Origin of the sequence: Specibacter sp. AOP5-B1-6, assembly GCF_052376555.1 — a bacterium.
GTDB lineage: Bacteria > Actinomycetota > Actinomycetes > Actinomycetales > Micrococcaceae > Specibacter.
This window is the reverse complement of sequence record NZ_JBQSVT010000004.1, coordinates 1-114,860: the sequence shown is the minus strand read 5'-3', so window position 1 is coordinate 114,860 and position 114,860 is coordinate 1. Positions and strand designations below refer to the sequence as shown.

At 63.9% G+C, this 114,860-nt stretch carries 105 protein-coding genes, 7 tRNA genes, 2 pseudogenes and 1 riboswitch (1 of these 115 running past the window's edge); of the genes and pseudogenes, 64 read left to right on the top strand and 50 right to left on the bottom strand.

Annotation, left to right across the window (positions count from 1 at the left end; genetic code table 11):
- Positions 1-631: the 3' portion of an aldo/keto reductase gene (locus ACT3TS_RS03320; RefSeq protein ID WP_444530057.1), read on the top strand. 347 nt of this gene lie to the left of the window's left edge; 631 of the gene's 978 nt are visible here — the last part of the coding sequence; its start codon lies off the left edge, out of view; it ends in the stop codon at positions 629-631.
- 82 nt (positions 632-713) lie between these two features.
- Here the strand turns inward: ACT3TS_RS03320 and ACT3TS_RS03315 are convergent, their stop codons facing one another.
- The 10 genes from ACT3TS_RS03315 to ACT3TS_RS03270 all read right to left on the bottom strand — a co-directional run bounded on the left by ACT3TS_RS03315 (position 714) and on the right by ACT3TS_RS03270 (position 11,625).
- Positions 714-1,166, bottom strand: a complete 453-nt coding sequence (locus tag ACT3TS_RS03315; protein WP_444530056.1) for a Rieske (2Fe-2S) protein — start codon at positions 1,164-1,166, stop codon at positions 714-716.
- A 218-nt stretch (positions 1,167-1,384) separates the two neighbouring features.
- Positions 1,385-3,529, bottom strand: a complete 2,145-nt coding sequence (locus ACT3TS_RS03310; RefSeq protein WP_444530055.1) for a 3-hydroxyacyl-CoA dehydrogenase NAD-binding domain-containing protein — start codon at positions 3,527-3,529, stop codon at positions 1,385-1,387.
- Positions 3,526-4,773, bottom strand: a complete 1,248-nt coding sequence (locus ACT3TS_RS03305) for a thiolase family protein (RefSeq protein WP_444530054.1) — start codon at positions 4,771-4,773, stop codon at positions 3,526-3,528. Before ACT3TS_RS03305 ends, ACT3TS_RS03310 begins: the two co-directional genes overlap by 4 nt.
- Positions 4,774-4,934: 161 nt before the next feature.
- A complete protein-coding gene (locus tag ACT3TS_RS03300; protein WP_444530053.1) occupies positions 4,935-6,386 on the bottom strand; it encodes an HRDC domain-containing protein in 1,452 nt (483 codons plus the stop codon).
- 69 nt (positions 6,387-6,455) lie between these two features.
- The gene (locus ACT3TS_RS03295; RefSeq protein WP_444530052.1) at positions 6,456-7,034 is read right to left on the bottom strand and encodes a DUF3000 domain-containing protein; all 579 of its coding nucleotides are present in this window, start codon (positions 7,032-7,034) and stop codon (positions 6,456-6,458) included.
- 218 nt (positions 7,035-7,252) lie between these two features.
- Positions 7,253-8,320: a threonine aldolase family protein gene (locus tag ACT3TS_RS03290; protein ID WP_444530051.1), complete on the bottom strand. Its 1,068-nt coding sequence runs from the start codon at positions 8,318-8,320 to the stop codon at positions 7,253-7,255.
- 42 nt (positions 8,321-8,362) lie between these two features.
- Positions 8,363-9,088, bottom strand: a complete 726-nt coding sequence (locus ACT3TS_RS03285; protein WP_444530050.1) for an SDR family NAD(P)-dependent oxidoreductase — start codon at positions 9,086-9,088, stop codon at positions 8,363-8,365.
- A gap of 18 nt (positions 9,089-9,106) precedes the next feature.
- Positions 9,107-10,438, bottom strand: coding sequence for a DUF6421 family protein (locus ACT3TS_RS03280; protein WP_444530091.1), 1,332 nt, complete (start codon positions 10,436-10,438; stop codon positions 9,107-9,109).
- A gap of 168 nt (positions 10,439-10,606) precedes the next feature.
- Positions 10,607-11,119, bottom strand: coding sequence for a peptide-methionine (R)-S-oxide reductase MsrB (msrB, locus tag ACT3TS_RS03275; protein ID WP_444530049.1), 513 nt, complete (start codon positions 11,117-11,119; stop codon positions 10,607-10,609).
- Positions 11,120-11,133: 14 nt separating this feature from the next.
- A complete protein-coding gene (locus tag ACT3TS_RS03270; RefSeq protein WP_444530048.1) occupies positions 11,134-11,625 on the bottom strand; it encodes a hypothetical protein in 492 nt (163 codons plus the stop codon).
- 123 nt (positions 11,626-11,748) lie between these two features.
- Here ACT3TS_RS03270 and ACT3TS_RS03265 point away from each other — a divergent pair, with 123 nt between their 5' ends.
- On the top strand, positions 11,749-12,966 hold the full coding sequence (locus tag ACT3TS_RS03265) for an alpha/beta hydrolase family protein (protein WP_444530047.1): 1,218 nt from the start codon (positions 11,749-11,751) through the stop codon (positions 12,964-12,966).
- A 23-nt stretch (positions 12,967-12,989) separates the two neighbouring features.
- On the opposite strand, the gene ybaK is transcribed toward ACT3TS_RS03265, so the two are convergent.
- The 3 genes from ybaK to ACT3TS_RS03250 all read right to left on the bottom strand — a co-directional run bounded on the left by ybaK (position 12,990) and on the right by ACT3TS_RS03250 (position 15,167).
- Complete coding sequence (gene ybaK / locus ACT3TS_RS03260; protein WP_444530046.1) at positions 12,990-13,490, bottom strand: Cys-tRNA(Pro) deacylase; 501 nt, start codon at positions 13,488-13,490, stop codon at positions 12,990-12,992.
- Positions 13,491-13,730: 240 nt separating this feature from the next.
- A complete protein-coding gene (locus ACT3TS_RS03255) occupies positions 13,731-14,189 on the bottom strand; it encodes a SufE family protein (RefSeq protein WP_444530045.1) in 459 nt (152 codons plus the stop codon).
- 57 nt (positions 14,190-14,246) lie between these two features.
- The gene (locus tag ACT3TS_RS03250) at positions 14,247-15,167 is read right to left on the bottom strand and encodes a sulfurtransferase (RefSeq protein ID WP_444530044.1); all 921 of its coding nucleotides are present in this window, start codon (positions 15,165-15,167) and stop codon (positions 14,247-14,249) included.
- A gap of 261 nt (positions 15,168-15,428) precedes the next feature.
- Here ACT3TS_RS03250 and zapE point away from each other — a divergent pair, with 261 nt between their 5' ends.
- Positions 15,429-16,499, top strand: coding sequence for a cell division protein ZapE (zapE, locus tag ACT3TS_RS03245; protein WP_444530043.1), 1,071 nt, complete (start codon positions 15,429-15,431; stop codon positions 16,497-16,499).
- A gap of 133 nt (positions 16,500-16,632) precedes the next feature.
- Here zapE and ACT3TS_RS03240 read toward each other — a convergent pair whose 3' ends face one another.
- Both ACT3TS_RS03240 and ACT3TS_RS03235 read right to left on the bottom strand, forming a co-directional pair.
- A complete protein-coding gene (locus ACT3TS_RS03240) occupies positions 16,633-16,818 on the bottom strand; it encodes an antitoxin (protein ID WP_444530042.1) in 186 nt (61 codons plus the stop codon).
- 168 nt (positions 16,819-16,986) lie between these two features.
- Positions 16,987-17,061 (bottom strand) — tRNA-Val (locus tag ACT3TS_RS03235).
- A 670-nt stretch (positions 17,062-17,731) separates the two neighbouring features.
- On the opposite strand from ACT3TS_RS03235, the gene ACT3TS_RS03230 reads away from it, so the two are divergent.
- The 19 genes from ACT3TS_RS03230 (at position 17,732) to hisF (ending at position 30,429) form a co-directional block, all read left to right on the top strand.
- A tRNA-Gly gene (locus ACT3TS_RS03230) sits at positions 17,732-17,804 on the top strand.
- A gap of 24 nt (positions 17,805-17,828) precedes the next feature.
- Positions 17,829-17,902: transfer RNA gene (locus ACT3TS_RS03225), tRNA-Cys, on the top strand.
- Positions 17,903-17,951: 49 nt separating this feature from the next.
- Positions 17,952-18,023, top strand: a tRNA-Val gene (locus ACT3TS_RS03220).
- A gap of 49 nt (positions 18,024-18,072) precedes the next feature.
- Positions 18,073-18,145, top strand: a tRNA-Gly gene (locus ACT3TS_RS03215).
- Between the two features lie 84 nt (positions 18,146-18,229).
- Positions 18,230-18,301, top strand: a tRNA-Val gene (locus ACT3TS_RS03210).
- Between the two features lie 296 nt (positions 18,302-18,597).
- Positions 18,598-19,440, top strand: a complete 843-nt coding sequence (locus ACT3TS_RS03205) for a cytochrome (protein ID WP_444530041.1) — start codon at positions 18,598-18,600, stop codon at positions 19,438-19,440.
- A gap of 78 nt (positions 19,441-19,518) precedes the next feature.
- Positions 19,519-20,082, top strand: a complete 564-nt coding sequence (def, locus tag ACT3TS_RS03200) for a peptide deformylase (protein ID WP_444530040.1) — start codon at positions 19,519-19,521, stop codon at positions 20,080-20,082.
- On the top strand, positions 20,079-20,999 hold the full coding sequence (locus tag ACT3TS_RS03195) for a methionyl-tRNA formyltransferase (RefSeq protein WP_444530039.1): 921 nt from the start codon (positions 20,079-20,081) through the stop codon (positions 20,997-20,999). The genes def and ACT3TS_RS03195 overlap by 4 nt, the downstream gene beginning before the upstream one ends.
- Positions 20,996-22,582, top strand: a complete 1,587-nt coding sequence (locus ACT3TS_RS03190) for an RsmB/NOP family class I SAM-dependent RNA methyltransferase (protein ID WP_444530038.1) — start codon at positions 20,996-20,998, stop codon at positions 22,580-22,582. Before ACT3TS_RS03195 ends, ACT3TS_RS03190 begins: the two co-directional genes overlap by 4 nt.
- 64 nt (positions 22,583-22,646) lie before the next feature.
- A complete protein-coding gene (rpe, locus tag ACT3TS_RS03185) occupies positions 22,647-23,324 on the top strand; it encodes a ribulose-phosphate 3-epimerase (RefSeq protein ID WP_444530037.1) in 678 nt (225 codons plus the stop codon).
- 239 nt (positions 23,325-23,563) lie between these two features.
- Positions 23,564-23,708, top strand: a riboswitch (FMN riboswitch).
- Positions 23,709-23,834: 126 nt separating this feature from the next.
- Entirely contained in the window at positions 23,835-24,569 is a 735-nt protein-coding gene (gene pnuC / locus ACT3TS_RS03180) for a nicotinamide riboside transporter PnuC (protein ID WP_444530036.1), read from the top strand.
- A 2-nt stretch (positions 24,570-24,571) separates the two neighbouring features.
- Positions 24,572-25,732: a bifunctional diaminohydroxyphosphoribosylaminopyrimidine deaminase/5-amino-6-(5-phosphoribosylamino)uracil reductase RibD gene (ribD, locus tag ACT3TS_RS03175; protein ID WP_444530035.1), complete on the top strand. Its 1,161-nt coding sequence runs from the start codon at positions 24,572-24,574 to the stop codon at positions 25,730-25,732.
- Position 25,733: 1 nt separating this feature from the next.
- Positions 25,734-26,366 (top strand): riboflavin synthase, encoded by a 633-nt coding sequence (locus tag ACT3TS_RS03170; RefSeq protein ID WP_444530034.1) that lies wholly within the window; start codon positions 25,734-25,736, stop codon positions 26,364-26,366.
- A complete protein-coding gene (ribB, locus tag ACT3TS_RS03165) occupies positions 26,363-27,070 on the top strand; it encodes a 3,4-dihydroxy-2-butanone-4-phosphate synthase (RefSeq protein WP_444530033.1) in 708 nt (235 codons plus the stop codon). The genes ACT3TS_RS03170 and ribB overlap by 4 nt, the downstream gene beginning before the upstream one ends.
- Positions 27,067-27,834, top strand: a complete 768-nt coding sequence (locus ACT3TS_RS03160) for a GTP cyclohydrolase II (RefSeq protein ID WP_444530032.1) — start codon at positions 27,067-27,069, stop codon at positions 27,832-27,834. Before ribB ends, ACT3TS_RS03160 begins: the two co-directional genes overlap by 4 nt.
- Positions 27,831-28,319, top strand: coding sequence for a 6,7-dimethyl-8-ribityllumazine synthase (gene ribH / locus ACT3TS_RS03155; RefSeq protein WP_444530031.1), 489 nt, complete (start codon positions 27,831-27,833; stop codon positions 28,317-28,319). Before ACT3TS_RS03160 ends, ribH begins: the two co-directional genes overlap by 4 nt.
- 93 nt (positions 28,320-28,412) lie before the next feature.
- Complete coding sequence (locus ACT3TS_RS03150) at positions 28,413-28,676, top strand: phosphoribosyl-ATP diphosphatase (protein WP_444530030.1); 264 nt, start codon at positions 28,413-28,415, stop codon at positions 28,674-28,676.
- Positions 28,677-28,769: 93 nt separating this feature from the next.
- The gene (gene hisG / locus ACT3TS_RS03145) at positions 28,770-29,615 is read left to right on the top strand and encodes an ATP phosphoribosyltransferase (protein ID WP_444530029.1); all 846 of its coding nucleotides are present in this window, start codon (positions 28,770-28,772) and stop codon (positions 29,613-29,615) included.
- 43 nt (positions 29,616-29,658) lie between these two features.
- Complete coding sequence (gene hisF, locus ACT3TS_RS03140) at positions 29,659-30,429, top strand: imidazole glycerol phosphate synthase subunit HisF (RefSeq protein ID WP_444530028.1); 771 nt, start codon at positions 29,659-29,661, stop codon at positions 30,427-30,429.
- A gap of 157 nt (positions 30,430-30,586) precedes the next feature.
- Here hisF and ACT3TS_RS03135 read toward each other — a convergent pair whose 3' ends face one another.
- A complete protein-coding gene (locus ACT3TS_RS03135) occupies positions 30,587-31,231 on the bottom strand; it encodes a TIGR03085 family metal-binding protein (protein ID WP_444530090.1) in 645 nt (214 codons plus the stop codon).
- A 147-nt stretch (positions 31,232-31,378) separates the two neighbouring features.
- Between ACT3TS_RS03135 and hisI the strand changes: the two genes are divergently transcribed.
- The 11 genes from hisI to pyk all read left to right on the top strand — a co-directional run bounded on the left by hisI (position 31,379) and on the right by pyk (position 47,785).
- Positions 31,379-31,795, top strand: coding sequence for a phosphoribosyl-AMP cyclohydrolase (gene hisI, locus ACT3TS_RS03130; protein ID WP_444530027.1), 417 nt, complete (start codon positions 31,379-31,381; stop codon positions 31,793-31,795).
- Between the two features lie 56 nt (positions 31,796-31,851).
- Positions 31,852-33,405, top strand: a complete 1,554-nt coding sequence (locus ACT3TS_RS03125) for an anthranilate synthase component I (protein ID WP_444530026.1) — start codon at positions 31,852-31,854, stop codon at positions 33,403-33,405.
- Complete coding sequence (locus ACT3TS_RS03120; RefSeq protein WP_444530025.1) at positions 33,402-34,013, top strand: Trp biosynthesis-associated membrane protein; 612 nt, start codon at positions 33,402-33,404, stop codon at positions 34,011-34,013. Before ACT3TS_RS03125 ends, ACT3TS_RS03120 begins: the two co-directional genes overlap by 4 nt.
- 97 nt (positions 34,014-34,110) lie before the next feature.
- Positions 34,111-34,386 carry an HGxxPAAW family protein gene (locus ACT3TS_RS03115; protein ID WP_444530024.1) on the top strand — a complete coding sequence of 92 codons (276 nt, stop codon included), beginning with the start codon at positions 34,111-34,113 and terminating at the stop codon, positions 34,384-34,386.
- Positions 34,387-34,388: 2 nt separating this feature from the next.
- Entirely contained in the window at positions 34,389-35,204 is an 816-nt protein-coding gene (gene trpC, locus ACT3TS_RS03110) for an indole-3-glycerol phosphate synthase TrpC (protein ID WP_444530023.1), read from the top strand.
- 174 nt (positions 35,205-35,378) lie between these two features.
- Positions 35,379-36,839, top strand: coding sequence for a tryptophan synthase subunit beta (trpB, locus tag ACT3TS_RS03105; RefSeq protein ID WP_444530022.1), 1,461 nt, complete (start codon positions 35,379-35,381; stop codon positions 36,837-36,839).
- Positions 36,832-37,698, top strand: coding sequence for a tryptophan synthase subunit alpha (trpA, locus tag ACT3TS_RS03100; RefSeq protein WP_444530021.1), 867 nt, complete (start codon positions 36,832-36,834; stop codon positions 37,696-37,698). Before trpB ends, trpA begins: the two co-directional genes overlap by 8 nt.
- Entirely contained in the window at positions 37,695-39,089 is a 1,395-nt protein-coding gene (gene lgt, locus ACT3TS_RS03095) for a prolipoprotein diacylglyceryl transferase (RefSeq protein WP_444530020.1), read from the top strand. The genes trpA and lgt overlap by 4 nt, the downstream gene beginning before the upstream one ends.
- Positions 39,090-40,120: 1,031 nt before the next feature.
- Complete coding sequence (gltB, locus tag ACT3TS_RS03090; RefSeq protein WP_444530019.1) at positions 40,121-44,770, top strand: glutamate synthase large subunit; 4,650 nt, start codon at positions 40,121-40,123, stop codon at positions 44,768-44,770.
- The gene (locus tag ACT3TS_RS03085) at positions 44,763-46,229 is read left to right on the top strand and encodes a glutamate synthase subunit beta (protein ID WP_444530018.1); all 1,467 of its coding nucleotides are present in this window, start codon (positions 44,763-44,765) and stop codon (positions 46,227-46,229) included. Before gltB ends, ACT3TS_RS03085 begins: the two co-directional genes overlap by 8 nt.
- A gap of 68 nt (positions 46,230-46,297) precedes the next feature.
- Positions 46,298-47,785: a pyruvate kinase gene (gene pyk, locus ACT3TS_RS03080; RefSeq protein WP_444530017.1), complete on the top strand. Its 1,488-nt coding sequence runs from the start codon at positions 46,298-46,300 to the stop codon at positions 47,783-47,785.
- Between the two features lie 339 nt (positions 47,786-48,124).
- On the opposite strand, the gene ACT3TS_RS03075 is transcribed toward pyk, so the two are convergent.
- Positions 48,125-48,727 (bottom strand): ANTAR domain-containing response regulator, encoded by a 603-nt coding sequence (locus tag ACT3TS_RS03075; protein ID WP_444530016.1) that lies wholly within the window; start codon positions 48,725-48,727, stop codon positions 48,125-48,127.
- A gap of 186 nt (positions 48,728-48,913) precedes the next feature.
- On the opposite strand from ACT3TS_RS03075, the gene ACT3TS_RS03070 reads away from it, so the two are divergent.
- Positions 48,914-48,994, top strand: a tRNA-Leu gene (locus tag ACT3TS_RS03070).
- Positions 48,995-49,242: 248 nt separating this feature from the next.
- Here ACT3TS_RS03070 and ACT3TS_RS03065 read toward each other — a convergent pair.
- The 4 genes from ACT3TS_RS03065 to ACT3TS_RS03050 all read right to left on the bottom strand — a co-directional run bounded on the left by ACT3TS_RS03065 (position 49,243) and on the right by ACT3TS_RS03050 (position 52,486).
- Complete coding sequence (locus tag ACT3TS_RS03065) at positions 49,243-50,406, bottom strand: Dyp-type peroxidase (protein ID WP_444530015.1); 1,164 nt, start codon at positions 50,404-50,406, stop codon at positions 49,243-49,245.
- Positions 50,407-50,510: 104 nt separating this feature from the next.
- The gene (locus ACT3TS_RS03060) at positions 50,511-51,131 is read right to left on the bottom strand and encodes a copper chaperone PCu(A)C (RefSeq protein ID WP_444530014.1); all 621 of its coding nucleotides are present in this window, start codon (positions 51,129-51,131) and stop codon (positions 50,511-50,513) included.
- A 71-nt stretch (positions 51,132-51,202) separates the two neighbouring features.
- On the bottom strand, positions 51,203-51,823 hold the full coding sequence (locus ACT3TS_RS03055; protein ID WP_444530013.1) for a copper resistance CopC family protein: 621 nt from the start codon (positions 51,821-51,823) through the stop codon (positions 51,203-51,205).
- 66 nt (positions 51,824-51,889) lie between these two features.
- A complete protein-coding gene (locus tag ACT3TS_RS03050) occupies positions 51,890-52,486 on the bottom strand; it encodes a hypothetical protein (RefSeq protein WP_444530012.1) in 597 nt (198 codons plus the stop codon).
- 99 nt (positions 52,487-52,585) lie between these two features.
- On the opposite strand from ACT3TS_RS03050, the pseudogene ACT3TS_RS03045 reads away from it, so the two are divergent.
- Positions 52,586-52,921 (top strand): annotated as a pseudogene (locus ACT3TS_RS03045) (hypothetical protein); the annotation flags it as partial.
- 44 nt (positions 52,922-52,965) lie between these two features.
- Here the strand turns inward: ACT3TS_RS03045 and ACT3TS_RS03040 are convergent.
- From ACT3TS_RS03040 to ACT3TS_RS03005, 8 genes are all read right to left on the bottom strand, one after another.
- On the bottom strand, positions 52,966-53,115 hold the full coding sequence (locus tag ACT3TS_RS03040) for a hypothetical protein (protein WP_444530093.1): 150 nt from the start codon (positions 53,113-53,115) through the stop codon (positions 52,966-52,968).
- A 90-nt stretch (positions 53,116-53,205) separates the two neighbouring features.
- The gene (locus tag ACT3TS_RS03035) at positions 53,206-54,981 is read right to left on the bottom strand and encodes a dipeptide ABC transporter ATP-binding protein (protein ID WP_444530011.1); all 1,776 of its coding nucleotides are present in this window, start codon (positions 54,979-54,981) and stop codon (positions 53,206-53,208) included.
- Positions 54,978-55,871, bottom strand: a complete 894-nt coding sequence (locus ACT3TS_RS03030; protein ID WP_444530010.1) for an ABC transporter permease — start codon at positions 55,869-55,871, stop codon at positions 54,978-54,980. The genes ACT3TS_RS03035 and ACT3TS_RS03030 overlap by 4 nt, the downstream gene beginning before the upstream one ends.
- The gene (locus ACT3TS_RS03025; RefSeq protein ID WP_444530009.1) at positions 55,868-56,842 is read right to left on the bottom strand and encodes an ABC transporter permease; all 975 of its coding nucleotides are present in this window, start codon (positions 56,840-56,842) and stop codon (positions 55,868-55,870) included. Before ACT3TS_RS03025 ends, ACT3TS_RS03030 begins: the two co-directional genes overlap by 4 nt.
- A gap of 15 nt (positions 56,843-56,857) precedes the next feature.
- Positions 56,858-58,522, bottom strand: a complete 1,665-nt coding sequence (locus tag ACT3TS_RS03020; RefSeq protein ID WP_444530008.1) for an ABC transporter substrate-binding protein — start codon at positions 58,520-58,522, stop codon at positions 56,858-56,860.
- Positions 58,523-58,814: 292 nt separating this feature from the next.
- Positions 58,815-59,732: a 2-hydroxyacid dehydrogenase gene (locus ACT3TS_RS03015; RefSeq protein WP_444530007.1), complete on the bottom strand. Its 918-nt coding sequence runs from the start codon at positions 59,730-59,732 to the stop codon at positions 58,815-58,817.
- Positions 59,733-59,835: 103 nt separating this feature from the next.
- The gene (locus tag ACT3TS_RS03010) at positions 59,836-60,525 is read right to left on the bottom strand and encodes a hypothetical protein (protein ID WP_444530006.1); all 690 of its coding nucleotides are present in this window, start codon (positions 60,523-60,525) and stop codon (positions 59,836-59,838) included.
- A gap of 104 nt (positions 60,526-60,629) precedes the next feature.
- Positions 60,630-60,821: a hypothetical protein gene (locus tag ACT3TS_RS03005; protein WP_444530005.1), complete on the bottom strand. Its 192-nt coding sequence runs from the start codon at positions 60,819-60,821 to the stop codon at positions 60,630-60,632.
- An 882-nt stretch (positions 60,822-61,703) separates the two neighbouring features.
- On the opposite strand from ACT3TS_RS03005, the gene ACT3TS_RS03000 reads away from it, so the two are divergent.
- From ACT3TS_RS03000 to ACT3TS_RS02920, 17 genes and pseudogenes are all read left to right on the top strand, one after another.
- Positions 61,704-62,108: a tautomerase family protein gene (locus tag ACT3TS_RS03000; protein WP_444530004.1), complete on the top strand. Its 405-nt coding sequence runs from the start codon at positions 61,704-61,706 to the stop codon at positions 62,106-62,108.
- A 192-nt stretch (positions 62,109-62,300) separates the two neighbouring features.
- Complete coding sequence (gene iolC, locus ACT3TS_RS02995; protein ID WP_444530003.1) at positions 62,301-63,317, top strand: 5-dehydro-2-deoxygluconokinase; 1,017 nt, start codon at positions 62,301-62,303, stop codon at positions 63,315-63,317.
- On the top strand, positions 63,314-64,249 hold the full coding sequence (locus tag ACT3TS_RS02990; RefSeq protein ID WP_444530002.1) for a Cgl0159 family (beta/alpha)8-fold protein: 936 nt from the start codon (positions 63,314-63,316) through the stop codon (positions 64,247-64,249). The genes iolC and ACT3TS_RS02990 overlap by 4 nt, the downstream gene beginning before the upstream one ends.
- Before the next feature lie 42 nt (positions 64,250-64,291).
- Positions 64,292-66,220, top strand: a complete 1,929-nt coding sequence (iolD, locus tag ACT3TS_RS02985; protein WP_444530001.1) for a 3D-(3,5/4)-trihydroxycyclohexane-1,2-dione acylhydrolase (decyclizing) — start codon at positions 64,292-64,294, stop codon at positions 66,218-66,220.
- Positions 66,221-66,273: 53 nt separating this feature from the next.
- Complete coding sequence (locus tag ACT3TS_RS02980) at positions 66,274-67,785, top strand: CoA-acylating methylmalonate-semialdehyde dehydrogenase (protein ID WP_444530000.1); 1,512 nt, start codon at positions 66,274-66,276, stop codon at positions 67,783-67,785.
- A 31-nt stretch (positions 67,786-67,816) separates the two neighbouring features.
- The gene (locus ACT3TS_RS02975) at positions 67,817-68,728 is read left to right on the top strand and encodes a sugar phosphate isomerase/epimerase family protein (RefSeq protein ID WP_444529999.1); all 912 of its coding nucleotides are present in this window, start codon (positions 67,817-67,819) and stop codon (positions 68,726-68,728) included.
- 28 nt (positions 68,729-68,756) lie between these two features.
- Positions 68,757-69,771: pseudogene (locus tag ACT3TS_RS02970) on the top strand (Gfo/Idh/MocA family protein).
- A 91-nt stretch (positions 69,772-69,862) separates the two neighbouring features.
- Positions 69,863-70,738 (top strand): sugar phosphate isomerase/epimerase family protein, encoded by an 876-nt coding sequence (locus ACT3TS_RS02965; RefSeq protein ID WP_444529998.1) that lies wholly within the window; start codon positions 69,863-69,865, stop codon positions 70,736-70,738.
- Complete coding sequence (locus ACT3TS_RS02960) at positions 70,735-72,150, top strand: sugar porter family MFS transporter (protein WP_444529997.1); 1,416 nt, start codon at positions 70,735-70,737, stop codon at positions 72,148-72,150. The genes ACT3TS_RS02965 and ACT3TS_RS02960 overlap by 4 nt, the downstream gene beginning before the upstream one ends.
- A gap of 313 nt (positions 72,151-72,463) precedes the next feature.
- Positions 72,464-73,456: a substrate-binding domain-containing protein gene (locus ACT3TS_RS02955; RefSeq protein WP_444530089.1), complete on the top strand. Its 993-nt coding sequence runs from the start codon at positions 72,464-72,466 to the stop codon at positions 73,454-73,456.
- A 52-nt stretch (positions 73,457-73,508) separates the two neighbouring features.
- The gene (locus ACT3TS_RS02950) at positions 73,509-74,552 is read left to right on the top strand and encodes an ABC transporter permease (RefSeq protein WP_444529996.1); all 1,044 of its coding nucleotides are present in this window, start codon (positions 73,509-73,511) and stop codon (positions 74,550-74,552) included.
- Positions 74,553-74,563: 11 nt separating this feature from the next.
- Entirely contained in the window at positions 74,564-75,490 is a 927-nt protein-coding gene (locus ACT3TS_RS02945) for an ATP-binding cassette domain-containing protein (protein WP_444529995.1), read from the top strand.
- A gap of 31 nt (positions 75,491-75,521) precedes the next feature.
- Positions 75,522-76,520 (top strand): Gfo/Idh/MocA family oxidoreductase, encoded by a 999-nt coding sequence (locus ACT3TS_RS02940; protein ID WP_444529994.1) that lies wholly within the window; start codon positions 75,522-75,524, stop codon positions 76,518-76,520.
- A complete protein-coding gene (locus ACT3TS_RS02935; protein ID WP_444529993.1) occupies positions 76,517-77,578 on the top strand; it encodes a Gfo/Idh/MocA family protein in 1,062 nt (353 codons plus the stop codon). Before ACT3TS_RS02940 ends, ACT3TS_RS02935 begins: the two co-directional genes overlap by 4 nt.
- A 38-nt stretch (positions 77,579-77,616) precedes the next feature.
- Positions 77,617-78,711, top strand: coding sequence for a Gfo/Idh/MocA family oxidoreductase (locus ACT3TS_RS02930; RefSeq protein ID WP_444529992.1), 1,095 nt, complete (start codon positions 77,617-77,619; stop codon positions 78,709-78,711).
- Complete coding sequence (locus tag ACT3TS_RS02925; RefSeq protein ID WP_444529991.1) at positions 78,711-79,514, top strand: TIM barrel protein; 804 nt, start codon at positions 78,711-78,713, stop codon at positions 79,512-79,514. The genes ACT3TS_RS02930 and ACT3TS_RS02925 overlap by 1 nt, the downstream gene beginning before the upstream one ends.
- The gene (locus ACT3TS_RS02920) at positions 79,511-80,554 is read left to right on the top strand and encodes a Gfo/Idh/MocA family oxidoreductase (protein ID WP_444529990.1); all 1,044 of its coding nucleotides are present in this window, start codon (positions 79,511-79,513) and stop codon (positions 80,552-80,554) included. Before ACT3TS_RS02925 ends, ACT3TS_RS02920 begins: the two co-directional genes overlap by 4 nt.
- 104 nt (positions 80,555-80,658) lie before the next feature.
- Here ACT3TS_RS02920 and iolB read toward each other — a convergent pair whose 3' ends face one another.
- From iolB to ACT3TS_RS02895, 5 genes are all read right to left on the bottom strand, one after another.
- Complete coding sequence (iolB, locus tag ACT3TS_RS02915; RefSeq protein ID WP_444529989.1) at positions 80,659-81,552, bottom strand: 5-deoxy-glucuronate isomerase; 894 nt, start codon at positions 81,550-81,552, stop codon at positions 80,659-80,661.
- Between the two features lie 17 nt (positions 81,553-81,569).
- Positions 81,570-82,310 (bottom strand): GntR family transcriptional regulator, encoded by a 741-nt coding sequence (locus ACT3TS_RS02910; protein ID WP_444529988.1) that lies wholly within the window; start codon positions 82,308-82,310, stop codon positions 81,570-81,572.
- Positions 82,311-82,835: 525 nt separating this feature from the next.
- Positions 82,836-83,519, bottom strand: coding sequence for an HAD family hydrolase (locus tag ACT3TS_RS02905; protein WP_444529987.1), 684 nt, complete (start codon positions 83,517-83,519; stop codon positions 82,836-82,838).
- A 68-nt stretch (positions 83,520-83,587) separates the two neighbouring features.
- Entirely contained in the window at positions 83,588-84,040 is a 453-nt protein-coding gene (locus ACT3TS_RS02900; RefSeq protein WP_444529986.1) for a hypothetical protein, read from the bottom strand.
- A gap of 384 nt (positions 84,041-84,424) precedes the next feature.
- Positions 84,425-84,889, bottom strand: a complete 465-nt coding sequence (locus ACT3TS_RS02895) for a MarR family winged helix-turn-helix transcriptional regulator (RefSeq protein WP_444529985.1) — start codon at positions 84,887-84,889, stop codon at positions 84,425-84,427.
- 217 nt (positions 84,890-85,106) lie between these two features.
- On the opposite strand from ACT3TS_RS02895, the gene ACT3TS_RS02890 reads away from it, so the two are divergent.
- Positions 85,107-86,945 carry a flavin-containing monooxygenase gene (locus ACT3TS_RS02890; RefSeq protein ID WP_444529984.1) on the top strand — a complete coding sequence of 613 codons (1,839 nt, stop codon included), beginning with the start codon at positions 85,107-85,109 and terminating at the stop codon, positions 86,943-86,945.
- A 200-nt stretch (positions 86,946-87,145) separates the two neighbouring features.
- Positions 87,146-88,006, top strand: coding sequence for an SMP-30/gluconolactonase/LRE family protein (locus tag ACT3TS_RS02885; RefSeq protein WP_444529983.1), 861 nt, complete (start codon positions 87,146-87,148; stop codon positions 88,004-88,006).
- A 78-nt stretch (positions 88,007-88,084) separates the two neighbouring features.
- On the opposite strand, the gene ACT3TS_RS02880 is transcribed toward ACT3TS_RS02885, so the two are convergent.
- The 7 genes from ACT3TS_RS02880 to ACT3TS_RS02850 all read right to left on the bottom strand — a co-directional run bounded on the left by ACT3TS_RS02880 (position 88,085) and on the right by ACT3TS_RS02850 (position 95,842).
- The gene (locus ACT3TS_RS02880; RefSeq protein ID WP_444529982.1) at positions 88,085-88,915 is read right to left on the bottom strand and encodes an SDR family oxidoreductase; all 831 of its coding nucleotides are present in this window, start codon (positions 88,913-88,915) and stop codon (positions 88,085-88,087) included.
- Positions 88,912-90,327, bottom strand: coding sequence for a flavin-containing monooxygenase (locus tag ACT3TS_RS02875; RefSeq protein ID WP_444529981.1), 1,416 nt, complete (start codon positions 90,325-90,327; stop codon positions 88,912-88,914). Before ACT3TS_RS02875 ends, ACT3TS_RS02880 begins: the two co-directional genes overlap by 4 nt.
- A gap of 114 nt (positions 90,328-90,441) precedes the next feature.
- Entirely contained in the window at positions 90,442-91,560 is a 1,119-nt protein-coding gene (locus ACT3TS_RS02870) for a PQQ-dependent sugar dehydrogenase (RefSeq protein ID WP_444530088.1), read from the bottom strand.
- Between the two features lie 49 nt (positions 91,561-91,609).
- Positions 91,610-92,158 carry a cyclophilin-like fold protein gene (locus ACT3TS_RS02865; RefSeq protein ID WP_444529980.1) on the bottom strand — a complete coding sequence of 183 codons (549 nt, stop codon included), beginning with the start codon at positions 92,156-92,158 and terminating at the stop codon, positions 91,610-91,612.
- A 68-nt stretch (positions 92,159-92,226) separates the two neighbouring features.
- The gene (locus ACT3TS_RS02860; protein ID WP_444529979.1) at positions 92,227-93,267 is read right to left on the bottom strand and encodes an NAD(P)-dependent alcohol dehydrogenase; all 1,041 of its coding nucleotides are present in this window, start codon (positions 93,265-93,267) and stop codon (positions 92,227-92,229) included.
- Between the two features lie 68 nt (positions 93,268-93,335).
- The gene (locus ACT3TS_RS02855) at positions 93,336-94,628 is read right to left on the bottom strand and encodes an MFS transporter (protein WP_444529978.1); all 1,293 of its coding nucleotides are present in this window, start codon (positions 94,626-94,628) and stop codon (positions 93,336-93,338) included.
- A 140-nt stretch (positions 94,629-94,768) separates the two neighbouring features.
- Entirely contained in the window at positions 94,769-95,842 is a 1,074-nt protein-coding gene (locus ACT3TS_RS02850; RefSeq protein WP_444529977.1) for an alkene reductase, read from the bottom strand.
- Between the two features lie 169 nt (positions 95,843-96,011).
- Here ACT3TS_RS02850 and ACT3TS_RS02845 point away from each other — a divergent pair, with 169 nt between their 5' ends.
- From ACT3TS_RS02845 to ACT3TS_RS02820, 6 genes are all read left to right on the top strand, one after another.
- On the top strand, positions 96,012-96,908 hold the full coding sequence (locus ACT3TS_RS02845) for a helix-turn-helix transcriptional regulator (protein ID WP_444529976.1): 897 nt from the start codon (positions 96,012-96,014) through the stop codon (positions 96,906-96,908).
- A 29-nt stretch (positions 96,909-96,937) separates the two neighbouring features.
- The gene (locus ACT3TS_RS02840; RefSeq protein ID WP_444529975.1) at positions 96,938-97,312 is read left to right on the top strand and encodes a cyclophilin-like fold protein; all 375 of its coding nucleotides are present in this window, start codon (positions 96,938-96,940) and stop codon (positions 97,310-97,312) included.
- On the top strand, positions 97,309-98,028 hold the full coding sequence (locus ACT3TS_RS02835; RefSeq protein WP_444529974.1) for a dihydrofolate reductase family protein: 720 nt from the start codon (positions 97,309-97,311) through the stop codon (positions 98,026-98,028). Before ACT3TS_RS02840 ends, ACT3TS_RS02835 begins: the two co-directional genes overlap by 4 nt.
- A 209-nt stretch (positions 98,029-98,237) precedes the next feature.
- Positions 98,238-99,236 carry a pyridoxal-phosphate dependent enzyme gene (locus ACT3TS_RS02830; protein WP_444529973.1) on the top strand — a complete coding sequence of 333 codons (999 nt, stop codon included), beginning with the start codon at positions 98,238-98,240 and terminating at the stop codon, positions 99,234-99,236.
- Complete coding sequence (locus ACT3TS_RS02825; RefSeq protein WP_444529972.1) at positions 99,233-101,023, top strand: FAD/NAD(P)-binding protein; 1,791 nt, start codon at positions 99,233-99,235, stop codon at positions 101,021-101,023. Before ACT3TS_RS02830 ends, ACT3TS_RS02825 begins: the two co-directional genes overlap by 4 nt.
- The gene (locus ACT3TS_RS02820) at positions 101,023-102,429 is read left to right on the top strand and encodes an alanine racemase (protein ID WP_444529971.1); all 1,407 of its coding nucleotides are present in this window, start codon (positions 101,023-101,025) and stop codon (positions 102,427-102,429) included. Before ACT3TS_RS02825 ends, ACT3TS_RS02820 begins: the two co-directional genes overlap by 1 nt.
- 416 nt (positions 102,430-102,845) lie before the next feature.
- On the opposite strand, the gene ACT3TS_RS02815 is transcribed toward ACT3TS_RS02820, so the two are convergent.
- From ACT3TS_RS02815 to ACT3TS_RS02805, 3 genes are read right to left on the bottom strand one after another with little or no spacing between them, the layout of a single operon-like run.
- Positions 102,846-103,688 carry a hypothetical protein gene (locus ACT3TS_RS02815; protein ID WP_444529970.1) on the bottom strand — a complete coding sequence of 281 codons (843 nt, stop codon included), beginning with the start codon at positions 103,686-103,688 and terminating at the stop codon, positions 102,846-102,848.
- Between the two features lie 51 nt (positions 103,689-103,739).
- The gene (locus ACT3TS_RS02810) at positions 103,740-104,486 is read right to left on the bottom strand and encodes a class F sortase (protein ID WP_444529969.1); all 747 of its coding nucleotides are present in this window, start codon (positions 104,484-104,486) and stop codon (positions 103,740-103,742) included.
- A 16-nt stretch (positions 104,487-104,502) separates the two neighbouring features.
- A complete protein-coding gene (locus tag ACT3TS_RS02805; RefSeq protein ID WP_444529968.1) occupies positions 104,503-105,300 on the bottom strand; it encodes a hypothetical protein in 798 nt (265 codons plus the stop codon).
- 604 nt (positions 105,301-105,904) lie between these two features.
- Between ACT3TS_RS02805 and ACT3TS_RS02800 the strand changes: the two genes are divergently transcribed.
- The 4 genes from ACT3TS_RS02800 to ACT3TS_RS02785 all read left to right on the top strand — a co-directional run bounded on the left by ACT3TS_RS02800 (position 105,905) and on the right by ACT3TS_RS02785 (position 108,389).
- Complete coding sequence (locus tag ACT3TS_RS02800; protein ID WP_444529967.1) at positions 105,905-107,002, top strand: FUSC family protein; 1,098 nt, start codon at positions 105,905-105,907, stop codon at positions 107,000-107,002.
- A 230-nt stretch (positions 107,003-107,232) separates the two neighbouring features.
- Positions 107,233-107,796 (top strand): Dps family protein, encoded by a 564-nt coding sequence (locus ACT3TS_RS02795; RefSeq protein ID WP_444529966.1) that lies wholly within the window; start codon positions 107,233-107,235, stop codon positions 107,794-107,796.
- Between the two features lie 83 nt (positions 107,797-107,879).
- Positions 107,880-108,149, top strand: a complete 270-nt coding sequence (locus ACT3TS_RS02790) for a GlsB/YeaQ/YmgE family stress response membrane protein (protein WP_444529965.1) — start codon at positions 107,880-107,882, stop codon at positions 108,147-108,149.
- A gap of 72 nt (positions 108,150-108,221) precedes the next feature.
- A complete protein-coding gene (locus tag ACT3TS_RS02785; protein ID WP_444529964.1) occupies positions 108,222-108,389 on the top strand; it encodes a hypothetical protein in 168 nt (55 codons plus the stop codon).
- A 221-nt stretch (positions 108,390-108,610) separates the two neighbouring features.
- Here ACT3TS_RS02785 and ACT3TS_RS02780 read toward each other — a convergent pair whose 3' ends face one another.
- From ACT3TS_RS02780 to ACT3TS_RS02755, 6 genes are all read right to left on the bottom strand, one after another.
- A complete protein-coding gene (locus ACT3TS_RS02780; protein WP_444529963.1) occupies positions 108,611-109,063 on the bottom strand; it encodes a PPC domain-containing DNA-binding protein in 453 nt (150 codons plus the stop codon).
- Between the two features lie 75 nt (positions 109,064-109,138).
- Entirely contained in the window at positions 109,139-109,621 is a 483-nt protein-coding gene (locus ACT3TS_RS02775) for a DUF421 domain-containing protein (protein WP_444529962.1), read from the bottom strand.
- Positions 109,621-110,154, bottom strand: a complete 534-nt coding sequence (locus ACT3TS_RS02770; RefSeq protein ID WP_444529961.1) for a hypothetical protein — start codon at positions 110,152-110,154, stop codon at positions 109,621-109,623. The genes ACT3TS_RS02775 and ACT3TS_RS02770 overlap by 1 nt, the downstream gene beginning before the upstream one ends.
- Before the next feature lie 602 nt (positions 110,155-110,756).
- Complete coding sequence (locus ACT3TS_RS02765; protein WP_444529960.1) at positions 110,757-113,336, bottom strand: ABC transporter; 2,580 nt, start codon at positions 113,334-113,336, stop codon at positions 110,757-110,759.
- 126 nt (positions 113,337-113,462) lie between these two features.
- The gene (locus ACT3TS_RS02760) at positions 113,463-114,362 is read right to left on the bottom strand and encodes an SDR family oxidoreductase (RefSeq protein WP_444529959.1); all 900 of its coding nucleotides are present in this window, start codon (positions 114,360-114,362) and stop codon (positions 113,463-113,465) included.
- Positions 114,363-114,428: 66 nt separating this feature from the next.
- Positions 114,429-114,680 carry a hypothetical protein gene (locus ACT3TS_RS02755; protein ID WP_444529958.1) on the bottom strand — a complete coding sequence of 84 codons (252 nt, stop codon included), beginning with the start codon at positions 114,678-114,680 and terminating at the stop codon, positions 114,429-114,431.
- Between the last annotated feature and the right edge of the window lie 180 nt (positions 114,681-114,860).

Sequence of the window (114,860 nt, the reverse complement as noted above, 5' to 3'; positions counted from 1 at the left end):
CAGGCTTGGCACCGACTTCATCGACCTCTACCAGTTCCACACCCCGGACATCCACACGCCGATCGCCGAGACCATCAGCGCCTTGGACGACCTCATCCGCGACGGCAAGATCCGCTACATCGGGCACTCGAACATGGCCGGCTGGCAGGTGGCCGAGGCCGAGTTCACGGCCCGCTCGCTGGGCGGCAACCGCTTCATCTCCAGCCAAAACCACTACAACCTGCTGGACCGCCGCGCCGAGCTGGAGGTCGTGCCCGCAGCGGCAGCCTACGGTCTGGGGGTGTTGCCGTACTTCCCGCTGGCCAACGGCCTGCTGACCGGCAAGTACAGCTCGGGCAAGGCCCCGGCCGGCAGCCGGCTGACGCACACGCGCCAAAACATGGTTGCTGACGCGGACTACGACCAGCTCAAGAGCTATGGTGAGTTTGCCGCCGAACGCGGCCTCACCGAGCTGGAGGTGGCATTCTCCTGGCTGGCGGCACAGCCGTCCGTGGCCAGCGTCATCGCCGGTGCGACCAAGCCGGAACAAATCCGCCAAAATGCCCTGGCCGCATCGTGGACTCCGTCGGTTGAGGAACTTGCCGCCCTCGACGCGATCTTCCCGGCGACGGCAAAGGTCGCCCTCTTCTAGCCTGGCCGGCGGGCCGGCGGGCCGGGTGGCCAGTCCGGCCGGCAGGGCCACCACCCGGAGTCAGGGGTGCCCGGAACCGGTGTTAAACCGAAACGGTGATCCATTCCCCGTCGATGGCGGCGGCGTAGCGGGGGAGCGGCTCCTTGGCAGGGCCCGACTGGACCGTTCCGTCGCTGCCGGCAAACACCGAGCCGTGGCAGGGGCATTTAAAGTCGGCACCGTCGGGGGCCACCTTGCAGCCCGCGTGGGTGCAAATGTCGGTGTAGGCCAGGATGGTGGTCTCGTCGGGACGGAACAGCACAATCTCGACGCCGTCGGCTGTTCCGGCCGCGGTGCCGCCCACGGGGAGTTCCGAAAGCTTGCCCACCTGGTGCGGCGTTCCGCCGCTGGGGATTTCCGCAGGCGTTTCGCCCTTGGCGCTGCTGCCGTTGCCGGAGGGGGCGCAGCCAGCCAGTGCCAGTGCGCAGGCCGCGCCGGTGACTGCCGTGGTGGCTCGAAGGGTTGCGCGGCGGGTTGGTGAAGAATCGAAAGTCATGGCCACATTATCTCAGCTGCCGCAGCCGGAAAGCCAAACGGGCCGCCAGCAGCGGCCCGGCCACCCGCTGCCAACCAACGCGCTGTCAATCAACCCGCTGCCAATCAACCTGCTGTCAACCAGGAACGACGCCGGACCGGCACCTTGGCAGCCAAGGTGCCGGTCCGGCGTCGTGCAGGGAAACGGGCAGCGCCCCGAAAGCGGGCGGTGCGTGCCGGTCAGGACTCCGGGTGGAACGGCTTTCCGTTGACCCGTTGTGAGGCGCCGACCCGGTCGAGGTACGGCGTGATGCCGCCCAGGTGCATGGGCCAGCCGGCGCCGAGGATCATGCACAGGTCGATGTCCTCGGGACCGGCCACAACGCCCTCTTCGAGCATGAGCCCGATTTCCTCCGCCAGGGCGTCCTGGGTCCGGCGCAACAGTTCCTCACCGGTCGCCGGGGAGTCCCCAAAGCTCAGCAGCGCCAGGGTGTCGGCCGGGATGGAGACGCTGCCGTCCCCGGCGGTTTCCCACAGCCCCTTCCTGCCGGCGTCGATCAGTGCCTGCTGGTTTGCTGAGACGTGGAAGCGTTCGCCAAAGGCTGCGTGCAGCGACTCGGTGACGTGCTGTGCCACGGGGATGCCGACCATGGCCAGCAGCGTGAACGGCGTCATTGGCATGCCCATGGGGCGCAGCGCATTGTCGGCCGTGTGGGCGTCGGTGCCCTCGTCGAAGGCCTTGGAAACTTCGGCCATGAGGCGCAGCAGCACCCGGTTGACGACAAATGCGGCCGCATCCTTGACCAGCACCGCGGTCTTGCGCAGCGCCTTGGCCGTTGCAAAAGCGGTGGCCAGGACGGCGTCGTCGGTTTTGGGCGCGCGCACAATCTCCAGCAGCGGCATGACAGCCACAGGGTTGAAGAAGTGGAAACCCACGAGGCGTTCGGGATGCTTGAGGTCCGCCGCCATGGCCGTGACAGACAGTGAGGACGTGTTCGTGGCAAGGATGCACTCGGGGGAGACGATGGCCTCCACCTCGGCAAAGACCTGCTTCTTGACGTTGAGTTCCTCAAAGACCGCCTCGATGACAAAGTCCGCGTCCGCGAAGACCTCCTTGGAGACGGAGCCGGTGACGAGTGCCTTGGTGCGGTTCGCGGCGTCTTGGCTGATCCGGCCCTTCGCGAGCAGCTTGTCGACCTCGCCGTGCACGTAGGTGACGCCCTTGTCGACGCGGGCCTGGTCGATGTCCGACATGACGACCGGGACCTTGAGCTGGCGGGCGAACAGCAACGCGAACTGCCCCGCCATGAGGCCGGCGCCCACCACGCCAACCTTTGTGACCGGGCGCGCCAGCTTTGGATCCGGCGCCCCGGCCGGCCGCTTGGCACGCTTTTGCACCAGGTCCAGGAACGCATACACGGTGTCCTTGAACTGCGGCGTGCCCATGAGGTCGGCCAGCGCCTCGTCCTCGGCGGCAAAGGACTGCGCCTTGGTGAAGTGTTTGCCCTTCTCCAGCAGCTCGATGACCTTGGCAGGTGCGAGGGCCGCATTGGAGGTCTTGGCCTCCACAAACGTCTTGGCATGGGCGACGGCGGCGTCCCAAGCTGCGCCGTTTACCTCGCTGAGCGGCTCGGCCACCGCATTGGGCCGGCTGACATCCTCGGCACCGGACAGAACCCGGGCGGCCCAGTTCAGCGACTGTTCCACGAAGTCGGCCGGTTCAAACATGGCGTCGGCAATGCCGAGCTTGAAGGCTGCCGGGCCGCTGAGGGTGCGGTTGTTGCTCAAGGGGTTTTCCAGCATGATCTTCACGGCGTTGGCCGGGCCGATCAGGCGGGGGAGCAGGTACACCCCGCCCCAGCCGGGAACGAGTCCCAGGAATGCCTCGGGGAGGGCCAGCGCGCCGGCACCGGTGGAGACGGAACGGTAATTGGCGTTGAGCGCGATCTCAAGGCCGCCGCCCAGGGCCAGGCCGTTGATGAACACGAAGCTGGGGACACCCAGGTCGTTCAAGGTGGAATAAACATCGTGGCCCAACTGCGCCATCCACAGTCCGGACTCGCGGTTCTTCAGGCTTTTGACCGCTGAGAGGTCTGCACCGGCAGCAAGGAAGAACGGCTTTCCCGTGATGCCAACGCCCTTGATTTCGCCCTTCGCAGCCCGCGCGCGCTGGGCTTCCAGCGTGGTGCCCAGTTCAATCAACGTGTTGGGACCCAGGGTGCTGGGACGGCGGTGGTCAAGGCCGTTGTCAAGGGTGATGAGGGCGAAGGTGCCGGCGCTGGGGGCGCCGTCAACACCGGGCAGGGCAATGTCCTGAACGTAGGAATGGGTCACCACTTCATCGGGAAACAGTGCTGCGAGCTTGCTGAAGTCCTGGGCGCTCATGCTGCGCTCCCCTCTGTGGTTGTGGTGGCTGTCGTTTCGTCGTTGGAGGCAAAATGCGGGTTTTCCCAGATGACGGTTGCGCCCATGCCGAGGCCGATGCACATGGTGGTGATGCCGTACCGGACCGAGTGGTCTTCCTCGAACTGCCGGGCCAGCTGGTTCATGAGCCGCACGCCGGAGGACGCCAGGGGGTGTCCGACGGCGATGGCGCCACCGTAGCGGTTGACGCGAGGGTCGTCGTCGGCAATCCCAAAATGGTCAAGGAAGCTGAGCACCTGGACGGCGAAAGCCTCATTGATTTCAAACAGGCCGATGTCCTCGATGGTGAGCCCGGCGAGCTTGAGGGCCTTTTCGGTGGCCGGGACGGGGCCGATGCCCATGACCTCGGGGGCGACGCCGGCGAACGCGTACGTGACCAGGCGCATCTTGACCGGCAGGCCAAGTTCGGCGGCAGTGTCGGCGGAGGCCAGCAGTGCTGCCGTCGCGCCGTCGTTCAGGCCGGCGGCGTTGCCTGCGCTGACCCGGCCGTGGGAGCGGAACGGGGTGCGCAGGGCGTCAAGGTCCGCCAGGGTGGTGCCGGGGCGCGGCGGCTCGTCGACGGTGTTGACCGTCCAGCCCTGCCCCGGCTTGAGCGTCGCCACGGGGACAAGGTCGGGCTGGATCTGGGTTTGTCCGTAGGCGGCGGCCAGCTTGTTCTGGCTGGCGACGGCGAAGGCGTCGGTGCGGTCCTTGGTGATGGCCGGGAACCTGTCGTGCAGGTTTTCGGCGGTGTTGCCCATGTTCAGGGCAGCCGGGTCCACAATGCGTTCCGACATGAACCGCGGGTTCGGGTCGGCGCCTGCGCCCATGGGGTGGTGCCCCATGTGCTCCACACCGCCGGCAATGACGACGTCGTAGGCGCCGAAACCGATGCCCGAGGCCGTGGTGGTGACAGCCGTCATGGCTCCGGCGCACATCCTGTCAATGGCGAAGCCGGGCACCGACTGCGGCAAGCCGGCCAGCAGGGCTGCGGTCCGGCCGATGGTCAGGCCCTGGTCGCCGGTCTGGGTCGTGGCGGCGATGGCCACCTCGTCAATGCGCTCGGCGGGCAGCTGCGGGTTGCGGCGCATCAGTTCCCGGATGCATTTGACCACCAGGTCGTCGGCGCGGGTGTTGGCATAGATGCCTTTTTCCCCGGCCCGTCCAAAGGGTGTGCGGACGCCGTCAACAAAGACCACGTCCCTAATCTGCCGATTTTGGCTCACGTTTTGCTCCTTGACTGCAAACAACGGATTCAGTTCAACCCAAGGTTATGGGGACGACTGTGTCAAGGATCATGTTACTCGTGAGTAACTTAGTCGTCAAAGCCGGGCGAGCTGTGGCGGGCGGCAATTCCGAAACGCGGGCCAGCGGGCCCGGCACCCAGTCAGCCCGCGTCGCCGTCGTTCTTGGACGTTTTGGGTTCCTTGGCCGGCAGCGGCTCCGGGTTCGCCAAAGCTTCGGTGAGCAGCGCGGCGGTCTTCTCGATTTGCCAGGGGCGGGCGCCAAGTTCCGCCAGCTGGGCCGAGACCGTCTGCACCGTGATCGTTGACGGCGGACGCCAGCAAACGCGGCGCAGGAAGTCAGGGGTGAGGATGTTCTCGACGGGGATGTTGAGCTCCTCGGCAAGGTCGGCGAGGCGGGGCCGGGCCGTTGCATAGCGGGCGGCGGCTGCGACGTCGCGCTCGGCCCACACCCGGGGCGGGGGCGGAGTGTTGTTGGAGACCTGCAGGGGCGGCAGGTCTGTGCTGTTTTTAGCCGTTTGCAGGGCGTGCAGCCATTTGGGGGCGTCGCGCTTGGCGGCTCGACCGTGGAATCCCGACAGGGCGAGCAAGGCGGGGACCGTGGCGGGCATGCCCTTGGCAGCGGCAATGATCGCGGAGTCGGGAATGAGCCGGCTGGGAGCAATGTCGCGGTGTTCGGCCAACCGTTCACGCGTCTGCCACAGCTCGCGCACGGCGCCGAGCTGGACGCGGTTGCGGATGGTGTGTGAGCCGGAAGTGCGGCGCCAGGGATCCACCCTCGGGGCGGGCACGCCGGCGTCGATCAGGTGCTGGAACTCCTGTGCCGCATAGTCAAGCTTGCCGTCGTTTTCAAGCAGGGCAACAAGTTCCTCCTCCAAGTCGACGAGGACCTCGACATCCAAGGCGGCGTAGCGCAGCCATGGCTCCGGAAGCGGGCGCGTGGACCAGTCGGCCGCTGAATGTTCCTTGGCCAGGTGGTAGCCGAGGAGCGATTCCACCACCGCACCCAGCCCGACACGCGGCAAGCCGGCGATCCGCGCGGCAAGTTCCGTGTCAAAAAGTTTGTCGGGCCACATGCCGACGCCGGCAAGGCAGGGCAGGTCCTGGCTGGCCGCGTGCAGGATCCACTCAACGCCGCGCAGCGCCTCGTCGATAATTTTCAAGTCTGCAAACGCTTCGGGGTCGATGAGCCATGTGCCGGCGCCTTCGCGGCGGATCTGCACGAGCATGGCGCGCTGTCCGTAACGGAACCCCGAGGCTCGTTCGGTGTCAACGGCCGCGGGACCGCGGCCTGCGGCCAATGCTGCGGCGCACCTCTGCAGGGCCGGCTCGGTTTCCACGACGGCGGGAATCCCGTCGCTGGGCATGTCAAGTTCCACTAATTCAGGCAGATCGCCAAGTTCAACCCGCACGCCGTCGATGACAACTGAGGTCAGCGGGGTGGGTGCCACTTCCGTGCCCGCAGTACCGGGTGTGCGGGTGCCGGCTGTGCCTTCGCTGTTGCTGGCAGGGGAGCTGTGGCCTTCTCGGCCTTGTCGGGGTGTGGACATTTTAGCTCGGGCGCGGCTGTGTGTGCTTGATTCTGGGTTGGTCATGATGCCCTTAGTCTACCGAATGGCCTAGGCGGCCCGCCCAGTTTGTCTGGACGGGGTGTTTGGTGGACGCTACCGGTCCCGGTTGCTGCGGCGCCGGGGCAGCAGCGTCACGCCGTCGGGAACCGGCGGAAGGCCGGCAAAGGTGCCGACAATGTTGGCCCACGCCTGCAGGTGCGGACTGATGGACGTTCCTTCGGGCGTCCACGAGGCCCGCAGCTCTATGTCGATGGCGTCGGGCCGGGCAGCCAGGGCACCGTAGCTTTCGGAGAGTATGCGTGTGGCCGTCCCGCCGGCATTGGTGTAGTTGGCGCCTTGTTCCTCCAGCGCCTCGATCAGCCAGGCCCAGGCAACGTTTCCCAGCAGCGAGTCGTTGCCGATGTCGGCTTCCAGCTGGGCCCGTATGTAGGTGACAATGCGGAAAGTGCCGCCCCAGAGTTCCTGTCCCTGCGGGTCGTGGAGCAGAATGAAGCGTCCCGTGGCCAGCTCGTCCCCGTCAACCATGACCTCGGCGCCCAGTGCCACTCCGAAGGGGGCAAGCCGGGCCGGGGCGGGAACTTCGGCCAGCTTCAATTCGCTGCGGCTTCGTACTTTGCGCAGCGATGCCAGGGCAAGTTGGAAGTCAGCTGGAAGCTGGTGCATGGGGCTCACAGTTGCAGATTATGACGACACGGGGTTGAACTGGTGCAGGCGCGCCGGGAGGGGACATCATCGGGGCAAGCAGCCACCGTGTCAAACGGCGGGCTGTCCGTTGGCTGCCGCGTCACCAACGGCAGGCCGGACGGTGGCGGACTTCCACGCCCGGGTGCCACTGACGCTGGCACCCGGGCGCCTCAACGGAGGTCAGCCAGCGTGTCAAACGGCGGGGGTCAGGCGCCGAGTTCGACGCGCAAAGCCGCCACGAAGGCGTCGACGTCGGCTTCCGAGGTGTCAAAGGAGCACATCCAGCGGACTTCGCGCGCGGCTTCGTCCCAGTCATAGAACCGGAACGTCCGGCGCAGGCGGTCCGCCACGCCGTCCGGCAGGATGGCAAAGACCCCGTTGGATTCGGTGGCCTGGGTGCACTGCACCTGCGGAATGGCTTCGACGGCGGCACGCAGCCTGGCCGCCATGGCATTGGCGTGTCCTGCTGAATGCAGCCACAGGTCCCCGCTGAGCAGTGCCAGCAGCTGGGCCGAGATGAAACGCATCTTGGAGGAGAGCTGCATGTTCATCTTGCGCAGGTAGATGAGCCCGTCCGTGGCGGCAGGGTTGAGCGCCACGACGGCCTCACCAAACATGATGCCGTTCTTGGTGCCGCCAAACGACAGCACGTCCACGCCGGCGTCGGAGGTGAATTCACGCACCGGCACGCCAAGGAACGCCGCGGCGTTCGCCAGCCGGGCGCCGTCCATGTGGACCTTCATGCCCAGGGAGTGGGCGTGGTCACAAATGGCCCGCACTTCTTCCGGGGTGTAGCAGGTGCCCAGTTCCGTGGTCTGCGTGATGGACACGGCCAACGGCTGGGCGCGGTGCTCGTCGCCGAAACCCCACGCTTCCTTGTCAATCAGTTCCGGGGTCAGCTTGCCGTTGGGAGTGGGCACTGCCAGCAGCTTCATGCCGCCCACGCGTTCAGGTGCGCCGTTCTCATCCATGTTGATGTGGGCCGTCTGCGCACACACCACCGCACCCCACCGCGGGAGGAGCGACTGCAGGGCAACCACATTGGCGCCCGTGCCGTTGAAGACGGGGAAAACGTCCACATCCTTGCCAAACAGCGTGCCCATCTCCTCGCGCAGCCGGGCGGTGTAGACGTCCTCGCCGTACGCCACCTGGTGCCCGCCGTTGGCCGCGGCCAGCGCCGCCAACACCTCGGGGTGGATTCCGGAATAGTTGTCCGAGGCGAAGCTGATCACGCTGGTGTCGTGCAGGGGGGTGGATTCGGTGCCAATGCTCACAATGTGCCTTTGCTTGTCGATGCTTAAAACAGTAGTAACACGCTAGTGCAAAATAATTCGTGCGCCGTTGAGTTCCGCGGCGGGCCGCGAAAACAGCCCGGCCACGGCTTCGCCCAGCACGGCCACGTCGGTGAAGCCGGGGAAGGTGCGCTCCGGGGCGCGTGCCCGCATGGCATTATCCACCAGCGCCTTCACCACCAGCACGACGGCGGCCGGCCCGGTCGTCGCGGCCGGTACACCTGCCTGGGTGGTTGGCGGGGTGCCGAAGCCCTGCGCGAGCGCCTGCACCCACGTTTCCGCCGCGGCCTTCACGGCCGCATAGTTCGCGTTGCCGGCCGTGGGTGCCGTGACGGACGTTGAGGACACAATGGCCAGCCGCCCCGCGGGAGAGGCTGCAAGGTCGTCGTAAAACGCCCGGCTGGTGTTGCGCAAGGTTGTGAGCACGGAGGTGTGCAGGAAGTCCCAGTCTTCATCCGACTGTCCGGCCAGCCCGCCGCCGCCGCGCCAGCCGCCCACCAGATGGATGAGCCCGTCAACGGGGCCAAAGTCCCGGTGGACGTCGGCGGCCAGGGCGGCAACGGATGCGGGGTCCGACAGGTTGCACACGAGGGGGACGGCACCGCCGGCGAGCTCCGCCGCCGCCGTGATGCGTCCGGCGTCGGACCCTACGGTGAGTACCCGCATGCCGGCACCAAGCAGGGCGCCGGCAACAGCGATGCCTGCCGCGCTGCTGCCGCCGGCAACCAAAATCAGAGGCGGGGCGTTCATGTCTCCCACAGTAGCCATCTAGGCCGCACCGGCCCCGGTAATGCCGGAGGTGGATTCAATGACGCCGCGCATTTTCTTGCCCAGTGCCTCGTAAAACATGGAGAGCGGGAATTCGTCGTCCAGGACCTGGTCGGTGATTTCGCGCAAGGGTCCCGTCAGCGGCAGGGCGGCCGGACCCTTTGCCCAGGTGGACGCCGGATTGGGGGTGAGCGTGCCCGAAACCAGCTCATAGGCGGCGAGCCAGTGCGCCAGCTTGGGCCTGTCGATCGAGCGCCAGTACAGTTCCTCGATTTCACGGCCCAGGGCGATGACCGTCTCGGGGACCTCGGCCCAGTCGATCGTGAGCTTCGTGTCGGTCCAGTGCAGCACGTGGTGCTGGTGCAGCCAGGCGAAGAGCAGCTGGCCGCCCAGGCCGTCGTAGTTGCGCACCCGGGAACCGGTGATGGCGAAGCGGAAAATCCTGTCGAAGATCACGGCGTACTGGACAAGTTTCGCGTGCTTGCGCGCCTCGGGCGACGCCTTCTCGTCACGCTCCACTGCCACGGACTCGCGGTAAGCAGTCAAGTCGCAGCGCAGCTCCTCCAGCGAGTACAGGAAAAACGGCATCCGCTGCTTGATCATGAACGGGTCAAACGGCAGGTCCCCGCGCATGTGCGTCCTGTCATGGATCAGGTCCCACATCACAAACGTTTCCTGCGTGAGGGACTGGTCGTCCAGGAGTTCGACGGCGTCGGCCGGCAGGTCGAGCCGGGTCACCTCTGCTGCCTCCCGGACCACGCGGCGGAACCTGGCGGCTTCGCGGTCCTGGAAGATGGCGCCCCAGGTGAAGGTGGGTGTTTCGCGAACGGCCACGCTTTCCGGGAACAACACCGCCGAGTTGCTGTCATAGCCGGGGGTGAAGTCGATGAAGCGCAGCGGCACAAACAGCTTGTTGGAATAGCTGCCGGCTTCCAGTTCGCCAATGAATTCAGGCCAGATCACGTCCACCAGCACAGCTTCGACGTGGCGGGACGTCGAACCGTTCTGCGTGTACATGGGGAACACGACCAGGTGGCCCAGCCCGTTGACCCGATGGTCCTGGGGGTTGAACGCCAGAAGCGAATCGAGGAAGTCGGGCACGCCCAGCCCGTTGTCCACCCATTTGCTGAAGTCCCCGTCGAGGAGCTCCAGGTACTTGGCGTCGTGCGGGAAGTGCGGGGCCAGTTCCCGAATGGCCGCCTTGATGGTTTCCACCAGTTCCCCGGCCGGGCCTTTATCTTCCGGCTCCGGGACCGAACCGTCCTTGACCTGTAGGGCGGCCAGGTCCGTGGCCGCCTGCTTCAGTGCCAGCCAGGCCGGACTGGTGGCCATGCTGGTGTAGTCAAGGGTGCTGGCACTGTCAGTGTTTTCCAAGGTGATGCTCATGTGTTTCATCCTCGCTTCGCCGGGCCTTTGGGGGCTTTTTTCGAGCGTAGCAATGGAACAGTGAAACTAATGTTGAATACCCTCAAGCGTAAGAAGCTGTCATGCTCAAGGCGTTTACGGCGCCTCGGGCGAAAGCTCCAGCGGCTCCTCCCGCAGCTTCAGGGAGACGGAGTTGATGCAGAAGCGCTCATCCGTCGGCGTGTCGTAACCCTCGCCCTCAAACAAGTGGCCCAGATGCGAGTCGCACGAGGCACAGCGCACCTCGACCCGCTTCATGCCCAGCGAATTGTCATGCAGGTACCGCACTGTGCCGTCCGCCAACGGGGCAAAGAACGACGGCCAGCCGCAGTGCGAGGAAAATTTCTCCCTCGAGGTGAACAGTTCCGCGCCACAGGCCCGGCATTCATACACGCCTTCCTGGGTTGAGTCCCAGTACTCGCCGGTGAAGGGCCGTTCGGTGCCGGCCTGGCGCAACACCTGGTACTCGGCGGGGCTCAGCTCATCACGCCACTGCGCATCGCTTTTGACGACGGCGGGGCCCGTGCTGACCGCGGGGGCAGCGGTGTGTTCCGTGTTTCCGGTGTTTTCGGTTTGCTCGGTGTTTTCGGTGTTTTCGAAAGTGCTCATGCTTGTGTCAACGCTCAGGAGTCGCCAATAAATCCCGAATCGGAATACAGGTGCAACACCGGCAGGCCGAGCTTGCGCTGGGCCTGGTGCGCCCAATCCTGGCGGAAGGTGTCGGCAACGGCATGCGGCGTGGTGACCACCACCGCCTGGCGGGCACCGAGCTCGGTGACCTTGGCAACCAAGGAGGCAACGGCGTCGCCCTCGGCAACAGAGCCTGTGGCCTTTGCGCCGGCGGCTGCCAGGGCTGCCATCGATTCGCCAAGAATGTCCTTGGCCTCCGTCATGACCGTTGCGGCGTCGGGTTTCTCCCTGAGCTCGCGCAGGGCACCCGGCAGGTCCAGCATGGTCAGCTGGTCGATGACATCAACAAACAAATTGCGCTTTGTGTCGGCGGGCACCAGCAGCACCAGCTCAACGTCTTCTTCGGGGCCGTAGAGGTCGGTGATGTTTGCCACGTCCACAGCGGTGAGGGGTTCTTCGGTCAGGATGATGATCGCGTCGCTCATGGCACCAGCTTAGGCTTCCGCACACTATAAACAACGGCTCCGGACCAAGTTGTGCGAAGAAAGTTACGCATCTGCCCGGTGCGCCGCTCGACGGTGCGCGGCGCCCGTGGGCAGAATGGAGGCATGGCCACCTCAGATCAGCAGTCAAGTTCATGGCTCAAATGGGGTGCCCTTGGCGCCGCAGCGGCAGGCGCCGGAGCGGTGGCCGTTGTCACTGCCACCTCCGGGCTCGCGGCCTACTTTGCCCGGCGGATTGTCACACCGGAGAAGCAGCGTGTTGACGATCTCGCGATTCTGGCTGTCATCACCGACGGGCCACAGCTGCAGGTGGTGTTGGAGGCAACCCCGGACACCGTCATCGACGGCACGTACGGGCTGTACTTCAACGGCGGCCGCGCCCACGCCGTCATCGGGCCCATCCTCTCCTACGTGCCGCGCGAAGGCAGTGTCACGCGTGCCGTCCTGGCCGTCCATGGCGGCGAACTGCGCAGCGCCACATCCGGCTGGTGGTCGGGAAACCTGTATGCGCACCCCGCCGAGATGGGCCTGGACCACGAAGACGTCACCGTCAACCTTCCCGGCGGCCCCGGCCCCGCGTGGCTGGTGCCGGCCCTGAATCCCGGCCCCACGTGGGCCATCATGGTGCATGGTCGCGGTGCCACCCGCAACGAGGGCCTGCGTGCCGTTCCCACCGCGCACCGCCTGGGCATGAACGCCCTGCTGGTGTCTTACAGGAACGACGGCGATGCCCCCGACGCGCCCGACGGCCGGTACGGCCTTGGGGTCACCGAATGGGCCGACGTTGAAGCCGCCATTGATTTTGCCTTGGCCCGGGGCGCCAAGGACGTGGTGCTGTTTGGTTACTCGATGGGCGGGGCCATCAGTTTGCAGGCGGCGGATTTGGCCCGCAACCGCAAGTATGTCCTGGCCATGGTGCTGGACGCCCCCGTGATCAACTGGGTCAACGTGCTGGCGCACCAGGCCCAGCTGAACCGGATCCCCGACTACATTGGCAGCTATGCGGAGCTCATGCTGACGCATCCGCTGGGCCGGCGAATCACGGGATTGGCGGCACCCATGGATTTCAAGAGCATGGACTGGGTGAGCCGGGCCGTTGAGCTCAGGACGCCGTCGTTGATCCTGCACAGCATTGACGACGATTTCGTGCCCTACGAACCCACCGCCGAACTGGCCCGGCGGAACCCGGAAATGGTCACCTTTGAACCGTTCAGCAAGGCCCGCCACACCAAGGAATGGAATGTGGACCCGGTGCGCTGGGAAAGCGTCGTTGAGGCGTGGCTGCGGCCGCGCCTGGGCAAATACGCCCTGCCGCGGTACTGATGGTTGCGGGTTCGGCCCTGCCGTCAGGCCGGGTGGCCGATTTTCGCTGTTTTCGCCTGAGTCAGCCGGATGAGGTCTGCAGGGGACAGCTCGACGTCGAAACCCCTGCGGCCGCCGGAGACGTAGATGGTTTCGTGCTGGAGGGCTGATTCATCCAGCACCGTGGGGGAGTGCTGGCGCTGGCCCAGCGGTGAAATGCCACCGAGGACATAGCCGGTGCGCCGTTGGGCCGCAGCCGGGTCAGCCATGGCGGCCTTCTTGACGCCCAGGGCATGGGCCAACGACTTCAAATCCAGGGTGCCGTTGACCGGGACGATCGCCACGGCAAGTGTGCCGCCGACGTCAGCCATCAGGGTCTTGAACACCCTGTCGGGGGTGATGCCCAGGACAGTGGCAGCTTCAAGCCCGTAGTTGGTGTTCGCGGGATCGTGCACATAGCCGTGGGCCGTGAAGGGCACGCCGGCGGCGGTCAGGGCAACGGTTGCCGGTGTGCCTGCGCCCGCGGCAGAAGATTTCTTGGCCATGTCCCGATTATGCCAGCGCCGCCCTGCGCAGTGAAACACCGCCGGCGCCGTGAAACACCGGCCTGCACGGCAAAGGCTCGCCCTGCCACGGGTCAGGGGCTCGGCCAGGTATGACGGCTCAACCGGCCGTGACGGTACATAAAAAATGCCCCGCAACCACCTCAGTGGTGAGTTGCGGGGCATTTTTAAGGCGGCGGCAGATCCAGACCGCCGGTCCGCGCTGTCGGGAGCCGTGCCGGCCTAGGCCGCCGGGCGCAGGCCGCCGCGAATTTTGCGCTTGACCCGTCCGAGCATGGCTGACATGCCGCGCATGCGCAGGGGAGAGATGGCCCGGGTCAACCCCAGCTGCTCAGGCATGTCGTCAGGAACGGCGAGGATTTCCTCCGCAGTAAGCCCGTCAAGGCCTTCAAAAAGCACCGAGGCAAATCCGCGGGTCGTCGGTGCTTCCGGTGGGGCTTGGAAGTACAGACGGACGACGTCGCCGTTCTCCGTCTTCTCCGACTCGACCGTCAAGAACAACGGCGACTGGCATTCCACCACCTGTTCGAGCAGTTCAGGATGATTTGTCAGCCGCTCCGGCAACGCCGGAAGGGTTCGGGAGAAGTCCAAAAGCAGTGTCAGGCGGTCCCGCTCTTCCAATTCCTGGAAATCGGTTACGATCTCAGCCAACGCTGGGGGGAGTGCTTGTGAAGTAGTCATCGACTAAAGCGTACGTTTCTTTTCTTGTAGGTGTGAAAAGGCAAGGTGTGCGAGCCGCTAGTTTGCGGTGGGCAGTTCGCCGCGCTCTGTGCCAACCGCGATGGGAACTCGGACGGCATTGCCCCATTCGGTCCAGGAGCCGTCGTAGTTGCGGACAGTCTCAAAGCCCAGCAGGTACTTCAAGGCAAACCAGGTGTGGCTGGAACGCTCACCGATGCGGCAGTATGCAACGACGTCGTCCCCGGCCACGAGCCCGGCTTCGCCCAGGTAGAGGGCTTCAAGCTCCTCGCGTGAGCGGTAGGTGCCGTCTTCGGCGGCTGCGCGGGCCCACGGGATGGACGCGGCCGTCGGGATGTGGCCGCCGCGGAGGGTGCCTTCCTGCGGGTAGGCAGGCATGTGGGTGCGTTCGCCGGTGTATTCCTCGGTGGAACGGACATCGATCAGCGGCTTGCCCAGGTGGGCCAGGACGTCTTCCTTGTACGCGCGGATGGGGGCGTCGTTGCGCTCGACGACAGGGTAGTCGGCGGCGGGGGTGACCTCGGTGGCGTCGGTGGTCAGTTCGCGGCCTTCGGCGATCCACTTGTCGCGGCCACCGTCGAGCAGGCGGACATCCTCATGGCCGAACAAGGTGAACACCCAAAGTGCGTAGGCAGCCCACCAGTTTGACTTGTCTCCATAAACCACAACGGTGGTGTCGCGGGAAATTCCCTTGGCCGCCGCAAGCACAGCGAATGCCTTGCCGTCGATGTAGTCCCGGGTGACGTCGTCGTTCAGGTCGGTGTGCCAGTCAATCTTGACCGAACCCGGGATGTGTCCGGTTTCATACAGCAGCACGTCCTCGTCGGATTCAACCACAACCAGGCTGCCGTCCTTCGTGGCACCATTGGCCAAGGATTCGGCCAGCCATTCGGTGGAGACCAGGCGCTCCGGGTGGGCGTAGCTGGCGAACTTAGGGTTTGTTTCAACTGCAACAGGCATGGTGCCCCTTCTCGTAAACTGCTCACGCCGGGGCCGCCCCGGGAAATTCCGGGACCATTCCGTGGCCGTGAGTGACAGATTGGCGTGCCGCCGCGAACTTGGGTGCAGCAGCTGTTCCTCTTTATTACCGTAACGAGTTGGGGAGCTGAATACTTCCCTTCCGTTAACGAAACGCAATATGTGGCGGGTATTCTTGGATTCGTGAGCCGTGGTCCGTGCGCAGCGTGTCCGGCTGAAATTTCTTTATGATCGGAATCATCCTTGGTACAAGTTGAGCAACTTTCCACCCGCCGCCCGGCAGTTTCGGTGGAGGAATTGTTGAAGGGTTTTGTCCCCTCACCACGATTCGGCGAGGTTTCCTTTGACACCTACCGCCCTGATCCGGCGCAGCCTTCGCAGTCGCAGGCGGTGAGCATGCTGCAGGAGTTCGCCGCCGGCACGGCTGCGAAGCCGGCCGGCGCCCTGCGCAGGCTCTTTGTCGGGAAATCGAAGGCCGGTGGCGCCAAGGGCGCGGGGCAGCGGGCCGGGATTTACCTCGACGGCGGCTTCGGCGTGGGGAAGACGCACTTGTTGTCGTCCTTGTGGCATGAGGTCGAGGGCCCCAAGGCCATCGGCACGTTCGTGGAGTACACAAATCTTGTGGGTGCCCTGTCGTTTCGCAAGACTGTTGAGGCGCTGAGTGCGTACAAGCTCGTCTGCATTGACGAGTTTGAGCTTGACGATCCCGGAGACACGGTGCTGATGTCCCGGCTGATGCGTGAATTGGCCGACGCCGGAGTGAAGCTGGCCGCGACGTCCAACACCCTGCCGGGTTCTTTGGGTGACGGACGTTTTGCCGCTGTTGACTTCCAGCGGGAGATCCAGGTCCTGGCAGACCAGTTCGAGATCCTGCACATCGACGGCGAGGACTTCCGCCACCGCGGGCTGCCCACCCCGCCCGAACCCATCGCCAACAGTGATCTTGACGCACGCATGCGCCGGGACTTTGACGGCCGAACGGTGGCCGTTGACGACTTTGGCACGTTGGTTGATCATCTTGCCGGCGTTCACCCGTCACGGTACCGCCAGCTGCTGGAAGGTGTTGACGCCGTTGTGTGGCGCAATGTGCACACCATCACCGAGCAGTCAGTGGCGCTGCGCTTTGTGGTGCTGGCCGACAGGCTCTATGACAAGGACGTGCCGGTCTTGGCCAGCGGGGCGCCCCTGGACCAACTGTTCACCCCTGAAATGATGACCGGCGGCTACCAAAAGAAGTACTTCCGTGCCGTGTCCCGACTGACGGCCTTGGCCCGGGAAGCACAGGAAGCGGGCGTTCCGCAGCCTGTGGGGTGATGCTCTGGCGGCGCTGGCGGGCCAGGCGGTGCGCTGGGCCGGGCACGGTCCTTAAAGTCAAAAGGCGTCGGTACCGTCTCTCGACGGGACCGACGCCTTCTTTGACGCCTTGATTAGGGGCGAAGGTTCGGAGTTACTTTGACGTACCGTCCACGTAGTCGCCTGCAGCCTTCTGGACTGAGTCGATTTGATCCTTGAACTTGTCGCCGGTCTTGCTGTCGACGAAATCGCCAGCCTTCTCGACGCCGTCCTTGATTTGATCTTCGTGGCCGTTAATCAATCCCTCGGCCTTGCCCTTAATATCGTCAAAAATAGACAATTGGCACCTCCCTTCGCTCCTGGGGCCATTGGCGCCCCAACTTTTTCAAGCATAGTGGGCGGTGGTTCATTGTCAATGCTTCGGGCTGCGGGTTCATGGCCGCCAAGACGTTTGGGGCACGAAAAAGCCGTTTCCGCCAGCTTGTGCTGGCCGAAACGGCTTTTTGTTTGGTGGGCGATACTGGGTTCGAACCAGTGACCTCTCCGGTGTGAACGGAACGCGCTACCACTGCGCCAATCGCCCAAGTCAGCAACATCATCCAGCCTGCGGATCATGCGCGTTCGTTGGTGCGTTCAAAACAATAGCCCAAACTTTCCCCGGCTCATAATTTCGCCCAATACCGTCGGCTGGACGTCTCCTGCGCGCGCCCGAAGTCACGAAGTTGAGGCCGGACGTTGTTGGCTCGTGGACGACGTTGGGGCTGGTTGGGGCCAACCTTTTGCGGGCGCAGATCCGATCTCCAAGCTTGGCGGGCGGCCAGTTGCTGGATCACCCGACACCAGTGCGCCCGACAGCTGTCCGGGCCGGCGGCACTTACTGTGAGCGGGAGGCGGCGACGCCCACGGTGAGAGAGCAACAGCGGGGGAGTGTCCGGCGTCGTCCCAGGGAGGGGAGCGCAGGCGCGACGTGCACAAAAAAGGGGTGCACCGCAGAAATGTGACCAGCGCCTCAGCTTTAATTTTCCCCGGATACGGCCAAAACCAGCCAAAACAGCCCGTTGAATGACACGAATGTAATTCGAATGCTGAGCCAAAATCCCCGCCAATTCAACAATCCTGTGGCCCTGGGCGCTGCAGTTGGTGTTCAGGGGCGGTGCCGATTTGGTGTTTGGGAAAGGCCTCGGGTAATGTTTTCACCGCAGCAACACGGACTACCGAAGCGGAAACGCCAAGGCCAAGGAAATGAAGCTCAAGTGGTCGTAGCTCAGCTGGTAGAGCACCACCTTGCCAAGGTGGATGTCGCGAGTTCGAATCTCGTCGACCACTCGCAGTACACCGTTCAGCACTCACGGTGGGGTGGCCGAGAGGCGAGGCAACGGACTGCAAATCCGTGCACACGGGTTCGAATCCCGTTCCCACCTCCATTTTGGCTGAACCAAAGTATGTTGCTGTAGAGTACAGCGGGATGCATTTGGGCGATTGGCGCAGCGGTAGCGCGCTTCCCTGACACGGAAGAGGTCACTGGTTCGATCCCAGTATCGCCCACGAATGAACCTGGCGGTTCATTCATTCGATGAAAATCGGATACCAGCATGTGGTCGTAGCTCAGCTGGTAGAGCACCACCTTGCCAAGGTGGATGTCGCGAGTTCGAATCTCGTCGACCACTCTGAATGATCATGAACTGCCGGAATCCACAGGGTTCCGGCAGTTTTGTGCAATCCCGGACGCGCACGTGGAAACGTGAGCATCTGGGCGATTGGCGCAGCGGTAGCGCGCTTCCCTGACACGGAAGAGGTCACTGGTTCGATCCCAGTATCGCCCACTCAAGGAAAAACCGTTTCAGCCGACAGGAATGTTGGTTGAGACGGTTTTTTCGTGCGCGAAAATGTGGCGGCTGTGGGGTTAGCGGCCAAAATGTGTGTATGGCCAGGGCGTGCCAGCGGCTTCTTTCGTCCCACCCCGGTGGGCCGGGAGCGAATGACCACAACGACGCCCTTGTCACACAATTCGGACACGAGTGCCTCGGGTCCGGCGCCGGGGAGGCTGTTCCCCACTAGTTATCCACAGCGCTCGGCGGGAGTGCTGCGCGGTGTCTGACGGTCGTGGAATAGTAGAGGCATGACAGCACCAGCATTGGCACACAGCACTGAATTGGGGCGCATGTACGCCCGTTCCCTGCAAGACCCGCCCAAGGTCCCCTCCATCACCACCGTTATTGGCCAGCAGTCCGCCACCCTTGACGGTTGGATCGGTTACATGGCCGCATCCGCAGTGGCCAAGCACCCCGACCTGGGCACAGCAGTGGGCAATCCCGGACAGTTGCGCACGGTGGTGCGCGACAGTTCCAACGCCGCCGAACAGTTCCGGGACGCCGCAGCCGCCCGCGGCGACCGCGTCCACAACTACTGCGAGCAGGTGGCACTTCGCGCCCTTGACCGTCCGGACCAGCTGGCCGAGGCCCGCGAGGCCCTGGTTGAAAACAGCGAAGAAAACTTTGCGATCCGCTTTGACACGTGGTGGGACGAATACCAGGTCAAGCCGCTTGCTCCCGAGGTCACCGTCTGGAACGAAACACTGGGATACGCAGGCACCCTGGACCTGGTCGCAACTATTGGCGGAAAATTGTGCATCATCGACTACAAGACCAAGGGCACCGACCGCAATGGCCAGGTGAAGAGCCTTGACGCCAAGGTCGTCATGCAGCTGGTGGCCGGCATGAAGGCTGAAGAGTCCATTGTTGATGAAGCGGCCGGCACGTGGGAACCCTGGAAGTATGGGCAGGACCCGATCCTGCTTGGCGTGGCCATTGGTGAAACTGAGGTGCGCACCCTCCGGGCCAACCCAGAGGTCCTCAAGGCCCATTGGTTCAAGTTCGCGTCCCTGCGGCGCGTGTGGCAAACCTCATTGGATGCCGCAGCTGCCGGGACGCCTTTGCTCGATATTGCGCCACCGGGACGTTAGCGGCCAACTAGACTGGTGGGGCCAGCAGTTGGCGAACCGGACTTGGTTCGCATCAATATCAAAGTGAGGTGCCCACCCATGGCCATCCTGAGCATTCGCATCATTGGCGACCCCGTCCTGAGGACAGTCGCCGAGGAAGTGACAACCTTCGGCCCCGAATTGGCCAAGCTCATCGACGACATGCACCAGACAATGGTCGATGTTCGCGGAGCAGGCCTGGCGGCACCCCAGATCGGCGTCAACAAACGCATCTTCACCTACTCGGTGGACGGTGAAGAGGGCTGTGTGATCAACCCCGTCCTGGTGGCCAGTGACGACATGGCGGCGGCGGAACCCGAAGGCTGCCTGTCGGTGCCAGGCCTGGGCTTCACTGTCGAACGCCACCGCTGGGTGCGCATCACCGGTGTTGACGTGCACGGAGAACCCATCGACATGGAAGCCACAGGGACCTTGGCGAAGTGTTTCCAGCATGAAACAGACCACCTCGACGGCAAGCTCTATGTGGACCGTCTGGAAGGCGAGGACCGCAAGGAGGCGCTTCGTGCCATCCGCATGGCCAATTACGACGACGTCACCGCGGAAACAGTTGCCCAGCGGGCCCGCACCGTTGGTTCCGCTTTCAGCGCCGGTGCCGCCGAATGAGGCTTTTGTTTGCCGGAACACCAGCTGTAGCACTGCCGTCCCTTGAGGCCTTGCGGTCCGCCGGGCATGAAATCGTCGCCGTCCTGACCCGTCCTGATGCACCGCTTGGCCGCAAAAGGGTCATGACGCCGTCGCCCGTTGCCGCCCGTGCAGCGGAGCTTGGCCTGCCGGTCATCAAGGCGGACAAAATCGACGCCGACGCTGCCGCCGCCATCGCTGCAGCAGCGCCCGAGGTGGCCGCCATCGTAGCCTACGGGGCGCTGATCCCGCCGAGCGCGCTGGGCATCCCCGAGCACGGCTGGATCAACCTGCACTTCTCCCTGCTGCCGGCCTGGCGCGGGGCGGCACCGGTGCAGCACTCGGTCATCAACGGCGACGAGGTCACCGGCGCGTCCACGTTCCTGCTGGAAAAAGGGCTCGACACCGGGCCCGTCTACGGGACCATGACCGAGGCCATTCGGCCCGCCGACACGAGTGCGGCACTGCTCGAGCGGCTCTCACACAGCGGCGCCGTGCTGCTCGCGCAGACCATCGACGGCATCGCGGCCGGTCAGCTCTCGGGCGTGGAGCAGCAGGGCGAAATTTCACTGGCGCCCAAACTGTCGCTGGAGGACGGCCACGTGCACTGGGACGATCCGGCCCTGGCCATCAACCGCAGGATCCGCGGAGTCACCAGCGAACCGGGTGCGTGGACCATGCTGGCCGGTCAGCGCTTTAAGCTGTCGCCGGTGCTGCTGCGCACCGATGTCACAGATTTGGCTCCGGCCCGGCTGCGGATTGAGGCGAAGTCGGTGCTGGTTGGCACGGGATCGCACGCCGTGGAACTGGTTCAAGTCCAGCCTGCGGGCAAAAAACTTATGCAAGCAACAGACTGGGCTCGAGGCCTGGCCAACAAGGAAGATGTGGTGTTTGAATGACCAGCGAGCAAGGCGGACGTTCGAGCCACCGCGACAACGGCCAGGGACGCGGAGGTCCGGGCGGTTCGGGCCAGGGCGGGGCCGGCGGGGTCAGGCGCCGCGATGACGCAGGGCGCGAACGCAACCGCGGCACCGCCCGGAACAGGACCGAAACGGCGCCCGGCCAACGGACACGTGTCGCTGACCCGGCACGACTGGTTGCCTTTGAGGTGCTCCGTGCGGTCTCGGCCGACGACGCGTACGCGAACCTGGTGCTTCCCACACGCATCCGCCGCCACGGCCTTGACCGCCGCGACGCCGGCTTTGCCACCGAACTCACCTACGGCGCGCTGCGCGCCCAGGGCACCTACGACGCGATCCTTGCCAGCTGTGTTGACCGCCCGCTCAGCGAGCTTGACCCCGCCATTTTGGATGCCCTGCGCATTGGCGCCCACCAGCTGATGGCCATGCGTGTGCCGACACACGCCGCACTGGACCAGACGGTCGGCCTGGCCCGTGCCGTGATTGGTGCCGGCCCGTCGGGGCTGGTCAACGCCGTGCTGCGAAAGGTTGCGGCAAAGGAATTGCCCGAGTGGATCAGCGAGCTCACCGCGGGGCTCAGCGATGACGTCAAGATTGCCTCGATCGAACACTCGCACCCGGAGTGGATTGTGCGCGCCATGCGCCAGGCCCTCGTGGCCCACGGCCGGGACGTCTCCGAAATCACGGCCCTGCTGGAGGCCGACAACGCAGCCCCCGTGGTCAACCTCGTGGCGCTGCCCGGTCTCGGCGACCTCTCCGAGGCTTTCGAAGCCGGCTTCACGCCCGGGGAGCTGGTGGCGGACTCCGCCCTTTCCTCCGGTGGCGACCTGAGCCGGCTGGAGAGCGTCCGCGAAGGCTCCGTTCGTGTCCAGGACGCCGGATCTCAGTTGGTCGCCCGGGCCCTGGCCGCGGTGGAGATCACCGCTGAACCAAACGACGGCGAGGAACGCTGGCTTGACCTGTGCGCAGGCCCCGGCGGCAAGGCAGCCCTGCTGGCAGCACTCGCGGCCGAAAAGGGCGCCTGGCTCCTTGCCAACGAGCCCGCAGTCCACCGCGCCAAGCTGGTGTCCCAGGCACTTGGCGCCGTGCCGGGGGACAGCTGGACTGTTCGCACCGGCGACGGCCGGGACATTGGCAAGGAGCACCCCGAGTCGTTCGACAGGGTTTTGGTTGACGCCCCGTGCACCGGACTCGGCGCCCTGCGGCGCCGTCCGGAATCACGCTGGCGCCGCAAGCTCTCCGATGTCACCGAGCTTGGCCCGTTGCAGCGCGAACTCCTTGCCTCCGCACTGGCAGCCGTCAAGCCCGGGGGAGTTGTTGCCTACGTGACCTGTTCCCCGCATGTGGCAGAAACCATCGCGGTGGTTGAGGACGCCATGCGCAAGCGGGACGACCTGGAACTGCTTGACGCCGGTGCAGCCCTTGACGCCGCCAGCCTGGCCGGGAACTTGGGTGCGGGCAATGCCGGTTCGCCCCTGCCCGCCCACCAAAAAATGGCCCAGCTGTGGCCGCACATCCACCAAAGCGACGCCATGTTCCTGGCGCTGATCCGCAAAAACTGATCCGCGGGAACCGGCGCTCCATGCCGCCACAAGAAATATCCCACCAAGAAGATGAGGTTCCTTCGTGACAAGCCGTTCGTCCACCTGTTGCATCAACCCCAGCATCCTGTCAGCCGACTTCGTCAATCTCCAGGCCGAGCTGGCCCGGATCGCCAACGCCGACGCAGTGCACGTCGACGTCATGGACAACCACTTTGTGCCCAATCTGACTATTGGTCTTCCCGTGGTTGAACGGATCCAGCAGATCAGCCCGGTGCCGCTGGACGCGCACCTGATGATTTCCGACGTCGACCGCTGGGCTCCGCTGTACGCTGACGCGGGCCTGGACTCGGTGACGTTTCATGTGGAGGCGTCGGACGCGCCCATCAAACTGGCCAGGGAACTGCGGGCCCGGGGAGCCAAGGCCGGGATGGCGTTGCGGCCGGCAACCCCCATTGAGCCCTACCTGGACATGCTGCCCGAGCTCGACATGTTGCTGATTATGACGGTTGAGCCCGGGTTTGGCGGGCAGGCCTTCTTGGACGTCACCCTGCCGAAAATCCGCCGGGCCAGGGCCGCCATTGAAGGCAGTGGCGTCGACGTTGCCATCCAGGTGGACGGCGGCATCACGGAGGAGACCATTACGCGCGCGGCCGAAGCCGGGGCGAATGTGTTCGTGGCGGGTTCGGCCGTCTACGGCAAGCCCTCGCCCGCCGAGGCCATTGACTCGCTGCGCGCCAAGGGCCGGCTCGCCTTCGGCTGACAGCTAGCCGGCAACCCATTTCGAGTTTGCAGCTGTTGGACCGGACAGCGCTTTCCGAGGCGTTTTCCGTCCAACAACTGCAAACTCGAACTCCGGGGGTGGTGGGTGCGGGGCGGACCCGTTACGCAGCCGGGAATGAATCCGGCCCGCCAGCGCTTGCACCAATGGCAGTCCCGGCACCAAAAAAGTGCCATAATGTAAAAAGGCGCCCGCAATCGCGGGTGCTGCAATTGAAACATCACGTGCTCCGGGGTCGGTGTAATTCCGAACCGGCGGTTATAGTCCGCGACCCGCGCGCAGCAGGCTGGAAACAGCAGGCAGCGCTCGGCTGATCTGGTGAAATTCCGGAACCGACAGTTAAAGTCTGGATGGGAGAAGCACGAACAGTTTTGGCCGTCAGGTCAAGGGTGTGGCGGAAGCATTTTCAGATCCGCCGCGCACCCCTTGCACCCTGCGTGCCCGCTGTCGTTACCCCCGGAGCCATCGCGGTCTCGAAAGGGCAGGGTAACGATGGACTTTCTGCGATGGCTCTTTGACGCCAAACTTGAATTCGCCGGCGGCGGATTCCTGCTCTGGCGTGAAGTCATAGGCAATCTTTTTGGGCTCGCCAGCGCCCTCGGCGGCATGCGCCGTAAAATCTGGGCCTGGCCGGTCGGCATCATCGGCAACCTCCTGTTGTTCACGGTCTTCATGGGCTCGGTCTTCGGCTCGCCGGACCACGTCAACCTGCTGGGCCAGGCCGGCCGGCAAATCATGTTCATCGCCGTGTCCGTCTACGGCTGGCACCGCTGGAACCAGACACGCCACGGGAACAACGACGACGGCACGCATGTGGGCGAGGCGGTCCAGCCCCGCTGGGCCGGAGTCCGCGTCCGCTGGATACTGGTCGGCACCATGATTGCCGGCACCGCAATCCTCATCCCCATCTTTAGGGCCCTGGGCTCCTACGAACCGGTCTGGGCGGACGCCTGGATTTTCATGGGATCGCTCCTGGCAACCTACGGCATGGCCAAGGGCTGGGTTGAGTTCTGGCTGATCTGGGTCGTTGTGGACCTCGTGGGCGTGCCGCTGCTCTTCAGCGCCGGCTACTACGCGTCGGCATTCATGTACATCTTCTACGGTGCATTCACCCTGACCGGATTCTTCGTATGGTGGAGGGTGCGGCACAACAGTGATGCCGAAGCCCGCCGCGTGTCAGTTGACACCACCTTCCCCGACATCACTGTGGGCAACAGAGAGGCCTGACCATGAACTTCAGCAACATGAACCACGGATCCTTTAACCAGGATCCCTACAGCACGGAGCCGGAACACTTCACCGGGGCCGAGATTCTCGGCATGGAAACGGCACTCTCGGCCGCACGGCAGGGCGTGCGTGGCGCCAATCCGCTGGTCGGAGCCGTCATCATCGACGCCGACGGCACCTTCCTTGCCATCGGCCACCACGGCGGAGCAGGCACCGCCCATGCCGAAGCGGACGTGATCAACAGGCTCCTCGGCACAGGCGTCAAGCGTGACTTGTCGGCGGCCACGCTCATTGTCACCCTGGAACCCTGCAGCCATTTCGGGCGCACGGGACCGTGCACGCAGGCAATTCTCGACGCCGGCATCGGCAACGTGGTTTTCGCCGTCCGCGACCCGCACCTGCCGGCTTCCGGCGGCGCTGACATCCTCCACAAGGAAGGCATCAACGTCAGGATGGGGCTGATGGCCGAGGAGGCAGAAGACATGAACCGGCAGTGGTTTGTTGCTGTCCGTGACAGCCGGCCATTCATCACTGCCCGGCTGGCGCAGACGGTCGACGGCCGGATTGCCGCCGTGGACGGCACCAGCCAGTGGATCACCTCCCAAGAATCCCGGCAGGATTCACACGAACTGCGGGCCCGCGTGGATGCCATTGTTGTGGGCACCGAAACCGTCATTGCAGACAACCCGCGCCTGACGGCCCGGGCAGCCGACGGCACCTACGCCGCCAAGCAGCCGCTGCGCGTCGTCATGGGCATGCGCGAAATTCCGGCGGATGCCGCCGTCCGCGGCGCCTCGGGCATCCCCAGCAGCCCGGACCGCCTGGGCGACGACGACTTCCTCGCCCTGCACACGCACGATCCCGCCGCCGTCGTGCGTGAACTGCAGGAGCGCGGCGTGGGGCACCTCATGATCGAAGGCGGCGCCAAGATCAACGCGGCATTCCTGGCCCGGGGGCTGGTGGATGAACTCGTCGTATACCTGGCCCCGACCCTGCTGGGCGCCGGCATACCCGCCCTGACCGACCTGGGCATCGGCACCCTCGGCGACGCCCAGCGGTGGGAATGGGACGCCACCACCAGGGGCCCCGTCGAAGTGCTGGGCCCGGACCTGAAATTGACGCTGATGCCGGCCAAGGCGGCCCCCAGCGATGAAGGAAACTGACATGTTTACGGGAATTATCGAAGGACGCGGCACCGTGGTGCGGCTGCAGGCGCAACCGGAAACGGACAGCGCCGTGCTGGTCCTCAAGGCAGGGGACGTCCTTGACGGACTGGATTTGGGCGGCTCGATCGCCATCAACGGCGTGTGCCTGACGGCGGTGGCCCTGGGCGACGGCAACGTTGAGGTCGACGTCATGGGCGAAACCCTGCTCCGCACCACCACCGGCGAACTGCACGCGGGCGACACCGTGAACCTCGAACGCTGCGTTGTGGCCGGCGGGCGCCTGGACGGCCACGTCGTGCAGGGCCATGTTGACGGTGTCGGCTCGCTGCTGGAACGCGAGAGCCTTGGCGCATGGGACAGGCTCCGCTTTGCCGTGCCGCGAGAACTGGGGCAGTACATTGCCGAAAAGGGTTCCATCGCCATCGACGGCGTCTCGCTGACGGTCACGGCCGTCAGCCCGGCCAGCGAACCCGAACAATGGTTTGAGGTCGGGCTCATCCCCGTGACCCTGGCCAACACCGGCCTCGGCGGCAAGCCCGTGGGCGGCACCGTCAACCTTGAGGTCGACGTGCTGGCGAAATACGCCAAGCGCCTCCTTGAATTCAGCGCGCACAAGGGAGCCTCATCATGAGCGGCACAACAAATCCGGCAACCCTCCTTGACCCCGTCCCGCTGGCCATCGCCGCCATCGCACGCGGGGAGGCCGTGCTCGTGGTCGACGACGAGGACCGCGAGAACGAGGGCGACATCATTTTCGCCGCCCAGCACAGCACACCCGCACTCATGGGCTGGACCATTCGGCACAGTTCCGGCGTCATCTGCGTGCCCATGGACGGTGCCCACGCCGACAAGCTGGCCCTGCCGCCCATGGTTGTGCACAACCAGGACGCCAAGGGCACGGCCTACACGGTCAGCTGCGATGCGGCCGCCGGGGTGTCCACGGGCATCAGCGCCACCGACAGGTCGCTGACCGCCACGGTTTTGGCCGGTCCGCAGGCCACGCATGACGTCGTCACGCGCCCCGGGCACATGTTCCCCCTTCGCGCTGTGGCCGGGGGAGTGCGGATGCGGGCCGGGCACACCGAAGCCTCGGTTGAATTGTGCCGGCTGGCCGGCTGCGAGCCCGTGGCAGTCATCGCCGAGGTCGTTGACGACAGCGGAGAAATGGTGCGGCTCCACGGCCTGCGCGACTTCGCCGACGACCACGGCCTGCTGTTGATTTCCATCGCCGAACTGATCACCCACCTGGCTGCCGCCGATGATGCTGCCGTCGGCGATCCTGCCGCCGGCGGAGCAGATCCTGTCGACGGGGCAGAGCAGGGGAGCCTGGCATGAGCGGCCACCCGACAGGTGTGGCCGGCGGGCCGGTGGTGCAGCTGCCCACCCGCTTTGGCACCTTTGTGGCGCAGGCCTGGATTGATGCGGAGACCGGGGCCGAACACCTCAGCCTCAGCGCGCCGGGCGAGGCAGCCGAAGCCCGTGGGGACGTGTCGGCGCAAAGCCAGGGCGGCGCCGTCGTGCCACTGGTCCGGTTGCACTCCGAATGCCTGACGGGCGACGTTTTTGGTTCCTACCGCTGTGATTGCGGCGAACAGTTGGATTATGCCCTGGCCATGATCCACAGGATGGGCGGCACCCTCGTGTACCTGCGCGGGCACGAAGGGCGGGGGATTGGGCTGGCGAACAAGATGCGTGCCTACAGCCTGCAGGAAGCCGGTGCGGACACGGTGGAGGCCAACGAACAATTGGGTCTGCCCGTGGACGGGCGCGACTATGCGGCCGCGGCCGGGATTCTGCATTCACTGGGGCTGAGCCGCATCGACCTGCTCAGCAACAACCCGTTGAAGCGGGCCGACCTGTCCCGGCATGGCATCGAGGTTGTGAATGTGGTGCCCGCGGAAGTTCCTGCGCGCGCCGAGAACGTCCGCTACCTGCAGACCAAGCGGGACCGCATGCACCACGCATTGTCGGCCGCCAGCCCGGCCACCACCCCGGGCACCACCCCGGCGGATCCGGCGAGGACAGCACCAATCCCGCCGGCATCCATCAGCCCGGCACCCAAACACGCAACCCCACCCACGGAAGGACACACAGCATGAGCGGACACGGAGCACCCACCATCGGTTTCAACCCCGAGGAGAAGTCGGCGGCAGCCGGCCTGAAGCTGGCCATCGTCGCTGCCAGCTGGCACACGGAGATCATGGACGGCCTGCTCGCCGGCGCGTTGCGCGGGGCAGCCGACTCGGGCATTGACAACCCCACGGTCGTAAGGGTTCCCGGCAGCTTCGAGCTGCCCGTGGCTGCGGCGCGGCTCGCCCCAACGTACGACGCGGTCGTGGCCCTGGGGGTCGTCATCCGCGGCGGCACGCCGCACTTTGACTTTGTGTGCCAGGCGGCCACCATCGGGTTGACGGACGTCAGTGTGCGCACGGGCACCCCCGTCGGCTTCGGTGTGCTGACCTGCGACACCGAAGACCAGGGTCTTGCCCGCGCCGGCCTGCCCGGTTCTGTGGAGGACAAGGGCCACGAAGCCACAACGGCAGCCCTTGCCACGGCCCTGACGCTGGCACAGCTCGGCGCCTGACACTGCCGGAAGGCAGCGGAAATGTGTTCACATGTTGGACACGCGCCGTCCCGGAATCCCGGGACGGCCGCCCAACCCAGTAAGGTGGACTGCGTGAAGACCTTCGAATCCCTTTTTGATGAGCTCAGTGCGAAAGCCGAAGCCCGGCCCGCTGGCTCCCGTACCGTCGTCGAACTTGAATCCGGCGTTCACGGTATCGGCAAGAAAGTGGTTGAGGAAGCCGCCGAGGTGTGGATGGCCGCCGAGTATGAGTCGGATGAAGCCTGCGCCGAGGAGATTTCCCAACTGTTCTACCACCTGCAGGTCATGATGATCGCCAAAGGTTTGACACTTCAGGACGTTTACAAGCATCTCTAGCCACCCGCCGTGGCTGCTTTTTCGTCCCTGAACTGGCATTGTCTTGAATGCCGCAACCTTTTGTGCCTGAACCGAACCTGAAAGATATTTCCCATGCTCCGTGTTGCCGTACCCAACAAGGGTTCCCTGTCCGAAGCCGCCTCAGCGATGTTGGCGGAGGCCGGCTACCGCCAGCGCCGCGACTCCCGCGAACTCGTCATGGTCGACCCTGACAACAACGTTGAATTCTTCTTTCTCCGCCCCCGTGACATCGCCGTTTACGTTGGCGCCGGCACCTTGGATGTCGGCATCACGGGCCGCGACCTGTTGATGGACGCCCAGGTGGACGCCGAGGAGCTCCTGCCCCTGGGCTTTGCCAAGTCAACTTTCCGCTTCGCCGGCCCGGTGGGTGACTTCAGCAGTGCTGCCGAGCTTGAGGGCAAGCGCCTGGCCACCAGCTACGACGTGCTGCTGCGCGAATACCTGGCCGAACTTGGCATCAACGCCCAGGTCGTCCGGCTCGACGGCGCCGTGGAATCCTCCGTCCGCCTCGGCGTGGCAGACGCCATTGCCGACGTCGTCGAAACCGGCAGCACGCTGAAGGCCGCCGGGATGGAAATCTTCGGCGAGCCCATCCTGAACTCCGAAGCGCTCCTGATTGGCCGCCGCGGCGTCACCCCGCCGGCCGGCGTTGAGGTCTTGATCCGCCGGCTGCACAGCGTGCTCGTTGCACGCCAGTATGTGCTCCTTGACTATGACGTCCCCAAGACGCTCATGGAGAAGGCCACGGCGTTGACCCCCGGCCTGGAATCACCCACCGTTTCGCCGCTGCGCGACAGCGACTGGGTTGCCGTCCGCTCCATGGTTTTGGCCAAGGACACGAACCGCATCATGGATGAACTGTACGAGCTCGGCGCCCGCGCCATCCTCGTCAGCAACATCCACGCCTGCCGCATCTAACAGACGGCCGCCCCAGCAACTCAAGACTAAGAAGGTACCTGCCATGAGTGTTGCCATCAGGGTCATTCCCTGCCTTGACGTGGACAACGGCCGGGTGGTCAAGGGCGTCAAATTCCAGAACCTGCGTGACGCAGGGGATCCCGTTGAACTTGCACAGCGGTACGACCGTGCCGGCGCCGACGAGCTGACGTTCCTGGACGTGACCGCATCCTCCGGCAACCGTGAGACAACCTTTGATGTCGTTTCACGCGCCGCCGAGCAGATCTTCATCCCGCTGACAGTGGGCGGGGGAGTGCGCGAGGTGTCCGACGTCGACAAGCTCCTGCGCCACGGTGCCGACAAGGCCTCCATCAACACCGCAGCCATAGCCCGTCCCGCGGTGATTGACGAGATCACCCGGCGCTTCGGCTCCCAGGTGCTGGTGCTCAGCGTTGACGCGCGGCGCACCCAGGCCGGGAGCACGCCGTCGGGCTTTGAAGTCACAACCCACGGCGGCCGCAAGGGGACCGGGATTGACGCCATCGAATGGGCGAAGGAGGCTGCCGACCGCGGTGTGGGGGAGATCCTGCTGAACTCGATCGACGCCGACGGCACGAAGGAAGGCTTTGACCTGGAGCTGATCCGCCTGGTCCGTGCGGCCGTCCACATCCCGATCATCGCCTCGGGCGGTGCCGGCAAGCCCGAGCACTTCCCGCCGGCTGTTGCCGCGGGCGCCAACGCCGTGCTGGCAGCATCCGTGTTCCACTTTGGTCCGGACAGTGCCATTGCCGACGTCAAGAAGGCCATCCGCGACGCCGGCTACGAGGTTCGCTGACCAAGGCGCGAACCGCCCCGCCGCCAACCGGAACCCAACCCACCCACCAGCTGACCCGCAGTCGTGGTTGCTGGATCAATTGAAACCAGTTGATCCAGCAACCATAGCTGCGGGTCAGTTGTTTAGGTGAGTTGCTTAAGTGGTGAGTTGCATCAGGCTAGAGGCCCACTTCAGCCGTCTGCAGCAGTGTGACGGCGTCGGGCTGGCCCTCGAAAGAGACGAGCGCCTGGCCGGTGCGTCCGTTGGCGTGCATGAGCAATTCGCCGGGATCGCCAATGATGGCCACCGACACGGGCGCGCGTTTGGCCACATGGCGCGGGCCTTCGGGATTAACGAGGACTATGCCCAGATCCACGCTGCGATAAAGAATTGCTGCCCGTTTCAGGAGCTCTACCCAGAGCGCCTCTGAGTAGTCGGCATCCAGTGCGCGGGGGGCCCAGCGGTCGGTTGCGCGCCTGACATCCTCGGTGTGCACAAAGAACTCCGACAGGTTCGCACTGTGGTCAACCGTCTTCAGGGCAAACAGTGACATTTTGGGCGGACCGGCACGAAACTTCTCCACCAGGGCCGCAAAGGATTCGGGCGTACTGGACGCGGCTGCGAGCTTGGCAATGGCCTTTTCGGTGGCCTTTTTCCAAGGCTTCAAGACCATTCCCAAACCTACGCGGGGGTTGTGTTCGCGCAGGTAGAGGTGCGCAGCCAGTTCCTGGGTTCGCCATCCAGCACACAGCGTGTCAGCTCCCGGACCGGCTGCCAGCAGGGTCTCGGCGAGGTATTCACGGGAAGGTTCAACAAATTGCATCACTTTTGAAATTAGCATGTATTCGCCCCGGTGTGCACCAGGAACCGCCGCAAGGGGATGTCTAGTTGAGTATTGGCTGCGCCGAGTGAGGCAGCCGGCGGCGGCGATGGCCCCCCGGAACGTTTTCTGGCACTAGAATTGAATGCGATGCAGCAAAGCCCAGAACCCCAGTCAACGGCAGTGAATTCCACCGGCCAGCCGCCCCTCGAGTTGTCCGCGGATGTTGCCGCGATGCTTAAACATGATGGTGCCGGCCTGGTGGCGGCCATCATCCAGCAGTTCGACAGCAGCGAGGTCCTCATGCTGGGCTGGATGGACGACGAGGCGTTGCGCCGCACACTCACCTCGGGCCGGGTCACGTTCTACTCCCGCTCACGGCAGGAGTATTGGCGCAAGGGCGACACCTCCGGGCATTTCCAATATGTGAAGTCCGTGGCGCTCGACTGCGACGGCGATGCCCTGTTGATCACTGTCGACCAGGTCGGGGCGGCCTGCCACACCGGCACGCACACCTGCTTCGACGCCCGGACGCTGGGCGCAGTAGTGGGCAGCCGCGGGGAATAAGCCCGCCGCCCGTTTCGCGTCCTCCACCCGCTTGACTGAAGAAAGCCAACCATTCCATGCAAGATTTAGGTGTCATCAGCCCCACTTTGGCGGAATTTCGGGAATTGGCCCGAACCCGCAGGGTTGTCCCCGTCCATCTGAAAGTCCTCGCCGATGCGCAAACGCCCATCGGACTCTACCGCTCCCTTGCGGCCGGGGCCCCCGGCACCTTCTTGATGGAATCGGCTGCCGTGGGCGGTGTCTGGTCGCGCTACTCATTCATCGGCGTGCGTTCCAGCGCCACCCTGACAACCGACGACGGCGGGGCGTTCTGGCAGGGGCAGCCTCCCGCGGGCGTGCCGCTGGCAGGCAACCCCGTGGACGCCATGGAAGCCACGCTGAAGCTGCTGGCCACCGAGCGCTTTGAGGGGCTGCCGCCCTTCACCTCGGGCCTGGTGGGTTTTGTTGGTTGGGAGGCTGTGCGGCACTGGGAAAAGCTCCCTTCGCCGCCAGCCGACGACCTGCACCTTCCCGAAATGGCCTTGAACCTTGTGGCCGACATGGCCGTCCACGACAACAACGAAGGCACGGTGCTGCTGATCGCCAATGCCATTAATGCCAACGGCACCGACGACAACGTCGACGGCGCCTGGCATGACGCCGTCGGGCGTGTCCGGGCCATGGTGGACCAGCTGCGCAAACCGCTCGTCCAGCCCATGTCCGTGGTGGACGTTCCGGCCGCCAGCTTTGCCGAGAGCGTGCACGAGCAGTGGGACCGCAACGAGTACCTGAAGGCCCTCGACCTGGCGAAGGAAGCCATTGTTGACGGTGAGGTGTTCCAGGTGGTGGTCTCGCGCCGCTTTGAAATGGCCTGCGAAGCCACGGCGCTGGACGTGTACAGGGTGTTGCGCAACACCAACCCCAGCCCCTACATGTACCTGTACAGCTTTGAGGACTCCCAGGGGCAGCCGTACTCCATCGTCGGGTCCTCACCCGAGGCACTTGTCAGCGTGCTGGGCAGCGAAGTCATCACCCACCCCATCGCCGGCTCCCGCCCCCGCGGCGCCACCACCGAGGAAGACAAGTGGCTGGCCAAGGACCTGCTGGCCGATGAGAAGGAACGCTCCGAGCACTTGATGCTCGTTGACCTGTCCCGCAACGACCTTTCCAAGGTGTGCGTGCCGGGCACGGTGGATGTCACCCAGTTCATGGAGGTGGAGCGCTTCAGCCACATCATGCACCTGGTCTCCACCGTGGTGGGAACATTGGAGCCCGACAGGAGCGCCTACGACGTGCTGGCGGCAACGTTCCCGGCCGGGACCCTGTCCGGGGCGCCCAAACCCCGCGCGCTGCGGCTGCTGGACGAGCTCGAACCGATCCGGCGCGGCATTTACGGCGGCGTCGTCGGCTATCTGGACTTTGCCGGGGACATGGACATGGCCATCGCCATCCGTTCGGCCCTGCTGCGCGACGGCAAGGCGTATGTGCAGGCAGGCGGCGGCATCGTGGCTGATTCGGTGAACGAAACCGAGGCCGAGGAAACAGTCAACAAGGCGGCAGCGCCGCTGCGGGCCGTGTATGCGGCGGCGTCGCTGCGGGCCCTGGATGAGAACGCAGGAGACTACTCGTGAACACTGAACTTCCACATACGACGGCGAGGGCCGTCCCGTTTTGGCAGCGCAAGTCAACCTTGATCCTGCTGGCCGTCCTGGCAGCCCTGGCCGTTTTTGGCACGACAACGCAGACGTGGATCCATGTTGCCGTCGGCCAGGGCGAAGTGGCCCAGTCGGACCTTGACATCCCGGGCAGCAAAGCTGCCGTGGCTGTCTCGGCGCTGGCACTGGTAGCCCTGGCCGGGGCCCTTGCCACCAGCATTGCCGGGAAAGTCGCCCGCATTGTGACCACGGCGATCGTGTTTCTGGGAGCGGCGGGGATTGTCGCCGTCGTGCTGGGCATTCTGGCCGACCCGGCGGCTGCGGCCATGACCGAGGTTGGTGCCGCAACAGGCATCGAGGGGCAGGGATCAAACGCAACCACCACCATTTTCCCGGTCCTGGCCATTGTGGCCGCCGTCGTGCTGGGGGTGGCTGCGCTGCTGGTCCTGTGGTTCGGACGGTCCTGGAGCGTGCGAACCAAGTACGACGCCGCCAAGGCAGCCCCGGCAGGCGCCTCGGCCGAGCCGGTGGACGAGATTGACAGGTGGGACCAGCTGAGCCGCGGCGAGGACCCGACGGCATAAGTGCGGCACATGCCCGCGGTGTGCGCAGCTTTGGGATTCCACGGGCAACTAATGGCAGAATGTATTTCAGTATCCGCGTTAAATAGGGAGATTTACCATGAGCAACAAGTCGGCTGCAACAGTATCCGTGCAGGAACCCATTGACCACAGCATTGAGCTGGGGCACGGAAACAGCCCGGCAGCGTGGTCAAGCGTCACGGTCATGCTGGTGGGTGTCATCATTGGCTGCATCGCCTTCCTGATCGGCGAGAGCGCAACCATGTTGTTCTGGATCGGTGTGGGCGTCATCGCCGTCGGCGTCATCCTCGGCCCGGTACTGAAGGCCGCCGGCTACGGTGTTGGCGGCAGCAAGCTGAAGAGCAACGGCCACTAGCAGTGAGCGTATTGCTGGACATCATTGACGGCGTCCGGAAGGACATGCTGGCCCGGCAGGAGAAAGTCAGCCTGGCCGAGCTGCAGGAGCAGGCCAGGAACACCGCCCCGGCACTGGACGCCTGGGCCGCGCTCGGCGGCGAATCCACCTCCCGGCCGGAGCTGAAGGTCTTTGCTGAAGTCAAGCGCCGCAGCCCATCGAAGGGTGACTTGGCCGGCATCGCCGACCCGGCCGCGTTGGCGCGCCTGTACCAGGACGGCGGTGCATCGGTCATCAGCGTGCTCACCGAACAACACCGCTTCGGCGGCTCGCTGGCCGATCTTGACGCTGTTCGTGCCGCCGTGGACATTCCGGTGCTCCGCAAGGATTTCACCTGCGACGAGTACATGATCTGGGAAGCCCGCGCCCACGGCGCCGATCTGGTCCTGCTGATTGTTGCAGCGCTCGACGATGAGGAGCTGGGCAGCTACCTGGCCCTGACGCATGAACTGGGCATGAATGCGGTGGTGGAAACACACACCGCAGAAGAGCTCGACCGGGCCGTGGCAGTTGGCGCCAAGATCATTGGCATCAACGTCCGCAACCTGAAAACACTGGACGTGGACCGCGGCGTGTTTGCCGCACTGGCCGGAAACATTCCGGCCGGCCCCATCGTGGTGGCCGAATCAGGTGTCCGTGACGTGTCCGACGTCGAGCATTACAGTGCCAATGGCGCCCACGCCATTTTGGTGGGTGAGGCGCTCGTGAAGGATTCAACCCCCCGCGAACGGATCGCCGAATTCAAGGCAGCCGGGGCGCTGGCAATCAGCGCACGGTAGCGCAGGGCCCGTCCGGCAACGGGCGGGCCTTTCGCAGCTTGGCGGCTGCCGCTGCGCAGCACGGCTGCCACACCGGCGCTTTCAGCCTTAAGCAGGTCGGCGGGCGCACCCGCTGGCGCCACCGCTCAAAGATAATGTAATGCACAACTATCCAGGAAAAGGACGGTGGAATTGATGGCTCAAGTGCCAGCAGCTTCGTCACAGGATCCCGCTGACATGGTGGATCCGGCAACAGCTTTCCTGCAGGGCGCCGTCCCTGCAGACTCAACACCCGAGCCTTCGCTGCGGCACGCGCCCGGCCCGTACTTTGGCAGCTACGGCGGCCGTTGGATGCCGGAATCGCTCATCGCCGCCCTGGACGAGCTTGAGGACACCTTTGAAAAAGCCAAGGCCGACCCCGAGTTCCTCGCCGAGATTGCCGAACTGAACAAGAATTACTCCGGCCGCCCCTCGCTGCTGACCGAGGCCAAGCGCTTCAGCGCACACGCCGGCGGCGCCCGGGTGTTCCTCAAACGCGAAGACCTGAACCACACGGGTTCGCACAAGATCAACAACGTCATCGGCCAGGCACTCCTGGCCAAGCGCATGGGCAAGACCCGCCTCATCGCCGAGACCGGCGCCGGCCAGCACGGCGTGGCAAGTGCCACGGCCGCCGCCCTGCTGGGCATGGAATGCGTCGTCTACATGGGCGCCGAAGACTGCCGCCGGCAGGCACTCAACGTTGCCCGAATGCAGCTGCTCGGGGCAACCGTTGTGCCCGTGACCAACGGCTCGCAAACACTCAAGGATGCGATCAACGACGCCCTGCGCGACTGGGTCGCCAACGTTGACAACACCCACTACCTGCTCGGCACGGCGGCCGGCGCCCACCCGTTCCCGGCCATGGTGCGCTTCTTCCACGAAGTGATCGGCGAGGAAGCCCGCGGCCAAATCATCGACCAAATCGGACGCCTGCCCGACGCCGTCTGCGCCTGCATCGGCGGCGGCTCCAACGCCATCGGCCTGTTCCACGGCTTCCTCGACGACGCCGGCGTGAAGATTTACGGTTTTGAGGCAGCCGGCGACGGCGTCGACACCGGCCGCCACGCGGCCACCATCACCCTGGGCCGACCCGGCGTGCTGCACGGTGCCCGCACCTACCTGATGCAGGACGACGACGGCCAAACCATCGAGTCGCACTCCATCTCCGCGGGCCTTGACTACCCGGGCGTCGGCCCCGAGCACTCCTACCTGCACGACATTGGCCGGGTCACCTACGAGGCCATCACCGACACCGAAGCGATGGACGCCTTCAAGCTGCTGTGCCGCACCGAAGGCATCATCCCGGCCATTGAGTCGGCGCACGCCCTGGCCGGTGCCTTGACGGTGGGCAAGCGGCTTGTCGTCGACGCAGGGAAGCCCGAGGACGTGGTGATCATCGTGAACCTCTCGGGCCGCGGTGACAAGGACGTGCAGACGGCGGCCGAGTGGTTCGACATGCTGGATGAAGACGGCAATGTGAAGGGCACAATGCTTTCCACCCGGAGTGCCAAGGGTGCAGCCCACGGCGGCGGCGCCGTCCCGGCTTCCGATGCCGGAGCTTCAGCGACCGGCCCAGCCGCGGACATCAATGCAGAGGATGCCAGCAATGAGTGAGACACACAGCAACACGACTGGCCCCGGCGCGACTGCGCCCGACGCGATTGCCAGCAAGTCTGCGGCCGCCATCGAGCGGGCCAAGGCTGCAGGGCGCAAAGCCCTGATCGCCTACCTGCCGGCAGGGTTCCCCGACAAGCAGGGCTCCATCGATGCAGCCATTGCCGTGGCCCGCAACGGTGCCGACATCATTGAAATCGGCATCCCGTACTCCGACCCTGTCATGGACGGTGCCGTCATCCAGGCAGCAACCACACAGGCCTTGGAAAACGGCTTCCACGTTTCCGACGTCTTTGACATCGTTGCCGCCATCACGGCGGAAACCGATGCCGCCGTCATGGTCATGACCTACTGGAATCCCGTCATGCGCATGGGCGTTGACGACTTTTCCCGCCGCCTGGCAGCAGCCGGCGGTGCCGGCCTGATCACCCCGGACTTGATTCCGGACGAGGCAGCCGAGTGGTTTGCCGCCTCCGACAAGTACGGCCTGGACCGCGTGTTCCTGGTCGCCCCGTCCTCCACACCGGAACGTGTGGCCATGACCGTTGCGGCCACGCGCGGATTCGTCTACGCAGTGTCCATCATGGGCGTCACCGGGGCCCGCAGCTCAGTCTCCACCGCAGCCGAAGCAGTGGTCGCCGCGGCACATGCCGCCGGCGCCGAACGCGCCTGCGTGGGCCTGGGCGTCTCCCAGGCCAAGCATGTCCGTGAGATTGCCGCCTATGCTGACGGGGTCATTGTCGGCACGGCACTGGTTGCCGCACTGCGCGACGGCGGCGTGCCCGCCGTCGGCGCCCTGGCCAAGGAACTCAGCTCCGGCTTCGCAGCCCCCTCCACCACGGAAGCAGCCAGCCTGTGATTTCTTCTCTCGCACCCCACGCCCTTGCGGCCTCCATCCCGGCCCCCACATGGTCCGGATTTGATCTTGGCCCGCTGCGCATCCATGCCTATGCGCTGTGCATCCTGCTGGGCATCATTGCGGCAATCTGGCTGACCGACCGTCGCTGGAAGCGCCGCGGCGGCCCCGAGGGATCCATCTGGGACATCGCCATCTGGGCCATTCCCTTTGGCATCATCGGCGGCCGGCTCTACCACGTCTTCTCCTCGCCCGAGGCCTACTTTGGCCCCGGCTTCGACGGCACCGGCGACCTGTCGCTGATACCGCAAATCTGGCTTGGCGGCCTCGGCATCTGGGGCGCAGTTGTGCTTGGCGTGGTGGGTGCCTGGATTGGCTGCCGCCGCGCAAACGTGAAGATCTCGGCGTTCATCGACGCCGCAGCCCCGGGAATCCTCCTCGCCCAGGCCCTCGGCCGCTGGGGCAACTACTTCAACCAGGAACTTTTCGGCGGGCCCACCACCCTGCCGTGGGGCCTGAGCGTTTCACCCGAATTTGTGCCCGCCGGCTACAGCCCCGACACCTTGTTCCACCCCACATTCCTGTACGAATGCGTCTGGAACCTGCTGGGTGTGGCCGTGCTGCTGCTTGTGGACCGCAAGCTGAAGCTGCGCTCCGGCCGGCTGTTCCTGCTCTACGCGATGATCTACACGGCAGGCCGGGTGTGGATTGAAATGCTGCGCATCGACACAGCCGAACAAATCACGTTCTTCGGCGTCACCGCCCGCCTGAACGTGTGGACAAGCATCCTCGTCTTCGTGGTGGCGTTGGTCGCCTTCATCGTGATCACGTACGCCCGGCGTGGCCGGGACAGCGAGTCCGTCTACCTGGCAGGGCGCGAACCCGCCATGGTTGGTGCCGACGTGGACGAGCCCGCTTCGGAGAAGACCGCCGCACGGACCAAGGATTCCGACGCTGCGCTGTCGAAGGACACGGGGTTGCCCAAGGACACTCGGTTGTCGAAGGAGGCCGGGTTGCCCAAGGACACTGCGGCAACGGCCAAGAACGACGACGACGCCCCCGCGGGCAGGCGTTCCGGCAGCCGCGCTGTGGTTGGGTCCGCGACGGACTCCGCGCAGAATTCGGCGACAGACGAAGGCAAGCCTGCCGCGGGTGACAAGTCTGCAACTGGTGACACAAACACTGTTGATTCTGTGGCTGACAAGTCTGTGGCTGGTCCTTCAGTGGCTGGAGATGCAGCCGGATCCGAGTCGGCGCCAGAGGGCGCGGCTGACGCTGCTCCTGCGGCAACGCCGGACGCCGAAGCCGCCCCACGAGACGCTGCCACGGCCGACAAGCCTCGGCCTGCCGAAGCAACCGGCGCCACTGAGCACGATCCGGCCAAGGAGGCCTGAGCAACAGCCATCGCGCATAGTTGTTGCGGCTGCTTCTTGCGGCGTGAAGGGTCGAGCATGACGTAAAAGGGCGGTTCCGGAATTCCGGAACCGCCCTTTTGTGATGGCCGTGTCTAAAGGGCGTTGCCTCGTTGCCTCGTTGCCTCGTTGGCGCGTTGGCGGGCCGCTACGCTGCCAGCCGCCAGTAGGATGGTGCCCCTGCCGGCCTCCCGTACATCCGACAGTGCCGCCTGAGGGTTGCTGTGACTGCGCCACGGACATGGAGTCGATGACGGGGCGCAGCTTCTGCACCATCGGATGCACAGTGACACCGTCTGGTTGAACAGCCAGATACTGAACAGCGTCGCCGTTTCCTGTCTCAGGGGATCGGGGATCTCGTGCCGGTGTGTCGCCGAGAATCGCCCCGAGCCGTCATGTGCGGCTTCCGTTACGCCGAGAACGACCCGGAGGCGCGAGAATGCATCAAGATACGCCTTTCTCGCGAGCTTGAACCAATCTCGACGTGTATTTCCATCTCAACCTCGGCGGATCCGCTGTGACTGCCGGAATGCTCCGGCATTTCACACAACGTCAGTGCGGACAGGCTGGCGTGCTTTGCGTCGCTGCCGCGTCTGGTCCGTCGGCTGTGACGATTTGTTAGCAGCCCGTGGGTGGACAGCGCCTGGTCCCAGCGAAGTGCAGCTGCCGCGGATGAGACGTGCGGAAATGGGCTTCAAACCGACGCGCATGCTCATTATTATGACTGATCGTGCATACTCATCCAATATCTAAGATTCGTATATTCCGTTGACGCTGGCAGTTATATAGTGAAACACGCCGCACGAGAGGTTGTGACCCAAATATCCAGCCTCCTTTGTGCAAGTGCACTATGAACCATCCGTTCTGCTGCATGCACGCCCGGTGAACAGTTCCGGAAACCCCCCGGGCGGCCCCGGCAAGTACGGAAACAAGCACTGAAACCAGCAGCACCGTTGAGGAAGATCCGCTTTCCCAACGCACGGGCCAGCGTCGTCCCCCACCAGCGCTCATTTATGGGGAAGGACTCACACGTCGTGACAACGAAAACAGCACGGGGCTCCCACCGGCCGCAGGCCGTCTCACCGTTCACCCGCTTCGCCGCCATGCCCGCCCAAGCGGGCCTGTACCGGCCGGAAAGTGAAAAGGATGCCTGCGGGCTGGCCATTGTCGCCACCCTGCGCGGCACCCCGGACCACGACATTGTGCAAAAGGCACTGGTGGCCCTTCGCAACCTTGAACACCGCGGCGCCGTGGGAGCCGACGAAGGCACCGGCGACGGCGCAGGCATCCTGACTCAAATCCCCGCAGCCTTTTTTCAGGAGGTCGCGGGCTTTGACCTGCCGGCCCCCGGAAACTACGCCGTCGGCACTGCCTTCCTGCCCACCGGAACGCTGGACAAATCCGCAGCGATGGCCGGACTCGAAGCACTGGCCGAAAGTGAAGGACTGGAGGTCCTGGGCTGGCGGGAAGTCCCCGTGGCTGCCGATCTGGTCGGTGCCAGTGCACGGGCCTGCATGCCGTTCTTCAGCCAACTTTTTGTGGCCCTGGCCGCTGAACCCAGGGAACCGTTGGATGCGACAACCGCCAATGAGCTCGACCGGAAGGCCTTCCGAGTCCGCAAGCGGGCGCAGCAAAAATTCGGTGTCTACTTCCCGTCGTTCTCATCAAAGACCATTGTCTACAAGGGCATGGTGACAACCGCCCAGCTCGAACCGTTCTACCCGGACCTTTCGGATCCGCGTTTCGCCACCAAGCTGGCGGTCGTGCACTCACGCTTCTCCACCAACACCTTCCCGTCCTGGCCGCTGGCCCAACCGTTTCGGACCATTGCCCACAACGGTGAAATCAACACCGTCAAGGGGAACCGGAACTGGATGCGCGCCCGTCAGTCGACCCTGGCGCACAAGCTGCTGGGGGACACCCCCGAGGAGCTGTTCCCCATCTGCACCCCGGGAGCATCGGACTCCGCCTCCTTCGACGAAGTGGCAGAGTTGCTGTGGCTTGCAGGACGCCCCATCACCGAGGCGGTCATGATGATGATCCCCGAGGCCTGGGAAAACCACACCACCATGGATCCCGCCCGCAAGGCGTTTTATGAGTACCACTCGCTTTTGATGGAGCCCTGGGACGGCCCCGCCGCCGTGTCCTTCACCGACGGGACGCTGGTTGGCGCCACCCTTGACCGCAACGGCCTGCGCCCTGCCCGCTTCTGGATTACCGACGACGGCCTGGTGGTCCTCGCGTCGGAAGTGGGTGTGCTGGATCTTGACCCCGCCACCATTGTGAAGAAGGGCCGGGTCGCGCCCGGCACCATGTTCCTCGTCGACACCGACAAAGGCGAGCTCATCAGCGACGCCGACATCAAGGCCCGGGCCGCCGCCGCGCACCCCTACGCGGCATGGGCCCGGGAAAACACGATCGCACTCACGGACCTTCCCGAACGAGAGCACATTGTCCACACCACGGCGTCGGTGCTGCACCGCCAGCGCACGTTCGGCTACACCACCGAGGAGCTGAAGATCCTGCTGGGCCCCATGGCGCGCACAGGTGCCGAGCCCCTCGGCGCGATGGGCACCGACACTCCCGTCGCCGTGCTGTCCACGCGTCCGCGGCTGCTCTTCGACTACTTTGTCCAACAGTTCGCCCAGGTGACAAACCCGCCGCTGGATGCCATCCGCGAGGAACTTGTCACCTCCCTGAACACCGCCATTGGACCGCAGGGGAACCTGCTGTCCCGCAGCAAGGTCACGGCCCCGCAACTGGCGTTGACCTTCCCGGTCATCGACAACGACGAACTGGCGAAGATCGCCAACATGGAAACGCCCATGAAGGACGATGGCTCCGGCGGCGAGCGGATTTCCATGAAGGTGCGCGGCCTGTACAAGGTCGACGGCGGAGAGCCCGCCCTGCGCGCCCGGCTCACCGAGATCTGTGAGCAGGTGTCCGGCGCCATCAATCGCGGCGTGCAATACGTCGTGCTTTCCGACAGGGACTCAACAGCCGCGTGGGCACCCATCCCGTCGCTGCTGGTCCTCAGCGCGGTGCACCACCACCTGCTGCGCAGCGCCAACCGCACCAAGGTTTCCCTGGTCGTGGAGGCCGGTGACGTCCGCGAGGTCCACCACGTGGCCGTGCTGGTGGGCTACGGTGCGGCAGCCGTCAACCCCTACCTGGCCATGGAATCCGTGGAGGAACTGATTCGCAACGGCGACGTCACCGGGGTGACACCGCAAGAAGGCGTCAGCCACTTGATCAAGGGCCTGGGCAAGGGCGTCCTGAAGATCATGTCCAAGATGGGCATCTCCACCGTGTCCTCCTACTGCGGCGCCCAAACCTTCGAGGCACTGGGCCTGGGCCAGGATCTCATCAACGAATACTTCACCGGAACCGTGTCCCAGCTGGGCGGCGTCGGCCTGGACGTCATTGCCAAGGAAGTTGCGGCACGGCACATCCTGGCCTACCCCGTGGACGGCGTTGACGTCCCCCACCGCCCGCTCCTTGGCGGCGGCGAATACCAGTGGCGCCGCGACGGGGAACCGCACCTGTTCAACCCCGACACCGTCTTCCGCCTGCAGCATGCCACCCGTGAACGCCGCTACGACATCTTCAAAAAGTACACGAACGGCATCGACGACCAGGCCAACAAGCTCAACACGTTCCGGGGCCTGCTCACGTTCAAGCACCGGGAGCCGGTGTCGCTGGAGGAAGTTGAACCGGTGGCAAGCATTGTGAAGCGTTTCTCCACCGGCGCCATGAGCTACGGGTCCATTTCGCAGGAGGCCCACCAAACCCTGGCCATCGCCATGAACCGGCTCGGCGCCAAATCCAACACCGGCGAGGGTGGCGAAGACGTTGAGCGTCTCCTTGACCCGGAACGCCGCAGCGCCATCAAACAAGTCGCTTCGGGCCGCTTCGGTGTGACCAGCCTGTACCTGACCAATGCGCAGGACATCCAGATCAAGATGGCCCAGGGTGCCAAGCCCGGCGAGGGCGGCCAGCTCATGGCCAAAAAGGTGTACCCGTGGATCGCCGAGACTCGGCATTCGACGCCTGGCGTGGGGCTCATCTCGCCGCCGCCGCACCACGACATCTACTCCATCGAGGACCTTGCCCAGCTGATTTACGACTGCAAGCGGGCCAACCCAGCCGCCCGCGTCCACGTCAAGCTGGTCTCCGAAATGGGGATTGGCACGGTGGCGGCCGGCGTGACCAAGGCCAAGGCCGACGTCGTGCTGGTGTCAGGGCACGACGGCGGCACCGGCGCCAGCCCGCTGAACTCGCTCAAGCATGCAGGCATGCCGTGGGAGCTGGGGCTGGCCGAAACCCAGCAGACGCTGCGCCTGAACGGGCTGCGCGAGCGGGTTGTGGTGCAGGTCGACGGCCAGCTGAAAACGGGCCGCGACGTCGTCATTGCGGCCCTTCTCGGGGCTGAGGAATACGGTTTCGCGACGGCCCCGCTGGTGGTTTCCGGCTGCGTCATGATGCGCGTGTGCCACCTTGACACCTGCCCCGTGGGTGTTGCCACCCAGAATCCCGAACTGCGCCAGCGATTCACCGGAAAACCGGAATTCGTGGTGAACTTCTTTGAGTTCCTGGCCGAGGAGGTCCGGGAAATCCTTGCCGAACTTGGTTTCCGCAGCCTCGAGGAGGCCGTCGGGCAGTCGGGCGTGCTGGACCTTAAGGCAGCCATGAACCATTGGAAGACGGAGGGGCTTGACCTCAGCCCCATCCTCTCCGATGCGGGCGTGCCTGCCAGCGCCCCCGTGCGCCAGCTGAGCAAGCAAAACCACGAGCTTGAGAAGCACTTTGACCAGCAGCTGATCACGATGGGAGCCGAGGCGCTCAACAACCGGGAGCCGGTCAAAATCAGTGTCCCCGTCGTCAACACCGACAGGTCCGTGGGCACCATGCTCGGCTACCACGTGACCAAGACGTTCGGCACGGACGTGCTGGGACCCGACACGATCGACGTGACCTTGACGGGCCAGGCCGGCCAGTCGCTCGGCGCCTTCCTGCCCGCCGGCATCACCCTGCGGCTGCTCGGCGACGCCAACGACTACGTCGGCAAGGGCCTCTCCGGCGGCCGGATCACCGTGCGTCCCGACAGGAAGAACACCTTCGCGGCGGCCGAGAATGTGATCGCCGGCAACGTCATCGGCTATGGCGCCACGAGCGGGGAAATGTTCCTGCGCGGCCTGGTGGGGGAGCGCTTCCTCGTCCGCAACTCGGGCGCCACGGCCGTCGTCGAAGGCATCGGTGATCATGGCTGCGAGTACATGACCGGCGGACGGGCCTTGATTCTGGGGCCCACCGGGCGCAACTTCGGCGCTGGCATGTCAGGCGGCACCGCCTACGTCCTTGACCTGGAACCAAGCCTCGTGAACAAGGGCGCGCTGGAGTCGGGGGAGCTTTCCCTGTTGAAGCTCGACGGCGTTGACGCGGACATTGTCCAGTCACTTTTGCTCCGGCACGCCGAAGAGACGGGCTCTGAGACGGCGGCGGCCCTGCTGGCCGAGCTGCCGGCCGCGCTGGCCCGCATGACCAAGATCCTTCCCCGCGATTATGCAGCAGTTTTGGAAACCCGCCTGGCAGCCGCCGAGTCGGGCGAAGACCCGGATGGCGCAACCGTCTGGCAGAAAATTTTGGAGGTCACCGGTGGCTGATCCGCACGGTTTCTTGAACAATCGCGAACGCATCACCCAGACCCGGCGCCCCGTTCCGGTCCGCCTCATGGACTGGAAGGAGGTCTATGAGGCGCAGGAAAAGGGTGTGCTGAAGTCCCAGGCGGGACGTTGCATGGACTGCGGCGTGCCGTTCTGCCACCAGGGCTGCCCGCTGGGGAACCTCATCCCCGAATGGAACGACCTCACCTGGCGGGACAAGGGTGAAGAGGCCGCCGAACGGCTGCACGCAACCAACAACTTCCCTGAGTTCACCGGGCGGCTGTGCCCGGCACCCTGCGAAACGTCCTGCGTGCTCGGCATCAACCAGCCGGCCGTGACCATCAAACAGGTTGAGGTCTCCATCATTGACGAGGCCTTCAACCAGGACTGGGTCCACCCGCTGCCGCCGGCCAGGCTCACAGGCAAGACGGTCGCCGTCGTAGGTTCAGGACCGGCAGGGCTGGCAGCAGCCCAGCAGCTGACCCGGACCGGACACACAGTGGCGGTGTATGAGCGCGACGACCGGATCGGCGGGCTGCTGCGCTACGGCATCCCCGACTTCAAGCTGGAAAAGAACAGCGTGGACCGCCGCGTCGCCCAGATGGAGGCGGAAGGCACCCGCTTCCGCACCGGGGTCGAGGTGGGCAAGGACATCGGGTGGGAACAACTGCGCCGCCGCTACGACGCCGTCGTGGTGTGTACCGGGGCAACCGTGCCGCGGGATCTGCCCATTCCGGGCCGCGGCCTCAACGGCGTGCATTTCGCCATGAACTACCTGGTGCAGGCCAACAAGACGGTCGCGGGGGACTCCCTGGTCAGTGGCGCCAGCGGGCACATTGACGCCCGCGGCAAGCATGTGGTCATTCTGGGCGGCGGCGACACCGGGGCCGACTGCCTTGGCACGGCCCACCGCCAGCAGGCTGCCTCCGTGACAACGCTCGCCATCGGGGCCCAGCCGCCGGTGGAACGCACCGCAGCCCAGCCGTGGCCCACCTTCCCCAACCTCTTTGAGGTGGCAAGTGCCCATGAAGAGGGCGGCGAGCGGAGCTACCTGGCCTCGACAGTTGAATTCCTGGGACAGGACGGTGTCTTGACGGGACTGAAGATTGCCCACACCGAATATGTCGACGGCCGCAGGGTCCCCAAGGAAGGCACCGAACGGATCATTCCGGCGGACCTGGTGTTTTTGGCCTTGGGATTCACGGGGCCGGAGTCGGCCGAACTGGTTCACCAGCTGCCCGTGACGTTGAATGCACGCTCAAATGTTAACCGTGATGGCCATTACATGACGGGCCGTGACGGAGTCTTTGCAGCGGGGGATGCAGGGCGCGGCCAATCGTTGATTGTTTGGGCGATTGCGGAAGGCCGGGCGTGCGCCGCCGCAGTCGACAAGTACCTGATGGGCGAGACATTTCTGCCTGCTCCCGTCTCACCCACTGATTCAGCTATCGGTGTCTAGCCCCGAGGCGATAGGCTGTCTGAGGGCACCAAAGATTTCTGCTGAAAACCACATACAAGGTAGGTACATTGAGACGCGCAAAAATTGTTGCGACTTTCGGGCCGGCAATCGCCAGCTATGAAAACACACTTGCGGTACTGGAGGCGGGCGTAAACGTAGCCCGCATGAACATGAGCCACGGTGACTACACCGTGCACCAAAATACGTACGACAACGTGCGCAAGGCAGCCGAAGCGCTCGGCAAGCCCGTCGCCATCATGGCGGACCTGCAGGGACCCAAGATCCGTTTGGGCCGCTTTGCCAACGGCGAGGGCTACGACCTGGCCGTGGGCGACGTCTTCACAATCACCACCGAAGACGTTCCCGGCACCAAGGACATCTGCTCCACCACGTTGAAGTCACTCACCGAGGACGTCAAGGTCGGCGACATCATGCTGATCGACGACGGCAAGGTATCTGTTCGGGCAACCGCCGTTGACGCCGTCAAGGTCGTCACCGAAGTCACCGTTCCGGGCAAGGTTTCCAACAACAAGGGCATCAACCTGCCCGGTGTTGCAGTGAATGTTCCTGCCTTGAGCACCAAAGACGAAGACGACCTTCGCTGGGCCCTTGAGTGCGGCGTGGACCTGGTTGCCTTGTCCTTCGTGCGCGACGCAGCGGACATCCAGCGCGTCCACGAGATCATGGACGAAGAAGGCCGCCGTGTGCCGGTCATCGCCAAGATCGAAAAGCCGCAGGCTGTGGACAACCTCGAAGCCATTGTTGACGCCTTCGACGCCATCATGGTTGCCCGTGGCGACCTCGGCGTTGAACTGCCCCTGCAGGATGTCCCGCTGGTGCAGAAGCGCTGCGTGGAGTTGGCCCGCCGCTGGGCCAAGCCCGTCATCGTTGCCACGCAGGTGCTCGAATCCATGATCGAAAGCCCGCGCCCCACCCGCGCCGAGGCCTCGGACTGTGCCAATGCAGTGCTCGACGGCGCGGATGCAGTCATGCTCTCCGGCGAGACCAGCGTTGGTGCCTTCCCGATCGAAACCGTCAAGACCATGGCGGCGATCATCGAGGCGGCCGAGACCGAAGCCGGCATGAAGCTGATCCCGAAGCTCACCTCCGATCCGAAGACCCGCGGCGGCGTCATCACGGCAGCTGCTGTGCAGATCGCCAACCAGCTGGACGCCAAGTACATTGCCACGTTCACCCAGTCCGGCGATTCGGCCTACCGCCTGTCCCGCCTGCGTCCGCGCAAGCAGGTCTTTGCCTTCACCCCGGATGAGCGCGTGCGCAACCAGCTGGCCCTGGCCTGGGGCATCGAGCCCGTGCTGGTTCCCATGGTTGCCCACACCGATGCCATGACCGAGCAGGTTGACGCGACGCTGTTGGAGAAGGAGCTCGTCAACGAGGGCGACCTGGTTGTCATCGCCGCCGGTTCCCCTCCCGGACAGGCCGGTTCCACGAACCTGGTCAAGGTCCACAAGGTCGGCGACCTCGCGGATCTGGGCAAGGCCGGCATCGGCGGAGGAAGCACGAAGGAAAAAATCGGCCCCTGGCCCACCGACTAACAGTCGTTGCTGGCACTCGATCCTGTCGATGCCAATCTGGCCCGCAGTCGTGGTCGCCATATCATCCATTTTCGGTTGATATCGCAGCCACGAGTGCGGGCCAGTTTTTTTGGGCAAAGGGCGACGGCGGCACCCAACGAACGCCCTGCTCGCGTTTGGTGGGTGCCGCCGTCGTACCTTTGGGTGAACTGGAAAATGCCGCCGCTCACGCAAATTGCCGCCGGTGCACTTGCGGCAATTTGCGGGAGCGGCAGCATTTCTGCTGCGTCCCGACTCAAGCTGGGTCGAAGCTCCCGAAGATCGTGCTGCGACTGTGCCGGCAGGGGGAGTGAGTGGAGTCTAGTTGACCTGGTTGATGATCGTTTCAGCAACCTCGCGCATGCTCAGCCGGCGGTCCATGGACGTCTTCTGGATCCAGCGGAAGGCCTCGGGCTCGGTGAGGCCCATCTTGGTGGTCAGGAGGCTCTTGGCGCGCTCCACAAGCTTGCGGGTGGCGAACTGTTCCTGGAGGTCGGAGACTTCATCTTCCAGTGCGCGGATTTCCTCGTGGCGCGAGAGTGCGATCTCAATGGCCGGGACGAGGTCTGCGGGAGTGAAGGGCTTGACGACGTAGGCCATGGCTCCGGCGTCGCGGGCGCGCTCAACGAGCTCCTTCTGGCTGAAAGCTGTCAGCAGAACCACCGGGGCAATGCGGGCCTTGACGATGATCTCGGCGGCCGTGATGCCGTCCATGACGGGCATCTTGACGTCCATCAGGACCAGGTCGGGCTTGAGCTCCTTGGCGAGCTCCACGGCCTTTTCACCGTTGTCGGCCTCGCCGACGACGTCGTAGCCCTCGCCTCGCAGGATTTCCATGATGTCCAAACGGATCAGGGTTTCATCCTCGGCAACAATGACACGGCGTGCGGGGGATGTGGGGGTTGAATCCGTTGGTTCAGACACAAAAAACTCCTTGGAAGCTGTTAACTGAGACATCGGACACAAAATCCGAATTTTTAGCACCTGGAGGGCGCTGGTTCTACAAAACAGCCTATCTGCATGTAGAGTAGTTTCGCGCACTCGTTCGGAAGTGATTCATGAACGGGAGCGTGATCTTTGTAACGGTGTTGAAATAGACACGTTATTAAGGCCCGAGTGGCGGAATGGCAGACGCGCTGCACTCAAAATGCAGTATCGAAAGATGTGTGGGTTCAAGTCCCACCTCGGGCACATTTCAACGACAAACCCCCTGATGATTCAGGGGGTTTTCGTGTTTAAGGGGTTAGCGGCCAGAATGTGGGGTCCGCGAGAATTTGGGTTAGCGGCGAGATGGTATTCGTCACCGCTTTCTCACTGGCGAAAGGGACCCCCGTCGCAGGAGTCAGATGTGAGGCATGAATGTTGTGGTTGTAAGTTCCTCGCTGACGATCGGTTGTGGGCCGGTCGTGAGCGAGGAACTTACCTTGGGACGAGTGCGCTCAGCTAAAGAGGTCCTGGCCGATGAACCCACCGGCTGGACAGCCAGGGGGAACGGCGAATACGGCCGACCCGATGGGGGTCGTCCATTCGTTAAGGAGATCCAACTCGTCGAGTCTCTTTTGAATGGGGACGAACTGTTGGTCAACATCGGCTTGATATGAAACAAAGATCAAGCCTGAGTCGGAAACGCTTCCGGGGCCCGGCGCCACATCGTAGTTGTAGGCCCTGCGGTGAAGCCGTTGAGCCGTGTCATCGGGGCGGGCTCGCCGCATGTGCGCAAAATCTGCGATTACAGGAAACCCCACCGGGTTGAGGGCCGCGAAATCCGGCTCGTCATGTTCGTGGAGACCAGTTAGCGGAGCCCCAGATTTCAAGGTCCTGCCCACCGATTCCTCGCGTCCTGAACGATCAAGCTTGTCCCACTTATCCAGGTTCATGCTGATTCTTCGGATCACCACGGAAGTCCCGTTCTCCGTCCATGGAGTGACGCCGCCATGGCCCCAGACGATCCGTTCCATGTCTTGGGAGCCCATCACTGGGTTGGTGGTTCCATCCAGCTGACCAAATAGATTACGCATGGTCATTCCCGATTGTTCCGTTCCGTAGGCCCGCCTAAAACCCGACTGAACCCAGCGCACCTTTGCAAAACTTCGGCTGTCCTTGAGCAGCATTCTCTGGGCATGGGCGACTGTCAGCGGATCATCGGCGCAGATCTGCAGCAGCAAGTCTCCATCGCCAAGTTCAGGGATGAGCCTGTCGATAGAAAATGCAGGCAACTCCTTCAACCAACCGGGCGCTTTCGCTGGGGCAACCATGTTTACCACCCTGGGACCGAATCCGAACGTGACCGTCAGGTTCGCCGGACGCAACGCCAGCTCACCCTCGGTGTCAGCCAATGCTGCTTTTCCTTGGGTCAGGTTCGCTGCATCGTCGCTCAGCAGCCTCAAAAGGGCTTTCAGTCTGTCTTTGCTGATCTCAGCATCCAAATCCAGACCGATGAAGTTTCCGTGAGCCTGCGCCGCCGTGGTAACGCCCGCTTGCCTGGCACCGTGAAACGGAACGACGCCGGAACCATTGTCACCCGTATCTGCTGAAGGCGCAGCGGTGGCTGCTTCTTTGGTTGATGATGCTATCTGGGCGCCAACTGCGGCTGCTGCCCCCACGCTTGCGGCAGCGCCGCCGAACAATAGGTGACGACGCCGAAGCGTGAACCTCGGTTCCTGGGCCTTAGCTGCATCAGGGCCAGGAGTGTCAGAGGGTACAGCCATTACTTGGCCGGAGCCGGAGAAGCAGTCTCGGTCGCTGCACCATGATCCATAGATCCGTGGCCCATGGAGCCGTGATCCATGGTGGAGTCGCCGGTGTGTTCTTCGCCTCCTGAGTAGTTCTCATTGGCGCCAACAAAGTCTTTACCCTGAGCAGTGAACGTGACCGTACTACCGTCCTCTAGTTTCAGATCGAAAGCGATGTCGTCTCCGGCTTCGACAGGCTTCGGCAAGCCCATCAGCATGATGTGGGTCGCGCCAGGCTCCAGAACAAGTTTGCTCTTGGCCGGGATAACAAAACCGCCCTGTTTTTCCTGCATTTGCATGGTTCCGTTGTTCCCCATGACCGTTTCGTGCAGTTCCACCATCGGCGAGGCCGGCGTCGATGCGCTAACAATCGTGATGTCCTGGTCGCTGCTGTTCGTGATTGTGCCGAACGCGGCAGACATACCATCTTTCGCAGCCTTGACCCACGGGTCAGTGACCGTGAGCGCAGAAGTTGATTCGCTGGCGGCAACAGTTTCCGACGCTGCTGTTGTAGTGCCATCTTGGCCGCAGCCAGTCACCAACAATGCCGCTACGGCAAGAATGGACAGCCCGGAGTAAGTGTTTTTCTTGATCATGATAAAGCTCCTAAAAGGGTCCCGCCCTGAGACTAGAGGGCAGGGCGGGACAAAGAATATGGATTGGTTGGTCAGCCTTGACCAGAGCGGATGCGTCGACGAACCGAAGAAATCAGAACGTAAGCCAGGTACAGAACAAGTCCGGTACTTGCGCCGAAAAGGGCAGGAACGCCCCATGCGGGGAAAGTTGATCGGGTAAGTGCCTTCGATTCTGAAGAAGTCGCAGAGCTGGCCGGTGACGCTGGCGTGGTGACGTTTGGAATCGAGCCAGACTGCGCGGACTCACCTACGAGGATTGAGTAGGTGCCATTGATCGGGTGCCCATCGCTGGACACGACCCTCCAGCGGACCTGGTATGCGCCGTCGGGAATACCTGCAGCCACTGGCTGGCTCAACGATTCCCGGGTCAGCGCTGCTGATCCTTGTGCCCAATTTTTCGAGTCGGCATCAACGATGCGTATCTCATGGCCCAGCGTTAGCAGCTCAGCGCTAAACGTGAGTTTGATGGCTGATGGGGGAGAGCTCAATTGCTCGTCCGCACCGGGACTAGACGAAATCAGTTGGTCGTGGGCTGACGCTACGGGCGCAGCAACAAGGCAGATGCCAAGGCACAGCAACGCAGCGGTCATGAGCGATCGCACGAATGAACCGGTATTTCGCCATGGAAATAAATGCAAGGTAAATCTTGCCATGGCTGCTTTCCTCCCCGGGACTCTATACGTCTGCCGGGGTTTGTCAGGATGGAAGACGCAGTGCGCCTAGAACAGAGCTGACAGGGGCGGCGGGCCGCGGTAACGCATCACGCTGCAGGGAATGCCCATGCTGGACAACACTCGAACTGGCCAAGCCCCCGGAATCGGGGCAGGCGCGGCCTCGGCAGCAGGAACACGCACCAGCTTCAGAAGGGGCTTGACCCTCAGTCGCAGTGCATCCAGCAACCCAACGAAAACAGTTTCGCCATGTCGCAGGACCGCAACTGTGAAAACAGCGGCAAGAATATGGCTCAGCCACATCAACGGCGATGAGTGATCCATCACCGGTGCAGCGGCTTGAACACCCTGAAGTGCTTCCGCCATTTGATGGACCGAATGACCATTGTGGCCGCTCGCTACAGGTGAGGTCGACGCCGGCACCCCGAGGTTGAACAAGCCATGGAACAATGCCTGGCTTAGCAGCACACCAACCATGAGTCGCCACAGTGACAGCAGTCGGCCAGCGAGAATGGTACAGACCAGCCCCGAAAGAACGAGGGAAAGTACGAGAATCAGGGCTACAGGGGAGTGTCCACCGGCAAGAACGTGGGAGGCTGCGGCGACGGTGGTGGAGACAATAGCGCCGATCCAACCGCGAATCATGCGAGAACCTCTAGCAGTCACTACCCCACCCCCTGGGCCCGATCATAAGTACGTGTAAAAGCAATTCTACGCACTGTAAAGGTTGTTGAGCAAGACGACATGCAATTCGGTGCATGGCTACAGCCGTCTTCTTGCGTGCCTCGACGAAGTCAGAATGGAGTTATTGGATCGACGGGACTGTCGCCTGGAGAGAATCGGAAGACTCGATCAGGATTAGGCCGAATTCGGCTTAATCCTGATCGGGGTTCGCAGTACACCTCCGGCGACTTCCAGCGCCGGTGTGTGGGGGAACAAAGCTACCCAGTCCATGGGCGAGGTCGGGGTGTGTTGGGAATCAACGCCGTCGCGGAGTCGTTCTTCCCGCACTTGAAGCCCCAGATGCACCACCATCACGACTTCACCAGTCGCATGATGGCAAGGACCGCAATCATGGCGTATATCCAGTCCTGTTACAGCCGGCGTCGGGCCCATGCCAACAATCAGGGACTGCCACCGGCACGGGCCTTGGCCGAGTACCAAAGCCAAACCGAAAAAGTACGCTTAGCCACACGGAACAGCTTGTCTCCCACGTAGCGGCGGGCGTTGTGGATGCCCATCACCTGGGTGTCCTTCGAGTGCGAGTTGGTCATTTCTGCGTCTCGCTGCACGATCTGGCGTTCAATGTCTTCGTAGTTGAGTATTGGCTCATCGGCACATTGGGCGTCTCGGTACTGCCCAGATCATCCCGAGGCTGGCCAGCCGTTCCCTCCAGACCTTTGAGAACGCCACGGATTCATGGACCCGCTGACTCCGAGCCGCAAAACATGCACACAGCCGGGAACAGGGTCAAGGCGGCGAAGGGGTGCAGGCGCGGCCGACAGCAATTGCCGCGTGTAGTCGTGCTGCGGATCGCCAAACACCAACTCGGTGGCCCCGGCCTCAACAACTTCCCCGGCACGCATGACCAGCACCTCATCACTCATGTGCCTGATGACTGCGAGGTCGTGGGAGATGAATAGATAGCCGAGTCCAAACCGTCTCTGCAGCTCATCGAGCAGGTCAAGGACCTGTGCCTGAATGGAGACGTCCAGAGCGGAGACCGGCTCGTCGCAGATCAGCACCCTCGGTTTCGGTGCCAGCGCCCGGGCGATCGCCAGGCGTTGGCGCTGCCCACCTGAAAGCGTGGCGGGATGGCGTTCCGCCACTCCGGGTTCCAAGCCCACCATCTTGAGCAATTCATTGATTTGACCCGCGTAAGCACGTGGCTTGCGTGTCGCGCCACGGCTCAGTGCGTCGGCCAGCAGCGAACCGGTGGACAGCCTCGGATCGAAGGACGACAGCGGGTCCTGGTAGATGGCGCCCAGGCCGGGGCGCCTGGTTCGGCGATCGGATTCCGGGACCTGGCTCCATGGTTCACCGAACAGCTCCACGGCTCCCGCGTCGGGGGCCAGCAGGCCCAGGGCCATGCGGGCAGTGGTGGTTTTCCCCGAACCGGATTCACCCACCACACCCAAGGTACGGCCGGGCAGCAGCTCGAAGCTGACATTGCGCACGGCCTTGAAGCCCGCCGACTTGGCCACGGGGAAGGTCTTGGAGAGACCCCGCGCACTGAGCAGGGGAAGCACGACGGCGCCCGGCCCACCACCCACGGCCGCTGGCCGCCCAGCGATGCTCGATGCAGCCGCGGTGTCGGACATGGGTGCGTCGGCCGCGGGGGAGAGCCGCGTGAAACGCGGCTTGCCTGCGGGAACGGCCGCGAGTAGGGCGCGGGTGTAGGGGTGTTGCGGATCGCCCAGGACCTGCTCGCGCGGGCCGCGTTCCACGATGCGCCCGCGTTGCATGACGGCAATCGTGTCGGCGACGCTGGCCACGGCGGCAAGGTCGTGGCTGATCAGGAGCATTCCCGAACCCGAGCGCCGCAAACCGCCGAGCAGGTCCATGACCTGGGATGCGATGGTTGCGTCCAGTGCCGTGGTGGGCTCGTCGGCAATGATCAGTGCCGGTGCCAGGGCGATCGCCGAGGCGATCAAGGCACGCTGGCGCATGCCGCCGGAGAGCTCACCCGGACGCTGGGACGCGCGCCGCTCCGGCTCATCCAGTCCCACGGAGGTCAGCAGTTCAATGACGCGGGCAGCCCGGTCCGCACCGGACCCAGCCGAGTGCAGGCGCAGCGCGTCGTCGATTTCCTTGCCGACGGTGCGCAGCGGATCCAAGGACGCCAGGGCATCCTGCAATATGAACCCAACATCCTTGCCCCGGACGGCGCGCCAGCCGCGCTGTGACAGCCTGAGGCCGTCGTGGTTGGCAACGTCCAGGGCGGCGGCGTGGACCAGGGAGCCGGCCCCTGCCAAGCCGATTAGGGACCTGGCGGTCACAGACTTGCCCGACCCCGATTCGCCCACCAGGGCCAGGCATTCCCCGGGGTTCACGGTGAACGAAACGTCGCGGACAACGCTGGCACCGCCAAAGGAAACGTTCAGCGCCTCCACCGTAAGGATGGGTTTGGTTGGGCTCACCGCTTGCCTCCGGATTTAAAGGAACGGGAGAGCACAGTGGCGGCCGCTGCCACCAGCACGATTGCCAGACCAGGGAAGAAGGTCATCCACCAGGCAAGCTGGAGGTAGGTGCGTCCCGTGGCGAGCATGGTGCCCCATTCCGGGGCGGGTGGAGGGGAGCCGAGTCCGAGGAAGCTCAACGAAGCCGCCCAGAGTATGGCCTGCCCCAGCCCCAGTGTTGCCAGCACTGCGATGGGGCCAAGTGCGTTGGGCAGGATGTGGATCCGGAGGATGTGGAGGCGGCTGCGCCCGAGCACCGTGGCGGCCTCGACCATGGACGAGGTGAGCAGCGCGATGATCTGCGCCCGGATGACCCTGGCATAGCCGGGGGCCGTGGTCAGGCCCACCGCGATGACCGTCGTTGTCACACCGGGCCCGGCCAGGGCGATGAACACCAGGGCCAGCAACAGCCCGGGCAGGGCAAAGAGCACCTCCAGGATGCGCCCCACGCCAAAGTCCAGCCACCGCCCGCCAAAGCCGGCAATCGTGCCCAGCAGCAAGGCCAGGCCCAGGCCGATCGCGGTGGCCGCAGCCCCGATGAGCAGTGAGGGCCGGGCGCCGTGGATGATGCGCGAATAAATGTCGCGACCCGATTCGTCGGTGCCCAGCAGATGGCCGGGGCCCGGTGGGGAGAATGCTGCGGTGGGGTTGATGGCCAGCGGGTCAACCGGCGCCAGCAGATTCGGTGCGATCGCGGCAAGGACAAAAAAGAGCAGGACGGCCGCGGACGCAATCAGGGGCACGCGTGCGGCGAGCCGCCCCGCCAAGGCGGCGTCCCGCCGTCGTGCCTGGAATGTTTTGGGGGCCAACACAGGATCTCCCGCCGGCAGCCCGGTTTTGGCGGCGGTCATGGGGTGCCGATCCGCGGGTCGACGAGGCGTTCGGCAAGGTCGGAGAGCGCCATGATCACCACATAGGCGGCGGCCGAAACAAGGGCGACGCCGGTGACGAGGGGGATGTCGCGGATCGTTACGGCGGAGAGCAGTGCGCGGCCCAGGCCCGGGCGGGCAAAGATGGATTCCACCACGACCGCACCGGACAGCAGCGAGCCCAGCGCCCAGCCCGACAGTGCGATGCCGGGCAGAGCGGCGTGCCGCAGCGAGTGGCGCAACAGCACGCCGACCTCCGATTCGCCGCGGGCGCGGGCCGAAAGTGCGAACGGGGACCGCTGGGCCTGGTCCATGGTGTCGCGCATGACCTGGCCCAAAAATCCTGCCAGCGGCAATGCCAGCGTGATGACCGGCAGCACCAGGCCGGCTGGCGAATTGGTGCTCACCGGCGGGAGCCAGCCCAGCATGCTGGAAAAGACCATGATCAGCACGCTGGCAAGCCAAAAGTGCGGCACGGCAGCCGAGACGATTTCCAGCCCGGACGCCACCGCCGAACCCAGCACGCCGCTGCGGGTGGACAGGATCCCCAGACCCAGTGCCATGGCCCAGGCCACCAGCAATGCAAGCCCGGCCAGGATCAGAGTTGGCGGAAGCAGCTCGCCGAGCACGTCGGACACGGGGGTTTTCAGCGAATAGGAGGTGCCCAGGTCGCCCGTGGCCAGACGGCGCAGCTGGCCAAAGTACTGGATGACCAAGGGCTGGTCCAGGCCGTACTCGGCGCGGGCTGCGGCGAGTGCTTCGGCCGACGCCTGGGAGCCCGGGCCGCCCATGATCGCCTGCGCAGGGTCCCCGGGAATCATCCGGATGCCAAAGAAGATGGCCGTGGCAACCGCCCAGAGCACAAAGATGCCGCCGCCGATTTTGCCCAGCAACCAGCGTGCGGGCGCCCCTATCTTGCGGGGCGGCCGGACGGCGGCTGTGGATCTGCTCATGGTTGCGGGCGTGGCCTAGTTGGCCAGCCAGGTGTCGAAGAACAGCGGGGTTGCGACCGCGCTGGTGGCGCCTACGTTTTTCAGCTTCTCCGAGTACAGGAAGTGGTTTTGCTGGTCGTAGAGCGGCAGCAGGTAGTGGCCTTCAAGCACCAACTTTTGAGCCTGGGTGTAGAGGTCCTTGCGCTCGGCCTCGTCCTTGGTGGCTCCGGCGGCGTCGAGCAGCGCGTCAAGGTCCGGGTTCTTGACCTGGGACAGGTTGGCGAAATAGCCCGACGGGGCGGGAATCGTCGAATCGGAGTGGAACAGGATGGACAGCACGCTGGGGCCCACCTTCGTGTACGGGGCGGAAACCAGGTTGTAATCGTTCGTGGCCAGTTGCCCGTACCAGCTGGAAAGGTCCAGCAGGTTGATCTTGATCTCGATGCCTGATTCCTTGGCGGTCGCCTGCATCTGCTCGAAGATCGACTGCTCGGCCGGGATCGACTGGCTGGTGCTCACCGGGAAGGCGAGGGAGAGCCGGGTGCCGTCCTTGACCCGGTAACCGTCCGCGTCGCGTTCCTTCCAGCCTGCGTTGTCCAGGAGTTCGCCGGCCTTGGCCGGATCGTGGCTGAACAGTGATTTGTCGGAGTATGCCAGCGGCTCCGCGCTGGACAGCGGCGAGTAGGAGCGGGGTGCCGTGCCGAAGAACAAGGAGTCGATGCTCGCGTTGATGTTCACGGCGTGGATGAAGGCCTCACGGACCTTGGCATCGTTGAACGGCGCCTTGGAGGAATTCAGTTCAATCCGGTTTGAGGCGCCGGGGCGTGGGGCATCCAGGTGCTTGATGGTGGCGTTCTTGGCCGCTGCGGCAATGGCGTCCGGCTGGGCGTTGTCGATGACCTGCACCTCACCGGCCTGCAGAGCAGCAATGCGCGTTGCGGCTTCGGGGATGAAGCGCCATGTGATGCCGTCCAGGTAGGCGGGGCCGGCATGTGCGGCCGCCGGGTCGGGGTTCACATAATCGGCGTTGCGGACCAGGCTGACCGAGTCCTGCTTTTTCCAGGACTCGACCTTGAACGGGCCGGTGCCTACGGGTGCGGCACAGTTTTCAGCCTGCGTGCGCTTGAGCGCAGTGGGGGATTCGATCGCCACCCACGGCATGGAGAAGGACTCGAGCAGCGAGTTGTCCGGGGTCTTGAGTGACAGCTCCAGCGTGCTGGCATCGACGGCCTGCATGGACGCGATCTTGCCCAGGGCCAGATAGCCGGTGGAGGAGGCGGTTGCCGGGTCCAGCAGGTGCTCAAAGTTGGCCTTGACCGCCTCGGCGTCCAGGGCGGTGCCGTCGGTGAAGGTGATCCCCTGGCGGATCGTCACGGTGCGGGTCAGCCCGTCGTCGGAGACGGTGGAGCCCTCAGCCAGCCAGGGAACCAGCGTGCCGGAGGCGTCCTTGGTGTACAGAGTTTCCAGGAATTGCGAGGCAACGAGCGCCTGCGGGTAGTTGCCGCCAACGTGTGGGTCCAGGCAGCTGGGTTCGGCGTCGCCCGATGCGTAGACCAGGGTTCCCCCGGTCACGGGGGCGCCGGCATCCGCGGAGGAGTCCGACGTCGTTGTGCCGGGTGTGCAGCCGGCGAGAACCAATGCGGCGGCCAGGGCCGTTGCCGCCGGAAATAGTTTGTTGGCCAAGGGGCGCGCGAGAGTCATGAACTTCTTCCTGAGAACCGGTGAAGCGGAGCGATGCGTGGGTGCCCGCCTGCCGTTCCCCGCGGCCTCGGCCGTGAGGCACGCCTCGGCGGGTACCGCCATCAACCATAGTCGTTGCGATGGGCGGCACCCATGGGCATGTGGGGCAGGTCATAGGTGTGCGGACATTTATGACCCCGGCGCCGGGTTTGAAGTACGACGGCGTGAGGTGCCTTGCGCGTGGCCGGCAGGCGAGTTCTGGCGGTCGTGCTTCAGGCCGGCAAGCGGTGGGTGTCCGGCGGCATCGACCGCCTCACCGAACCAGGTGAAGCGGCGCCTCGCCCCGGGACATCCGACCCAGCTGGGTGATCGTCAGTTCCGTCGCCAGGCGGATAAATTCGGCGGTGTTGCCCGCCATATGGGGTGTGATGAGGCAGCCGGGAGCATCCCACAAAGCGTGGCCGGAGGGCAGCGGTTCGGGGTCGGTGACATCCAGGGCGGCCCGCAGCCGGCCGGAACCCAGCTCGGTCACAAGCGCGTCGGTGTCAACCACGGGTCCGCGCCCAATGTTGACGAGCAGCGCCCCGTCCTTCATGCATGCCAGGAAGGCGGCATCCACCATGTGCGTCGTGGAGCCGTCATGGGGGAGCGTCACCACCACCACATCCGCCGTCGGTAGCAGACCCGGCAGTTCCTCCGGACCGTGGACCTGGCCGCCGTTGTCCAAGGTCCGCGCCCGGCTGGCCACGGGGATCAATACCGCAGGACGGAAGGGCTCCAACCGTGCGATGAGTTCCTTGCCAACACCGCCGTGTCCCAGCACGAGCACCACCGACCCGTGCAGGGAGGACGTCCAGAGAGGCGCCCACTCATGCCGGCCCTGTTGCCGTGCCGCGGCGGGCAGCTCCCGGAGCGCCGCGAGAATCAGTGCCATGCCCAGCTCGGCAGTGGAATCCTCCACGGCGCCGCGGGAATTGCTGAGCGTCACGCCGTCCGGCAGATGCTCAAGGATCCACTCGCTGCCGATTGACAGCAGGTGCACGTGGCGCAGGCCCGGAATGTCGGCCACCCGGGCGCGGCGGGCAAATTCGCGTGGCCGCTCGGTGACCAGGACGTCCGCGGTGGGCGCGTCGGCGGGGTCGTCGTTGATGTGCCAGACGATGGGCTCGATGCCTGGTCCGCTGATTTCTTCCGCGAATCGGGCCGTGGGGACGAGGACGCGCAGTGCCAAGGTTGTTCCATCCTGGGCCGGCCGTGAGGGCAGGCCCGCTGCTGTGGTCGTGACGCCAACACCTCGGTCTCGGGGGTGCACGACGGCGGGACCTCCCGCAGTCCTACTTGGCCGGTTTGCCGGTCTTGGTCTCAGTCCCGGACTCAGTCTCAGCCTCGTCCTCACCCGCGTCCTCCATGAGCCCCTCCATCCCGGTCTCAGTGACGTAATCGTCGGCCGCATCGGGCACAACAGCGGGTACCTGGCCGGCAACTGTCGCGCCGTCTTCCTGCGCAGCCGCGGAGGCCCGCGGGTTCTCTGCGTTGACGGCCAGCTGTGAACTGCGGTGGCGTCTGGCATCAGCCAGGCCGAACAAGCGTTGGGCCGCGTCCGCTTGGCCTTCTTTCTGCAGCAGCGCACCCGCTGCCATCAAGGCTTCGGCTGCCACGGCGTTCTCGCGGTAATCCAAGTACGCCCTGGCAGCTGGTTCTTCACTGATTTCGTTGATCCGTGCGCTGACGCGAGTGGCGTCGGCCAGGGAGTAACCATGTCCGAGCCGGTAGACCTCGTGGTACAGGAAGCCGTAGTTGTCTTCCCTGAAGTCCATCGATCCGTCCAGCCTGCTTTTCAATTCTGCTCGTTCGGCGGGCGAGAGATCGTCCACTTCGAGCCCCAACCGTTGGGCAAACTCACGCAGGTAGGTGGCGCTGGCCAGAGGCATTCCGCCCGTTTCAGGCCGGACGTCAGATGTTTCCGGGTGTTCCTGGCTGGCAGTGGAAAACAGGGCAAGGAATTTTTGGATCAGGGTGTTCATCGGGTCCTCCATTGGTTAAAGCTGCCCCTCAATCTTCCCAGCCCCAGGAGGCCTTGCTCCCGAACCGCGTGGTGATTCTCACCGCAGTGGCATGGTCAGCTGGCTCACGGAATCGGCACGAGGGCTGCGGGGTGTTCGCGGGCCGGATGGCTCCGCCATTGGACGATTTGTCCGGTGAGATTGCCGTCTTCGAACCGGGCCAGATTCCCCTTGCCCGCAAATTCTTCCACGGGCGGGTCCAGCGGAAGCAGGGACAGAGAATCCTTGGGCGTGGGATTGTCCGGGGTGCTGGTCACGTCAACGGAAGTGTCCCCGGAGGTGGAGTGGACGAGTACGTCCTCCGTAGCGGAATCTGCTGGTCCGGGTGTGGCTGCCGCGAGTGCCTGTGCCGTGGCCAGGAGTCGGTGCCGCCACAGGGTGTCTGCCGTTCAGCGGGTGGCTCTTCGTTGGCTGGCGGCGTCCGGTCTTTTGCTTACAGCGTGACGGGCTTAGCCGTGATTCACCGTTTTAGAAGTGCCTTCGTTTAAATTTGGGAGTTCTGGCAGCATGACATCCGGATCCTTTGTGATTCAGGCTCGATGCCGACGGTGAGTGCGGCGGCATACGCCTCGCCCGGCCGACGTGAGCCGCGAGGAGCCTCGGCGGCGAGGGTGGTTGACGGGGCTCTTGAGCGTCTGTCCAATGCGGCTGCCGCCAGACGGGCCGGGTGCGCGGTAATGGTAGAACAAAGGGTTTGATGTACGGCAGGCCTCCTACCTTGGTGGCCGCATCCGAGAGGTTGGGCCCTGCTCGACGCCACCCACGAACCGTTCCCGCTCGACTATGAGGTGCCCTCGGCTGAGCGGGATCTGGCCGTGAACACTGCGCCTCCGGCGCGCTGACCGCCCGCATGACTCGTGGAAGTTTCGGCGGGCTCGGCCCTGGCCTGAGTGGTGGTGAATTCATTGCCCGCATCGCTGCGGACTTCTCACCTGCCCTCTTTCTGGCTGGGCCAAGAAACGCGCAGATTCTTCTTGTCGAGCCATCTTCCGGCGCCGGGAGGGGTGTTGGACCATCATGTGCCCGCCAGCTGGCACTTCGGTGCACCCCAGTCCATATGCTTAGTGCTTTCATCCGGAAAGACCTTGCGGGAAGCATTCGGAGCTTGTTAGTATGTCAGGACAAACTAAGGAGATCACGTGCCACTTATTCGGATTGACATAAACGCAGGGCGCAGCCGCGGGGACCTGGAGCAAATCAGCCAAGCCATCCATGGCGCCGTCGTAGTTGAATATGGGATCCCCGAGAGGGACTGCTTTCACATACTCACCGAGCATCCTCATGGTCAAATTGTCGCCCAGGACGCAGGGCTTGGCTTTGAGCGCACCCCCGATATTGTGATGATCCAGATCTTCACGCAGGGTGGGCGCGACCAGAAGGCCAAGCAGTCCCTTTTCGCTGCCATTGCCGCGAAGCTCGCGGACGTTGGTGTGGCTGGGGAGGACGTATTCATTGGATATGTAGAAAATAGTGCGAACGACTGGTCGTTTGGGTTCGGGCGGGCCCAGTATGTTACGGGTGAACTCGCAGTTCCCCGCAAGTAATGCCTGCGGGAGCTCGGTCCCGTTCAGGAAGGCAGGCTTGCCTAAGATTGTTAATATGTCAGCACAATACTTTGACAGGACATGAAATGTGATGCAAAGTAGTGGATGTGGCCTCGCTCACGTGAGTTCCGGCCCAATCATCGAAGCTCACTGTCCCGTAATCGTTCACAAACAGAAAGGTCCGCGATCACCGTGACCCACGAACTGCTCACGATCGGGCGCATCAGCGTTGATATCTACCCAAACGACATCGGGGTGGATCTGGAGGACGTGGAGTCCTTTGGCAAGTACCTCGGCGGCTCACCGTCCAACGTGGCTGTCGCAGCCGCACGGCATGGCCGCCGGACCGGCGTGATTACCCGCACCGGCGATGACGCCTTCGGCATTTACCTGCACCGCGAACTGCGAAAGTTCGGGGTGGATGATTCATTGGTCACCGCGGTCAAGGAATGGCCTACCGCCGTGACTTTCTGTGCCATCAAGCCGCCGGATGATTTCCCACTCTACTTCTATGGACGGTTCCCCACGGCACCGGATCTGCAGATCCAGGCTGCAGAACTGGATTTGGACGCCATCCAGAACGCTGGCATTTTCTGGTCCACGGTCACAGGACTGTGCCAGGAACCCAGCCGCGAGGCCCACATCAAGGCTCACGAAGCCCGCGATCGGGACAAGCTGCGCATTGGCCAGTACACCATTTTGGACCTTGACTACCGGCCCATGTTCTGGGCTTCCGAAGAGGAAGCGCGGGCGCAGGTCGCCAGGATCTTGCCGCACGTCACCGTTGCCATTGGTAACGATAAGGAATGCGCCGTAGCGGTCGGTGAGGGAACTCCGGATGAACAGGCGGACCGCCTGCTGGCCGCCGGCGTCGAGATCGCAGTCGTCAAACTTGGTCCGGATGGTGTGATGGCGAAGACCCGCACTGAGCGTGTGGTGTCAGCACCCGTTCCTGTGGAGACCGTCAACGGCCTAGGTGCCGGTGATTCCTTCGGTGGGGCGTTCTGCCACGGACTGCTGTCCGGCTGGCCGCTTGCCCGGGTTCTTGACTACGCCAACGCGGCGGGTGCCATAGTGGCATCCCGGTTGTCTTGTGCCGATGCCATGCCGACGCCCGATGAGGTCACCTCGCTTCTCGCCGAACGGGGGCGCCTGGTCGCCGCCACTTTCATCCCCAAAGGGTTCACCACCGAAGGAGCCACCCTATGAGCATTAATCTCAGGACTGCCAGCGTCACGGTGGATGACGATCCGCGCCGATACGCCCAACTGAGCACCATCCGCTTGGAAGATCCGGACGCCGTCGCCCGAGCTGCCAACGCACGGCGCCGCCACCCCGGTCTCAAACCGGGCAGGCAGAACTTCATTGTCGCTGCCGACCACCCGGCCCGTGGCTCACTCGCCGTCGGCAGCGATCCGGTGGTAATGGCGGATCGCCGGCAGTTGCTTGACCGTCTGCAAATTGCCCTGGCCAACCCGGCCGTGGACGGCGTGCTCGCCTCCGCGGACATCATGGATGACCTGCTGCTGTTGGGCGCCCTCGAAGGCAAGCTGGTCTTCGGTTCAATGAACCGCGGGGGGCTCGCCGGCCTGGTCAACGAATTCGATGACCGTTTCACCGGCCACACCGCAGCAGCGCTTCAGGCACTGGGGGCCGACGGAGGCAAGATGTTGACCCGAATCTGCCTGGGCGACCCGGACACGGTGTCCCTGCTGGAAGCGACAGCCAAAGCCATTGACTCCCTCGCCGAGCGGAAACTGATCGCCATGGTGGAGCCCTTCCTGTCCGTCCGCGAAAACGGCAAAGTCCGCAACGACCTGTCCACGAACGCTGTCATCAAGTCCATCGCCATCGCACAGGGTCTGGGCTCCACAAGCGCCTACACCTGGATGAAGTTGCCCGTGGTGGCCGAGATGGAACGCGTCATGGCTGCCACCACCATGCCCACGGTGCTCCTCGGTGGGGACCCGGATGGCACCCAGGATGAAATCTTCGCCAGCTGGCAGGCAGCACTTGCGCTGCCCGGCGTCCAAGGCCTCACCGTAGGCCGGACCCTGCTGTACCCTGCCGACGGCGACGTTGCCGGGGCCGTGGCCACCGCCGCCACACTGCTCACCCACACCACAGAAGCATCGGAGTGACATTCCATGGGGAATAGAACCACAGCAGCAGGGACTCGCCGAATGACAGTGGCCCAGGCCGTCGTCGAGTACCTTTCCCGGCAGTACACGGTGGATTCCATCGGGGGCGTTGACTTCCGGGACAGGCTGATTCCAGGAACATTTGGCATCTTCGGCCACGGCAACGTGGCCGGTGTCGGGCAGGCGTTGAAGCAGTACCAAGCTGTGGACCCGTCCATCATGCCGTACTACCAGGGCCGCAACGAGCAGGCCCAGGCGCACCAGGCGGTCGGCTACGCCCGACACACCCGCCGCCGCCAGACGTTCGCCATCAGCACCTCGGTGGGCCCGGGATCCTCGAACCTTTTGACCGGTGCGGCGCTGGCCACCACTAATCGACTTCCCGTGCTCCTGCTGCCCAGCGACACCTTTGCCACCCGGGCAGCGGACCCGGTCCTGCAGCAGCTCGAGCAGCCCTACGCCTACGACATCACCGTCAATGACGCGTTCCGGCCGCTGTCCAAGTTCTTTGACCGCGTTTCCCGGCCGGAGCAGTTGTTCTCGGCGTTCCACCATGGTCTGCGGGTCCTGACGGATCCAGCCGAAACCGGTGCAGTAACCATCTCGCTGCCACAGGATGTCCAGGCCGAGGCCTTCGACGTGCCTGAGGAGTTCCTGGCCGAACGCGAATGGCGCATCCGCCGCCCCGACGCCGACGACGGGGACATCCGCCGCGCCGCCGAGGCCATCCGTGCCGCGAAGCGCCCGCTGATCATCGCCGGCGGCGGCGTGCTCTACGCCTACGCCAACGAGGAACTCGCAGCCTTCGCTGAGCTGACGGGCATCCCGGTGGGCAACACGCAGGCCGGCGTCGGCGTCCTTCCATGGGACCATCAATTCTCCCTTGGTGCCATCGGGTCCACAGGAACGACGGCGGCCAACGCCATCGCGGCGGACGCGGACCTGATCATTGGCATTGGCACCCGCTACGAGGACTTCACGACCGGCTCCCGCACCGCGTTCCAGAACCCGGATGTGAAGTTCATAAACATCAACGTGGCCCCAATCGATGCCTACAAGCACGGCTCCGCGCTGCCCATCGTCGCCGATGCCCGCAAAGCCCTGATCAAGCTGAACCAGGCGATGGGCGGCTACCGCGTCGGTGCGGACCTCGAAGCGAAGATCGCAGCTGAGAAGAACCGTTGGGACGCCACGGTGGATGAAGCCTTTGACACCCGTTTCACCCCGCTGCCTGCCCAAAACGAGATCATTGGTGCCACCAGCAGGGCCATGGACCCGCAGGACGTGGTCATCTGTGCCGCAGGCTCCCTGCCGGGGGACCTGCATAAGATGTGGCGTGTTCGCGACCCGTTCGGCTACCACGTGGAATACGCGTACTCCTGCATGGGCTACGAAATCCCCGGCGGGCTGGGCGTCAAACGCGCGGCTCTGGCTGAGGCTGCACGCGGCGGCGAGCAGCGCGACGTGGTGGTCATGGTGGGGGACGGCTCCTACCTGATGATGCACACCGAACTGGTCACCGCTGTCGCCGAACGCATCAAGCTGATCGTCGTGCTGATCCAGAACCACGGCTACGCCTCCATCGGCTCTCTCTCCGAGTCACTCGGCTCGCAGCGTTTCGGCACCCAGTACCGGGCGCTGAACGAGGAGCAGCACAGCTTCGACGAAGGCGAAACCCTCCCGGTCGACCTCGCCCTGAACGCCGAAAGCCTCGGTGTGAAGGTGATCCGGATCGAACCGGGGGAGAAGGTCATCGCCGAACTCGAGCAGGCCGTCAGGGACGCCAAGGCCGCGCCCGAACGCAGCGGGCCCATCCTGATCCACGTTGAATCCGACCCTCTGCTGGACGCTCCGAGCTCCGAGTCCTGGTGGGACGTCCCCGTCTCCCAAGTCTCCGACCTCGACTCCACGCAGCAGGCCTTCAAAACCTACAGCGACCACAAGAACCGCCAGCGCAAACTGCTCGGCTGAGCCTCCATCAGCCCCAGCCCACAAACACCCACATACCAAGGAAGTCCAACACCATGTCAACGAAGACCACCACAACAACGATCAACCACTTCATCAACGGTGCCGAAACCGCAGGCGTTGGTACACGCTCGCAGCCCGTCTACAACCCGGCCACCGGCGCCGTTTCCGCGGAGCTCCGGCTGGCCAACCAGACAGATCTGGATTCCACCGTCACCGCCGCCCGCGCCGCAGCCGATTCCTGGGGCAATTTTTCCCTGGCGAAGCGCACCGGCGTGCTGTTCAAATTCCGTGAGCTCGTCGCCGCCCACGTAGACGAGCTCGCCCAACTGATCACCGCTGAGCACGGCAAGGTGCTCTCCGACGCCAAGGGCGAGATCGGCCGCGGCCTGGAAGTCATCGAGTTTGCCTGCGGCATTCCGACCCTTCTCAAGGGCGACTACTCGGATCAGGTATCCACCGGCATCGACGTATTCTCTTTTCGGGAGCCGCTCGGCGTCGTTGCGGGCATCACTCCGTTCAACTTCCCGGTCATGGTGCCGCTGTGGATGGCTCCGATGGCCATCGCCACCGGCAACGCGTTCATCCTCAAGCCATCCGAGCGTGACCCCTCCGCCTCGATGCTGCTGGCGAAACTGTGGAAGCAGGCCGGTTTGCCCGACGGCGTCTTCCAGGTTCTGCACGGCGACAAGGAAACCGTCGAAGGCCTCCTCACGCACCCGGACGTGGACGGCATCTCCTTCGTCGGATCCACCCCGATCGCCAAGTACGTCCACGAAACCGCCACCAAGCACGGCAAACGGGTCCAGGCCCTGGGCGGCGCGAAGAACCACGCCATCATCATGCCCGACGCCGACCTCGACAACGCCGCGGATCACCTCTCCGCAGCCGCCTTCGGCTCCGCCGGAGAACGCTGCATGGCCATCTCCGTCGCCGTGGCCGTGGGCGAGGCCGCCGACCTGCTCGTCACAAAAGTCCAGGAACGTGCTCTGGCCGTGAAGGTCAACAACGGTACCGAACCCGATTCCGAAATGGGCCCCGTCATCACCCCGGCATCCAAGGAGCGCATCGTTCGGATCGTCACCGAAGCAGAAGCCGCAGGAGCTGCCATGGTGGTGGACGGTCGCGATCTGGTGGTCCCTGGCCACGAGGACGGCTTCTGGGTGGGTCCCACAGTTATCGACCACGTCAAAGCCGAAATGACCGCCTACACCGAGGAAATCTTCGGACCGGTCCTCGTGGTGGTCCGCGTTGAGGACCTGGATGCCGGCATCGCCCTGATCAACGCCAACCCCTACGGCAACGGGACCGCCATTTTCACCTCGTCCGGCGCGAGCGCCCGCAAGTTCCAGCGCTCCGTGGACGTGGGCATGATCGGCATCAACGTGCCGCTGCCCGTGCCGGTGGCCTTCCACTCCTTCGGCGGCTGGAAGGCATCACTGTTCGGCGACAAGCACATCTACGGCCCCGAGGGCGTGTCCTTCTACACACGTGGCAAAGTAGTGACGTCCCGCTGGCCGGAGCCCGCTCACGCGTCGGGTGCCTCCTACAACTTCCCGTCCAACTAGTTCCCACCCCAAGAAGAAAGACAACGCTGTCATGCCTAAGAATAAACTGATCATCGGCACCGCTCCGGACTCCTGGGGCGTCTGGTTCCCGGATGACCCGAAGCAGACCCCGTGGGAGCGGTTCCTCGACGAAGTGGCCGAGTCCGGCTACAAGTGGATCGAACTGGGACCCTATGGCTACCTGCCCACGGACCCCACCCGGCTGGCCGAGGAACTCAAGCAGCGTGACCTGAAAATTACCGCAGGAACGGTTTTCACCGCGTTCCACCGCGGACTGGACCAGTGGGCAACCGCCTGGGAACCGGCACGGAAGGTCGCCGAGCTCACAGCGGCCATGGGCGGCGAGCACATCGTGGTCATCCCGGCCATGTGGCGCGATGACGTGACCGGCGAAGCTGTGGAAAGCGGGCAGCTCACGGAAAAGGCCTGGAGCGACCTCTTTACCGGCCACAACCGCTTGGGCAAGGTCCTGCTGGAGGACTTCGGCCTGAGCCAGCAGTTCCACTCCCACGCAGATTCCCATGTGGGTGCGCAGGCGGACATCGAGCACCTCCTCGCGGCCACGGATCCAAAGTACTTGAATCTGTGCCTGGACACCGGCCACGCCGAATACTGCGGCGCATCCAGCCTGGAACTCATCAAGAATCACCCAGACCGCATCGGGTACCTGCACCTGAAACAAATCAACCCGGAGATACTGAAAAAGGTCAACGAGGAAGGCATGACCTGGGCAGCGGCCAATCTGGCAGGCGTCATGACGGAACCGCCGAACGGCCTTCCTGACCTGCGCGCCGTCATCGAAGCCGTTGAAGCCCTCAACCGGCCCATCTTCGGCATCGTGGAACAGGACATGTACCCGGTGGCCTTCGACGCCCCCATGCCCATCGCCAAGCGCACCCGCAACTACCTGCTGTCGTGCGGCTCCCGCACCACTGTCAGCTAGCTTTACTGATACCCAAAGGACAAGAACAATGACTGACATTCTCCGCGTTGCCGTCATCGGCGCAGGCCGCATGGGCGCCGACCACATCAAGAGGCTCAGCACCCGCATCCACGGAGCCGAGGTTGCCGCCGTCGTCGACGTCGACCTTGCCCCGGGCGCAGTCCGCCATCGAAGGGATCGACGGCGCCGTGGCCCTCACCAGCGCCGAGGAAGCCCTCAACAACGGCGATGTCAATGCCGTCCTGATTGCCACCCCCGGGTTCCTGCACGAGGAAATCCTCTACCAGGCGCTCGAGAAAGACTTCCCGATCCTCTGCGAAAAGCCGCTCACTCCGGATGCCGAGAGTGCTTGGAAGGTTGTGCAGTCAGAGACGACACTGGGCCACAAGCGTATCCAGGTGGGCTTCATGCGCCGCTTCGACGCCGAGTACGCAGCCTTGGGCTCCATGATCCGTGACCACGAACTCGGCGAGCTGCTCATGCTGCACCACCAGCACCGCAACCCGAGCACCCCCGAAGGCTTCACCAACGAGATGCTCATCAACGACTCCGTGGTGCACGAATTTGATGCCATCCGCTTCTTCACCGGCGAGGAAATCACCTCGGTGCAGGTCCGTCTGGGCAAGGCGACGAAGAACGCCCCGTCCGGACAGCACGATCCCCAGCATGTCCTGCTCGGAACCGAATCCGGCGTCCTGGCCGATGTCGAGATCTACGTCAACGCCAAATTTGGCTACCAGGTGGCCACGCAGGCGTCCTTCGAAGACGGCATCGTGAGCATCGGCGGCGACGCCGGCCCGTACATCCAATCCGCAGGGCGCTGGGGCGGCAACATCACGCCCGGCTTCGAGGACCGCTTCGGTGTGGCGTACGACGTCGAGGTCCAGTCTTGGGTTGACGCAGCCCGCCGTGGCGAAATTGGCGGGCCCACCGCCTGGGACGGTTACGCCACTGCAGCCTGCTGTGAGGCCGGAGTCGAGGCCCAGAAGTCCGGCGAAAAGGTCGCCGTCCGGCTCAACACCAAGCCGGACCTGTACAACTAGCAGCCACAGGAGGCGGCCTGCCGGCAGTAGGCCGGCAGGTCGCCTTCTTTGCACGCACCATCAACGTTTTCCACACCACAAAGGAGTGACCATGAAAATCGCATTGGACCCCACCCCGTTCCACCACAGCCACAACGTGCTGGAATTTCCGCGCGTGGCCGCCGACCTCGGTTACAAGTACCTGCAGCTGACCCCGCACGCAGATGTCATCCCGTTTTACAACCACCCCAAGGCCGACGATGAACTTGTGGGCCAGCTCAACAAAGCCTGTAGGGACGCCGGGATCGAGATTGCCTCCGTCCTCCCCGTGCTCCGCTGGTCTGGGCCGGACGAGGACGCCCGCGAGGCGGCCGTTCGGTACTGGAAGCGCGCCATCCAGATTGCCGTGGACCTGGGCGTAAGCACCATGAACTCCGAATTCAGCGGCCGCCCGGAAAAGGTCGAAGAGTCGGAGCGGGCCTTCTACCGCTCCATGGAAGAGCTGCTGCCCATCCTGGAACGAGAAGGCATCGACCTGCTGATCGATCCCCACCCGGACGACTTCGTTGAAGAAGGTCTCGCTGCCATCCGTGTCATCCGGGGGCTGAACTCAAAAAACGTGGGCCTGGTCTATGTGGCCTCGCACAGCTTTCACATGAAAAACGCGCCCCTGGACATCATGAGGGCAGCGGGCGACAAGCTCCGCCTGGTCCACGTCTCCGACACCATGGACCACCACGCCTCGCATGGCCTGCGATACATTACCAACCCGCCCGGCAACCCGGTCCGCGTCCACCAGCACCTCAAGATTGGCGACGGCGACGTCAACTGGGAGGAGTTCTTTGGCGGCTTGCAGGAAATCGGGTTTCTGGACCGTGAGGATTCAGTGATGGTATCGACCGTTTTCGCGGAGGATGATGACGCCGAGGACGTCTCCCGGTACCAGCTGGACACTATGAAGCAGTACGTGCAGAAGGCCAGCGCATGACGGCAGAGCTGCAGAGCGACATCGCCGGCAAACCCCCGATTAACCACAAGAGGGCCCTGCGGACCGTCACGATCATTTCAACGTTCGGCGGGCTGCTTTTTGGTTATGACACCGGCGTCATCAACGGCGCGCTGCCGTACATGCAGGAAGACCTGGGCCTCACGCCCTTGACCGAAGGGCTGGTAACGTCCACACTGCTCTTCGGCGCCGCCTTCGGCGCCCTGTTTGGCGGCCGCCTCGCAGACAGGAACGGCCGCCGCAAGATGATCATGGTCCTGGCCGTCATCTTTTTCGTGGGGACGCTGGCCTGCACCTTTGCGCCGAACACCGAAGTGATGATCGCAGCCCGGTTTGTGCTGGGACTCGCCGTGGGCGGCGCCTCGGTGACCGTGCCCGTGTACCTCGCCGAGGTTTCACCCAGCGCCCGCCGCGGCCGGATCGTCACGCAAAATGAACTGATGATCGTCACCGGACAGCTGCTGGCCTTCATCTTCAACGCCTACCTGGGCAACACCTTCGGCGAAGCAGGCGGAATCTGGCGCTGGATGCTGGTCATTGCCACCATCCCTGCCATAGCACTGTGGATCGGCATGAACTTCATGCCCGAAAGCCCGCGCTGGCTGGCCTCCATGGGCGCCTTTGGCGAAACTCTCAGCGTTCTGCGGCGGATTCGTTCCCAAGAGGATGCCCGGACGGAATTCGAAGAAGTCAAGGCCATGGCCGTGGAGGACTACAAGTCCAAGATGGGCTCCTGGAAGGACCTTGGAATTCCCTGGCTCCGGCGGATCTTCATGGTGGGGATCGGCCTGGCCGTCATTCAACAAATCACCGGCGTCAACTCGATTATGTACTACGGAACCCAGATTCTGTCCGAGTCCGGTTTTGGCCGCGAGGCCGCACTGACAGCCAACATCGCCAATGGCGTCATTTCGGTGCTGGCCACGTTCGCAGGGATTTGGCTCCTGGGCAAGGTGGGCCGGCGCCGGATGCTCATTACCGGCCAAATCGGCACCACCACCGCCCTGGTGCTGATCGGGCTCTTCTCACTGATCCTGCCCGAAGGAATAAGTCGCGGTTTCGTGATCCTGACCTTGACAGTGACTTTCCTTGCCTTCCAGCAGGGTGCGATCTCTCCCGTCACCTGGCTGATGCTCTCAGAGATCTTCCCGCTGAAGATCCGCGGCCTCGGAATGGGGGCATCCGTGTTCATCCTGTGGATCGTGAACTTCCTTGTGGGCTTCGGTTTCCCTCAGCTCATGGCAGCGATTGGCCTGTCCAACACGTTCTTTGTCTTTTCTGCGCTGGGCGTAGGAGCCATCGTCTTTGCCTCCAAATACATCCCTGAAACCAAGGGCAAGAGCCTGGAAGACCTGGAGAACCACTTCAAGACCATTGCGGGCGCCAAGGCTTAGCTTGACCGCCCCACCCTGAAAATGCTGCAAGCGCGCAAAGGCCCCTCCGGTATTGAACCAAAGGGGCCTTTGCGCGTCCTGATGCGAGTCAACACCGCCAGTCGTGGCGGACAGCTGTCAGCCCCGTTATGCGCATCCACGGCGGGCGCCCCCGCCCCGGCTTGGGACGTCACAAACGTCCAATTCAAGTAACAACATCCTAATGTCAGGACAAACTATTGACATTAGTGAGATGAGTCACCATGATCGACATAGACAGTCTTCCGGAGGTCGCAATGCAGCGGCCCGGAACCTGCGATCAAAGGAGATTATGGTGTCGAATTTTTCCTGGCGTAAAGCGGCCCTCGTGGCAGTAGTGGTTCCACTACTGGCAGTGAGTGCTTGTTCAAGCGGCGGTCGGGCCGCCGATACGGAAAACTCCGGAGGTGGCGGCAAAGTCGCCTCCACCGACCGGATCAAGATCGCACTTATTACCCACGCGGCCCCCGGCGACACCTTCTGGGACATTGTCCGCAAGGGCGCCGAGGAAGCCGCGGCAAAGGACAACGTTGAGCTTCTCTACACCTCTGACCCGGAAGGTGGCCGACAGGCTCAGTTGATAGACCAGGCCGTGGATCAGAAAGTCGATGGTATTGCCGTCACCCTTGCAAAGCCAGAGGCGCTCAAGGATGCGTTGAAGAAGGCGACCGCTGCAGGAATCCCGGTTGTCAGCCTCAACGCCGGCGAGTCAGTGTCGGCACAGCTTGGTGCCTTTACGCACTTTGGTTCCAATGAGAAACTGGCCGGCGCAGCTGCGGGCGACAAGCTCAAGAGCGAAGGCGTGGTTCACCCGATCTGTGTCATTCAGGAGCAGGGGCACGTAGGCCTGGAAGCCCGGTGTGCCGGTGTCAAGGAGAAGCTGCCAGCGACTGAAATCCTGTACGTCACCGGAACGGACATGACCCAGGTTTCTTCCACTGTCACTGCGAAGCTGCAGGCCGCCGCGGACGCAGATGCCATCATCGGTCTCGGCGCTCCGTTTACCCTGACCATCTTAAAGGCAGTCAGCACCGCCGGCAGCGACGTCAAGGTGGCCTCGTTCGACATGAATGCCGAACTGGCCCAGAAAATCGCCGACGGCGAGATCCTCTTCACCGTGGACCAACAGCCCTGGCTCCAGGGCTATGGAGCCATCGATGCCATCTGGCAGAACAAGCGCGGCGGCTTCAAAATTGGCGGCGGGCAACCGGTACTGACCGGGCCCACCATCGTGGACAAGGAAGCAGCAGGCGCAGCCCTTGAGTTCGCCAAGCAGGGCGTCCGCTAACAACCTGTCAGCCGGTCCGGGGTGACCCGGGCCGGCACCGAAGGAGAATATCATGACTCAAACCTTGACCAGACCGCCCGCCGTGGATGAGCGGGTCGGCCAACGCAACCCCTTTCAGAAGCTCCTGGGACGTCCCGAAGTCGGCGCCCTTGTTGGTGCCGTTGTTTTGTTTATCTTTTTCGCATCCGTCTCCGAGACCTTTATTCAACCCAGCGCTTTTGCCACGGTCCTCTATGGCAGTTCCACGATCGGCATCATGGCCGTTGGGGTCTCGTTGTTGATGATCGGCGGAGAGTTTGACCTTTCCACCGGTGTCGCGGTGATCACCTCGGCGCTCACAGCATCGTTGTTCAGCTGGTACTTCAGTACCAATGTCTGGGTAGGTGTGATCTTGGCACTGGTGGTTTCCCTGACAGTTGGCCTGATCAACGGCTGGATCTTGATCAAGACCAAGCTGCCGAGCTTTATCGTCACCCTGGCTACCTTCCTGATGCTGACGGGACTCAACCTCGGCCTGACCCGCATGATCGGCGGCTCCGTGTCCTCTCCCTCAATCTCAAGCATGGACGGCTTTGACTCCGCCCGGGCCGTATTCGCCTCCGCCGTCTCCATCGGCGGCGTGGAAGTGAAGATCACGGTATTCATTTGGATCGTCCTGGTCGCCGTGGCGTCATGGATCCTGCTCCGCACCAAAGTGGGCAACTGGATATTTGCTGTCGGCGGGGACGCGAACGCCGCCCGTGCCGTGGGGGTGCCCGTGACGAAAACCAAGATCGGGCTGTTCATGGCTGTTGGGTTCTGCGGTTGGATCCTGGGGATGCACAACCTCTTCGCGTTCGACGCGGTCCAGTCGGGGGAGGGCGTGGGCAACGAGTTCCTCTACATAATCGCCGCAGTGATCGGCGGATGCCTCCTCACTGGCGGCTACGGCTCGGCCGTGGGCGGCGCCATCGGCGCTTTCATCTTCGGCATGGCCAACAAGGGCATCGTGTATGCGGAATGGAACCCGGACTGGTTCAAGTTCTTCCTGGGTTTGATGCTGCTGCTGGCCACCATCGTCAACCTCATTGTCAAGCGCCGCGCAGAGCTCAAGTAAGGGGCCGGTTCATGAATGCCAAGGAAATCGACCAGCAAACGCTGCTCATCAACGAGACGGATCCGTTGACCCACACACCCGTACACCTGCTCTCTCTGGAGGGGGTGGGCAAGCACTACGGCAACATCATCGCGTTGAGCGATGTCACGATGGCTGTGGACAACGGCCGCGTAACCTGTGTCCTGGGTGACAACGGCGCGGGCAAGTCCACGTTGATCAAGATCATTGCGGGCCTGCACCAGCACGACGCCGGTGTCTTGAACATCATGGGGAAGGAACGGAAATTCCGTTCCCCTCGTGACGCCCTCGACGCCGGGATCGCGACGGTCTACCAGGACCTCGCCGTCGTCCAGCTGATGCCGATCTGGCGGAACTTCTTCCTCGGTTCCGAGCTGACTTCGGGCTTTGGCCCGTTCAAGAGCCTGGACGTCCAAAAGATGAAGGACATTACCAAGAACGAACTCGCCGAGATGGGCATCGACCTCCGTGACGTGGAGCAGCCCATCGGCCAGCTCTCCGGCGGTGAACGTCAGTGTGTCGCGATCGCCCGCGCTGTGTACTTCGGTGCCAAGGTTTTGATCTTGGACGAGCCCACGGCGGCCTTGGGTGTCAAGCAGTCCGGCGTGGTGCTGCGGTACATTCTTCAGGCCCGAGACCGCGGACTGGGCGTCATCTTCATCACGCACAATCCGCACCATGCCTTCCCTGTCGGTGACCGCTTCCTGTTGCTCAAGCGCGGCAAATCGATTGGTTACTACGACAAAAAGGACATCACCCTTGACGAGCTCACCGCCCAGATGGCCGGGGGCGCCGAACTGGCTGAATTGGCGCACGAACTCGAACAGCTCGGCGGTCACAGCGATGTGGTGAAGGTGGTCAAGGCAGAAGTGACAGAGGTGGACGAGGTGCCACGCGAGAACGCCCCACGGCACGTCTAGCAGCCTGCAGCCCCACTACGAAAGGAACACCATGCCGATCCGGGTAGGCGTCATCGGCGCCGGAATCATGGGCGAGGACCACATCAGGAACCTCTCCACCACCATTGGGGGCGCCGAGGTCACCTTCGTGGCAGACCTCGATACCGCCCGCGCCACCGCAGCAGCTCCGCCCTCCGCCCGCATCACCACCGACCCGTCGGAGTTGATCAACTCCAGCGAGGTGGACGCCGTCGTGGTTGCCTCGCACGACTCCACCCACGCCGGACTGGTGCTGGAGTGCTTCGATGCGATGACTCCGGTGCTGTGCGAAAAGCCGTTGGCGCCCACGGTCCTGGAATGTATGGAGGTGGTGGAGGCGGACGCAGACATTGTTGCGGCTACCGGTGCCTCCCTGCTTTCACTGGGCTTTATGCGGCGTTTTGACCCGGGCTACGTGGCTCTGCGGCAATCGGTGCAGGAGCGGGCGCAAGGCGAGCCTCTGGTGGTCCACTGCATCAGCCGAAATGCCAATGCCGGGCCGGGCGCCACGGCTGAATCCGCCATCACGAATTCGGCCATTCACGAGCTGGACATCATTCCCTGGCTGCTGGGCTCACCCGTCGCGGAGGTATCGTGGCAGGCTGGACGAAGCTCGCGCCAGGCGGACGGCGAACTCCGGGATCCCTCGTTCATGACGCTGCGTACGGTCGACGGCACCCTGACCACGCTGGAGTTGTTCTTGAACGCCCGGTACGGCTACACCACGGGATGCGAGGTTGTCTCTGAACGTGGCACCACCAGGCTGAACGATGCCGCGCTGCTGAGCATCCAGCAGGAGGGGAGCAGCCGGAGGGCAATCCCCGCAGACTGGCGCCCGCGCTTTGCCGACGCGTACCGGCTGCAACTACAGGCCTGGATTTCAGCCCTGGCCGAGGGAGATCAACCACCGCTGGCTGGTGCGCAGGACGGCCTCAAAGCCTCGTTGGTGGCACAAGCCATGATCGCATCACTGCGCAGTGACGGCGCCTCCACGAAAGTGAGCTGCTTGTGAGCATCTCCGCCCTGCCGGTCTCCCGCATACCCGGTTCCCGTGATGCCCCAGTGCTGCGCTGGGGGATCATGGGACCCGGTTGGATCGCCGAACAGTTCACCCAATCCGTCCAGGCGCACACGGAGCAGGTGATTGCCGCCGTCGCATCTCGCTCCCTAAAGCGGGCCGAGGCTTTCGCGGACGCTTTCCGCGTGCCCGAAGCCTACGGCAGCTATGCGGAGCTGGCCGCCGCCTCGGACATTGACATCATCTACATCTGTACGCCGCACAACTTTCACCACCAGGGCGCGGTACTCGCCCTCGACGCCGGAAAGCACGTCCTGATCGAAAAACCGATCGGACTGAACGCAATACAGGCCCGCGACATTGCCAAGCGTGCAGAAGCCGCCGGCATGTTTGCTGCCGAGGCAATGTGGACGTTCTTCCTGCCGAAGTTCGACGTGATCCGGCAGATTCTCCACGCCGGGACACTGGGCACAATCACCACGGTGTTAGCCGAATATGGCGAACATTTCGACCCCGGGCACCGAATATTCGAACCGGAGCTGGCCCGCGGCCCCCTGCTTGACCTGGGCACCTACCCGCTGGCCCTGATCACCGAGATCCTCGGCCTGCCAGAACAGCTGCACGCCATAGGCCAGACCCACGAATCCGGAGTCAATGCCCAGCTGTCCGCTGTCATGGCGTTCGGCGGTGGCGCCCACGCCGTGATCAACACCCATGTGCACAACTTCACGCCCACGACCGCCACGATCGTCGGTTCCGAAGCCACGCTAACCATTGACGGCCCGTTCAACATGCCCGGCGGCTTCGAGGTCCGTTTCCCGGACGGCACCCGCCTGCACCATGACGAACCAGCCGGCAGCCATTTCGAAGGGCTGCACTACGAAGCGGCGGCGGTGGCCCGCGCCGTCGCCGCCGGAGACCCGCAAACCATTCAACGGACACTGTCCGCTTCCATTCGCACCATGGAAGCGGCCGACGAGATCCGCCGTCAGCTGGGCGTGGTGTTTCCCGGAGAATCCGGCCTGACCAGCCACGACGCAGCCTGGCGCTGATTCCCTGTTTGCTATCACTATCGAAAGGATGGGCCCACATGGCCTACATCAAACTGCATTCCGCTGACATTTCCGCGGCCGTGAAGGTAGGGCTCATTGGTGCCGGATGGATGGGTGCATTCCACGCCGAAAGCATCGCCCGCCGAATCCCCGGCGCGATCCTGGCTGCCGTCGCCGACCCCAATGTGGGGGCTGCGGAGGCGCTTGCGACGTCGCTCGGCATTGGCAAGGTCACGGCCAGCGCGGATGACATCCTGGCTGACCCCGAGATCGACGCCGTGGTGATCGCCAGCCCCGCGCGCTTCCATTCGAGCCTAATTACCCAGGCCGCTGCGGCCGGAAAGCATGTCTTTTGTGAGAAGCCGGCCGGCCAGGGCCTTGAGGAGCTCGACGCCGCCCTGGTCGCGGTGGAGGACGCCGGCATACACTTCCAGATTGGCTTCAACCGTCGATACGCTGTTGACTTCCAAGCCGCCAAGAAAGACCTTGCCGTGGGAATCGTCGGGCAACCGCAGCTCCTGCGCTCGCTTACGCGCGACCCTGGGGACGGAAACATCCCGAATGCGGGGAAGGTCCCGTCCTGGACCATCTTCCTGGAGACCCTCATCCACGATTTCGACACCTTGAACTGGTTCAACGAAGGCTCCGAGCCGGTTGAGGTCCATGCCGTGGCCGATGCCCTCGTGGAGCCCGAATTGCGTGATCGAGGCTTCCTGGACACCGCAGTGGTGACCGTGCGCTATAGCAACGGTGCCATAGCGGTGGCGGAAGCAAGCTTTAGTGCACTCTATGGGTACGACATCCGCGGAGAAGTCTTTGGTTCCAAAGGCATGGTCCAGGCCGGCCGCGCTACAGAAACGGCAGCGCGGAGATTTACCGCTGGAGGGATGTCCGCCGACACCCCGCGGCTCAACGTAGAACTGTTCCACCAGGCGTACACGGATGAACTCGCCGATTTCGCCGCACAGGTGCGTGCAAAGCGGGACGGCACCGCGCCGCCGTCGGGACCGTTCACCCTTACTCCCGGGGCCGAGGACGCCCGCCGTGCGCTGGCTATGGCGCTGGCATGCATAGAATCCGTCAAGCAGGGCGGTCCTGTAGCTGTTCCACCGCTCGACAAGGCCGGTGTCTGATGCGGCTGGCAGTTTGCGCGGAGATGGTATTCCTGAACTTGTCATTCACCGAACGGGTCCGGCGGATCCACGACGCCGGATTCGACGTCGAGATGTGGGATTCCCGCACCAAAGACCTGAAGGCGCTCAAGGCCACAGGCGCGGTTTTCTCTTCCATGACCGGGTACACCTCCGGGAGTCTTGTTGATGCTGACACTGCCGATGACGTTGTGCGGACGGCCGAGTCACTGATCCCTGCGGCCCTGGAGCTCGGCGTCAGCCGAATGGTCGTGCATTCCGCGGAGCTCATCGACGGCCGGGCGGCCCATCCCCTTTACCGTTCCACGGGCCGCATGTGGAGCACGGGTGTGCGCACGCTGGAACGGCTCGGTGCGCTGGGTGAGAAGCACAGTGTGATCTTCTGCCTGGAGAATCTCAACACCATCCTTGACCACCCCGGCATCCCGCTGGCGCGGGCCAAGGACACGCTGGCGCTCGTCGAGGCGGCCGGGCACCCGAATGTGAAGCTCATGCTGGACCTGTACCACGCACAGCTGGGGGAGGGCAACCTCATCGAGCTGTTGCGGACCGCACTGGCGCACATTGCTGAAGTCCAGGTGGCGGATGTGCCCGGCCGCTGCGAACCCGGCACCGGGGAAATCAATTACGCAGCCGTGGCCAAGGCACTTGCGGACGCGGGCTACGAGGGAACCGTGGGCATGGAGGCCTGGGCAAGCGACGGCTCCGAAGCCGCACTGGATGCCTTCCGTGCGGCGTTCACGCTGCAGGATGCCGATTCGATTGCATTGAAGGGAACGCCATGAAGGACGTCATTCTCGGGCTGGTGGGAGTGGGGCGCATCGGCGTGATGCACGCCCACAACATCTCTGCACTTAACAGAATTCTCAATCCCCGGGGCATCAACGTGCGGCTTCGGCTCACCGACGTCGCGCAGGATCATGCGCGGAGCATCGCGGCCGGCCTGGGCGCAGAGTTCCTGCCCTCAGTGGAAATCCTCATTGCCTCCGGCCTGGACGGGCTGGTAGTCGCCACGGGGACCGGAACCCATCCCGAGCTGATCAGGGCGGGCGTGGACGCCGGAATTCCGGTCTTCTGCGAAAAGCCCGTGGCCATGAACGTGGCGGACGCACTGCCGGTGCTGGACTACATTCGCGACAACAACGGCGTGGTGCAGATCGGCCACCAGCGCCGCTTTGACCGCGGCTACCTTGAGGCGAAGCGTGCCTACGAGGCGGGCGAGCTGGGTTGGATCCACTCCTTGCGCGCCGTAACGTGCGATATGGCGCCGCCCCCTGTGGCATTCCTCGCAGGCTCCGGCGGACTGTTCCGCGACTGCTCCGTCCACGACTTCGACATTCTGCGTTGGCTGACCGGCCGCGAGATCGTCGAGGTTTATGCAAGGGGCTCCAACAACGGAGACCCGGCCATCGGGGCAGTGGGCGACGTGGACACGGCGTTGGCTCTTGTCACGTTCGACGACGGCACACTCGGCACCGTTTCAGCCACCCGATACAACGGGGCCGGCCACGACGTCCGTCTGGAAATTCAGGGTTCCAGCCGCTCCCTGATGGTGGGCCTGGACGAGAAGTCGGCCCTGGCCTCGGCCGAGGCCAGGGTCACATTCCCCTCCGGGGAACCGCACCAGAATTTTGCCGAGCGGTTCGACGCGGCCTACCGGTCAGAGATGGCCGCGTTCGTGGAACTGATCCTGGGCGAGCGCGAAAACCCGTGCACGCCCGAGGACGCCGTGGCTGCTTCCCGAGTGGCTGACGCCGCCCAGGAATCGCTGGCCACGGGCGTCCCGGTCAAGATAGTGCTGGCCACGGCGGCCAAGGCGGGATAGGTGAGCCTTGGACAGGCAAGCCAGGCAGTAGTCCACGCAAAAAATTCCCTCCGAAACCGCGTTTCGGAGGGAATTTTTTTGGTTTCTGAATGATTACGCGGTGACTAAGCCCCGAACGGCAGCCGGGGATCAATGTCCTGGCCGTCCCAGCTTTGGCGGACCCAGCCATGGTGCGGGTCGTCACTGATGAGCCATTCACGAACCGGTCCGGGGCCGGCCATCACGTTGAGGTAGTACAGATCGTAGCCGGGGGCCGCCATGGCGGGGCCGTGCCAACCGTAGGGGACCAGCACCACGTCGCCTGTGCGGACTTCGGCGGCGACATCGATGGGGCGGTCATCCGAGGCGTAAACGCGCTGGTAGCCGATGGCGTCGGCATCGGCGGGAGCCCTGGAACCGTCCGCAACCCGCGTCTCGAAGTAATAAATCTCCTCGAGATTCGTTTCGCCGTCCTTCTCCTCATCGTGCTTGTGCGGGGGATAGGAAGACCAGTTTCCGGCGGGGGTGAGGACTTCACACACGATGAAACGGTCGGCCTCGAGAGCCGCAGGAGTGCCGAAGTTGTGGACCTGGCGCGAGCAGTTGCCCGCTCCGCGCAGTTCCACCGGGGTCTCCGCAGCGGTCACCAGACGCGTCGGGTGCGAGGCCTTTGCAGGCGCGGTGGCGACCGCCACCCGTCCGCCGTCCGACGACTTGATGGTGACGGCCTTGCCGATGCCCGAATACAGGACATCGCTGGGGCCGTGAAACACCGAGGCTCGCCCGTTCAAGGAGTGGTCCTCACCGTCCACCGTAACGACAAAGCTGCCGTTGAGCGGGACTACAATCCGCTCTTCGCCTGCTGCGGGAAGTTCGACGACGGCGCCCGCGGCAAGCGTGGCAACCTTCAAGCCCGTATGGGCCCAGCCGTCCACCGCTGTGACGGAATCGGAGGTTCCGAGTGAGATGTCCCAGTCGCCGTCGACGGCGGTTCCCAGAGGATGGACCCAGTTGGCCATAGATTTAGCTCCTTGCTTTAGCGCTGGACGAGTGTCATTTCAAAGCTGTATGAATCCGCCCGGTACACGTGGTGCCCGGTCTCCACCCGGCGGCCGGAGTCGTCCGTGGCAGTGCGCTCCATGGTGACCAGAGCGGAGCTGACCTCAGTCTCGAGCAAACCCGCCTGATAGTCAGTGGCGATCATCGCGCCGATTCTTTGAGAGGCCAGCCGGAAGTTGACGCCGCCTCGGCGGAGAATGCCATAGAGGCCTTCGGAGGTCAACGTTGCCTCGTCCATGCTCTCGATGTCGTCCCGGACCCAGTTTTCCATCAGGGCGAGGGGTTTGCCGCCAACTTTGCGCAGACGCGTGAAGTGGTAAACCTTGGAGCCGGGAGGCAATTCAAGGGTTTTGAGCGTCGGCTCGTCAGCCTCCAGATGGGAGAATGTCAACACTTCAGTGGTGGGCTTCTTGCCGTCATTGGAAAGGTCGTCGAATAGGCTCGAGAGCTCCAAGGGGCGGCGGACCTGGCTGGAGACCACCTGGGTGCCTACTCCGCGCTTGCGTACCAGCAGCCCCGAACGGACCAGTTCATCCATGGCCTTGCGCATGGTGGGCCGGGACAGGTTGAGCTGGGCGGCGAGATCAATTTCGTTCTCCAGCCTGCTGCCGGGCTCGAGGATTCCACTGTGGATGGCAGCCTCGATGCCCTGCACCACCTGGTGGTAGAGAGGCACAGGGGAAGATCGGTCAATGCTGAGTCCAAGTTGATTCGCCACTGCGTGATTCCTCATGTTCTTGCTGACCTCGCGCGTGTCGACGCTGAGGTGATGCGGTCATGGCAGACTATGTTCGCTTGATATGACATGCTGTCATTCTTGATGATACCAGCCACGCTATTCGGCCGGTAACCGCCGGCCGAAAGTCGTCTTCGCCCCGAGGCACCAGGACACACCAGCCGAACCGGAGGCCCGGAGACCCAAGCGCACATTTCGGATTTAGGCTGACAACGGGCAAGCCTTCACCAGCGCCGATGGCCGCTCTGGAAGAGCGTGCCTGTGGTTCTTCTTTCCGGCGCCTTCCTGTTTGTGCAGCCCGGGCGCCCATGGAACGAAAGGTTCGGGCGTGGGAAGGGGCGAGGGAAGCTGGGCCACGCACAGCGCCTACGTCTGGTGCCCTGGGCGGGGTGAACGTGCAGACACCTCGCCGCCGACGACCATCCCCACCGCACTGGCCTGGAGAAATCAGACGTTGGAACCCGATTGGTTGACGGGGTTACCAACCCGATGAAGGGGACCTCTCCGTCAGCGCTGCAGCAGTTGCCCCAGCACGCTGGCGTCCACGTGCTCCAGCAGCTCCTGGACATCACTGTGGACTTCCACCGCCCCGGCACCGCGCAAATCGGCCTCACTGGTGCCGCCGCTGCACACACCGATCATGGGCAGGCCCAGCGCCTGTGCTGCTTTGGCGTCCCATACGGCGTCGCCAATGAAGAGCGCGTGCGCGGCGTCCACTCCCACGGAGTTCAGCGCAGCGGAGAGAATGTCGGGGGATGGTGTCCCGTGGTCGGCGTCAGAGGAACTCGTTGCCGCTGAAATGGCACTCCCTGCGTCCAACGCATGCCGCAGGACATCCAGTTCGGCCTCCTTGGCGGAGGATGCCAGAACGACTGCCGCTCCCGCGGCCGCACAATGTTCCAGCAGTCTTCCGGCAGCAGGGAAGGGGAGCAGCGCCGGCCAATGGGTGGAGAAGATGGCATCATGGGCCCCGAGCAATGTTCCGAGCTGATCCTTCGACACCCCGGGACCCAGCAAGTGGTGAACCAGCTCCTCCCCGCCCATTCCCACAGCCCGGTGGACCTTGGCCGTGGGCACTGTGAAACCGGACTGCCGAAGGGCCTGCCACCATGCCATGGCGTGGAAATAGCTTGAGTCGATCAGTGTGCCGTCCATATCGAACAACACGGCGCGGGTGAACTGAGCGGCCATGGTCCCCTGCTTCCGTTAGGAAGTGTCCGCATGCGGGACGTGCTGCTGCAGCTGGCGCCGCGGCCCGGCTACAGCGGGGCGCCTGAGGCGTCTTCGTCCGATTCAGACGAAAATGACTCACGCTCCGGGCTCGTGGGACCGGCGTTGGATTCTTCCAAGGGCGCCTCCGTGGACGGTGATTCATGCGGCGTCTCATCGGCAGGGTCCACTCGGGCGGCAGTGGCATCCGAGCGGGATAATTCCTCACGGAGCTGGTCGTCCGTGCCGCCCAAGGGCCCGGCACCTGGTTCGCCGTCGCTGCCGGCGTCTTCGTTCTGGAAGAAGTTTCGGTCCGGGGCGCCCAAGCTCTTGTCGTCGTCCAGGGCTTCCTCATCGTTTTCCTGGCCGAGAAGGGTGGGGTCGGGGGAGCCGGGGTTGGTGGCGGCACCCGCGGGGATCTCCTGTTCAGGGGTTGGCGAACCATAGCCGCCCACTGTTGGTTCCTGGCTGCGTTCCCGGTCGGCGGCTTCGTCATTGTTCATGATGTTCTCCTTCGTTGCCTGCTGTGGTGGTTTCGTGCCCTGGCCGGGGGCCGGTCACCGACTGCCCCGCGGCCCTTGCCTCACTGTAACCATTGGCAGCCGCATGCGGAAGCCCGCCGTGTTGGTCACAGTGGGGAGGGAGGCCATGCAATGAAAATACTCCTCAAACTCCTGGGCGTCGGCGCCAGCGTGGCAGCCGTTGCCGCCGCCCGCAAGACTCTGGAGGCGGGCTGGCGAAATGGCACCGGGCATGAGTCGCCCAAGAAGGCTGACGATCTCGAAAACTCGTTGCCGGGGTGCTGGTGTTCGCCGTCGCCACGGCCATAACGGGCGCCGTCATCCAAATGGCGATTCTTCAGCGCAATGGCCAAGCTCCAGAACCCTTTATCGGGTTTGACGCAGTTCCCTGCTGACGGCGGCCATGCCCAACTCCAGGGCCCGGAGCTCAGCGAGGGACAGGCCGGCCAGGATGGTGTCATCGAATTCCGGGCGTGCAGCGACAAGTTTCTGCACGACGGTGCGGCCAAGGGGCGTTGCGCGGACAGTGCGGACGCGCTGGTCGGCGGGGTTGTTTGCCTTCTCGGCAACACCACGGGCAACGAGCCGGTCCAGCAGGCCCGACATCGAAGCCATTGTCACGCCAAACATCGCCGACAAGCCCCGCCCGGATGCGCCATCGGTGGAGGTGACGAGCACTGTCAGGACCTTGAGCTGTTGCACCGTCAGGTCAAGTGCGAGCACGGGGGACGCTGACGAGGGCAGGGTCGTTGACTCCATGGCGGTGGTGATGTCCCGCAGGCTGCCCAAAAGTGCGGCGCGGTCCGGGGAGCGGCTCGTTTGTGAAGTCACGCGCCTATCCTATCGGACAGTCTTTGCCGCGCAGCTTGCAGAATTACTTAGGACAAAGCTAAGCTTTTTTTGGATGCAGAAACCGATCCAACAACGTTTCGGGCGGCACCCGCGCGCGAAGCAACGCTGTGCCGGGGCAAACCCGCCAAGGCGGGATCGTCGTCATGCCTGTTGATCCGGGTGCCCCGAAACACGCCGAGGAACACGAGGGCAAAACATGACAAGCCACGCAGGAATTGCGTCCACAGGGACAGCGGCGGAAGACACAGCCGCGGAGATTGATGTGCCGGCACTTCGGGCCAAGTACGCCGCCGAACGCGACCGCCGGGTTCGACCGGACGGTGCGGGGCAGTACCGCAAGGCAGCGGGGGAATTCGGGTATTACGCGAAGGACCCCTACACGTCCCGCCGCGAACGGGAGCCATTGACGGACTCGGTGGAGGTTTTGATCATCGGGGGAGGATTTGGCGGTCTTGTCACCGGTGCCCGGCTCCGGCAGGCCGGCGTCGACTCGATCCGCATGATGGACGAGGCCGGTGACTTTGGCGGGACCTGGTACTGGAACCGCTACCCCGGCATCCACTGCGACATCGAATCCTATGTCTACCTGCCGCTGCTGGAGGAGATTGGCTCCATGCCACAGTGGCGCTACGCTCCGGGAGAAGAAATCAGGAAGCACGCGGTCGCAATCGCCGAGCGGTTTGGGCTGTACCGCGACACGGCGTTCCAGACCCGCGCCACCAACCTTGCGTGGGACGGCGAAGCTGCCGAGTGGATCGTGGACACCGATCGAGGCGACCGCATGCGCGCCCGCTACGTCATTACCTCGTCAGGGACGCTGACCCAGCCAAAACTCCCCGGGATCCCGGGCATTGAGACCTTTCGCGGCCACACGTTTCACACCAGCCGTTGGGATTACAGCTACACCGGGGGCACTCCTGATGGAGGTCTTGACGGGCTGGCGGACAAAAAGGTCGCCATCGTCGGAACCGGCGCGACGGGTCTTCAGGTCGTGCCACACCTGGGCCGCGACGCCGAACACCTCCATGTCTTTCAGCGCACACCGTCGTCGGTCGGTGTGCGCGACAACCGCCGCACAGATCCCGACTGGGCGGCGTCGCTGAAGCCCGGCTGGCAAAAAGAGCGTCAGGACAACTTTCTCGCCGTCGTTTCCGGGGAGGACTTCGATGTGGACCTCACCGGCGACGGGTGGACGGCCGCTCCGGAGCTGCAACGGCAGATGATCACCGGCAAGCAAGAGGATGCCGTGTCCGCGGCGGAACGTGAACGGGCGGATGAAATTCTTGACTTTGCCACGATGAACGGGATCCGCGCCCGGGTGGACGCCGTGGTCCATGATGCGGAGACGGCGGAACTGCTCAAGCCCTGGTACCGCTACATGTGCAAGCGGCCGGGCTTCAGCGACCAGTACCTCCAAACGTTCAACAGGGCGAACGTGACGCTCGTCGACACCGCAGACCACGGCGGAATCACCCGCATGACCGAAACCGGCATCGTTGTCGGCGACGTTGAATACGAGGTTGACTGTGTCATCTTCGCCACCGGTTTTGAGGTGGGCGTTTCGGGGGTTCTCTCGGGAACCCTGCCCGTGCATGGCCGGGATGGCCGGACACTCCTTGAGGCGTGGTCCCAAGGTCCCAGGACCCTGCATGGGTTCTACAGCCACGGATTTCCCAACCTGCTCCAGCTGGGCACGCTGCAAAACGCAAACTCGGTCAACTTCGTGCACATCCTCCAGGACCAGGCCGAACATATTGCCGCAGTGATTGCTGCTGCCCGGGCGGCATCGGTGGGTATTGTTGAACCCACCGAGGAAGCACAGGACGCGTGGTGCCGCACCGTCAGCGAATCAGCCCATGACAACCAAAAATTCCAAGCCGAGTGCACCCCCGGCTACTACAACCACGAGGGGAAGACCCGGTCCAATGCTGGTGCGTTCGGGCCCGGCCCGGTGGAGTTCCAGCAGGTCCTGGCTGAGTGGCGGCGCACGGAACTCGACGGTTTTCTGGCCGCGCGCGCGGACGTCGCCGTATGAGCCGGCGCCCGTCCACGAGGACGTCCACCCGCCGGTCCATGACAGCGTCCACGACATCGTTCGCGGCGGTGCTGGCCGTTGCGGGCGTGCTGTCTGGATGCTCCGCTGCGCCGGGGGAGCCTGACCTTGCCACTGAAGTGGCTGCCCAACAAACGGCGGAGAAACTGCTCCAGTTGACTGAGGTGCACGAGGAGACCGGCATGGCATTGCTCGAAGGGCCAACCTTTGGCCCGGACGGCGACTTGTATGTCGTTGACGTCACCGCCCCGTCTGGCGCTCCGAAGGTGCAGCGCGTCGACGTTGAGACCCAGAAGGTCAGCACAGTTTTTACCGACGACAGCAGCGCCTTCACGTCTGCACAGTTCAGCCCACTCGACGGCCGTCTCTACCTGACGGATATCGCCGGAGGGAAGATCACCAGCATCACTTCCGAAGGCAAAGACCCGGTCACCTTCTTTTCCGGCGAGGTCGACGGCGTCAGGTTGAACCCTGATGACATTGCCTTTAATGCGGCGGGCGACTTGTATGTCAGCGACTTCACTGCCATGCCGGGTGCCCCGCTCGAGTCGGCATCAGCAGGGGGACGGGTGGTGCGGATTGACCACGACACTGCGGCGGCAACGGTGATTGCCGACAAACTGCCCTCGCCCAACGGCATCTCGTTCACCAACGACTTCACGGGGCTCTGGTTGAGCCAGTATTCGGCAAATCGGATCGACCTGCTCACCCTGGGCAGCGACGGAACCTCCGTGGCCTCCCTTCACCCCGGGATGTACGTGGACGGCGGTGCTGCCCGCGTCGACTCCAATGCCGTCGATGCCGACGGCAATGTCTACCAGGCGTTCGAGGGACAGCCCCGGATTGACGTCTACAATCCCCAGGGCCGGCTGGTTTCGAGCGTGGGAATGCCCGACGGCGGTGCCGGCCTCGAATCTGCCACGAACCTCGCCATCGAGCCCGGTACGAGGAACGGTTACATCACTGTCAGCGGCCCCGACGGCGGATTCATCTACAGCTTCACGGCGGAGGGTGACGGCATCCGCCAATCGAACGGAGGGTGAGCGCCGTCGGGCATTGACGAAGTGCGCATTGATGAATTGCGGCGGGGTACTCCGCTCAAGGGGCACCGCTGTGGCTGCTTATTGCTGCCCGTCGAATTGTGACTCATACTGGGCGCGTGCCCCGCGATTGACCTGGCGGACCTGATTCGGGACTACCCGGCGAAACACCATCTCACGCAATCGGCCGGGCAGCAGGTTCACCACACGCGCCAGCGGGCCAATGTATCCGGGAATGACGACCTCAAAGCGCGGCCGTGCAATGGTTTGCAGAACCGCAGCCGCAATATCGGCCGGCTGCAGCATGCTTGCAGCCCCCGTGCCGGTTCCCGCGGCCAGCTTCGTGTCGACCACGGCAGGCATGATGACGGAAAACTTCACGGGGGAGCCGTGGAGTTCCTCGCGCACCGCCTTGAGGTAGCCGAGGACGCCGTGCTTGCTGGCCGAGTAGCTGGCCTCGCCGGGCGTGGTCAGCAGTGACGCGGCGGAGGCTATCGTGATGATGTGGCCGGAGGCGCGCGCCACCATGGCGGGTGCCGCCAGTTTGACGCCTCTGATGACGCCGAGAAGGTTCACGGCGATCTGGCGTTCGGTCGCGGCATCCGGTTCGGCGTCGAAGGGGCCGACCCACATCACACCGGCATTGTTGACCAACACGTCGATGGGGCCCCAAGCGGCCTCGACGGTGGTCAGGAAGTTGGTGAAGGATTCAGTGCCGGTGACATCGAGTTCCACGCCGAGCAGGATGCCTTCGATGTTGTGGGCCGAGCCCCTGGCCGCCCCACCGTCCAGGTCCCCAATGGCCACCCTGGCGCCGGAGGACGCAAGCAGCCGGGCGATCTCCAAGCCGATGCCATTGGCCCCGCCGGTGATCGCGACAACCTTGCCCGTGAGATCGGCCTGCCGGCTCATGTGGCGGTCCCGCCGGATGCTCGCGTGCGTGCTGGACTTTCACTGTCGTGGGCGCGCCGCCGGCCACTGCTGCGTTCGCGTCCGAGGTCCCATAGGTAGTGGTCGAAATCCACCTCCATGGTGTGTCGCGGAGAGGCGTAGAACTGCCGCTTGTTGCGCTCATGGTCCCGGGCCATCTGCGCACGGATCTCGGAACCGGACGGTGGAACGTAATGTCCGGCCAGAGTTTCAGCCACCCATGCAGCTTGGGCCTCGGCCAGCGGCATCACGGCGCCGACCGGTTGCAGCAGGCCAATGAAAAACAGCCCGGGCAGCTCAGGATGAACCGTCCGCTTCCAGAGCGGCAGTTCGTTCTCAGCCGCCGCGACGAGTCCGGGATCAAGGAACGGAAACGTCACCTTGTATCCCGTCGCCCACACGATCAGGTCCGCCGTGGCGCGGCTGCCGTCAAGGAACACCACGTCACCGCCGTCGAAACGTTCGATGCCGGGGTGCACGGCGACCCGGCCGGCAGCGATGCGTGCTCGAATTTGATCCGATTGCACCGGATGGGATTGGCCTGGTTTATGCGGCGGCGTCGGCAGCCCGTACCTGCGGAGGCTGCCTGAGGTGATCGCCGCGATGCGCAGTCGCAGGCCGGTCACCCACCATGGCAGCCAGGCGGGCAGCGTGACCTGGTCGCTCGGGCGGCCGAAGGCCATTTTGCGCAGCACCCACTGGCCACGGCGGATTGACAGTGCAACAGTTTTGGCGCGGTGGGAGCCTTCGACGGCGATGTCCATGGCCGAGTTGCCGGCGCCGACGACGACGACGTTGCGGCCTTCGAGTTGGTCGCCGGACCGGTAGTCGTGGGCGTGTATTTGTTCCCCGTCGAAGGTGCCCGGGTAGGTGGGGTTGGGCCATCGTGGATCCCAGTGATGTCCGTTGGCGACGAGCACCGCGGCGTACTTGTGGCGCTGCTCGCCGTCCGGGCCGTTGGTGCGCACGAGCCAGCCGCCGTCGGCCTCCCGGGTGACCTCCTCCACCGTCGTGTTGAAGGTGATGGAGTGCCGGAAACCAAAGTGGTCGACATATTTTTCGAAGTAGGAGTGCACTTGTTCGTGCCCGGCATACGGCGGGTAGTCCGCCGGCATGGGGAAGTCGGAGAAGGCCATCCGGGGGCACGAAGTGTTTATTTCCAGCGTCTCGTAACAAGCCGAGAGGCCGTTCGGGTTGTTGAACAGCCAGTTGCCGCCGACAGCGCTGCCGCCTTCGAAACAGTCGAATGGCACGCCGGCTTCATGGAGCGCCTTGGCAGCAGCGAGGCCTGAGGAGCCGGCGCCGATGACGCAGGCACGCGGCAGGGAATCGTTCGGCGGGATGGGGGCCGTCACCGCACCGGCGAGGTGTTCTGGCTTCACGAAGTAGGACATGTGAGCAGTATTACAGTGAAAGCCAACGCCCGGCGACTACTTGACTGTGGGCTGGCGTGGCGTGGCGCGGGCTGGTGCGCCACGCATCCCGAGGCTCCGGCGTTCCTGCTGCCTTCAGTCCAGGGGCAGGGAGATGATGCGGTCGTCGTTGACTCCGGCGGTGCCGCGTCCGTCGGTGTTGTTGGTGAGGAGCCAGAGGGCGCCGTCGGGTGCAGCGGCGACGTCGCGCAGGCGTCCGTATTCCCCGCCGAAGTAGTCGGTCGAGGTGCTGGGAGCTGCCACCGGAACGGCGCGCAGCACCTGACCGCGGAGGTTGGCGATGTACAGCGTGCCTTCAAGGTGGGTCATGCCGCTGGGGCTGGCCGCGTCGGGTGTCCATTGCTGGATCGGGTCGGTGAAGCCGTCGGTGTTGGCGATGCCTTCTACGGTTGGCCAGCCGTAGTTGGTGCCGGCGGTGATGATGTTCAGCTCGTCCCAGGTGTCTTGTCCGAACTCGGTGGCGAACATGGTGCCGTCATCAGCCCAGGCCAGGCCCTGCGGGTTGCGGTGCCCGTAGCTGTAAACAAGGGCGCCGGGAAAGGGGTTGTCCTCGGGGACCTCGCCGTCGGGGGTCATGCGCAGAATTTTGCCGCCCAGCGAGTCCAAATCTTGGGCGTTGCTGCTTTGGCCTGCGTCGCCGGCGCTGGCGTAGAGCATGCCGTCGGGGCCAAAGGCGATGCGGCCGCCGTCGTGGTAGCTGGCCGAGGGTATCCCGTCAATGATGGTTTCGGGTTCTCCCAGGGCCAGTGCCCCGGGGTTTCCGGTGATGGTGAAGCGTTGGATGCGGTTTCCCTCGTCTGAGGTCGAGTAGGCATAGAGGCGTCCCTGGTCATCGATGGTGATGCCCAGCAGGCCGCCTTCTCCAGCACCATCCACACCTGGGACCGTTCCGATGGCGCGGGTCGTGCCGTCAGCGGCCAGTTCCAGGATGCGGGCGCTGTCCCGTTCGCTGATCAGGGCCGTGTCGTTGCGGAACGCCACCGACCAGGGTGCCTCTAGTCCCGTGGTCACAACCGCCGGTGTGCCCAGGCCCGACGGCGGGGCCTGGCTATCCGTGGCCGTGCCGGTGGATGCGGGGGCTGAAGACGGTGGCGGGGAGGCTTGCGGTGTTGTTGTGGTGCAGGATGTCAGCAGGAGGCTGACACCTAGGCTGAATCCCAGCAGGGCGGCGGATGAACGGGTGCGGGTCACAATTGACTCCTGAGATCGGGAAGAAGGCTTCGGTTGGTGCGGGGTGGCGCCGTTACTTGACGATTTGTGCGGTGATATTGCCGCCTTCGAGCAGGGCCAGTTGCTCCGGAGTGGCGGTGTAGGTGCCCAGGTGGATGGTCTGGTCCGAATATCCGATGCCGTCCGCATTGTAGTAAAAGCCGATGTTCCCCCAAGGGATGAAGTAGATGAGGTCTCCGTCCTGGGGATCGGAGCCGGGGGAACCCGCAGTTTCGAGATCCCGGGGGAGATGGCCCAGCTTCTCCTTGCCCGCAAATTCCTCCACCGGCAGGGTAACGGGAAGCAGGGACAGGAAGTCCTTGGCGGTGGGATTGTCCGGGGTGATGGTCACGTCAACGGAAGTGTCGCCGGACGTGAATCGGACGAGTACCTCCTCCGCAGGGGAAACGGCAGGTTCTGGTGTGGCTGCCGTGGGTGCCGGAGCCGTGGCAGTGGTGGCTCCCCTGCTCTGAGGTGGCTGGGCTCCGCCGCCTGTCCCGGGCGACGTCGCGGTGGGTGTTGAGCACGCCGGCAGGGCCATCAGTGCTGCCAGTGATGCGGCCAGGAGGCGGTGTCGCCGCATGGTGTTTTCCTTTCGGTGGTGCTGTGTGGCCTGTCGGGATCCGGACTGCTGCTCACAGGGTGGCGGGTTTAGAGGGTGGCGGTGTCGATGACGAAGCGGTAGCGGACGTCGGAGGCCAGGACGCGTTCGTAGGCGTCGTTGATCTGCTCGGGCCGGATGACTTCGATTTCGGAGCCGATGCCGTGCTTGGCGCAGAAGTCGAGCATGTCCTGGGTTTCGCGGATGCCGCCGATCATGGAGCCGGCAAAGGACCGACGCCCGGTGATGAGGGAGAATGCCTGCACCGGCAGGGGCTCGGCGGGTGCTCCGACGTTGACGAGTGCGCCGTTGAGGGTGAGGAGTTGCAGGTAGGCGTTGATGTCGATCGCGGCGCTGACGGTGTTGATGATCAAGTCAAAGCTGCCGGCGAGTTTGGTGAAGGTTTCCGGGTCGCTGGTGGCGTGGAAGTGGTCGGCACCGAGCTTGATTCCGTCGTCGTGCTTGTTCAGGGTTTGGGACAGCACGGTGACCTCGGCTCCCATGGCGGCGGCGATCTTGACGGCCATGTGGCCGAGCCCGCCGAGACCGACAATGGCGACCTTTTTCCCCGGGCCGGCGCCCCAGTGGTTCAGGGGCGAGAAGGTGGTGATGCCCGCGCAGAGGAGGGGAGCGGCGACGTCGAGTTCGAGGCCGGCGGGGATGCGGAGCACGAAATCTTCGGTGACGACCACGTGGGTGGAGTAGCCGCCCTGGGTGATGGTCCCGTCGCGGTCGGGGGCGCCGTAGGTGCCGGTGTTGCCGGCCAGGCAGTATTGTTCCTCGCCTGCCTGGCAGTGGACGCATTCGCGGCAGGAGTTCACCATGCAGCCGACGCCGACCCTGTCGCCAACGGCGTGTTTGGTGACGGCGGTGCCGACCTCGGTGACGATGCCGGCGATTTCGTGGCCGGGGGCCAGCGGGTAGTGTTGCGGGCCCCAGTCGCCGCGGACGGTGTGGATGTCGGAGTGGCAGATCCCGGCAAACTTGATCTCGATCAAGACGTCATGGGGGCCAACGTCCCGGCGTTCGATGCTGGTGGGGACGAGGGGCCCGGTTGCTGACGGGGCGGCATAGGCGTTGACGGTGAACATGATTCTCCTGAGGTGGGTTTAAGAGGAATGGCGGCTGCCGGCCAGCTGATGCCGGACGCCGGGGCGAGTTATTTGTGGGCGGGGAAGGCGGCGTGGCGTGCTGTAAAAGCGATAACCAGTGCCGTGGCGGCGAGCCCGATCATGAGGATCGGCAGGACCATGCCGTCGAAGCTGGAGATCAGCACGGCCCCGAGCACGCCGGCAAAGAAGATGGCGACGTTGAACGCCACGCCGAGCAGGGAATTCGCGACATCGGCGTTCTCGCCGCTGGCCTCGCTGATGGCCGTTTGCAGTTGCGGCGCTGCACCGCCAAAGGCAACTCCCCACAAGATGAGGGCGATCAGCACGGCAACGAGGGAGTGCGCACCGAGGAAGAAGATCACGCCGGCGGTCAGGAACACTGAGAGGCTGGCCAGCACGAGGAGACGGGGCGCACGGTCGATGAGTGCACCGGTAATCCAGATGCCAACCAGGGCGGACACACCGAACACCACCAGCGCCACATCGACGCCCAGGGGGATGTTGGCCGAGCGCAGGTAGGAGGCGATGTACGTGTAGACCGTGTTGTGCGCAAGCATCCAGGCAAAAATGACCACAAGAATCACTGACACGCCGGGGATGGCAAACACCTTGACCATGGGTATCTGGGTTTCGGCACTCTGGCCCGGGGCGTCCGGGACGAGCAGCCAGGCCAGAACGAGAGTCAGGATCGCCAGCCCGGTGAGCGCCCAAAATGACCACCGCCAGTCAAACGTGGAGCCGAGCCAGGAACCGAGCGGCGTGCCAAGCGCCAACCCCAACGGTGTGCCGATGGAGGCGATGGCCAGGGCCCGGCCGGCAAGTTCCGGGGCCGTGATGCGGCGGGCGTAACCGGCCAGCATCCCCCACAGCAGCCCGGAGAACGCGCCCGCGGCGAAGCGGACAGCCAGGGTCAGCACGATGTCGGCAGAGAAGGCGGCAACGGTGTTGGCGAGCAGGAATCCCAGGATTCCCACCAGAAAGACCGGTTTGCGCCGCATGCCGCGGGTGAGTGCAATGGCGGGAATCGTCAAAACGACGGTGCCCAGGGCATAGGCGCTCACCAGCTGCCCGGCCGTGCCTTCGGCCACGTTCAAGCCAGCCGCAATCTGCGGCAGGAGTCCGGCCGGCATTGTTTCGGTGGCGATGAGGATGAACCCCATCAGCGCCATGACCAACAACGCAGGCAGCGGCAGGCGGCGCCCTACAGGGGCTGCCTGAACTTTCGGCTTGTGCGGCACAGGCCGGACCGATCCGACGTTGTTCCCTGGGACTGCGTTCCCCTGGACTGCGGGCAGGGTGCGCACGCTGTCGTCGCCGTCGGGCCTGGTTTGTGATGTCAAGGTGGTGGTTTTCTTCCTGTTGCGGGGTGTCTGGTATCCAGTCAACACCCCTTGGCGGCAGTGGGGGAGTCCCTGTTGTAAGGGGCACTGGCAGGGACCCCCTGCGGGCCGGCCCGCAGGGTTCCGGAGGGCGTGGATTGCTAGTTTTGCCAGAACGGGTAGTCCGTGTAGCCCTTGCTGCCTTCGGTGTAGAACGTGGCGTGGTCGGGCTCGTTCAGAGGCAGGCCGTCGCGCCATCTGCGGGCCAAATCCGGGTTGGCCAAGGCGTAACGGCCCACGACGACGGCGTCGGCGAGGCCGTTGTCCGTGACGTATTGGGCGTCTTCGAGGGAGGTGATGGCGCTGAATCCGGTGTTGAGGATGACGGGTCCGCCAAAGGTGCTGCGAATGCGTCGGATGAGGTCCCCGGATGGTTCGGGGTGCAGAATGCTCAGGCCGGCCAAGCCCAACGGGGCAAGCCCCTTCGCCACAGCCTCATAAGTGGCCAGGGCGTTGGCGGCGTCGGTGTCCAGCGCGTCCTCAATCGTGTTTTCCGGGGAGATCCGCACCCAAGTCTTGTTGGCACCGATGGCCCGGGCGACGGCGGATGCGGTTTCCACGGTGAGCCTGGCCCGATTTTCCGGGCTGCCGCCATGGGCATCCGTGCGGTGGTTCGCGGAGGGGGCCAGGAACTGGTGCAGCAGATAGCCGTTGGCTGCGTGAATTTCGACGCCGTCGAATCCGGCGGTCATGGCGTTGCGTGCGGCGTCGACGAATTCCTCCACGATGCCGGGCAGTTCCTCAGTGGCCAACGGGCGCGGCACCTGGTACGGGATCTTGCCCTCGTAAGTGCGGGTCAGCCCGTCGATGGCGATGGCGCTTGGCCCCACCGGGGCCAGACCATCCGTGATCCCGGAGTTGGCGACACGTCCTGCGTGCATGATCTGGACAACTATCCGGCCGCCTTCGGCGTGGACGGAGTCGGTGACGCGCCGCCATCCGGCGATCTGTGCCTCGGCCACCAGACCCGGCTGCCGGAGGAAGCCCTGGCCGGTGAAACTGGGATAGGTGCCCTCGGTGACCAGCAGCCCCATGGAGGCACGCTGGCGGTAGTACTCGACGACGTCGTCCCCGGGCACACCGTCGCGTCCCGAGCGGGAACGGGTGAGCGGGGCCATGACAAGGCGGTTGGGAAGGGTGAGGCCACCGAAGGCGACGGGGGTAAAGAGGGTCATGTAAATTCCTTGGTCAAATTGGCTGCTGGTGGGGCTGCGGACCGTTTTATCAGCACAGCGTCTCCCACAGTTACAAGGTCATCATGGGTGGCGCGGTCGGGGGAGTCCCTGTTGTGAGGGGTACCGGCAGGGACTCCCGGTGTGGGCGGGCCGTGGCTACTGTGGGGGTATGAACAATCGTGAGGAAGTGCGTGAATTTCTGATTTCACGCCGTGCACTGGTCACTCCGGAGCAGGTTGGCCTTCCGGCGGGCACCAACCGGCGGGTCAAGGGGCTGCGCCGCAGCGAGGTGGCGACCATGGCGGGGGTGAGCATCGAGTATTACACCCGCATGGAGCGTGGCGCGATCAGCGGCGCCTCGCCCGAGGTGCTGGACAGCATTGCCAAGGCGTTGCGTCTTGACGATGCCGAACGCGCGCACCTGTTCGATCTTGCCCATGCGGCGAGTCCGGTGGCCAGGCCGCCCCGGCGCCGCAATTCCAAGACGTGGGTGGCGCATCAAAGCCTGCAGTGGGCGCTCGACGCAGTGACGGCGGGCCCTGCCTTTGTACGGAACGGGCGGATGGATGTGCTGGCTGCCAATAATTTGGCGCGGGCGTTTTATAAGGATGTTTATGACATGCCGGGCCAGCCGCCGAACCTGGCCCGGCACACTTTTCTTGACGATCGGGCCCGGGACTTTTACCCGGACTGGGACTTGTTCGCGGAGGTGAATGTGGCGATCCTGCGCACCGAAGCCGCCCGGGACCCGCACAATAAGGAGCTGCACGATCTTGTCGGTGAACTGTGCACCCGCTCGGAGGAGTTTCGGCGCCGGTGGGGTGCGCACAATGTCCGCCATCACGGCACGGGTTCCAAGACCTTTCATCATCCTGTCGTTGGGAAAATCACGCTGGCCTACGAGGGGCTGGAGATGGCGGCCGAGCCCGGTCTGACGCTGACCATCTATGCGGCCGAACCGGGATCGGCCTCCGAGCAGGCCTTGCAGTTGCTCGCGTCGTGGGCTGCCACCGAATACGGTGCCCCGGTTTCCGCGGTCAAGACGCAGGAACCCACCGGTCACTGAGGATCCCGACCACTGAGGAGAGGACCAACATGAAGATTGAGTTGACCATTGACGGCGGTCGCGTTGAGGCCGAGCTGTACGACCACCCCGTGGCGCGTGAACTGGCCGGGATCCTGCCGTTGGATCTCGTTTTCAATGACTTCAACCAGGTGGAGAAGGTGGCGGCCCTTGGCCGGTCGCTGACCCTCCAAGGAGTGCCGGATGCGGATGCTCCCCAACCCGGGGAAATTGGCTATTACGCCCCGACCCAGGGGCTGGTGCTCTATTACGGCAGCCCGGGCCGCTGGCCTGGGCTGGTGCGGATGGGGCGCTTCAGCCACGACCTGGACGCGCTGCGCGCACTCCCGGACGGCACGGGAATCCACCTATCGCTAGTCGATACAGCAGGAAAGAAGAACTCATGAACCGTCCGCATGTCATCATTCACACGCACACCTCGATCGACGGAAACATCGACGGCATGGACCTGCCGGCTTTTGACGCCGGCAGCCGGCATTACCAGGACCTTGCACTGACTCCTGAACAGCAGGTGCTCAATGTTGACGCCTACCTCAACGGCAAGACGTCCACGGAAGACAACATCACCCATTACGGGAAACCGGACGTGGACGAGGATGCCGGCGAAGTTCCCGCCGGAGATTTTCTGGCCGAGCCGGACGCGTCCATGTACTACGTTTCCATCGATCCGCGCGGAGAGCTGGCGTGGGAAGAAAACACCTTCGGGTACGGCGGGGTTCCCGCTCACTTCCTTGAGGTGCTCACGGACCAGGCGAGCAACGCGTACAAGGACTTTCTACGCCGTAAACGCATCTCCTACATCATTGCCGGCGGGGAACAAATAGAGTACGAGCTCATGCTTTCCAAACTGCACGGACTGGGCATCAAGCGGCTCATGGTGGGCGGCGGCGGAGTCATCAACTGGTCCTTCCTGCAAAACGGCCTCGTGGACGAGGTCTCCATGGTGCTGGCCCCCATCGCCAACGGCGACCCGGACGCCCCGCGTTTCTTTACCGCCCGTGAACCATACAGTTCAGTCAGCCCAGTTGCCTTCCAGCTCGCCAGCGTCGAAAACCTCGGCGACAGCGTCGTGTGGCTGCGCTACACCGTCCAGCCCTCGTGACGAAAGAAACCCACACCGGATAACACGCCCCTTGTGACGCGCCACATTGGCCCAACGGAGCCTAGACTGGCGGAACAGACTGACGGAGCGCCAACCAAACGGCGGAATGACCGGAACGGCGTTGAAACACTCAACGTCGGACCCGACAGTCCAGCACTGTAAACCTCAAGGTGTGATGGTGCGCCACGGCAGGAATGGGAGCAACGATATTGAACAGTTTGGGAACCCTGAAACCATTTGTGACTCCGACGGTGAAAGTCAGCCGCCTCTTTGACTCTCACGACATCGACATCTACGCCAAGCTTGATTTGCTCCAACTGGCCGGCAGCACCAAGGAGCGGACGGCCAATGGCTTGATTGAGGAACTGCTCAGTTCCGGACAACTCCAGACCGGGGGCATGATCATAGAATCCACCTCCGGAAATTTAGGCATTGCCCTGGCACGGCAGTGTGTGGTGCGGGGAGTCAGATTCACGGCAGTCGTCGATGAAAATGCCAATCCACTCGCCTTGGAGCTCATGAAAGCCTACGGTGCTGCGGTGAATCGTGTCCAGACCCCCGCCGATGGCAACAAGCTGGCCGCCCGCCGCCAACGCGTGCTGGACTTGTTGGAAGAGCACCCCGGATCCGTAACCACGAACCAGTATGGCTCCCCGGCCAATCCGCGCGCGCACTTTGAGACCACCATGCCCGAAATCATCGCCGGATCGGGCGGGAACCTGGACTACCTCTTCGTTGCCACCAGCACCACCGGCACGCTGCTTGGCTGCCAGCAATATGTTCAGGAGCACGGCCTCGACACCAAAATTGTGGCTGTGGACTCCGTGGGCTCGGTTCTCTTCGGCGGGGCAGCCGGTACACGCCGGCTCCCGGGCCTTGGCGCCGGTGTACTGCCCGAATTGGCTGCAGCTGCAGAACCCGACATGGTCTTCCAGATCGAAGAAATAGACATGGTGCGCGGGTGCCGGCGACTGGCCCGGAGAGAAGGCATCCTGGCGGGAGCATCCACGGGCGCCATTGTTGCAGCCATGGGAAAGCTGCTGCCCAACCTCAAGGGAGGGACACGCATTGGGTTCATGGTTCATGACACCGGCGTTCCCTACCTCCAGACCGTCTACAACGATGAGTGGGTTCGCTCCACCTTGCACCAAGAACCGGATTTGGCACAGGACACCACCGCTGAAACCAACAATCTCGCTGGCCAATGATTCGAGTCGCCCTGATTGGAGGGGGGCCCAAGGGACTTTTTGCCTTGCAGGCTCTCCACGAGCGGCTCACCTCCGAGTTGGACGCCCACATCGCCATTGACGTATACGACCCGCTGCCGCCGGGGTCCGGCAGTGTGTGGCGGGAGGGGCAGCCCGAAGTCCTGCGCTTGAATGTCAACGCAGGCATCGTTGATGCTTCCTCGTCGATCAACGCGGAGAACTTTCCAGTGTGGGTGTCACGCGTGGCCCCAGAATTAGCTGCGGAGAAGTATCCGCCGCGTGCCTTGGTGGGCCGCTACTTGCGCGAGCAATTCCAGCTGTTGTCCCAGCACGGGAACTTTGCCATGACCCATGCGCCCTACGTTGTCACCGGCGTCGAACAACAAGGCCCGCGGTGGCAGGTCAGCGGCTCATTCGGAAGCGCCCGGTATGACGAGATTTTGCTCGCCACCGGGCATGGGCTGGCAGGCACCGCACCCAAGGATCCACTGCCCGGGGCGCTGAACACACACCCATTCATCGGAGACTATTTCGCCTTGACCACGGCAGGGATCTCGGCAGAGTCCGCCATTTGGATTCGTGGCGCAGCTTTGACGGCTTACGACGTGGCCCTGCTCCTCACCGAAGGCCGGGGAGGGTCCTGGCAGGGACAAAAGGATGACAGCGGAGCAGGCCACAGCGGTGCAGGTGACGGCAGTGCTGGCGACGGCGCGGAGGACTGTGTGGACGCAGCGGGCCTGCGCTACATTGCCAGTGGCCGTGAACCACGGCGGATTACGTTGTCGTGCCGGAGCGGATCGCTCATGGATCCCAAGAGCGAGACAGTTCCGATGGAGGTTGCCGACTGCCTGAACCGGCACGGGCGGCGGCTGCGCCAGTGGGGCGGGCAGGCCCGGGCGGCAGCGCCCCAGGGCGAGGCGCCGCTGAACGGAATGTGGGCTGTCCTGCTTGACTGTGCCCGGGAGTGCGCCGAACTCATGGGCGCGACAGTGAGTGCGCTGTCGCTGTGGCGGACCGCATGGACAGGACTCTCCGCGGATGCCGGGCCCGGTGCCGCCAGCAGAGCCGCCAATCCGCCGACGCTGGTGCCGCCTGCGCCCGTGCATGAACCAATACCAACTGCGACGGCGGACGCCTTCGCGCACCTGCGGCACAGCCTGGCAGTTAATGGCCTCAAGGCGCCTGTCACCACAGGGTGGCTTTGGGCTCGGGTGTGGTCCGGGCTCTATGCGGAGCTGGTCACCGCGATGGACCGGCTGCCGCGAAGCACGCGGGCGTGGCGACAATTCACCAGGGTGGCCCGCAACCTCGAACGGTTCGCTTTCGGACCGCCGGAACTCACAGCCCGCAAGCTGCTGGCGTTGTTCGACGTCGGAATTCTCCACCTCGCGGAGCCGGGCGAACAACCTGCTCCGGAAGCAGTGTTGATTGACGCGGTGACTCCAGCCCCCGGTGTGCTTGGCGGGGCGGCCCCGGGCGGCCGCCCCGCCAACGGCTTGTTTGCCGGGCTGCTGCGCGCCGGACACGTCTCAATCCGGTCCGGTGACCGCGGACTGTTTACCGACGTGGATGGCACCTGCATTGCCCATGATGGAACCAGAACAGCGTCGTTGGCGGCGCTCGGCCGCCCCACCGAGGACCCCACCTTGGGCCATGACACCCTCAACCGTTCACTGCATGGGGAGCATGGTTTATGGGCCCAGCGGCTCGCTGCCCGTGCAACCGGCCAACGCTACACTCCCGAGATTCCCGACACCTCGGACACTCCCGACACTTTGGAGCAATAATGCGCGAGAAAATGTACGGCACCGCCCGGCTGACCGCCCGCCTCGAACCTTGGATGGAGGAACTGCTCAACAACGACGCTCTTTGCCGCGAACTGATCGACGCCCACGGTTCGCCGGTGAATGTTCATGAATTCACAGCCATGGGGCGCAATGTCACCGAGTTGCGCTCCGCGGCAGCCGCCCATGACATTGATTTCCAAATCTATTTTGCCCGCAAGGCAAACAAAAGCATGGGAGCCATCGATCGTGCGGTCCGTGAGGAATGCGGCGTCGACGTCGCAAGTCTCAATGAGCTGCGCCAATGCCTTGACCGTGGCGTTCCTCCAGACCGGATCATTGTCACCGCTGCAGTGAAGTCAAGGGCGCTGATGGAGCTGGCCATCGCGTCCGGCGTGACCATCAGCCTGGACAACGAGGACGAATTGCACGACGCGATGGAAGTGGCCGGGGACGGTGGGCGTCGCCTCAGTGTGGCGCTGCGGCTGGCAGTGTCCCATCCCACGATCCCTGCCACCCGCTTTGGTCTCCGAGCCGCCCATTGGCTGAAGGCACTGGCGGATATTGAGCCCGGCGCCCGCATACAGGTGGCCGGGGTTCACTTTCACCTCAACGGCTACGACCCGCACGCACGCGCGATCGGGATCACCGAAGCGCTCGGTGTCATCACGGAGCTGCGGGCTGCGGGCCATCAACCAACATTTGTGGACATGGGCGGCGGCATACCCATGTCGTACCTGGACGATGCCGCCGAGTGGACCGATTTCTGGTCCGCATTGGAACTGCTGCCGGCGGGTGATGAGTCGCTGACCTGGAAATCAGACAGGCTTGGTACATCCGGAGGCGCACCGGTGGCCGGGGTATACCCCTACCATCAAGAACTTGTTCGCGGTCAATGGCTGGATCAGATACTTGCCACTGTGCCAGACGCCGCCTCGGTGTCGGTAGCCGCCGCATTGGGTGCCGCGCAGATTCAGTTGCGTTGCGAGCCGGGAAGGTCACTGCTCGATGGTTGCGGACTCACCCTCGCCGAGGTGGCCTTCACCAAGGACCGCAGCGACGGGGTTCCGCTGGTGGGTTTGCACATGAACCGAACACAATGCCGTTCCACATCGGCTGACTTTTTGGTTGATCCCGTACTCGTCCACACGGCACGTCCCCGCCGGGAGCGGACCCGCACCAGTGCCTTCCTTGTCGGTGCCTACTGCATCGAGGAGGAACTTCTGCTGCGCCGCCGCTTTGAATTTCCGTCTGGAGTGGCCGCTGAAGACCTTGTTGCGTTCCCCAACACCGCCGGATATCTCATGCATATTGTGGAGAGCGCCTCGCACCAGCTGCCGCTTGCAGCCAACCTGCTGTGGCAGCAAAACGGATGGGTGGTGGACGACATCGACCGGACCCAACTCTAAATCAAGCCGTGGCAGGTGCCCGGTCTGGATCAGGCCCATGCGAGTCCCGGAAACTCAGCATCCGCTGCCTTGCGTGGCCATGCCGGCCAACGTCCCTGCGCGTGGCGCTGTACCAACGCCGTGAACGTCGACTGTCGTGAAGCTCGAAGGCGGGATGTGCATCTCGCCGATGGTCGCCTCACACTTGACTGGCACGCGCCGGCCCACGAAGGGTGATGCCGTCCTCCGGCGCCCAAGGTCAACGGGTGCGGGCTGGAGCATGCGCATAGTGCAGGCGGCCCGTACGGTTCGGTTTGCCCGGCGGTTATTGTTGTGTGGGCCGCGACCCGACGCGGCGCTGTCCTCAACTTGCACGAGCTCATTGACGTCCTCGAATAGTTTGACGACCGCGACGCCACGGAGGAGAAGTCTGCCAATCATTCGTGATGCGCTGTCCAGCAGGCCAAGATCGTGGTGGCCAATTCGTACGCGAAACTGCCAGCCGTCACCTTGTTGGGACCCACCGTGGCAGGGAATGCGGTGGCATCAACGTGCAACGTCATGTTGTCCTTGGCAAAAATGACACTCCCGTCACTTGATTGGAATCCGGGCAGGCCCAGATTGGCCAAACCCTCAATGGGCGGCGCCTGGGCAGCGTCGGCGAGTTGTTTTGCCAGTGCTGCCGCATCGGCGCCATTGGTGGATTCAGTGACCGTCATGACGAAGTCACCAACCTCAAGCGGGTAGGTACAGGAGTACGTTGTCCCGTCCCAATGGTCGGTGGTTGTGGGAATGGCGGGAAGAGCGAGGATCTCCTCGATGTTTTGTTTGGCTTCGTCGGCGCACACCATGGTCGCGGCCTGGGACGGCGCGCTTGCAATGACTGTCAAGACACCTTGCATGTCCGCTGCCTCGCCATGGAATGGATAAGTCCCGGGCTTTTTGGGAGCCGCGAAGTTGACCATGCCGCCGGCGGGCACGCTGACATTGAAGCTGGTGGAATCATCCGAAATGACTTTTTGTGCCGTGTCATCCATGTTCATGACAGTTACAGTGGCACCTGCCGCCAAGGGTTTGGGGTCAATGAACTTTCCGTCGTGAATGTGAATCATCAGCTCCATCGAGCCGGTATCCGGCATCGTCATCTCCGAGCCCGACGTCGGTGAATTTTCCATGCCTGCTGGGGCGGGGGAACCCGTCGTTGTCCCCGTGCCACACGCTGACAGGGAAAAGGCGGCGGCCACTGCCAGCGCTCCGACGAGACTGAATTTCTTGTTCATGATGGGTCCAATCCAGAGCTCTGAGGCTCCATTGCGTGGCTGGCTTCGTGGCTAACCGGTGTGGCTGGACAAAAGATGCCCGTAAACCACTGTGTTTTCGGTGAATTCACCGGTACTCGGCTCATAACCGCCGCAAGTGATCAGCCGGATTTCGGCTCGATCGGTATTGCCATACACGGCCAATGTGGGGAATGCGTCCTTATTGAAGACCTCGCTTCGGTCCACGGCAAAGACGGCCACGGTCCCATCGGCGCGAGTGACCGAAAACTGTTGTCCCTCACTCAGTTCATGGAGGCCGTAAAACACACCTTCGGGGGCCGTGGTGGTGTTCACATGACCCAAAATAACCGAGGGCCCCAGCTCACCGGGGGTGGGCGAGAACTTGTACCAGCCCGCGGGGGAGCCCGCTTCCCCCGGGGGGACTTCGGCTTCACCGTTGGCATCCCGGCCCAGGGTCATCAACTCCGTCGTCACACCGAGATCGGGGATGGACAGGGTCACAGGTGCCGAGGCCGGCAGAATTTGTCCCTGGACCTGCGGCTGGGCCGCCTGAGCGGGGGATGGCGTTGCTGCCGGGGTGCTCGACGGCGAAACCAACGTTGGTGCGGCAGAGGACGGGGGTGCGGCTCCAGCAGCCTGTGGCGCCGTCGTCGGGCCTGGAATAGTGGCGCTGGCAGAGCTTGAGGGATTGGGGGCGGTGGCCTGCCCGCATCCGGCAACACCAAGGGTGAGGGATGTCAGGAGCGCCGCCGCCGCGGACGCCGTGAGGCGACCGCGACGGCTGCTGGTGTTTACCATGGGGAATCGGCCGCCGCTACTTTACTGCGGCAGTCTTTTTGCGGTTCATGGCCAAGGCTGCGCCAGCCGCCAACACCAAAGCGCCACCGCCGGCAAACCATGCAACGTCAGGCGCCGTTGACGCGTTGCTCGATGCCACCTGCGTAGTCACGCCGGTCCCGGGGGCGCCACCAGGCATGGCTGCCATCTGGGACACAGCCAACGTCCCGCACAATGCCGGCGACGTAGCGGCCAACGGCAGGGTCGGGGCCAAATCGCTCTTGGCTGCCTGGCCCGCTGCGGACAAGGTGGCCGGATCCAAGCCATGGACCACAACAACGCCCGTGCCTGCCTTCAAGGACGCGATCGTTGCCTCATTCATGGTGAAGGTCCGCTCATAGGTGTAGCTGGCCCCCATTCCGCCGACGGCCAGGTCAAGGGCTGCCTTGTCGCTGGTGTCACCGCTGGTGGAAAGGGTGGTGCCGATTTTGCCGTAGGAGGGGCCACCCTCGGTGGTGCTGATGACGCCGTCACCGTCGGCGTCGGCCGCGGGACTCGGGCAGACGCCTGCGCCATCGATGTGGATGTGCTGCACGTGCGGGTAAGGCGCGCCGTCGAAGGTGGCTGCCAGACCGCTGACGTTCTCGGTCACCGTGGCCTGGTCACCCGTGAGGGTAATCCACACCGAACCTGTGGCATTGCTGCCGTTGATGGCACCCAAGTTCGTCTCGAACGTGGTGGTGTCAGTGTCGGCGGCCATTGCGGCACCGCCGGACATCGACAAAGCCGCCAGTGCCAGCACTGGCGCGATCAGCAAAGCAGATTTCCTATTCATGAGATTCCTCCTCATAAGTCGTGAACGGCTCATCTTTAAGCGCATCCACTGTGTGATTCGGAGCACTAAGAGGATTGGATTGGAAAAAGCTTCATTCTTTCCTCGTGGTGGCGAAACGCCAAGGGCTCAGTCCTGAAAACGTCGTCCGGCTTCGCGGGCATATTCTGGGGACGAGCGCAGCATCTCGGCGTTGGGCGTGGGGGAGCGCGATGTGTCCATGTGACTCCGTGGAGGAAGAGCAGCTGCCTCCCAGTGAGACCGGTCCTCGTGCCCTAGGCTCGGCTCAAGGCACTGATCTCCGGGGCCCATTGAGTTGAGGCGGCGGGTACAGGGATGATCAGGGGCGGGGCTCCAACAATGGCGGCGCTTCTTTTGAACGATATCGACGTGAGCGGCAAAGTCCATGGGAGCGTGAGCGCAGGCGACCCACTGTGTCCACCCGAAAATAGCCACTCACGATGCCACGACACGTATACCAGCTGTTCAACCGAAAGCGTCCTTCTTGACGGCGGCCTCCATCGCGTCCATCGTTGGAGATGCCAAACAAGGGCTCCAACTCGTGCCAGCCATCTGAGCGGGCTCAGCCAGCTGTGGTGAGGAATCAGTGCAAAACCTGAAAACGTGGGCGAAGTCCACCGTGGGCGGCCAGCGCGTGCTGCTCGCTGTCAAGGCTGCCTTGGCGGTGGGTCTCTCGTGGTTCTTGGCACCTTACATGCCCGGGGTGGCGGATGATTACCCGTACTACGCCCCCTTGGGGGCGTTGGTGACCATGTATCCGACGTTCATGGGATCGGTGCGGACAGGATTGCAAACACTCGCCGGACTGCTGCTCGGGGTCCTGCTGGCGACGGGCGTGCTTCTGTTGGAAAACCCCAATATTGTGTCCATCTCCGTGGCTGTGGGAATTGGAGTGCTGTTGGCCGGTCTGCCCCGTCTGGGAGCCGGCCGTGAGTATGTGCCGGTCGCCACCCTGTTGGTCTTGATCATCGGCGGCCAGGACGCCGAAACGTTCTCCCTGGGCTACGGCATTCAAATGGGGCTGGGCGTGCTGGTGGGCCTGGCTGTCAATGTCACGATTTTTCCTCCGTTGAAGCTGGACGCCGCCCGTCTGCGGATTTCCCGCGGGCGCAATGCACTCATGAGCCAGCTCGAGGACGTGGCCCGGGCACTCGTTGAGCAGTGGCCCCCGGAACATGAGGAGTGGGCCAGCCGTCACCACCTGCTGGAGGCCGCTGTCGGCGACATTCGGGGCGCGGTCCATGAGGCACATGAGAGCCATCAGGCCAACCCGCGAGCCTACCTGAGGTCGCGACACCGCCTTGTCTCCGAAAGTTTTGATGATCTGGCCGTTCTGGAAAACGTCACCTTCCATGTTCGCAACCTCTCCGAGGTGCTTGCTGCCGCTATTTGGGAGGGGCCGCTGGAATTGCGGCTCAGTCCGGAGCTGTGCGAACCGTTGAGCCACTGCCTGCAAGCAACGGCGGACGTGGTGCGGGCCTGGGACGAGGACACGGTGGACGCGGAGATTTTCGACACCGCCGGCAACAGCCTGGCCGACCTCACCACAGCGGTCGCCGTCAGCCGCGAAAACGAGGCCTCCGCACTGACACCGGGTGCCGCCGTGGCCCTGGATGTGCAGCGGATCCTCGCACTCCTCCGGCGGCGCCTGCTGCCAGATGATGACGATGAAAACTCGGAGTGATGCGGCCCCGGCCCAACCCAGCGAATTCTGCGCCACTGGTGGGGCCTGCAGCGACAGCAATCCGGAACGAGCTGGCTGGACAACGGCTTGAATCCGGTGCGGGGAGTGCAACCTCGCACGCCGCAAGCGATGCTTTTTGATCCCGGACTAGAATTCCGGCGATGGAATCGTTACGGTGGAATATACGACGGTCGCTGAAGATCGACCGGTTTGATTGAAGAGGAGTTCTAATGGTTTCCAAGAAAACTTCCGCTAATAAATTTACTGTTCCCGGCCTGTCACTCAAGGCCGGACACCAGGTGGCCGCCAGCCTGCAAGGCAGGCTGTACGCCTTGAACGACCTTCAGCTCACGTTGAAGCACGCCCACTGGAACGTCGTCGGCCGTGACTTCATTGGTGTCCATGAAATGTTGGACCCGCAAATTGAACTTGTCCGGGCCATGATTGACGAAACGGCCGAGCGAATCGCAACGCTGGGCGTGTCCCCGAACGGACTGCCCGGTGCATTGGTCCGCGAACGTGCCTGGGATGACTACGCCGTCGGACGTGCCTCCACGACGGAGCACTTGGCAGCGCTGGACATCGTTTACGACGGTGTTGTCTCAAGCCACCGCGAGGCGATTTCAGCAACAGGGGAGCTTGATCCCATCACGGAGGACATGCTGATAGGCCAAACAGCCAAACTGGAGCTGTTCCAGTGGTTCATGCGTGCCCATCTGGAAAACAACGCAGGGACATTGAGCCACGAGGGCGCGGAGACTGAAAAGACTGCGGCCGCAAAGGCCAAGAAGTAGACTGCGCGCCATACTCCAGCGGCCTGAAGCGACCGCGGGATCTCATCTAGCATTGCAAATACACGTTCCCTCAAGGAGGAATCATGGGTTTCATCGGATGGATTATTCTTGGTTTGATCGTTGGAGTCATCGTTAAGGCAGTCATGCCGGGGAAGGTCGGGGGCGGCTGGATCACCAGTCTTGTTCTGGGCGTTGTCGGAGCCATCGTAGGTGGTTGGATTGGCGACCTGCTCTTCGGCAACGGCAAGATGGAGTTCTGGAACCTGGGCTCGTGGATCCTGGCCATCGTGGGCGGATTGGTGGTTGCCGGCATCTACGGTGCCATCACCGGCCGTTCCAAGACCACAGCCTGAGCGACACCCGCCGGCGCCCGGAATTGGTGGCGGCGGATCATCACAACGACGAACACGATGGAGGGTGAAAAAATGTCCACCAACGAATCTGATGCCAAGCAGCCTGCACCAAAGGAAGCGACCGCCGCAGCGGGCGTAAGCGACGTCGAATCAGATCCCGCACTCAATGACGACTTGGGACAGGACTGGGCAGACGAAGGGGGCGCCACCCCCAACGGCCCGGCGACGTCTTCCACCTGAAGGGCGAGCCCGGCCGATGCTTTTTGAACCGGCCGGACAGTTTCCAAGTTTGTAATCGCATAAACAAAAAGTCGCTGCCGCAACGGCTGCGCAGGCCCACCCTTTGCCCCGCCGGCATGTTGTTGACCGGCGGGGCAAAGGCTTGCCTGACGCCGCGCCAAGCCCACAAATCCAACCGCAAATCCGACAGTGGCGGGACCTTTTGAAACCAGCGCCAGTGTTCACCCATCGCGGGAGCGGCCCGGATCGATCAACGCCAGCCCCGTGGCCGCGTCCAACCGCTTGCGCAGGTGCGCCGGGGATTCGGTCAGCACAACCTCCATCGTCGGGAAAACATGGAGCTTCTGCAGGTGCCCGGCAACGGCGGATGAATCGCGCCTGCCAAACACCGCATGGGCATGCACAGCCGGGTTTCCGCCGTCGTCGGCAATATCGCCGAGACAGGAAGCCAGCTCCATCTGTTCCTCAAATACAGTGGAGAGATAGGTGCCGGACTCGGGGTCAAAATATCCCAGGGTGGCGCTGCTGGCTGCCCCAATGGCACTCAGTGCTGCCGCAGTGATGTGCTGCTCCGCAGCGAAGGCCGTGATGGTGCTGTGGGCCTCCTCGCCTGTGTCAAGGACAAGCAAAAAGCTTCGCAGTCCGTGTTCCTCGTATAGCAGTGTGGATTTCATGTGGGGCCCCTGTCTGTTCCGGTTTTCGTGGTTGAGTCGGTGAGGTGTCGTCGTCATGGCCGCGCTGCACGGAATTCAGCCGGCTTCGGGCTCCTCAGGTGCACCGCTGGCCGGTTGCTGATCTTTGGCAAAGAAGGACACCTTCCCGTTGGGCTCCAGCACTGCCAGGTCTATGTCGGAAAAGTTGCGGAACCCCTGGCCCCGGGCGGCAACCATGAGGTCGTCCAAGCCCATGCGCTCCTTGCGCATCGACTTGAGGTCCGGCACGCCTCCGTGGAGGATGACCACCGGGGATCCTTGGACCAGCTTGCGCATTTTGGGCCATCGCATGTTTGCATAGGACAGCCCCACGGTCAGGATGGCCATGGTGCCTACAGCCATGACCGCCCCTGCCACGGAATGGTCATCCTGGGTGACGCCCTGCTGGACCAGATCCCCCATGGTGATGAAAAGAATCAGCTCGAAGGAGCTCAATTCACCCAGGGTGGACCTTCCCACCGCGCGGGTGATCAGCCAAAGGATGATGAACACCACGGCCGAGCGCAGCACGATGTCCATCAGAGCACCAGCCGGCTGTCCAGGGGAACCGTGGCCACCACGCGTCCGTCCACTGAAACGACGACACTGCCTGAAGCGGAGACGGCGTGGCCGGTCTCCCAGGCTCCCCTGATATTCACCGTAAACTCCTGCGTGTTCGGCGGGTCGTAGTTCAGCTGGACGGAGCCGTCGGCGTAACCCTCATTCGCGGCCCGGGGGGACACGTCCTGCACCGAAAAAACGTCGAGATAGGTCTCGGACAAGGCAATGGTGATGGGTCCGGTGATGGGCTGTCCACTCTCCAGCTGGATGGTCAGGCTGCTTGCCATCCCGGCCCGGCCAGTACCTGAATACTGGACCGTGACGTCGTATCCTGACTTGGAGACTGTGAGTGAGTCCTCCGAGTCGAAGAATTGCAGGAGAGCCAAGACGATGAAGAGGCCGAGCAGGCTCAATATCACCCTGCGGCCAATCCGCCCGGCCTTGGTCTGCCTGTGGGACAGGACATTGTTCAGCGTCGAATCGTTGGCTGCCCGGCTGTTCACAGTACTCACGGCGTCTTTTCGCAAACCGACTGGGTGGACATTCGCTTGTGGTTGCCTGAACTCGCGCCATACGCGTTTTGGCGTTGTTTTGACGTGCGTGCCGCCGAAGAAATTGCTGCCTGCAGCACTGGTGGTGTGGAGGGGCCCGACCGCCCCTCCCAGCAGCCCGGGCTGTTGTGGACGAAGGCACGGTCTCGGCGAAAGGGCTTGCCCATTCTGCCTAGATCACCGGGGGAGCAGAAGGAAAAAATGGGTCTGGCGATGTTGATGGGGCGCCGGGTTCGGGAACAGCCGGGAGGGGCTCGGTGGGATCTTCGGGCCGGTTGGGCCCGTTGGGCTCGGTCGGATCCACGGGCGAATCCGGCTGGGGCGTTTCCGGAAACGGTTCCGGCTCCAGGGGCTGGGGTTCGGCGGGCTGACGACTGTTCATCTTTGCTGCCTCTCGTTGACGCTTGATCATTGATCGGATGCTTCCAAAAACCGATGCTGCGGGCCGACGCGCAGTGCCGATTTTGGGCACTGCGCGTTCAGTACCCATGCTAGTGAGGGGCCCGCGGCGCGTCCACAGCTTTTGACAGGCCTGCAACGGGACGCGACGATGGAAGCCGCCGTCAGCGCCGCCCCAGGGCTTGCGAAAGATATGCGGCGGTGCGCCCGGTGTTTGCCGCAGCCACGTCTTCGGGTGTGCCGCTCGCCATGATCCGGCCGCCCTCGGCCCCACCGGATGGGCCAAGATCGATGACCCAGTCGGCGGCAGCAACAACGTCCATGTCGTGTTCCACCACCACCACAGTATTTCCGGAATTCACCAGGCGGTTGAGCTGGTGCAACAGCAATTGCACGTCGGCCGGGTGCAGGCCGGTGGTTGGTTCATCGAGCAGGTAGAGGCTGTGCCCTCGGCGGGGCCGCTGAAGTTCGGTGGCCAACTTGATCCGTTGTGCTTCCCCTCCCGAGAGCTCCGTCGCGGGCTGGCCAAGCCGGAGATAGCCAAGACCCACCTCACGCAGGGTCGCCAAACTTCGGGCAGCGGACGGAATGCCGGACAGCAGCCCTGCTGCGGCATCCACCGTCAGCCCCAGAACTTCGGCTATGTTCATTCCCTGAAATTCGACGGCGAGCGTGTCCTCATTGAAACGGGAGCCGTGGCACACCGGGCAGGGGCCGTAACTTCCAGGCAGGAACAAGAGCTCCACTGCCACTGACCCCTCGCCCAGGCACGTCTCACAGCGGCCGCCGGCCACATTGAAGGAGAACCGCCCCGCGGTGAATCCTCGAGCCCGGGCGTCGGCCGTTGCAGCGAATTCACGCCGGACGGCGTCGAACAAGCCCGTGTACGTGGCAAGGTTGGACCGCGGTGTCCGGCCGATGGGACGCTGGTCAACCTGGACCACCCGTTCAACGCCCTCGAATCCGGAGTTCGCTGACGCGTTAACCTGTCCACCGGCTGTGGCATGCAGTGTTTCGAGCAGGGAGGACTTGCCTGACCCGGAAACACCTGTCACAGCGGTCAGTACTCCCCGCGGCACCTGAACAGTCACATTGTTCAGGTTGTTCATGTTGATATCGTCGATCCGCAGCCAGTCAAGCGCTGACCGCCGGGTTCCTGCCGGCCCCTCGGCGGAAGCGGTGGAGAAAGCAACGACGGAAGCTGCGGATGACGTCGCGGCGGTTGCTGCGCTGGTGTCTCCGGGTGCCGCCGCATTGCCGGCAGGAGCGACGTTGCCGGCCGGATCGAACGACAGCGGTGACGAGGGTGTGGCGTTTTCCAGCAGGAACGGGCGGGTTACGGACTCAGGAACTTGTGCCAGCCCGGGGATCGGGCCGCTGTACAGCACCCTTCCGCCGTTTTCGCCGGCGAGCGGGCCGACGTCGACCAGCCAGTCCGCCCGGCGCACCATGTCCATGTTGTGTTCCACAATGAAGACGGTGTTGCCCGAACCCTTCAACTGGTCCAGCACCTCCAGAAGCGGTTCGGCGTCGGCCGGATGAAGTCCTGCCGACGGTTCGTCCAAAACGTAGATGACGCCGAAAAGCCCCGACCGCAACTGTGTGGCGATCCGCAGCCGCTGCATCTCACCCGGAGACAGGGTTGGGGTGCTGCGGCCAAGGCTGAGGTAGCCAAGCCCCAGGTCCAGCAGCACAGTGATTCGGTGAAGAAGGTCTTCGGAGATGGCCGCCGCAACTGCCTCCCTGCTGCCAGGGATCTCCGTCCGGTCCCCGTGAAGGCTGCGCAGCACGTCAGCAAGCCCTGCCAGCGGCAAATCGTTCACGGCGGAGATGTTAAGGCCCTCAATTGTCACGGCCAGCGCTTCTGGTTTCAGCCCGCTGCCGCCGCAGTCGGGACATGGCCCGGAATGCATGAAAGCCAGTGCCCGCTCCCGCATGGGCTCACTCTTGGAATCCGCAAGAGTGTGCAGCACATGGCTGCGCGCGCTCCAGTACTTGCCCTTGTAGGGTTTTGCGACCCGGTCCCTTTGCGGCGTCACTTCCACAACAGGCTGTTCCTCGGTAAACAGGATCCAGTCACGTTCCTGCTGCGGAAGCTGGTGCCAGGGAACGTCGACGTCGTAGCCCAGATGGCTGAGGATGTCCCGCAAGTTTTTGCCCTGCCAGGCTCCCGGCCACGCCGCGACGGCGCCTTCCCGGATGGTGAGGCTTGGATCGGGAACGAGCAGTTGTTCGGTGACGGTGTGTGCTGTGCCCAAGCCGTGGCACACGGGGCAGGCACCAGCAACAGTGTTGGGGGAGAACGAATCGGAGTACAGGATTTCCGCACCGTCGGGGTATTCGCCCGCACGGGAAAAGAGCATGCGCAGCGAGTTTGACAGGGTCGTGACGGTGCCCACCGAGGAGCGCGAGCTGGGCGTGCCGCGCCGCTGCTGCATGGCCACTGCCGGAGGCAGCCCGGAGATTGATTCCACACGCGGATTGTTGCCCTGCTGGATGAGCCGGCGCGCATAGGGCGCCACCGACTCAAAATACCTGCGCTGCGCTTCGGCAAAGATCGTGCCGAAGGCCAAGGATGACTTCCCGCTGCCGGAAATGCCGGTAAAGGCAACAATGGCGTCGCGCGGGACATCCACCGCAACATTCTTGAGGTTGTTCTCGCGGGCCCCGCGAACCTGGACAAACCCGGGGCGTTCTTTGCTGTTCGTGGAGAGCTGTGGGGTGGAGCCGTCGAAAGTAACCATTTTTCGACACTAGGCCATCAATGCCCGCAACAGGGAATGTCAGCGATGGCAACTCAATGAACATTGGGTCAATCTGAGCATCGGGTCAGTCGACGGCGTGCCGCCACGGCTCTGCATCACCGTGGCTTACGGGGTGGGGGTGCCGCCGTTGACGTTGAGGGTTTCCCCTGAGACGTAGCTGGATTCGGGCGAGGCGAGGAAAACGAAGGCCGGGGCCAGCTCGGTGGGTTGTCCGGCCCTGCCCAGCGGCGTGTCCTTGCCGAAGGTGGGGAGGGCTTCCTTGGGTTGTCCGTCGCTGACTTGCAGTGGTGTCCAAATGGGGCCGGGGGCGACGGCGTTGACACGGATGCCCCGCGGTGCAAGTTGCTGGGCCAGTCCCTTGGTGAAGTTGTTGATTGCCGCTTTCGTGGCAGCGTAGTCGATGAGCGTGGGTGAGGGGTTGTAGGCCTGCACTGAGGTGGTGTTAATGATTGTGGCCCCGGGGGCCAGATGCGGCAGCGCCGCCTTGGTGATCCAAAACATGGCGAAGACGTTGGTTTTGAAGGTGTCCTCGAATTGTTCGTCGCCAAGGTCTTCGAGTTGGTCGACGGCGATCTGCCGGCCAGCATTGTTGACGATGATGTCCAGGCCACCGAGCTGTTCGACGGCGTTCGCGACCAGTTCCCGTGCCGCGGACGCTGCCGAAATGTCTCCGGGCAGGGCGGCAGCTTTTTGTCCCGCGTCGCGGATCAACGCTGCAATCTTTTGTGCATCGGGTTCTTCGGCCGGCAGGTAGGAGAGGGCAACGTCGGCACCTTCCCGGGCGAAAGCGATGGCCACGGCCGCTCCGATGCCGGAATCCGCTCCCGTGATGAGAGCCTTTCGGCCGGTGAGCCGGCCCGTGCCGCGGTAGCTGGCTTCGCCGCGGTCGGTCTGCGGTTCCAGATCGCGGTCCAAGCCAGGTTCGGGCTGGTCTTGCTTGGGCGGGCTGATGCTGGGGTATCGAGTGACGGGATTTTGGAAGGTGTACTGGTCATTGCTTGTCATCAGTGTTTCCTTTCAGTGCTGTCATTTCGCCAGTGCGCTGACTTGGGATAGGTAAATTCTCGGGAATCAACCGGCGTCGAACGGATCCTCAGGTTCGTCCTTGCCACTAGCAGGCTTCGAAGGGGACCTGGTGGTCCCTGATCCGTCAGGCAGGGATTCCACCGGGGGAGTCTTGGACTCATTTTTGTCCGGAATGTGGCTGATGTCCGGTGCCGCGAGCAGAGGATCCGTGCCGGCAGTGCGTTCCTTGCTGGCGGAGGGATTGTGGTTTTCCATGTTCCTGCCTTCCTTGCGGTGGTTTTCGTGTGCCGTGTGCATGGTTCAGGTGTGCGGCGGCAGGGGCCATGTTCGGGCCACTGTGCTGGAGGAACGACGGCGAACGGGCTGTGCCGCCGGCCGCCTCCTGCCGCTGTCTCCACCCTAGCCACGAGGCAGCAGGCGGTCCACCCGGCGGCGGGATTCCGCTCAACTTCCGGCGGGACGGGGTGCGTGCCTCAG

Coding starts and splice junctions, on each gene's coding strand:
- ACT3TS_RS02940 (WP_444529994.1), top strand. CDS start 75,522: ATGCCGATCCGGGTAGGCGTCATCGGCGCCGGAATCATGGGCGAGGAC.
- ACT3TS_RS02805 (WP_444529968.1), bottom strand. CDS start 105,300: ATGAATAGGAAATCTGCTTTGCTGATCGCGCCAGTGCTGGCACTGGCG.
- ACT3TS_RS02775 (WP_444529962.1), bottom strand. CDS start 109,621: ATGGACATCGTGCTGCGCTCGGCCGTGGTGTTCATCATCCTTTGGCTG.
- ACT3TS_RS03020 (WP_444530008.1), bottom strand. CDS start 58,522: ATGACTCTCGCGCGCCCCTTGGCCAACAAACTATTTCCGGCGGCAACG.
- hisI (WP_444530027.1), top strand. CDS start 31,379: ATGCAGCAAAGCCCAGAACCCCAGTCAACGGCAGTGAATTCCACCGGC.
- ACT3TS_RS03265 (WP_444530047.1), top strand. CDS start 11,749: ATGGCCACCTCAGATCAGCAGTCAAGTTCATGGCTCAAATGGGGTGCC.
- hisF (WP_444530028.1), top strand. CDS start 29,659: ATGAGTGTTGCCATCAGGGTCATTCCCTGCCTTGACGTGGACAACGGC.
- ACT3TS_RS03285 (WP_444530050.1), bottom strand. CDS start 9,088: ATGAACGCCCCGCCTCTGATTTTGGTTGCCGGCGGCAGCAGCGCGGCA.
- ACT3TS_RS03270 (WP_444530048.1), bottom strand. CDS start 11,625: ATGAGCGACGCGATCATCATCCTGACCGAAGAACCCCTCACCGCTGTG.
- ACT3TS_RS02980 (WP_444530000.1), top strand. CDS start 66,274: ATGTCAACGAAGACCACCACAACAACGATCAACCACTTCATCAACGGT.
- ACT3TS_RS02880 (WP_444529982.1), bottom strand. CDS start 88,915: ATGAGCCGGCAGGCCGATCTCACGGGCAAGGTTGTCGCGATCACCGGC.
- ACT3TS_RS03050 (WP_444530012.1), bottom strand. CDS start 52,486: ATGATTCGCGGTTGGATCGGCGCTATTGTCTCCACCACCGTCGCCGCA.
- ACT3TS_RS02780 (WP_444529963.1), bottom strand. CDS start 109,063: ATGAAATCCACACTGCTATACGAGGAACACGGACTGCGAAGCTTTTTG.
- ACT3TS_RS03030 (WP_444530010.1), bottom strand. CDS start 55,871: ATGACCGCCGCCAAAACCGGGCTGCCGGCGGGAGATCCTGTGTTGGCC.
- ACT3TS_RS02950 (WP_444529996.1), top strand. CDS start 73,509: ATGACTCAAACCTTGACCAGACCGCCCGCCGTGGATGAGCGGGTCGGC.
- ACT3TS_RS03135 (WP_444530090.1), bottom strand. CDS start 31,231: ATGCAATTTGTTGAACCTTCCCGTGAATACCTCGCCGAGACCCTGCTG.
- ACT3TS_RS02885 (WP_444529983.1), top strand. CDS start 87,146: ATGGCATTGCTCGAAGGGCCAACCTTTGGCCCGGACGGCGACTTGTAT.
- pnuC (WP_444530036.1), top strand. CDS start 23,835: ATGGACTTTCTGCGATGGCTCTTTGACGCCAAACTTGAATTCGCCGGC.
- ACT3TS_RS02900 (WP_444529986.1), bottom strand. CDS start 84,040: ATGAACAATGACGAAGCCGCCGACCGGGAACGCAGCCAGGAACCAACA.
- ACT3TS_RS02920 (WP_444529990.1), top strand. CDS start 79,511: ATGAAGGACGTCATTCTCGGGCTGGTGGGAGTGGGGCGCATCGGCGTG.
- ACT3TS_RS03060 (WP_444530014.1), bottom strand. CDS start 51,131: ATGATCAAGAAAAACACTTACTCCGGGCTGTCCATTCTTGCCGTAGCG.
- ACT3TS_RS03115 (WP_444530024.1), top strand. CDS start 34,111: ATGAGCAACAAGTCGGCTGCAACAGTATCCGTGCAGGAACCCATTGAC.
- ACT3TS_RS03055 (WP_444530013.1), bottom strand. CDS start 51,823: ATGGCAAGATTTACCTTGCATTTATTTCCATGGCGAAATACCGGTTCA.
- ACT3TS_RS03250 (WP_444530044.1), bottom strand. CDS start 15,167: ATGCCTGTTGCAGTTGAAACAAACCCTAAGTTCGCCAGCTACGCCCAC.
- ACT3TS_RS02765 (WP_444529960.1), bottom strand. CDS start 113,336: ATGGTTACTTTCGACGGCTCCACCCCACAGCTCTCCACGAACAGCAAA.
- ACT3TS_RS02930 (WP_444529992.1), top strand. CDS start 77,617: ATGGCCTACATCAAACTGCATTCCGCTGACATTTCCGCGGCCGTGAAG.
- ACT3TS_RS02975 (WP_444529999.1), top strand. CDS start 67,817: ATGCCTAAGAATAAACTGATCATCGGCACCGCTCCGGACTCCTGGGGC.
- ACT3TS_RS03195 (WP_444530039.1), top strand. CDS start 20,079: ATGAGGCTTTTGTTTGCCGGAACACCAGCTGTAGCACTGCCGTCCCTT.
- ACT3TS_RS02990 (WP_444530002.1), top strand. CDS start 63,314: ATGAGCATTAATCTCAGGACTGCCAGCGTCACGGTGGATGACGATCCG.
- ACT3TS_RS03125 (WP_444530026.1), top strand. CDS start 31,852: ATGCAAGATTTAGGTGTCATCAGCCCCACTTTGGCGGAATTTCGGGAA.
- ACT3TS_RS02925 (WP_444529991.1), top strand. CDS start 78,711: ATGCGGCTGGCAGTTTGCGCGGAGATGGTATTCCTGAACTTGTCATTC.
- ACT3TS_RS02960 (WP_444529997.1), top strand. CDS start 70,735: ATGACGGCAGAGCTGCAGAGCGACATCGCCGGCAAACCCCCGATTAAC.
- ACT3TS_RS02965 (WP_444529998.1), top strand. CDS start 69,863: ATGAAAATCGCATTGGACCCCACCCCGTTCCACCACAGCCACAACGTG.
- ACT3TS_RS02845 (WP_444529976.1), top strand. CDS start 96,012: ATGAACAATCGTGAGGAAGTGCGTGAATTTCTGATTTCACGCCGTGCA.
- ACT3TS_RS02755 (WP_444529958.1), bottom strand. CDS start 114,680: ATGCACACGGCACACGAAAACCACCGCAAGGAAGGCAGGAACATGGAA.
- ACT3TS_RS03300 (WP_444530053.1), bottom strand. CDS start 6,386: ATGACCAACCCAGAATCAAGCACACACAGCCGCGCCCGAGCTAAAATG.
- ACT3TS_RS02815 (WP_444529970.1), bottom strand. CDS start 103,688: ATGAACAAGAAATTCAGTCTCGTCGGAGCGCTGGCAGTGGCCGCCGCC.
- ACT3TS_RS03315 (WP_444530056.1), bottom strand. CDS start 1,166: ATGACTTTCGATTCTTCACCAACCCGCCGCGCAACCCTTCGAGCCACC.
- ACT3TS_RS02945 (WP_444529995.1), top strand. CDS start 74,564: ATGAATGCCAAGGAAATCGACCAGCAAACGCTGCTCATCAACGAGACG.
- ACT3TS_RS02825 (WP_444529972.1), top strand. CDS start 99,233: ATGATTCGAGTCGCCCTGATTGGAGGGGGGCCCAAGGGACTTTTTGCC.
- ACT3TS_RS03190 (WP_444530038.1), top strand. CDS start 20,996: ATGACCAGCGAGCAAGGCGGACGTTCGAGCCACCGCGACAACGGCCAG.
- ACT3TS_RS02860 (WP_444529979.1), bottom strand. CDS start 93,267: ATGTTCACCGTCAACGCCTATGCCGCCCCGTCAGCAACCGGGCCCCTC.
- trpB (WP_444530022.1), top strand. CDS start 35,379: ATGGCTCAAGTGCCAGCAGCTTCGTCACAGGATCCCGCTGACATGGTG.
- ACT3TS_RS02865 (WP_444529980.1), bottom strand. CDS start 92,158: ATGCGGCGACACCGCCTCCTGGCCGCATCACTGGCAGCACTGATGGCC.
- gltB (WP_444530019.1), top strand. CDS start 40,121: ATGGGGAAGGACTCACACGTCGTGACAACGAAAACAGCACGGGGCTCC.
- ACT3TS_RS02790 (WP_444529965.1), top strand. CDS start 107,880: ATGGGTTTCATCGGATGGATTATTCTTGGTTTGATCGTTGGAGTCATC.
- ACT3TS_RS02810 (WP_444529969.1), bottom strand. CDS start 104,486: ATGGTAAACACCAGCAGCCGTCGCGGTCGCCTCACGGCGTCCGCGGCG.
- ribH (WP_444530031.1), top strand. CDS start 27,831: ATGAGCGGACACGGAGCACCCACCATCGGTTTCAACCCCGAGGAGAAG.
- ACT3TS_RS03160 (WP_444530032.1), top strand. CDS start 27,067: ATGAGCGGCCACCCGACAGGTGTGGCCGGCGGGCCGGTGGTGCAGCTG.
- iolB (WP_444529989.1), bottom strand. CDS start 81,552: ATGGCCAACTGGGTCCATCCTCTGGGAACCGCCGTCGACGGCGACTGG.
- trpA (WP_444530021.1), top strand. CDS start 36,832: ATGAGTGAGACACACAGCAACACGACTGGCCCCGGCGCGACTGCGCCC.
- ACT3TS_RS02820 (WP_444529971.1), top strand. CDS start 101,023: ATGCGCGAGAAAATGTACGGCACCGCCCGGCTGACCGCCCGCCTCGAA.
- ACT3TS_RS02875 (WP_444529981.1), bottom strand. CDS start 90,327: ATGTCCTACTTCGTGAAGCCAGAACACCTCGCCGGTGCGGTGACGGCC.
- ACT3TS_RS02795 (WP_444529966.1), top strand. CDS start 107,233: ATGGTTTCCAAGAAAACTTCCGCTAATAAATTTACTGTTCCCGGCCTG.
- ACT3TS_RS03205 (WP_444530041.1), top strand. CDS start 18,598: ATGACAGCACCAGCATTGGCACACAGCACTGAATTGGGGCGCATGTAC.
- ACT3TS_RS02840 (WP_444529975.1), top strand. CDS start 96,938: ATGAAGATTGAGTTGACCATTGACGGCGGTCGCGTTGAGGCCGAGCTG.
- ACT3TS_RS03025 (WP_444530009.1), bottom strand. CDS start 56,842: ATGAGCAGATCCACAGCCGCCGTCCGGCCGCCCCGCAAGATAGGGGCG.
- ACT3TS_RS03040 (WP_444530093.1), bottom strand. CDS start 53,115: ATGACCAACTCGCACTCGAAGGACACCCAGGTGATGGGCATCCACAAC.
- ACT3TS_RS03170 (WP_444530034.1), top strand. CDS start 25,734: ATGTTTACGGGAATTATCGAAGGACGCGGCACCGTGGTGCGGCTGCAG.
- ACT3TS_RS02905 (WP_444529987.1), bottom strand. CDS start 83,519: ATGGCCGCTCAGTTCACCCGCGCCGTGTTGTTCGATATGGACGGCACA.
- ACT3TS_RS02890 (WP_444529984.1), top strand. CDS start 85,107: ATGACAAGCCACGCAGGAATTGCGTCCACAGGGACAGCGGCGGAAGAC.
- ACT3TS_RS02850 (WP_444529977.1), bottom strand. CDS start 95,842: ATGACCCTCTTTACCCCCGTCGCCTTCGGTGGCCTCACCCTTCCCAAC.
- ribD (WP_444530035.1), top strand. CDS start 24,572: ATGAACTTCAGCAACATGAACCACGGATCCTTTAACCAGGATCCCTAC.
- msrB (WP_444530049.1), bottom strand. CDS start 11,119: ATGAGCACTTTCGAAAACACCGAAAACACCGAGCAAACCGAAAACACC.
- ACT3TS_RS02760 (WP_444529959.1), bottom strand. CDS start 114,362: ATGACAAGCAATGACCAGTACACCTTCCAAAATCCCGTCACTCGATAC.
- ACT3TS_RS03010 (WP_444530006.1), bottom strand. CDS start 60,525: ATGAACACCCTGATCCAAAAATTCCTTGCCCTGTTTTCCACTGCCAGC.
- ybaK (WP_444530046.1), bottom strand. CDS start 13,490: ATGGCCAAGAAATCTTCTGCCGCGGGCGCAGGCACACCGGCAACCGTT.
- ACT3TS_RS02835 (WP_444529974.1), top strand. CDS start 97,309: ATGAACCGTCCGCATGTCATCATTCACACGCACACCTCGATCGACGGA.
- ACT3TS_RS03280 (WP_444530091.1), bottom strand. CDS start 10,438: ATGGCCACCAGTCCGGCCTGGCTGGCACTGAAGCAGGCGGCCACGGAC.
- def (WP_444530040.1), top strand. CDS start 19,519: ATGGCCATCCTGAGCATTCGCATCATTGGCGACCCCGTCCTGAGGACA.
- ACT3TS_RS03255 (WP_444530045.1), bottom strand. CDS start 14,189: ATGACTACTTCACAAGCACTCCCCCCAGCGTTGGCTGAGATCGTAACC.
- ribB (WP_444530033.1), top strand. CDS start 26,363: ATGAGCGGCACAACAAATCCGGCAACCCTCCTTGACCCCGTCCCGCTG.
- hisG (WP_444530029.1), top strand. CDS start 28,770: ATGCTCCGTGTTGCCGTACCCAACAAGGGTTCCCTGTCCGAAGCCGCC.
- ACT3TS_RS02785 (WP_444529964.1), top strand. CDS start 108,222: ATGTCCACCAACGAATCTGATGCCAAGCAGCCTGCACCAAAGGAAGCG.
- ACT3TS_RS03310 (WP_444530055.1), bottom strand. CDS start 3,529: ATGAGCGCCCAGGACTTCAGCAAGCTCGCAGCACTGTTTCCCGATGAA.
- iolD (WP_444530001.1), top strand. CDS start 64,292: ATGACAGTGGCCCAGGCCGTCGTCGAGTACCTTTCCCGGCAGTACACG.